Consider the following 111,470-nt stretch of genomic DNA (forward strand, 5'->3'; position numbering starts at 1 on the left):
GCATGCCATGCAAGCGCTCTACCAGCTGAGCTAAAGCCCCAATCGTCAGGCCTGTCGGCCTTTCGGTCGGATCGCTTGGGGGCCGGGAGGCCCTGCTGCGAGGCGGCGGAACCTATGTCAGGGCCTGATCGCGATCAAGCCCGTATCCGCCATTTATTTTCGCCCCCGCCGAACCGCTGAAAAGCCGCCCGGCGGAGGTTGGAAAATGCCCTATTCGTCTTCCTTGGGCGTGAGGATTTCGTCCTCGAAGCCATCGTCGTCCTCGTCCTCGATGAAGGGGACGGAATCGTCGTCATCATCAGCCAGGACGTCGTCGTCCTCGACCGCCTCGCCCATGCCGGGCTCTTCGGTCGGATCGACGGGGGCGTCGTCGTCGTCGTCCGGCGTCAGGATGGGCTCGTGGCCTTCCTGATCGATTTCGGGCGTTGCGACCGCTTCTTCTTCCTCGTCCTCGTCGCCGTCGACCTTCTTGTCCTTGACCTGATCTTCATCAGCGTCGTCGGCCGGGTAGCCGGCCGGACGGCCGCGGCGGTTGCGCAGCTTCAGCGCCTCCTCCGGATCGAAGTCGGTCGAGCATTTGGGGCAGTGGGCGGGGCGACGGCCCAGGTCGTAGAATTTGGCCTGGCAGTTCGGGCAGACCTGCTTCTGGCCCAGTTCGGGTTTGGCCACGGTGGAAAGACCTTTGGCGGGAGTGGGGAAATGGGGCGGCTCCCTTGCCACCCCCTGACGCCGCTGTCAAAAGCCATCTCCGCGCGTCCGCCCCTGCAGAGCCTTTCCGGAGACCGCCGGGTGTCGATTCCCGCCCATCTGACCGCCCGCCGCAGCCCCCCGCTGTCCGGCCGGGTGCGGGCGCCGGGCGACAAGTCGATCTCCCACCGCGCCCTGATCCTGGGGGCCATGGCGACCGGCGTCACCGAGATCGAGGGCCTGCTTGAAGGCGACGACATCCTGGCCACGGCGCGGGCAGTCGAGGCCTTCGGCGCGACGGTCGAGCGGCAGGGTGAAGGGCGCTGCCGGGTGACGGGACAGGGCGGTTTCCGGCAACCGGCGGGCGTCATCGACTGCGGTAATGCCGGGACCGGCGTGCGGCTGCTGATGGGGGCGGCGGCGGGCTACGCCGTCACCACGACGTTTGATGGCGACGCGAGCTTGCGCAAACGGCCGATGAAGCGGGTGACGGGGCCGCTGGCCGGGATGGGCGCGCGGTTCGACTGGCAGACCATGGAGGACCGTTTGCCGGTCGCGGTCATCGGCGGCGGCCTGACCGCCATCGACTATGTCCAGACGGTCGCCTCGGCCCAGATCAAGTCGGCGATCCTGCTGGCCGGGCTCAACGCCGGGGGCGTCACCACGGTGACCGAGGCCGAGCCCAGCCGGGATCATACCGAGCGGATGCTGACGGCCTTCGGCGTCGAAGTCGGCGTCCTGCCGGTCGGCGATGGCAGGCGCGTCAGCCTTCAGGGCGGTCAGTGCCTGACCGGAACCGCCGTGGCCGTTCCCGGCGACCCGTCCTCGGCGGCCTTTCCGCTGGCGGCGGGGCTGATCGTTCCCGGGTCTGAGGTCACGGTCGAGGGGGTGATGCTGAACCCGCTGCGCACGGGCCTGTTCGAGACATGGCGCGAGATGGGGGCCGACCTGACCGTCTCGAACCGCCGCATGGCCGGGGGCGAGGAGGTCGGCGACGTCACCGCGCGGCATTCGAAGCTGAAGGGCGTGATCGTGCCGCCGGAGCGGGCCGCCTCGATGATCGACGAGTATCCGGTGCTCGCCGCGACCGCCGCCTTCGCCGACGGGGCGACGGTGATGCGCGGCGTCGGCGAGATGCGGGTCAAGGAAAGCGACCGCATCGCCCTGATGGCGGCGGGCCTGACCGCCTGCGGCGTCCGGGTCGAGGAGGAGGCCGAGGGTTTCACCGTCTTCGGAGGGCCGGTGCGCGGCGGGGCGACGGTGACCACCCATGGCGACCACCGCATCGCCATGAGCCATCTGGTGCTTGGGTTGGCGGCGGATCAGGCGGTGACGGTGGACGAGCCGGCGATGATCGCGACGAGCTTTCCGGGCTTTGTGGAGTTGATGTCCGGTCTGGGTGCGGATATCGCGGCATCCGAATGACTGTAGCCCTCATCATCGCCGTCGACGGCCCCGCCGCCTCGGGCAAGGGCACCGTCGCCGCGCGACTGGCCGCGCTCTATGGGCTGCCGCACCTCGACACCGGACTGCTGTACCGCGCCGTTGGCGTCGGCGTGCTCGACGCGGGCGGTTCACTGGACGACGAGGCCGCGGCCGTGGCTGTCGCCCGCGCCCTGAAGGCCGAGAACCTGCACGACGCCGACCGGCTGACCAGTGGCGAGGCCGGCGAGGCCGCCAGCCGGGTGGCGGGCTATCCGGGCGTGCGGGCCGCTCTGCTGGAGTTCCAGCGCGCCTTTGCGGCCCAGCGGGGCGGGGCGGTGCTGGACGGGCGCGACATCGGCACGGTCATCGCGCCGGACGCCCCGGCCAAGCTGTTCATCACAGCGACGCCCGAGGTTCGCGCCCTGCGCCGCTGGAAACAGCTGACGGGCCGCGGCGACGCCATCGCCTATGAAGACATGCTGGCCGACATCATGCGCCGCGACGAACGGGACGCCGGCCGGGGCGCGGCCCCCATGGTGCAGGCGCAAGACGCCGTCTTGCTGGATACGACCGATATGGATATAGAGACCGCCTTCGATGCGGCCCGCCGTATCGTCGAGGCGGCGCGTGTCCGGCACGGTCTTCAGGGGCCCTAAGGCAAATCCAGCGCGTCATCCTCGGCTTCCGCGGGCGCCCTGGCTCATTCGCCTCGCATCCTGACGACCTGATTACCCTTTCACACTCACCTCGCGCGGGGCCGTCCGGCCGCGCGCCATAGCCGTTAGAAACCCAACCACTGCATGACTGACACCAGCTTCTCCCCCTCGCGCGACGATTTCGCCGCGCTGCTCGACGAAACCCTTCAGGGCCGTGACCTCGGCGAAGGCCAGGTCGTTCACGGCCGCGTCGTCGGCATCGAAAAGGACATCCTGATCATCGACGTCGGTCTGAAGACCGAAGGCCGCATCCCGGCCCGCGAGTTCGGCATCGGCGAAGGCGCCGTCATTCCGAAGCTCGGCGACAATGTCGAAGTCTACCTCGAGCGCGTCGAGAACGCCCTGGGTGAAGCCGTCATCAGCCGTGACAAGGCCCGCCGCGAAGAAGCCTGGACCCGTCTGGAAGTCGTGTTCGCCGAAGGCCACCCGGTCAACGGCGCCATCGTTGGCCGCGTCAAGGGCGGTTTCACCGTCGACCTCGGCGGCGCCTCGGCCTTCCTGCCGGGCTCGCAGGTTGACATCCGTCCCGTGCGCGACGTCGGCCCGCTGATGGGCAAGGAACAGCCCTTCGCCATCCTGAAAATGGACCGTCCGCGCGGCAATATCGTCGTCTCGCGTCGCGCCATCCTGGAAGAAGCCCGCGCCGAACAGCGCACCGAACTGGTCGGCCAACTGCTGGAAGGCGAAGTCCGCGAAGGCGTGGTCAAGAACATCACCGACTACGGCGCGTTCGTGGACTTGGGCGGCATCGACGGCCTGCTGCACGTCACCGACATGTCGTGGAAGCGCGTCTCGCACCCCTCGCAGGTCCTCGCCGTCGGCGACACCGTCAAGGTCCAGATCGTCAAGATCAACCCGGACACCCAGCGCATCAGCCTGGGCATGAAGCAGCTGCAGACCGATCCGTGGGACGGCGTCGAAGCCAAATACCCGGTCGGCGCCAAGATGACCGGCCGCATCACCAACATCACCGACTACGGCGCGTTTGTTGAGCTGGAAGCCGGCGTTGAAGGCCTGGTGCACGTCTCGGAAATGTCCTGGACCAAGAAGAACGTCCACCCGGGCAAGATCGTCTCGACCTCGCAGGAAGTCGATGTGGTCGTGCTGGATGTCGACGCCTCCAAGCGCCGCATCTCGCTGGGCCTCAAGCAGGCCCAGGACAATCCGTGGGACGCCTTCGTGGCCGCCAACCCGATCGGCTCGACCGTCGAGGGCGAGGTCAAGAACGCCACCGAGTTCGGCCTGTTCATCGGCCTGGACAACGACATCGACGGCATGGTGCACCTGTCCGACCTGGACTGGAACGTCTCCGGCGAGGAAGCCATCCAGCGCTATCGCAAGGGCGAGACCGTCAAGGCCAAGGTGCTGGACGTCGACGTCGAGAAGGAACGCGTCTCGCTCGGCATCAAGCAGCTGGGCGGCGATCCGATGGAAGGCGATGTCTTCAAGAAGGGCCAGCAGATCACCGTCACCGTGACGTCGATCGAGACCGGCGGCATCGAGGTCAAATTCGGTGAAGACGACGCCCCGGCGACCGCCTTTATCCGCAAGTCCGACCTGTCGCGCGATCGCGCCGAGCAGCGCACCGAGCGCTATTCGGTCGGCGACCGCGTCGACGCCATGGTCACCGGCATCGACAAGGCCTCGCGCCGCGTCTCGGTGTCGATCAAGGCCCTGGAAATGAAGGACGAGGCCTCGGCCATCGAACAGTTCGGTTCGTCCGACTCGGGCGCTTCGCTGGGCGACATCCTGGGCGCGGCCATGCGTGAGAAGGCGGCGTCGAAGGAATAGTCTCCTTCGTCATCGTGAGAACGATCAGGCGGCCGGAGCGATCCGGCCGCCTTTTTCGTTGTCCGGGGCCGTACCACATTGACGGTACGCACCGCGTTCGCGTCCGTTAACCGACATTTCCGTGGTGAATACGTCACGAGGCCTTTTTCCCCCGACAGGTGAAGGCTAGGGTGGGGTTGCATCCTGCGTTCGGATGCGCCCGTATGCGTCCGGAACGCACGAAACAGGGCGGGGGCCTGACCATATGATCAAGTCAGAGCTGATCGAGAAGCTCGCAGCCGAGAACACCCACCTGACCCATGCCGAGGTCGAGCGGGTGGTCAATATCGTCCTTGGGCGAATGGTGGATTCGCTGGGTGACGGCGGTCGCGTCGAGCTTCGCGGCTTCGGCGCCTTTTCCGTACGGGGCCGCCCGGCGCGGGCCGGGCGCAATCCGCGGACCGGCGAAACCGTCGACGTGCCCGCCAAGGCGGTGCCCTTCTTCAAGAGCGGCAAGGAGCTGCGCGAGCGGCTGAACGCCGGGGACGCCTGACGCCATGGGAATGATCGCCGAGTTCAAGGACTTCATTTCGCGCGGCAACGTTATCGATCTGGCGGTTGGCGTCATCATCGGCGCGTCGTTTGGAAAGATCGTCACCAGCCTGGTTGAACAGGTGGTCATGCCGCCGATCGGCCTGCTGCTCGGCCGCGTCGATTTCTCCAACCTGAAATGGGTGCTGTCGCCCGAGGATCCGGCGACCGTGGCCATCGAGGAAGTGGCCATCCAGTACGGCGCCTTCATCAACACCCTGATTCAGTTCGTCATTGTCGCCTTCGTCATCTTTCTGATGGTCAAGGCGATCAACAAGATGCGCCGCGAGAAGGCGGCCGAGCCGGAGGCTCCGGCGGCGCCGACCGCGACCGAGGCCCTGCTGGCCGAGATCCGCGACGAACTGAGGGCCCGGCCGAAGGGCTAGACCCCCCTCACGCTGCGGAAGTCGCCATCTGTTGCTCTGCGGGTGCGCGAACGGCCGCGTCGGCCCTGGCGGGCACGGGTCTCAGACACATGGCGTAGTCGCCGTCGTAGGGGGTCGGCGACCACAGGGCCGGATCAGGACCGCCGGGCGCGAACCGCACATGGCAATGCCCCCAGCCGCCCTCGCGCCGCGTGCCCCGGGCGTGGTCGCCCAGCCGTTCCAGCAGATGCGGGCTGACCATCTGGATACGCAGCTTGGCGGCGCCCATCCGGCGGGCGCTGTCCTTCAGGGCGTCCATCAGGGCGGGAATGGCCGTGACGTCGTCGGCGAGCGCCTCGAGATCGAGGATTTCCAGAACCGGTGGCTCGAGAATGTTGGACTTGGCCATCATGGCCATGGCGTAGCCGGTGATTCCGGCCCCCCGGTTGAAGGCGAGCACCAGCGGCGGATCGGTCAGGTCGGGGTCGGCCAACCGCCAGCGGAGAATCTCGGGGCTGCGGTCGGCCAGCAGCCGGCCTTCGGCGCGCAGGGCCGCCCAGAATGCGGCATACCTCGATTGATCCCGGAAATCGCTGAGCACCGTCACGCCCTGCGGCAAGTCCAGGCGGGGCTTCGCCGACAGGCGGCGGTTCAGCAGCCGTTCGCCCCAGCGGGACACGATGTCGGGCGCCAGCCGGTAGGCGGCCCGGTAAAACCGGCCGCCGGCCAGCGTCAGCGGATTTATGATCCAGCTCAGTTTCAGCGCATGGGTCGGCTCGGGCCAGGGGCTCATGCCGTGGCGGACGTACAGGGGTTGGGACCTTGGATTGGCGTTGAAGACGTAGGCGGCGAACATGCCCGGCTGGCGGGCGAAGTCGCCGAGCAATTGCGTGCTGGCCCCGCGAACCGGCGGGGTCACGATGATCGAGAAGCCCGTCGCGCCATGCAGCGACTGATCGTTCAGCCAGAATCGCTGGACCAGATTGCCGACATGTCCGGCCGGCTGGCCGTCCGGACCGTCGACGACCCAGCCCGCGGGCGCGCCCGCGCTGATGCGCGCCGGATTGGCGTGCATCCATCGCCACCCGTCCAACGACCTCTGGGGCCAACCCACATGGCGGTGCAACGCCTGGAGAGCGGGAAAGTCCGTTTCGGTAGTTGGACGGCTGGGCATGGCAGGCGGATGTCTCATTGTGAGGCGAACCCCGCCCCATGAAGCCTGACACAGCAGCAGTCGGGCCATTCAGACACGAAGACGTCACCCCCTGATTCCGGTTTGACTCACGGGCGATTTGGAACAAAGAGTGAACAATCTGATCTCCGGACCTCCATGACCCCTGCTCGCGCGCTCTCGTCAGACGTCTATCCCGAGCGGCCCGCGCCGCTGGAAGAGGCGTGCGCGGCAGAGCCCCGCGACATGGCGGCCCTGCTACTGTTCGCCCTGTCGCGGCGGATCGGGGACGACCGGCGGCCGGTTCTGGTGACCGCGCCGCGGGTTTGGTTCGCGGAGTATGGACGGCCGTACGGACCGGGTGCGGCGGGCGTTCCGCTGATCCTGGCCCCGACCACGACGGCGGCCGAGGCGCTGTGGACCCTGGAACAGGCCCTGCGGTCGGGGGCCGTGGCCCTGGCGCTGGGGGCGGTGGACGGGGCGAGCTTGGCCCAGACGCGGCGGCTGGATTTCGCGGCGAAACAGGGCGAGGCGGTGGGGCTGATCCTGCCCCGTCGACTGGACGGACTTAGCGCGGCGCGGCGGCGCTGGCGCATCTCGACCTTCGAAAGCGCGACGGACCCCGACGATCCCCGGGCCCCCGGTCCGGCGCGGCTGATCGCCGAACTGGTTCGCGGCCGGGGCGAGCGGCCCGGCGCCTGGATGCTGGAGCAGGATGATGAGACGCATCGTCTCCGTCTGGCTGATCGACTGGCCGGTGACGGTCTGGCGGCGATCGGCCACGCGGGCGCGCCGTCCGGCCTCGCCGCCTGACCCCGCCCTTGATCCGCAGAACCCGTTCGCCCTGATCCTGAAGAACAGCCGGGGCGCGGCGATCCTGCACGCCCTCAATCCGGCCGCGCGCCGGGCCGGCCTGCGCCGGGGTCAGACCCAGGCCGACGCCCGGGCCATGATCCCGCAACTGATCTGCAAGCCCGCCGACCCCGAGGCCGACGCCCGCGCCCTGACGGCGCTGGCCGTCTGGGCCGAGCGTTGGTCGCCGTCGGTCAGCCTCGATCCGGCAGGCGAGGGGCTGGAGGGTCTGTTCCTCGACGTCACGGGCGCCGCCCACCTGTTCGGTGGCGAAAAGGCCCTGCTGGCCCAGATCCGCGACCGGCTGGCGGAGGCCGGGATACCGGCCCGCACCGCCCTGGCCTCGACGCCCGGCGCAGCCTGGGCGCTGGCCCGCTGGGGCGAGGCGGGGGGCGAGGGGGCGATCGCGGACGAGGACACCGTCCGGGACCGACTGGCGCCCCTGCCGGTCGAGGCCCTGCGGATTGACGCGCACACGCTGGCGCAGGCGCGGCGGTTCGGGCTGAAGCGGATCGGCGACCTCTATCCCATGCCGCGGGCGGGGCTGGCGCGGCGGTTCCGCGACGGGGCGGGCGTGGGGCTGGTCCAGCGGCTGGATCAGGCCCTGGGGTTCGCGGGCGAGGCCCTGACGCCGGTGCGGCCGCCGCCGAAATACCGGGCGTGGCGGACCTGGATGGAGCCGGTCGAGGATATCGAGGGCGTGGCGGCGCGGCTGGCGGAACTGGCCGCCGACCTGTCCGCGCCGCTGGTGCGCGACGGGCAGGGGGCGAAGGCCCTGACCCTGACCGGCTTCCGGTCCGACGGCGGGACGACGCATTTGTCCGTGCGCATGGGCCGGCCGGGGCGGGACGCGGCCATCTGGCTGCGCCTGTTCCGCGAGGCGGGGCTGGGGCGGCTCGAACTGGGCTTCGGCCTCGACGCCCTGATGCTGACCGCCGACGCCGTCGAGCTCATGACACCGCGGCAGGGCGCGCTGGAGAGCGAGGCGGAAGCGAAACAGGCCGAGAGCCTGGCCGCCCTGATCGACCGGCTGACGGCGCGGCTGGGCGAGGACCGGGTGCTGACGCCCGAGCCGGTGGACAGCTGGATTCCGGAGCGGGCCGAGCGGTGGCGGCCGGCGTTGGGGCGGTCGCCGGCGGCGGCGAACGGCGATGCGGGACGCCGCCCCATCCTGCTGCTTGATCCGCCGGAGCCGGTGGAGGCCATCGCCGAACTGCCCGACGGCGCCCCGGCCCGCTTCACCTGGCGCAGGCTGTCGCGGCGGGTGACCCGCGCCGACGGGCCCGAACGGCTGTCGCCCGAATGGTGGCGGCCCCGGCCGGACGACCGGCAGGTGCGCACGCGCGACTACTATCGCGTCGAGGATGACGCGGGCGGGCGCTACTGGCTGTTCCGGGAAGGGCTTTATGGCCGCGAGTTTTCCGGCGCGGCGGAGGAGCGGGCGCCGTCGTGGTGGATGCACGGGGTGCTGCCGTGACCGGCTGGGACGGCCAGTATGCCGAGCTCGGGGCCATGACCAATTTCAGCTTTCTGGAGGGGGCGTCGCATCCCGGCGAGCTGATGATGCAGGCGAAATCGCTGGGGCTGGCCGCCGTCGGGGTGGCGGACCGCAATACGCTGGCGGGCATGGTGCGGGCGCTGATGGGGGCGGAGGACGTTGACCTCCCGCTGGTCGTCGGGTCGCGGCTGGGCTTCACCGACGGGACGGAGCTGATCGTCTTTCCGCGCAACCGGGCTGCCTATGGCCGGCTGTGCCGGTTGCTGTCGCTGGGCAAGAGCGAGGCGGTGCCGCAGGCGGGCGCCGATCCCGAGGCCGACCGTATTGAAAAGGCCGAGACGCGGCTGACCTTCGAACAGGCCGTAGCCATGGGCGAAGGCATGATCGCGCTCGCCCCGGCGCCAGAGCAGCCCGATGGGGCGTTCGAGGCGCGGCTGGCGGCCTGGCGAAGGCGCTGGCCCGACGACCTGTATCTGGCGGCGGCACCGCTGTGGCGGGGCGACGACCGCAAGCGGCTGAACCGGCTGGCGGCGATGGCGCATCGCACGGGGGCGCCGATGATCGCCACCAACGCCGTGCTGTACCACCACCCCGACCGACGGACGCTGCAGGACGTCCTGACCTGCATCCGCGAGGGCACGACGATCGACAGGGCCGGACGGCGGCTGCAGGCCAATGCCGAACGGCATCTGAAGCCGCCGGCGCAGATGGCGCGGCTGTTCCGGGGGCATGAGGCGGCGCTGGCGCGGACCATGGCGGTGGCGCGGGCCTGCACCTTCTCGCTCAGGGAGCTAAGCTATCAGTACCCGGACGAACCGGTCCCGCCGGGCTATTCCGCCCAGGGCTGGCTGGCCCGGCTGACGCTCAAGGGCGCGCGGTCGCGCTGGCCCGGCGGCGTCCCGAAGGCGATCCGGGCGATCATCCTGAAGGAGCTCCGGCTGGTTCGGGAGCTGAAATACGCCCCCTATTTCCTGACCGTGAACGACATCGTCGCCTGGGCCCGCGCCCGGCCCGATCCGATCCTGTGCCAGGGGCGCGGCTCGGCGGCCAATTCGGTGATCTGTTTCTGTCTGGGGATCACCAATGTCGATCCCACCCGGCAGGAGGTGCTGATCGAGCGGTTCATCTCCTCGAACCGGTCCGAGCCGCCCGACATCGACGTCGATTTCGAGCACGAGCGGCGCGAGCAGGTGATGCAGTACGTCTATCAGCGCTACGGCCGCGACCGGACGGGGATTGTGGCGACCATCATCCACTACCGGCCGCGCTCGGCGATCCGCGACGTGGGCAAGGCCCTGGGGCTGACCGAGGACGTCACCGCCCGGATGGCCGACACGGTCTGGGGGTCATGGGGCTCGGAGGTGAAGGACGAGCACGTCGACCGGGCCGGGCTGAGCCGTGACGACGTGCGGATGAAACTGGCCCTCGAACTGACCGCTGAGCTGATCAAATTCCCCCGCCATCTGAGCCAGCACGTCGGCGGCTTTGTGCTCAGCCAGACGCCGCTGATCGAGATCGTGCCCATCGGCAATGCGGCCATGGCCGACCGGACCTTCATCGAATGGGACAAGGACGACATCGACTTCCTCAAGTTGATGAAGGTCGATGTGCTGGCGCTGGGCATGCTGACGGCGATGAAGCGGGCGTTCCGGATGATCGAGACCACCTACGGCCGGCCCCTGCCCGACACCGCGGCCGTGCCGGTCGAACGGCGCGGGGTCTATCGCATGCTGTGCCAAGCGGATTCGGTCGGGGTCTTCCAGGTCGAGAGCCGGGCGCAGATGTCGATGCTGCCGCGGCTGCGGCCGGTGGAGTTCTACGATCTGGTGGTCCAGGTCGCCATCGTCCGGCCCGGTCCGATCCAGGGGAAGATGGTGCACCCCTATCTGCAGCGGCGGCTGGAGCGGCGGACCCATGAGGCGCGGCACGGCGCGGGCAGCTACCACTTCTCCATGCCGGGCTCGGCCGCCGATCCGGACGAACTGGCCAATGTGCTGCGCAAGACCCTGGGCGTGCCCCTGTTCCAGGAACAGGCGATGAAGATCGCCATGGTCGCGGCCGAGTTCACCGGCGAGGAGGCCAACGGCCTGCGCCGGGCCATGGCCACCTTCCGGCACAACGACACGATCGGCAATTTCGAGGAGAAGATGGTCGGGCGGATGATCGCGCGCGGCTATGACGCCGATTTCGCGCAGAACTGTTTCAACCAGATCAAGGGCTTCGGCGAATACGGCTTCCCCGAGAGCCACGCCTGTTCCTTCGCCCATCTGGTCTATGTCTCGGCCTGGGTGAAGTGGCTGTATCCCGATGTCTTCGCGGCCTGTCTGCTGAACAGCCAGCCGATGGGCTTCTATGCCCCGGCCCAGATCGTCCGCGACGCGCGCGAACATGGCGTCGAGGTGCGGCACCCCGATGTCAACGCCAGCGACTGGGACGCCACCCTGGAGCCGCGCCCGCGCCGGCGGCGGCGGGCGCTGCGGCTGGGGATGCGGTCGATCGACGGGTTCAAGTCGGTCTGGGCCGAGGCGATCATGGAAGCCCGCGCCGACGGGCCGTTCGCCGATCTCGACGACCTGCGCCGCCGCGCCGCCCTGACGCCCCCGGCGCTGGACCGGCTGGCCGAGGCGGACGCATACGGCTCGCTCGACCTGACCCGTCGGCAGGGGGTGTGGGCGGCCAGGGGGTCGGCCCCGGCGTCGTCCGCGCCCCTGTTCGAGGCCATGGGGCTGAACGAGGCCGACGGCCGTCCGCCCGAGGCCCTGCCACTTCTGGCCGCGTCGGAGGAGGTGGTCGGCGACTACCAGACCATCCGCCTGTCGCTGAAGGGCCATCCGGTCGCCTTCCTGCGTGACCGGCTGACGGGCGTGGGGGCTCTGACGGCGAAGGCCTATCCGGGGCTGGCGAACGGCCGGCGCGTCGTGGTCGGCGGGGTGGTGCTGGTCCGCCAGCGGCCCGGCACGGCCAAGGGCGTCTGTTTCATGACCCTCGAGGACGAGACCGGCGTGGCCAATCTGGTCCTCTGGCCCGATGTGTTCGAGCGGTTCCGGCCTGTGGCGATGGGTGCCCGCATGGTGCTGGCGCGGGGCAAGGTCCAGACCGCCGAGGGCGTGACCCATCTGGTCGTCGACCATCTGGAGGACTGGACCCCGATGCTGGGCCAGCTGACCCCGGACGCCGCGCCGGGCTCAGGCCACGCGCCGGCGCGGGGACGCCATCCGCGGGATGTGCAGGTGCTGCCGGGGTCGCGGGATTTTCACTGAGGGAACCCGGTTCTTGTCATCCCGGACGCCGCGATGACAAGGCGTTCCATCGCCTCCCGTGGGAAGTGGCAACCACACTCCGTTGATGGCATCGTGCCCGGCCCGAAGAGGAGCCGATGATGGCCTGCCGCAGCTTCGTCCGACTAGGCTTCCTCGCGGTGCTGGTGAGCGCGCCAGTCATTGCGGGCGCGCAGGATCGCCAGATATTTTCCGACCGGTTGGTGACCATATCGGTCGCCGAAGACCGACCGCACACAATCGCTTATTCGATCGTCATCGAAGCGGGACTACCCGTTTACGCGCGAACCGGGGCGGAGCTGGAAAGCCGCTCGTGGACGGCGACGCGAACTTCCGAAAGAGGCGCTGAAACCATCCACTCCGACGCCTGTCCCGCGTTGCGAACGATCGCGCTGTCTTTCGCGACCTTGCCGCCGATACGGGTCCGGCCGATGCCATCCGTCGCTCATGGCGGCGAGCCCGGCGCGGCCCTGCCGATGTCGCCGACAAGGAAGGACGGCTTCTCGACCCGTCTGGCGTTCGCGTCCGAGACCGATGACGGTTCCTATGCCTCGGTGGAGGTGGCCGGAGGCAACGACTACAGTCGTTGGGGGCATGACGCGGTATCGGCGCTACTGGCGTGCTGGGGGCCGTTGACGCCGACCCCCGCATCCTGAAGCCAGCCCTACCCCCGCCGCTGAAACCGCCACTTCCACACGCGGTACCCCACGATCGGCGCGAACCCGCCGACCAGCGCCGCGATCAGCACTGTCCAGAACCCCCCGCCGAGGCCGTACTCGCCGACCGCCGCCCCGACCCCGGCCGCGAGCAGCGGGCCGAGGTAAGGGAGCCATGACGGCGGCTTAGGCATCCACCTTGATGACGCCGCGCCGGATCTGGTCCAGCTCGATGGAGTCGAACAGGGCCTGGAAATTGCCCTCGCCGAACGCCTGGTTGCCCTTGCGCTGGATGATCTCGAAGAAGATCGGACCGAAGGTGTCCTGGGTGAAGATCTGCAGCAGCAGGCCGTCCTCGTCCGAGCCGTCGATCAGGATGCGGTTCAGCCGCATGCGGGCCACGTCCTCGCCGTGGCCCGGCAGACGTTTGTCGATCAGGTCGAAATAGGTCTCGATCGTATCCTGGAAGGGGATGCCGCGACGCTTCAGCTCCTCGACCGTCTCGAAGATGTTGTCGGTGGCCAGGGCGATGTGCTGGATGCCCTCGCCGTTGTAGCGGCGGAGGAATTCCTCGATCTGGGAGCTGTCGTCCTGGCTCTCGTTCAGGGGGATGCGGATGGCGCGGTCGGGCGCGATCATGGCCTGGGACAGCAGGCCGGTCGCCTTGCCCTTGATGTTGAAATATTTCTGCTCCTCGAAGGCGAAGACGTCGCCGTAGAAGCCGGACCAGGTCCGCATCTGGCCGCGCCGGACGTTGTGGGTCAGGTGGTCGAGACTGAACAGGCCGACCGAATTCTTGCGCTCGGACTCCTCCCAGCCCTCGATCTCGTCCCAGCCCTCATAGAGGGAGCCGGCCTCGCCATAGGCGTCGATGATGTAGAGCAGCGAGCCGCCGATGCCCTGCAGCACATAGGCATAGCCGCCGGCCAGGGCACCGCCGTCGTGCCCTTCGGCCGGCTTGGCGCCGCGCGACACCGCGCCCTCGAAGGCCGATTTCGCATCACGGACGCGGAAGGCCATGCCGTTGGCCGAGGGGCCGTGCTCGGCCGCGAAGTCGGCGGCCTGACCCTTGGGCGAGCGGTGGACCAGCAGGGTGATGTCGCCCTGCTTCAGGCGCACGACGTCATTGGCCGGGTTCACATGGGTGGCGGTGAAACCCATCAGCTCCAGCCGGGCGACCATGGCCGCGGGATCCGGACCGGTGAACTCCACGAACTCGAAGCCGTCGACGCCGAGCGGGTTTTCCTTGTCGAGGCGGGCGGCCGCGTCGGTTTGGGGCGCGTCGTGCATGGGGCGTCTCCTGAAAGCGCGTGTCGGCGTTGGCCGCCGTTTGTCGGGCGGAACCTAGTGGCCTGAAGGGCGGAAGCCAAGGCTGGGGGAAGTCACAGAGAGGGGAGCAGGTCGGAGAGGCGTGGGTTCATCACAAAGGGCACGAAGTGTCCTTCGTGATGAACCGACCGGCGGCAGCCTCAGGCGGCGGGCCGTCCCACCACGGCATCGACCGAATTGGTCGTCACCGGGTGATAGCCGGGGCGAGCGCGGGCGTAGAGGGGGGTGGCGATGGCCCGGCCCCAGTCGCTCTCGGCCCACAGGCTGGTGAACAGCGGCAGGACGAATTTGCGCCGGCCCATGGTGGTCAGGAATCGCTCCAGCGTCGGCACGGCCGGCTGGTAGCGGTGCTGGACCGCGATCTGCAGCCAGGCGAAGACGACCTCGGCATTGCCCTCCTCGCGCAGCTTCAGTGTCGCCTCCAGATCCGCCAGCTGGGCCGGGGTCAGCCAGTCGGAACCCGCGGCGCGGCCCTCGGGCCGCCAGGCCAGGAAGCGCTGGCGCTCCTGGGTCGACCAGCCGGACCATGCGATGGCCGAGGCCGGACCGCCAGCGTGGAACGACCGGGCCGCTTCGTCGACCGGCGCAAAGGCGCCCGACACCGGCGGGACCCAGTTCGACGGCATGCCCGGCTGATAAATCCAGGCGTCCATCATCAGCTGGTCTTCCAGGGCGCGGGTCGTGACCAGATGGGTGCGGATGTCCTCGAGGAACATCTCGGTGGTCATAGGCCGGAAGGCGTTGCGCTCGAAATAGCCCTTCAGCCAGGCGTCGAACCGCTCCCGGCCGACGATGCGTTCGATCGTGTTCAGGAAGGCCGCGCCCTTCTCATAGGCGACGTCGGTCAGGCCCTCGTCGGGGTCGCGCCCGGCCAGGTCGAGCTTCAGTCGGGTGTCGGCGGCGGGCAGGTCGGCCAAGGTGGACTGGAGATCGCCCCAGCCGAGCGAGCGCAGCATCAGGGCGCGCTCCGGCCCATAGACCGCCTCCATGATCCGGTTCTCGAAATAGACGGTGAAGCCCTCGTTGAGCCAGAAGTCGTCCCAGGTGGCGTTGGTGACGAGGTTGCCCGACCAGCTGTGCGCCAGCTCGTGCGCCACCAGTGAGACCAGCGACTGGTCGCCGGCGATGATGGTCGGGGTGGCGAAGGTCAGGCGCGGGTTTTCCATGCCGCCGAACGGGAAGCTGGGCGGCAGGATCAGCAGATCGTAGCGACCCCAGAGATAGGGGCCGTAGAGCGCCTCGGCCTCATCGACCATCTCGGCAGTCGGGACCATTTCGGCATGGGCGGCGGCCAGCATCGAGGGCTCGGTCCAGACCCCGGTGCGCTCGTCGATGGCCTGGAAGGCGACGTCGCCGACGCCGATGGCGATCAGATAGGGCGGCACCGGATTGGTCATGCGGAACCGCCAGGCCGTCATGCCGGGCCCGGCGGCCTCGCCGCTGGTGGTCAGGCCCTCGGCGCTCATCACCACCTTCAGGGTGGACGGCGCGGTGATGCGGGCGTCCCAGGTCTGGCGGATGCCGGGGCTGTCCTGGGTGGGTATCCAGGTCCGGGTCAGGATCGCCTGGCCCTGGCTGAACATATAGGGCTGTTGGCCGCCGGCGGTCTGGGCCGGGGTCAGCCATTGCAGGGCGGCGGCGTCTGGCCGGGTGGCGTAGCGGATGATGATCCGGCGCTGTTCGCCGGCGGCGAAGGCCGGGAAGCGGATGGTCAGCGGCTGGCCCATGTGCGGGGATTCAGCGCCGGTCCGGAACTGCAGCGGAGCGCCCGACGCGTCCCGCACCTCCTGGATGTCGAGGTTGCGGACGTCGAGAATGATCTCGGTCGCGCCCGACTCGGCCGTGATGTCCAGCGCCGCCGTGCCCGACAGGGTGCCGGTCGCGAAGTCGGTGGTCAGGTCGAGGGCGATGTGTTTGACCCGGGCGATCTCGGGTCGCGCATGGGAATGGACGTCGCGCACATACTGGATCGGCGCCGTCGCCGGGGCCGCGACCGGCGGCATGTCCGACCCCGGGCCGAAGCCCGAACCAAAGCCCGGCATCATGGCGCAACCGCCCAGGGCCGCGGCGAGCGCGATTGTGGAGACCATTCCAAGCTTGCGGATCATTGAGCGTCCTTGACCAAAGGCCCCGCCGACCTTGTGCGGTCGGTCCGGCCGGGTTTGTTTCCCGCCGGGACAACGCCCCGGCAGGGCAAAAAGATCAAGAGGGCGCCAAAACCGGGGGCCGGTTGCGCGCCTTGAACAGCCGTCCGCGCTCGGCGAACAGGACGCTTGCCAGCGCCGCCAGACCCAGGGCGACGAAGCCGATGGTCATGGGGGCGGCCGAGCCGTTGAACTGCTGACCGATCAGGAAACCCAGCGAGGCCCCGAAGGTCGTGGAGATGAACCCCTGGGCCGAAGACGCCGTGCCGGCGATATGGCCCATCGGCTCCATCGCCATCGCGCCGAAATTGCCGGCGATGAAACCGAAGCAGAACATGGTCAGGGCCTGAAGTACCGCGAAGGTCCAGATTGTCTCATGCCCGGTGATCGCCACCGCCGCATGGATGGCCGAGAAGGTGATGAAGCCCAGCAGGGCCGTGTGCGAGATCAGCCGTGATCCCAGCTTCTCCACCAGCCGCGCGTTCAGCAGCGACGCCACGGCGATGCCGCCGGCGACCGCGCCGAACACGACCGTGAACAGCTGCGGCTCGTGGAAGACGTCGAAGAAGATCTGCTGGCTGGAGTTGATGAAGCCGAACAGGGCCCCCGAGATGGCGGTAATGGCCAGGGTATAGCCCATCGACTGCCGGTTGCTCAGGGCCTCGCGGAAGGCCGAGGCGATGCGGCCGACCTGGATCGGCATTCTGTTTTCGGGATGGAGCGTCTCGGGCAGGCGGATGGCGGCCCAGATCGCGAAGGCGGCGCCGCCGACGGCGAGCACGCCGAACACCCAGGGCCAGGGCGCCACGGTCAGGATCAGCTGGCCCAGCGCCGGGGCCAGGATGGGCACGCCGAGGAAGACCAGGAAGCTCAGCGACATGACCCGGGCCATGGTCCGCCCGGAATAGCGGTCGCGGACGATCGACACGGCCAGCACGCGCAGGGCGGCGGCGCCGATCCCTGTGCCGACCCGCGCGGCGATCAGCAGTTCGAACGTCGGCGAGAAGGCCGCGAGCACGCTGAACAGGACATAGAGGGCCAGGCCGACCATCAGAACCGGCTTGCGGCCGAACCGGTCGGCCAGCGGACCGTAGATGATCTGGGTCACGCCGAAGCCGAGCAGATAGGCGGTGATGACCCACTGCCGGCTGTTCTCCGAGGTCACGCCCAGCGCGTCGCCGATGGCCGGCAGGGCGGGCAGCATGGAGTCGATGGCCAGGGCGTTCAGCGCCATCATCATGGCGATCAGGGCCACGAACTCGGGGAATCCCGGCCCCTTGAACGCAGGCTTGTCGACGGCGGCGGCGGGGGAGGTCATCGGGGGCAGATGGGGCGACCGGCCCGGGACGCAACCGCGCCGGGGCGGAATGGGCCTCAGTCCCGCTGGTTTTTTCCGGCCGCGCCGACCGGGGTCTCCTCCGCCGGAAACCAGTGGCTGGTGCGGTTGGCGAACCACACCAGCGACAGCATTACCGGCACCTCGACCAGCACCCCGACCACGGTGACCAGGGCCGCGATCGAGCTCAGGCCGAACAGGCCGATGGCCACGGCGACGGCCAGTTCGAAGAAGTTCGAGGTGCCGATCATGGCGCAGGGCGCGGCGATATTGTGCGGCACGCGCCACGCCTTCGCGGCCCAGTAGGCGGCGGCGAAGATGCCGTAGGACTGGATCAGCAGCGGGATGGCGATCATCCCGATGACGAGCGGGCGCGACAGGATCACCTCGCCCTGGAAGCCGAACAGCAGCACCACGGTCGCCAGCAGGCCGAAGATGGACAAGGGCTTGATCCGGGACGTGAACGCGCCCACCGCCGCCTCCGCCACCTCGGCGCTGGCGGCCCGTCGGGTCATCAGCATCCGCGTCATGGCGCCCGCCGCCAGCGGGATCACGACATAAAGGGCCACCGACAGGACCAGCGTCTCCCACGGCACGGTGATGTCGGTGACCCCCAGCAGCAGGGCCACGATCGGCGCATAGGCGAAGACCATGATGGCGTCGTTCAGCGACACCTGGGCCAGGGTGTAGTTCGGGTCGCCCCGGGTCATCTGCGACCAGACGAAGACCATGGCCGTGCAGGGCGCCGCGCCCAGCAGGATCAGGCCGGCGATATATTGACCGGCCGTGCCCGGCTCGATGAAGGGGGCGAAGACCCATTCGAAGAACAGCACGCCGAGGGCGGCCATGGTGAAGGGCTTGATCAGCCAGTTCACCGCCAGGGTGATGATCATCCCCTTGGGTCTCTGGTGCACCCGGGCGAGGCTGGAGAAGTCCACCGCCACCATCATCGGATAGACCATGAACCAGATCAGGACGGCGACGACGAAATTGACCGAGCCGTATTCCAGCCCTGCGAGATAGCCGACGATTCCCGGCGCAATCTGACCCAGGACGAGTCCGGCGAGGATCGCCAGGGCGACCCAGAGCGACAGATAGCGTTCGAAGGCCGGCATGGCGGGGCTTTCCTCGTGGTCCGCGCCGACGAAAAGCAGGCCCGCCCTTGAGACGCAAGTTAATTCCACTATACTGGAAATATGGAATCAGAAACCGCCATGCTCTCGCTTGCGGCGCTCGCGCAGACCACCCGGCTGGAGACCTTCCGCCTGCTGGTGCGCCATGAGCCCGAGGGGCTGGCCGCGGGCGATATCGCCGCCCGGCTGGCCGTGCCCGCCAACACCCTGTCCGCCCATCTCGGGGTGCTGTCGCGGGCGGGCCTGATCACCGCCGAGCGGCGCAGCCGCTCGATCATCTATCGCGCCGATTTCGACCGGCTGCGCGACCTCGTCCAGTTCCTGCTGAACGATTGCTGCCAGGGCCGCGCCGGCCTTTGCGAGCCCCTGATCGCCCAACTCTCACCCTGTCGCGCCTGAGGCCCCATGGACGTCGTCATCTACCACAATCCCGCCTGCGGGACGTCGCGCAACACCCTGGCCCTGATCCGGCACGTCGGGATCGAGCCGCGGGTGATCGAATATCTGAAGACCCCGCCCGGCCGCGCCGAGGTCCGGGACCTGGCGACCCGCGCCGACGTGCCGTTGCGGGCGTTGCTGCGCGAAAAGGGCACGCCCTTCGCCGAGCTGGGACTGGATGATCCGACACTGGACGACGACCGGCTGCTGGATGCGATCGAGGCCCACCCCGTCCTGCTCAACCGTCCGATCGTCGTCACGCCGAGGGGCGTGCGCCTCTGCCGTCCCTCGGAGGCCGTGCTCGACCTGCTGCCGGATGAGGGGCTGAAGCCCTTCGTCAAGGAAGACGGCGAGGTGGTCATCGACCCCGAAGGCCGGAGAGTTCGCTGATGGTCGAAGCCCCTGCCGGCGGGCGCCTGCGCGACCTGCCGGACCCCGACCGTTTACCGGCGCTCGACCCGGCCTACCTCCGTCGCTTCCCGGCAAGGGGCCTGGGCCCGACCGATCCCCCGCCTCGCATCCTGCTGCTCTACGGCTCGCTGAGGGAACGGTCGTACTCGCGCCTGTGTGTGGAGGAGGCGGCGCGGCTGCTGCGGCTGATGGGCTGCGAAACCCGTATCTTCGACCCGCGCGACCTGCCGCTGACCGATCTGCACGCCGCCGACGATCACCCCGCCGTCCACGAGCTGCGCGAACACGCCATGTGGAGCGAAGGCATGGTCTGGTGCAGTCCGGAGCGGCACGGCCAGGTCTCCGGCATCATGAAGCTGCAGATCGACCACCTCCCGCTCAGCTTCGGCGGGCGACGCCCCACCCAGGGGCGGACCCTGGCGGTGATGCAGGTCTCGGGCGGCTCGCAGAGCTTCAATGCGGTTAACACCCTGCGCCTGCTCGGCCGATGGATGCGGATGTTCACCATCCCCAACCAGTCCAGTGTGGCCAAGGCCTGGGGCGAGTTCGACGACGACGGCCGGATGAAACCGTCCAGCTATTACGACCGGATCGTCGATGTGATGGAGGAACTGGTACGGTTCACCGTCCTGCTGCGCCCGCACGCGGTCCAGCTGGTCGATCGCTATTCGGAACGCAAATCCGCCGGCGACAGGGTCGATGTGGGGACGGACCTTTCCGCCATCGCAATCCAGGGGGCCGCCGCGCGACCGGCCTGAAATAGATGGTGCGGGCGGCCGGGGTCGAACCGGCACTCCTTTCGGAACCGGATTTTGAGTCAGATCCAGGTTATACTAAGTATCAGTAACAGAAGGCTTTTATCGGACCATAAAGAATTATGTGCTAACCAATGCGCTAGGGAGATGGTCAACCTCCATATGGTCGGCAAACCGAACATCAAGCGGACATTTATCCGGACATCGAAGCGGCTCCTGCCTAGGCTTCATAATCCAGAAAATCGGTGATACGACTGGATTTCTAGCCTTAAGGAAACCGGACATGGAAACGGACATTCAGCCGGACAAAAAGGCGATTCGCGACGATGGCGAGACCGTGAGCGTCATGGAACCTACCCAACTTGGGGAAGGGTTCAAGGGGCGCGAGGAGGCGACGGAACTCGCTTTTGAACTGGCAAAACGGTCAGCGGGTTTCAAGCGCAGCCTTCCCGCCCCGATCTTCGTGTCCCTAGCGACCCTCGTCAGGGCGATGAACTGCTATTACAGCAACCTGATCGAGGGCCATAACACCCACCCGGTCGATATCGAACGTGCGCTCAACGACGACTACAGCGCCGACGCCGAAAAGCGTGACCTCCAGCTTGAAGCCAGGGCCCACATCGAGGTCCAGCGCTGGATCGACGAAGGCGGTCTGCGGGGCCGTGCCGCCGCCATCGAAGGCATCCGGGAGACCCACGACCGCTTCTATACCGCCATGCCGGAAGAGTTGCGCTGGGCGGAATATCCCGACGGACGTCGCGTGCCGGTGGTTCCGGGTGAATATCGGGAACTGGACGTTCAGGTCGGCCGGCACCGAGCCATAAGCCCGGGCGCGGTGCCGCGCTTCATGGATCGGTTCCAGGCCGTCTATGCCCGCCTCGGCGCGAACGAGACGACGGTGGCCACAGCCGCCGCTCACCATCGGCTCGCGTGGATTCACCCCTTCATGGACGGCAACGGGCGCGTCGGGCGGCTCATGTCGCATGCCCTGTTGCTTGAGTCCGTCGACTCCGGCGCCGTGTGGTCGGTCTCCCGGGGGCTCGCGCGAAACGTCGAGGCCTACAAGGCCCACCTAGCCAGCTGTGATCAGCCGCGCCGGGGCGACCTCGACGGGCGCGGCGCGCTCAGCCACGCAGCCCTCGCATCCTTCACCGTGTTCTTCCTGAAGACTTGCATCGACCAGGTCGACTTCATGGAAGGGCTCATCGAACCCGAGCGTCTTCGCAAACGGATCGAGATCTGGATCGAGGAGGAAGCCAAATTGGGCAACCTTAATCCCAAGGTGGGTGCCATCGTCAGCGCCATCCTCTATCGCGGTGAACTCCCGCGCGGCGAGGTGTCGGGCATCCTGGGCGGCATGACCGACCGGCACAGCCGGCGTCTGTTGGAGCCCCTGACCAAGTCCGGCGTCCTGCTGGCCGAAAGCAGCCGCGCCCCGCTTCGCCTCGGCTTTCCCGCCGCCCTGGCCGGGCGCTGGATGCCCGGCCTATTTCCGGAGCAGGCCTAGCCCTGCTTCGATCAGCGGGAGTCTGAGAAGGTCAAGCTAGAACAACGACAGTTGTCGGCTGTTTTGTTCGTAGGCCAGCCATTCGCGGGACTGCCCCATGGCGCGGAGCCAAGCCTCCACATAGGCAACAGGGCCGCCTGCCGCATCAACATCGATGGCGTGGAGGAACTGCGAGCGGTAGCCGGTTTCAGTGATCGGCAGAGGCGCGCGCTTCGGCTGGAGGGTGGTGACGGTAAGATGCGACGCCGCCAGATCGTGCACCCGCACGATGCTGAGCCAGTCGCGCTCAAAGGTGATCTCGAAGTCCACGCCCCGCCAATGCAGGGCGTGAACCTCGATGCTGCGCTCGGCGGTCATCCCGCCACCGACCCTTCGGTGATGGCGCGCATCACGATGCGACCCGAAAGCGGCATGGCTTCGCAGTTGATGCTAAAGCCTTGGCCATCCTTGTTCGGCCAAGCTGCACCGATGGGGGTCCAGATCGAGTTTTCGCTGTCGCCGACGACACGGAAGAGGCGGTGGGTCGGCTTGCGGCCGAGAGGAAGAGATTGGGCGGTCATGGCGGTCTCCTTCTGGATGCCGCGGACCATTCCGCGGCTTCATGGGGAGAGGCCGGCGCGGGCCGTGAAGCCCGCGATCAAACCCCGCGAAGCGCCCGTCAGGGAACGGAGCTGCACGGAGCCGCAGGCGAAGGAAGCGAGTTGGGTTGAATGCGGGCTGGCCTGTGCCAGACGTACATCCCCGAAGCCGTAACGGTCTTGCGAAAGCTTGAGGTGCTGTGACCTTACGCTTGGTCTTCGTGGCTGTTGTGCAGGGCAGATTTCCGCACTCAGTCGTCATCGGGAAACGATCGACGGGCCAGATTTCCGCAGGCGCGAGGAAGCCATGCTTTCAGCGGCTTCGTTCTCCATCATCGCCGAGGTCGCGCGCTCGCTCGCCCGTTTTGGGCGACCGTTTAGGACTGAGGCCATTGGGCTCACGGCTAAGGAAGCGGCCTTGCCTGTCGTCAAATGATCGATCGACAACGCCCCCGTGTCGTTCAGCAAAGTCCGTCAGGTAATCCAACGTGACGTCCTTTGCCCCGTCTCGTCCGAGGGATGCTGTGAGCAGCCCGCGAGTCGAGAAGGCGTCGCGGCCGTAGTGTAAGAACACACCGCTCCGGTGACGTGTCATCGCCACGTTGGCGGCTTGCCTGTCCATATGAGAGGTCGCCAGGACGTGAGCGCTATCGACTGTGACGCCCTGGGATTTGTGGATCGTGGCTGCGTATCCGTGGTCAACGTCCGGATAGAACTTCGGATCGAAGGAGACTTTCGCTCCACGGTCCAGTCGAACGGTCATACTGTTCGGGCCAGCCGCTTCGACCTCGCCCAAAGAACCGTTCTTCACTCCAATCGATCGATCGTTCCGCAGGAATATGATGCGGTCGCCCGTGGCGAACTGCTTTACGCCTCGGGTGGTCACGATCTGGCGGTCCTTACCGAGCGCCCCTGCCCTGCGCAGACTTTCCCTCGCAAGGGTGTTCAACTCCGCGACATCACGTCGAGTGTAAGCCAGCATGATCTGGCTGGCTTCTGGATGCCTGTCGCGGATCCGAGACCATTCCGACACGACAGCGACCCGAGCATCAGCGTGAGTTGCATGATCACGGACGAAGCCGGCAGAGCTGTAACGATCGATTGCTTGTTCGGTGCGGCCGGTCGCCAACTCTCGTGTCGCCTGGCGCTGCCACTCCGCGTGCTGACGGCGAACCTCCGTGATCTCGACCGCGCCGTGGCGCGCAGAGAGCGCCCGAAACGCAGAACCCGCTTCGATCGCCTGAAGCTGCTCCGGATCGCCAACCATGACGACTTTCGCTCCGGCGGACTCCGCTTGGCTTACGATCCTCTGCATCTGTCGCGAGCCGACGAGACCAGCTTCATCGATCACCAAGACATCATTGGAGGTAAGGTGTTCTCGGCCCTGAACCCAAGCATGCTCCAGGCTCGCCAACGTCCGGGACTTAATGCCTGAACCACCCTCTAGATTTTCGGCGGCGATGCCAGACAGGGCGGCACCCCTAACGTGGAGGCCTTCGGCTTCCCACGCTTGCTTGGCGGCACCGAGCATGGCGCTCTTACCGCTACCGGCGTAGCCCACGACCAAGGCAAGATCCCCGCCACGAGTAACACTCTCCAACGCGTCCCGCTGTTCGCCTGAAATGTTCAGACCGCGCGCCTTCGCTTGTTCGATCGCCTGCTCGACGCGCTGACCAGAGAGCTCGTGGCTAAAGGTCTCGCTCATTCGAGAGGCAGACCGCTCCAGCTTCTGCTCGACAGCCAACATGTCTCGGCTGGTGAACCGGTCACGACCGTGTCCGTCTTTGCCGAGGGCGACCAAATCCGCCGACAGCGAGATCGCGCTCATCACCTTGTCGAACTGCTCCTTTCCGTCTGAATGTCGGTGAGCAAACCGAGCCAGGTCATGGCGGGTAAAAGTCGATTGCTGATGGGTGATGGCATCCAACGCGATGTGGGGGTTGCCGGCGATCAGCTCGCCATTCCGGCGAGCGATCGCGCGGTGATCTGCCGCGCGTTCGGCCGCCTCGCCTCGGTCCTCTCTCCGCGCACCTGCTGGCCCGATCTTGTCTTGGGGCTCCAGTTCTATGCCTCGCTCCACGAACGAGCGGTGATCGATCCGGGCGTCGATATCCAGTCGAGCAAGGTGTTCGTTCGCGTGCTCCGCCCAAGCTTCGCGCCAATGCGTAAGAAGCTCCACGCCGTTCCAGTCTCGGACCTTTGCCCCGAACCCTCGGTCTCGCGCCTCGCGCATCGTGAGCATCACGTGAGCGTGGGGTTTGGGCGAACCGTCCTTGGCGGTATCCCAGTGAACGTTGAGGTCGGCCACCATACCCCGGTCGACGAACTCCTTCTGCACGAAGGATCTGGCCAGTTCGATCCCGTCTTTGCGGCTCATCTCACGTGGAATGGAAAACTCCACCTCCCTCGCGAGCTGCGCGTCCTTTCGCTTCTCGCCAGCCTCGACTTCATTCCAAAGCGTGGTTCGATCTTGCCAGCGCTCAGGAGTTTGCTTTGGGGCGAGAATCTCGGAATGAATGAGGCCCGCCTTGTTGCTGAAGTCATGCGATCGATCCAAGCGTTCGTCATGAAGGCGAGACGCGGATCGATAGGCGGCAGCCGCCACGGCGCTCGAACCGTTGGCCCGAGAGATCACTTTCGCAGAGAAGTGATAGATCGCCATCGGCGTTCCTCATCCCCAGCAGCACGTCGGCACGACGTATAAGCGCGCACTCCCAAAACTATTTGGTCGTGAGGTAGTTCCTTCGCCTAGGTTGAAGTCGGTAGCGAAAAGCGCCCTCATAGGGTATGTTCCTGCTCGACCGCGACGCTCTTTGATGGAGTAATAGCGTGCGCAAACCCCGGGATATCGACGCCGAACTCCGAGCGCTGGCCGACAAGGCAAAAGGCCTCAAGGCGCGCAAGATCAGCCAACTCGGGGAGCTGGTCGCGGCGACTGGAGCGGACAGTCTTGAAGTCGAAGTGTTGGCGGGTGCGCTTATAGCGGCCGTCGAAACGAGCGGTGACAACGACGCGACGGACAGTTGGCGTCAGCGTGGGGCTGCCTTCTTTTTTCGCCAGGGCCGCACTCAGAAAGCGCCTTCGAGTGGCCGCCTCCATGTTGCGTCGAGCGTCGGGAGCGATGCGCCGGGCTGAGGCTATTCGGGCTCGGCAGGATACGAGGACTTGGGTCGTGAAACGTCGCGAGCGTACTCGTCATCTCATCGAACTTGGCGGCTTGGTTCAGAAAGCCAATTTGGTCGAATTGATGAAGGATGACCGTGCCGTTCTGCTGGGGGCTTTCCTTAGCTTGGCCGATCAAATGACCGGCGAGAATCGCGAGGCTCACATCGCTCTCTGGCGGCGGCGCGGCACTCAGAGCTTTACGGCGAACAAGGTCTCAGACTGATGTGGAGGCTAGCCGCGATCAGGCCGATCATCGTCTGGGCGCTGATCGGCAACTTCGTGGTTGCGCTCTGCATGTGGGCTCTGGGCTTTCGCTCGGAAACAGTTCCCGCGCTTTGGGGTCACATAGCCTTGGTCGTCGCGACGGTGGGAGGAGGTGCGTTCGGGTACTTTGCCTGGTTGGGGGGTGGGGACTCCGGTCCGCCCCCAACCATTCACGGGAGCGCCGCGTTCGGGGAGAGTCGGCAGGCTCGCCGGGATTTGGATAATGCGGAGGGCCTGATTATTGGTCGCGCACCAGAGCGTTGGTTGATGAGATACGATGGACCCGCTCATCTCCTAACCTTGGCGCCGACCCGTTCTGGAAAGGGAGTGGGCGCGATCATCCCCAACCTGCTGACACTTTCTCGATCGGTCGTATGCATCGATCCGAAAGGCGAGAATGCACGGATCACAGCAAGCGTCAGAAGGCGCTTCGGCCCCGTGCATGTATTGGATCCGTTCGGTGTGTCCGGCGAACCAACCTCCGCGTTCAACCCCTTGGCTTGCCTCGATCCCGACAGCCTCGATATCGCCGAGGATGCCGCGTTGATTGCCGACGCGTTGGTCTATGACCCGCCTGGTCAAGCGGGTGAAGCGCACTGGAATGAAGAGGCCAAGGCGCTAATCGCAGGCGTCATCCTGCACGTGGTAACCGTGGCTCCACCGACTGGCCGAACCTTGGGCGCGGTGCGGGATCTCCTGACGGCTGCGCCCGACCGCTTTGAAGCTCTGTTGAGAAGCATGCAAGGCAATATGGCGGCCGGCGGACTCGTGGCCCGGGCTGCGAACCGGCACTTGGGGAAAAGCGATCGAGAAGGGACCGGGGTTCTGTCCTCGGCGCAACGCCACACCCACTTCCTAGACAGCCCGCGCATGGTCGCGGCGCTTGCGCAGTCTGATTTTGAATTCGCCGAATTGCAGAAAAACGTCTCTAGCGTTTTCCTCGTGCTGCCGCCGGAACGGCTGGCATCATACTCGCGCTGGCTACGACTACTGGTGACCCAGGCCTTAAGCGACTTGGCGCGTTCGGGAAGCGCTTACAACGAGGCGAGAGGACGCGTCCTGTTCCTGCTGGACGAGTTCGCCGCGCTGGGGAGACTTGACCAAGTCGAACGCGCCTATGGGCTCATGGCTGGCTATGGGGTGCAGTTTTGGGCCTTCCTCCAAGACCTCAATCAACTCAGGGCGAACTACGGCGCAGGCTCGGGAACGTTCATTTCCAACGCTGGAGTGATCCAAGTTTTCAACGTCGCAGATATCGAGACAGCTAGCTGGGTGTCGCGAACGTTGGGTGTCGGCACAGAGGCATTCTACACCTCCGGTGAGACAACTAGCTCAGGGAACTCCTGGAGCGTGCAGGGCGGGAGCACTCAGTCGAGTTCCTCAGTTTCCAGTACGCTGAACTACGCGAAGCGGGACCTCCTCACGCCGGACGAGGTTATGCGTTTTCCGGATCATTCGATGATCCTGCTTCGGCCAGGGCGCGCACCGTTGTGGGCCCACAAGATCCACTACTACGCCGATACCGAGTTCGCTGGATTGTACGTCTCGTAGCTGCTTCGGCACCGAGAGGCTGATCCACCATCGCACCCAACACTGGCGGGTATTCACAAGCGCATTGTAAAATTCAACATCCCAGCGCCCTATCAAATATACTCCAAATATATCTTGGATGCCGGCATCCATCGGGCCAAAGCTGAACACGTTGTTCCGCCCACGATGGAGCTCACATTGAAAGAGCCGGGTCCTCGACTGCCGCCACTTTCTCGCCGTGGCGTTCTCAGCGCTGCCGCTGTCACGCCAGCCTGGCCGCGTTGGCGTGTCTGCGGCGAAGGGGCACTTACCGCAAGGTGCTCGGAATGGTGGGCGCTCGATGCAGAGGTCAACCATCTGACAACTCAACGATCGATCGCCGAAGCCGCGGTGCTTCGGAAGTTTGGCAAACTCCAACGACTACCATCTGATGACCCCGTCACATCTCGGCTGGGTTGGATCGATGGGCAGTTCGAGGACCTCGATCAGCGCAAGACTCGCTGCATCGCGGCTATCGGAACCCTCCCGGCGCGAACGGTCGAGGATGTCGCACATAAGCTGGCGATCGTAGCTCGACTGCTGAATGATGAAGGGGGCCTCGAATCTGAAATCGTGGATGAGGCGGCTCGCTTCCTTTCGCGAGATGCCGTCAGAACGTGAGGCCCCGCGTACACAGCAGGCGCCGCGCTACCGACAGCCATCTAGCTGCCGCCCTTCGTAGAAGCGCGATCGAGTTTGAGGGCGACTCGCCCGCGCAGCTAGGGGGACCGGCAAGGGGAACGTCGGGTGATCCCCGTCGTCGTGAACTATGGTTTCTGGATCGAACCCAATGGTGGCGTTGGCGGCATCAACTGCTCTGGCGGTTTGGCAGCTTCGATCCTCACGACACAACGTCAGTCTGCGCCTATGCAGTCAAGGGATTGCCTGCGACGACGAGAGACGTGTTTCTGCTTCACCGGGTAGCCGGACTGAGCTACCCGGCGATTGCTAGCCATCTCGCACTCGACCCTCAAACCGTCGAAACTCACGTCAGCGCGGCGCTCTTGGAGCTCGGCCAAACGTTGAATCTTGTCTCGGCCTCTCGGCCTTCGAGGTCGAAGGCAGCGGAAGTGGCCGTGTGATGAACCCTGCAAGTTGAAGATCTTGAGGGTTGGTGCGGGTGGCCGGGGTCGAACCGGCACTCCTCTCGGAACTGGATTTTGAATCCAGCGCGTCTACCAATTCCACCACACCCGCACAGGCGTGTGGCGGGCGTCGTAGCGCGGGCACCTATCCATTTCAACGGCGGATCGCTGCGATGAATCTGCTTCTCGTGCCACTAACTATAAATTGCAGACCGTCGGTTAACGGACCGATGCTCACTTCGATGTATGAATCAGCGAGAAACCGACCACCGCCGTCCCGCAGCACAGTATCTGCGGATGTCGACGGACCGACAGGATGTGTCGCTCGAATACCAGGCGAAGACTATCGCAACTTGGGCTGCAGCCCACGGCTACCAGATCGTTGAGACCTACGCTGATGAGGGTATCAGCGGGGTGGGCATCGAAAAGCGCCAAGCCCTCAAAGACCTGCTTCGAACCGTAATCGGCGGTCAATCGGCCTTTCAGGCCGTCCTCGTCTACGATGTCAGCAGATGGGGCCGCTTCCAGAACCCGGACCAAGCAGCTCACTACGAGTTCATGTGCCAAGAGGCTGGCGTGCCTGTGGAATACTGCGCCGAGTCGTTCCGCAATGACGGGTCGGCCATGTCTGGGTTGATCAAGCACGTCAAACGCACGATGGCAGCCGAGTTCAGCAGGGAGTCTAGCGCCCGTCTGACGAGGGCGAAGATGGTTCTACGGAACCGGAGCTATTGGACCGGCGGCCTGCCCGGCTATGGCTATCGTCGGGCTATCGTAAATCCGGAAGGACTTGTGCTTCGGATCTGCGATCACCGGGAACGTGCCAGTGCTGAGCACTGCCACACTCGACTCGTATTCGGGCCTTCGACGGAGGTCGAAATCGTGCGCCGCATCTTCAACGACTTCCTCGCGCCCAGCGCAACATATACGTCGGTCATGGAAGCCCTGAACCGGGAGGGTATCCTGGCCGAACTTGGCGTCCGCTGGACACTTGCCCGCGTGCGGCAGGTTCTGACCAACGGTAAGTACTGCGGGAGGCTCACTCAAGGGAAGTCCAGGCATCGTCTCGGCGGTATTCGGGAGCCGGTGGATCAGCGCTTCTGGGTCGTCACACCCGACGCCTGCCCTGCGATAGTCGGTCCTGATGTTTTCGAGCAGGTGCAAGCCAAAATCCAGAGCGTCAGGTATCGGCCTTCGAAGGAGGAAATTATCGCCGACCTTCAGCGAGTAGCAGCGGAGAGGGGCAAGCTGAGCGACCGCGTTGTCCGGGACCACTGCAGATATGGTCACGTTGCGATAAAGCGGGCTTTCGGTGGTTTGAAAGGGGCCTACGAAGCTGCTGGTTATGTCCAAAGTCCAGTGCAGAAGGCGTACGCCGATCGCATCGAGCGAGCCCCTAAGGCGATCCCGGTGTCGCGCTATGAAACTGTCGAGCTGCTGGACATGCTTCGCAACGTTTTGAAGCAACATGGGCGCCTCAATACCGACCTCATCAACGCGACGCCCGGCGTACCAAGCCCTTCAACTTTCACCCGCCGGTTTGGTACAATTTCTGATGCCTACATAGCGATTGGCTATACTCCCAACGCCCAACAAACTTTGATGGCTGATCGGACCCGCAAGTGCCGCCGTCCGCCGTCCAGGGGCCTTCAAGTGGACCTGCGACCGTCATAAATGCGTAGATGCACGTGAGGCCGTACGATAGCTCCCCTGATCCTTACAGTTGGCGCACATTGCAGCCGCAGCAGGGTGCGAGCTCAATGCCCTGCTCTGACTCAAGGCGGCGGTTGGGAAGGTCTGCTCCTAGGCGACGGGGGTGACGCAACTCTTCGATCCGGCCTCTGACCCTGGGCATCCCGAAAACGGCCGGGGCTCGTTTCGATCCGCGCCTCCAACGGGCCGCGTTCGGCGCTTGTGGACGTAGGGCGGCGTGGCGTGGAGGACCGGCAGTGTCCGGCGCAGCGCCAGCCAAGCCTCGACCTCGGCGAGGTCCTAGACCACGGAACGCGGCGTGAGGAGGAAGCGCTTGGGGACCTGGCCGCTCCGCCCATCTCCCAGATGGTGCTGTCGGAGAGCGTCGTCGAGCAGATGCCGTCTTCCCCATTCTGCCGTCAGGACCAACTTGGCCCCGTCGGGCGCCGCGTGGCCGGCGCCGATCGCCGCATGGCCAAGCGGGAGGGTGGTACCTGACGCTAAATGGGGATCGATCGCGCAGATAGCAGGTTTCTAAAAATGTAGCCTATTAGGAAACAAAAAGATGGACAAGGATGCGGGTCGGCGCCATATCGATGACGTCGTTCTCGAGCGACGTTCCCTCCGGCCCAACAGGAGATTCCGATGGCCAAGACGACACTGAACGTGACGGTGACCTACCCGGCGGCCGGGAAGCCGTTCCAGGACAAGAGCGCCTCTCCGGCTGAAACCCTGGGCTCGCTCAAGGCGCGCGTCTTGGCCAAGTTCGGCCTCAAGGAGGGCGAAGAGGGCGGCAACCAGGTCACTTATGTGTTGATGCAGCACAAGGATCGCTTGGAGGACCTGTCCGTGACTCTGGACGTCCTCGCGGGCCACGCCAGCGCGCTCTCGCTGAAGCTCAGCCAGCAGATCGTCCAAGGCTGATGACCGTCGCCAAGCTCATGCTCGACGAAGATTTCGAGGCCATGGCGGCGGACGACGCGCAACGTTGGCGACTTGAGCGAAAGGGCGACCTCCAAGTGTGGGTCACCCTTTCGCCCGAGGGCCACGAACAGGAGGTGTTCACGGCCCGATTGGCCTGGACGAAATATTCCGACGATTGGCCGCCCAGCGTCCTGTTCGTCGATCCCGCGACAGGTGCGGTGAACGTTCCGTCAGCCTGGCCGACCGGCCAAGGTTTCCGCCCGCCGAACGACATCTGCGCGAACTGGACCTCGGAGGGCTTCGTCACTCACCCCGAGTGGAAAGCCGACCCGACCAAACGGCTCAATATGCACGGCAACCCGCTGCGATTCATCGTTGTGACCCTCCAGCACGAACTGGACTGCCACTTTACCGGAAGGTTCGCCCCCCGATGCTGAACACGCCACTTCTCTGGCGGCTGCCGGCCGCCGCTCTGCGGACCTCGCTGATCGAAATGGCGCCGGACGGAGCGCTGGGGCGAGAGGGTGTCGCCCTCTGGTTGGGACGACGGATGGCCGGCGTGGTCATCGTAACTCACGTCGTCGGACTTCGCGGTCCTGGCGTGGTCAAGACCCCTAACCATCTGTCGATCTCGGCTGAACTGCTCGACGACGTCACCGACGTGATGATCGAGAACGGCGTCTATCTGGTGGGCCAGATTCATTCGCATCCGAGCGACTGGGTCGAACTGTCGGACGCAGACCGGTTGTACGGTATCCAAGCGGCTGGATATCTGTCGGTTGTGGCGCCGAACTTCGCCCGGGACCCTGACACCCCGCCGGGCCGGTGTGGATTTCATGTTCACGATCACGGCAGCTGGCGTCGCCTCGGAACCTGGGAACGGGCGTGGAGGGTCGCCCTGACCGGCGGGACCGCGCCTCTCATCGTCGTGGGAGGAGGTTCCGATGACCGTTGATGATCGTTTCAGCCGTCTCACCGCTAGCGCGGCGGCGCTGGCGGACCCAGATTTCGAACCTCAGAGATTCGTTTCCGAACCTGTCCTGCTTACCGGATCGCTTGAGGTTCTTGGGACGCCAAATGGTCGCGACATGGCGCGAGATGCACTGCTTCTGCTCATGCGCACCACCAAATCGCTCGTCGTCGCCCTTCCGGCGGGGCTGAGCGATCTGGAAGCTGAGCTTCAAGCGTGGGCGCAGCAACATGCCTGGGACGAGGTTCCTGTCTTTCGGATTTTGCCGATCGATCTGACCCCATATGCGGCGATCCTGTCGATCGGCGGCCCGCCGCGGGCCAACCTGCCTTGGACGGTCATCACCTCGGACGGATGGAGCGTCCGCGCGAGCTCTACGGGCGCACCGGTCAGCCAGACATGCAAAATCCCCAACCCGGTCGGCGCTCTAGCAGCGGCCTCCTTGGGCGTCGGCGAAGTGTTCAAGCGTCTGCTCAAGCTGCGTGAAGACAAGGGTGCCCTTCTCGATGGGTGCGCCTTCTCGCTCTGGACCTATGATGCGGACCCGGCTTCGGGGCCCGAACTACCGGCGGTTCTGGAAGTGGATTTGCTTGTGGCTGGAGCGGGGGCCATCGGCAACGGCGTCGTTCACCTCCTCTCCCAGCTGCCGCTTCAAGGCCGCTGCGAGGTGCTGGACCGCCAAACCTATGGCGAGGAGAACTGGGGCACCTGTCTGCGGCTGACGCGGGCCGCTTCCACGGATTCAAAGGCGAAATTCCTAGCGGGCCTCCTCGGGCCGCAACTGACTGTCGAGCCTTTCGAGGGCGACATCGAGGCGATGCAAGACCGGACCGGGAGGTCGCCGGCGGTGGTCCTGAGCGGGTTCGACAATGTCGAGGCCCGACATGCGGTGCAGGATCTCTGGCCGACCCTGATCGTCGATGGCGCGATCGGCGCGCGGTTGGAGTGCAAGGTCGGCGCCCATCCCTGGCCCGGTCCCGTCGCCTGCCTGCGCTGCATGTATGTAAGGCCGGCGGGGGAGCGCGCGGAAGTCGTGCAGGCGCGGCTGACGGGGTTGGCGGTCGAGAGTCTTTCAAACTTGACGCGTGAGCTGTCCGAGGCGGACGTCGCCGCCGCCAATCCCGCCTCGCGCGCTTGGTTGTCCGCACGGATCGGCAAGCCAATCTGCTCGGTGCTTGAAGATGCTGCGGCGTTGTCGGCCGACGGCGTTGCGGAGGGGTTCCGTCCTTCCGTGCCGTTCGTGGCCACTTTCAGTGCCTGCATGATGATCACGGAGATGGTGCGCTATCAGACGACCGGCGCTGTAGGAGTGGTGCCGCAATACTTCCTCAGTCTCCTATGGGGCCCCGACTACGGGGACCACTACGAGGAGGACCGACACGCCGACTGCGTCTGCGTGACTCGCGCCGCCGTCATCGACCGGCATCGGGCCCTTCACAAGGCCGCCTGACGCTGTCCGCCGGGATTGCTCTGACCCGCGAACAGGTGTTTCCTCACGCGTAACGATTCAACGTGGCTTGGGCGGCGCATTGTGGAGATCAGTTTCTGCGACGCCCAGACCTGCGCGGTCTTCAACAGTCTTAGTGCGTTGCGCGCCAAGTACGGCGTCGAGGTCGCAGGGTCGATCGTCGTCCGCATGGGCGTGCTCGGCGCCGCGCCGGTCTTGGCGGCCGTCCCGCGCAAACCACCGGTCAGCCTGACTACCGAGGAAGGAACCTACACCGTGAGCCTCGCCCAATCCCGTCGACTCCGCTTCAGACCAGATCAGCACCCCGCCGGGATCAAGCTGTCAAAGATAACCGCCATCGAGATTCTCGGAGTAGAAGGGTGACCTGCGATCGCCCTAGGGGCGGCCGCCATGTCTGAGCGGCATATCTACCAACCCGACTATGCGGCAGCACCTGGCGTCTTTATCCAGGAGTTCTTGGATGAGCTGGACATTTCGGGCCGGGAACTCGCCCGGCGTTGTGGCCGATCGGCCAAGCTCATCGCCGAGATCATTTCAGGCAAGGCGCCGATCGAGCCTGAAACGGCGATCCAGTTGGAACGGGTCACAGAGACGTCTGCAGCGATCTGGATGGGTATGGAGTCCAGCTATCGCCTTCATTTGGCGCGCGAGAAGGAAGACGCTGCGCTTGAGCCACATATCGAGTGGGCACAGACCTTCCCGCTTAAAGAGTTGGCGAAGCGTGATCTGATCGACTTCCCGCAGGAAGGTTCAGCGATCGTCCGGGAAGTCCTGCAATTTTTCGGTTGCGGCAGTGTTGAGGCCTGCAGAGAGAGATTCGTCGAACTCCAGGCCGTGGCCTATCGTCATTCGCCGTCGTTCATGAGCGAGGAAGCGGCCGTACTCGCTTGGCTCAGGATCGGAGATTTACGCGCTGAGGACATATCGACGGAAGAGTTCGATAGAAGCGCGTTTCTTGCGGCGTTGAAGACCATCCGGAGCCTCACCCGGGAAACGATTGAAGTCTTTTTGCCTCAGATGCGCGAGCTTTGCGCCAAGGCTGGCGTAGTCTTCATTCTGGAGCAGGCTCTCCCCAAGGTCGCGCTCAGTGGCGTGTCTAGGTGGCTGACGCCGCGCAGGGCCCTGATTCAGCAGACCGCCCGGCATCTTTCAAACGACCACTTCTGGTTCACCTTCTTTCACGAATGCGCACATCTTCTGCTTCATAGTCGCAAGCAGATCTTCCTCGATGGGAACGGCATGTCCAATGTCGCTGCTGAGCTTGAGGCCGAAGCCAATGACTGGGCCTCCAATTTCCTCATACCCTCTGACGCGCTTACGCGTTTCATCACGCGGTTCAAGGGAACTTCGGATGAAGTCGTGGAGTTCGCGGAGAAGCAAGGCATCGCCCCAGGCATTGTCGTGGGCCAGCTACAGTACCGGAAGGTCCTGCCGCATGCGCGGATGAGCAAGCTCAAACAACGTTACACTTGGGCTGAATAGAGGGATCGATCCCCCGACCTAGAGCTTTGGCCGTGTCCGCGGATGTCGCCTCCGGGAGACCGCGGCGAGGTCTGCTATTGGCGCGCAGCGTTCCTAGCGGCCGCAATGGCTGGACGGCGAACTCGAGAACGAGGGGTCCAAGGGTCTCGCCTTGGTTTGAACCGGTTCAGGCGCGACCCGAGCCTTGTGACCCGTTAAGCGGCGATTGTTCGCGCGACCGTTTTTGACGCACCCGGTCTTTAAGCGTGCGAGGCTGCCATCCGGTACGGATTGCTCTAGGTTGTCGACAGGATTCGAAGGATGGCCGATCGCATGATCGCGAAGTTGAAGGTTGTCCCCCAGCAAGCGCTCGCGACGGACCCGGCGGTCGCTCGCTATGAGCTTGCTCGCATCAGGCCCTTAGCCCGCGCCTGGATCACCCAGACCCCTGAGCCCCAGCGCCGTGACACCGCGGCCCTATTCGTGCGCCGCGCCTTTGACCGGTTGAAGGATCTGACCGCGCCGGACGCGCCGATCCACCCGCCCTTCGCCGTGCCGTTCGGGACGTTGGACGCCGGCGGTCGCAGTCTCGCCGACGCCTTGGGCGGAGCCGCCGCCGAACTGCCGAGCGCCGAAGCCGTCGACAGCCTTTCATCCCTGTATTCGGTCCTGCTGCCGAGCCACGACCGATCGACGCTCGGCGCCTTCTATACGCCTGCGGCCCTCGTGAGTCGGCTCGTGGAGCTGGCCGAAGAGGCTCAGGTCGACTGGACGACGGCGTCTATCCTGGATCCGGCCTGCGGCGGCGGCGCCTTCCTGCTGCCGGTCGCGGCCCGGATCATCGAGGCTCTGCCGGATGCCACACCAAAGGCCGTCCTCAACCACCTCGGCCGTCGGCTGAAAGGGCTCGAGCTGGACCCCCACGCAGCAGGGTTCGCACAGACCGGCCTCGATCTCCTGCTGGCGCCTCTGACCCAACGGGCGGGGGTGGCCGGTCCCCGGTTGGTCGATGTTTGCGATACGCTCGAGCGACCGCCCAAGGCGGAGTTTGATCTGGTCATTGGCAATCCGCCCTACGGGCGTCTGCGGCTGACGGCCGAGCAGCGCCAGCGCTTCTCCCGCAGCCTCTACGGTCACGCCAATCTCTATGGGGTCTTCACCGACATCGCCGTGCAGTGGACCCGGCCCGGAGGCGTGATAGCCTATCTGACGCCAACCAGCGTCTTGGGCGGGCAGTATTTTGCGGCGCTGCGCCGCCTGCTCGCCGACGCGGCGCCCCCTGAGGCGATCGATTTCGTGCAGAGCCGACGCGGCGTCTTCGAAGACGCTCTGCAGGAGACGATGCTCGCGGTCTTCCGCAAGGGCGGCGCGCCCGAGCCCTTCCATGTACACTATGTCACCGTCGAAGCAGACGGCGAGGCCAAGCTTACCCGCAATGGCGCGGTTCAGCTGCCCGAGGATCGTGACGCGCCTTGGTTGGCGCCGCGGGTGCCGGAACAGTCTCGGCTGGCACAAGCGGCGGCGCGCATGCCGACGCGCCTCGCCGACTGGGGGTACAGAGTCTCCACCGGTCCGCTGGTCTGGAACCGGTTCAAGGACCAGCTCTGTGAACGCGGTGGGCGCGATCGGCACCCTCTGATCTGGGCCGAGGCCGTGAGCGCCAACGGCCAGTTCAGCTTCCGCGCCGAGAAGCGCAATCATTCGCCCTGGTTCCATGCTGGACCAAAGGACGGCTGGTTGATCGTCAAGGACCCCTGCGTCCTGGTGCAACGCACGACCGCCAAGGAGCAATCTCGCCGCCTGATCGCCGCTGAACTGCCGGCCGCCTTTGTGCGGACTCACGGCGGCGTCGTGGTTGAAAACCATCTCAACATGGTCCGCGCGATCGGTCGGCCTAGGGTGTCTGCGCAACTGATGGCCGCAGTTTTGAACAGCGCGACCCTGGATCAGGTCTACCGCTGCATCAGCGGAAGCGTGGCGGTCTCGGCCTTCGAACTGGAATCGATGCCCTTGCCGAGCGTGGATCAGGTAGCGCCGCTGGCCGACCTTCTGCACCAAGGCGGGGTCACGCCCGCGTTCGAGGGCGCCTTGGCCAGCCTCTATGCCGAGGCGGACGCATGAGAGCTTTGCTCGAGCGGGCCGAGATACAGGCGCGCCTCCAGGCCATATTTCCGGCCGGCGCGCCCCAACGCGCTTATCTGACCCGGATGCTGGCCGCGAGCACGGTTTTTACGGCCCTCTATGTTGGGGCGGTCGAGGGCGAGGATGGCTGGCTTGGCCCCAAACACGTCTACCGCATGACCGACCTTCAGGCCGCGAAGACCAGTGAAGAGGCGCGGCAGGCCTATGCGGCCGGCATCCTCAAGCCTAGAGGTTTCGTCGACGGGGCGCGCTGGTATCAGGACAATACGCGCGAACCCATTCGGGACGAGACTCTGCGCGAGGGCTTGGTCTTTGTGGGGGCGGTGATAGAGCGCACCGACCTGCCGACCACCTCGAGCAAGCCTCGCTATGCGCTGGGATCCAGCTTTGCGGATCTGTTCGCGCCCGACCTGTCGGGCGAGGCGCTGGACGCCGCCATCGCCGCTTGGCAGGCCGGACATATGAGCGCCGGCGCGTTGGCTCGCCTAGCCATCGTGAGGGGCGGCGCGGGGGCCGACAACGAGAGCGTGCTTCTGCAGTTTCCCAATGGCGAAACCCGGCGCATGTCGCCAGGTCCGAGCTCCCTGATCACCAAGGCCGTAGTCGAGGATTTCGCGCCGCGATTCCTGGCAGAGCCCGCCGTCGTCTTCATCTCGGAAAGCAGCGCCAAGGTGGTCGCCCGCTATGACGACCTAGCCCGGTCGATTGGCCTCAACATCGTCGCAGACAAGAATCTGCCGGACGTGATCCTCGCCGACATCGGCGGGGCTCATCCGCTTCTGGTGTTCGTCGAGGTCGTGGCGACCGACGGCCCAATCAATGAGCGTCGGCGCGTCGCCTTGGCGGAGCTGGCGCAGGAGACCGGCTTCCCGCTGGACCGGATCGCCTATGTCACCGCCTATCTCGACCGGGGCGGGGCACCTTTCAAGAAGACGGTTTCGACCCTAGCATGGGGCAGTTTTGCTTGGTTCGCTGCCGAGCCTGACCGCATCATGGAGTTCGCGAGCGAGCGGGCCCGCCTGTAGGCCCCCGGGTCACGTCTTCCACACGGGCGTAGACTTATGCGTTGACGGCTCGCGTGTGAACCGGGCAACGGGAGGTTGAGAGTCCAGGTGTTGCGCCGCACAGACGTCGGCGTTCAGTCTGGCCTCGACAGGGGGAGTAAGAGATGGCGCGAAGCCCACGTCCGCAGGACATCAGCTGGTTCTTGGACCTGCACGAAAAGTCCCAGCTCAACCTCGAGCCGCCCTACCAGCGCCGGAGCGTCTGGTCCCGCCGTGACCGCGAGTTCTTCATGGACACGGTCATGAACAATCTCCCGGCGCCGCCGGTGTTTCTGCACAAGACTCTCGACGAGAACGGCAAGTCGACCTTCCACGTCGTCGACGGCAAGCAACGCCTCCAGACCATCATTGATTTCCGGGCCAACAAGGTCCGCCTTCCGGAGGACTTCGCGGACAACAGCCTCCAGAAGAAGAAGTGGAACGATCTGGGCCGCGAACAGCGCGAACTGTTCTGGAACTATGAGATCGTTGTAGAACAAATCCCTGATGTGTCCGACGCTTCGATCAAGAACATCTTCGAGCGGATCAACCGGAACTCCCGCAAGCTGACGCCTCAGGAGCTGCGCCACGCCAAATACGACGGCTGGTTCGTCAACGCCGCCGAGGCGGAGGCCGAGACGGGGGAGTGGAAGCAGTTCGGCCTGATGACCCGCGCACGATCCAAGCGGATGGCGGACGTCCAGTTCGTCTCTGAACTGATGATCCTCACCCTTGAGAAGACCCTGCGCGGCTTCGACCAAGATGCGATCGACGATCTCTACGCCCAGTATGAGGACCTGGACGAGCAGCCGATGTTCGTCCTTGAAGATTTCGAGGCGGAGTTCGCAGCGATCAAGGCCTATGTGCTGGAGATGCTCGAGGCCGATCCGAGCCTGACCGAGGTCTTCAAGGTCCAGGGACATTTCTACACCCTGTGGTCGGTCCTGGTGATCGACCGCGCACGCCTGCCGGACGCCGCAGCGCTCGCGGGGCCGTATCGGCAGTTCCTGAACCGGGTCGGTGCGGCCATCAAGGCCGGCGCCAATCCGCCTGCGGTAGAGGACGGGGATGTGATCGCGCCGCTCGCCCAGACCTATGCGTCCAATCTGCGGGGCGCCAGCACGGATCTACCCCAGCGACGTGCGCGCCATGAGGCTCTGGTCGCCGCCCTGATCGACCTGACCTCCGGATGAAGATCAACAGTCGGGTCCGCGACCTGCACGAGGCGGCCGACGCCCGGTACCGGCGCCTCAGCGAAGAGGTGAAGGAGAAGCTCGCGCCGCGCTGTGACGAGCAGGGCTGGTTCTATCGTGCGCGGGTCAAGTCGCTCGAGAGCTTCGCGCTCAAACTCGAAACGGGTCGAATCGAAAACCCGTCTGCGCCCGAAGACTTCTTCGCCTGCACCGTCGTGGTCCAGACCCAGGCCCAGCTCCAGCAGGCCGAAGATCTGGTGCTTTCGCTGTTCGACCTGCACGAACGCAAGCCGCCGAATGATCAGGAAACCTACAAGGAGGCGTCGAACTTCGTCTTCGACGACCTTAGGCTCTATGTGCGTCGCCGGGAGTCCGCCAGCAGTCGCAACCAAGACCTCACCGGCCTTCAGTTCGAGGTCCAGCTCAAGACGATCCTCCAATACGCTTGGGGCGTCGCCACCCATGATTTGGTCTATAAGACGGATACGGTCAGCTGGCCCAAGAGCCGGATCGCCTTTCAGGTGAAGGCCATGCTTGAACACGCCAAGCAGGACGGCCGTACCGCCGATATCCTCAAGGTCATCGCCGCAGTCGAGCGGATCTGGCCGGATGACGCCTTGCCGGCCGACCGCAAGCGACTGGCCGAGAACATCCAGCTCGCCCTGCGGATCGGCGACAAAAAGGCTGACGATCTAGTCGAGCTGGTCGAAGCCGAGCGCCGTCGGGTCGGACTTTTGCCGCGCAATCTCTCGCCCTACGCCTTCGTGGTTCAAGCGCTCGCCAACAGCCAGGTCGTCAATCTAGAGCGCAAGCTTGAGCGCTCCGGACGCGCCAAACTCGTCGTCCATGACGAAATGGACCTGCCGGCTTGGATGGCCGTAAGCCATGACCGCATCATCCACCTCGGGCGCGACGGTCAGGCCTGAGCCTGCGTCATGACCAGCCACCGCTTCCCTGCGGGTCGATCGACTTGCTGGCCGAGGGCCGCGTCTGATCCGCGCAACAGGCCATGAGACTTCCTTACGCTGGAAGATACTCGCCTCATGCTTGACGACTTCGGCCCGCTAGGCTGAAGCGATGAAATCGACGCTCCAACCGCCAAACGAGCCCGGCCGCTGGACGTTGCTGGAGCATCTGGGCGCAACCGCGCTCTGGCGTCGCGACCGGACCGATCCGGTTCCGGTTACGATGTTCTACCCCCTCAACCCGCCGCTTCAGGGGCGTGTGGTCTATGATGAAGCCGAGGCCCGCCAGCTCTACTCGCAAATGACGCGCGCCGGCCGCGAACTGACCTAGTCTTCTGGCCTCTCGGGGTAGATCACCCCTAGGAGCTGATCGACCACGTCCGGTCCGTACAGAGGCCGGGGCGGACTCTGGGGGAAGTTGGGGGTCGGACGCAGACCGTTAATCGTGATCTGGCCGAGCCCGCCCTCGATCAGGGCGTTGACGACATCGAGCTCCTCGGGCCGCGGGTTGTGGGTCTTGTTGACGAGGCCGGCGAACAGATCACAGAGCTGGATGGCCGGGTGGAGCTCCGAGTTCGCCGCCAGGGTCTCTGTGACGCGCAAGGGGAACTCCATGGCCGGCCCGAACCCGCCGTGGTGAAACTGGGGCGGCACGTCCTGGGCCGTGATCAGCGCCCACATCTCCCGCTGGGCGAAGAAGTTGCGCGAGTCGTCGTGCAGGATGCGGAAGTCGTCAGGGACGGTTGCGCGCCAATGGGCGAGCGACGCCAAAACGCAGCTCAGCTGGATTTCAGCGGTGTCGGCGAAGTCGCCCATCACGTGGAACCGGTGGAACTGTTCTGCGCCAAGATGGGCGAGTCTGAAGAACCATTGCGTTCGGGGCGGTCCATTGTCCCTCATGTCCATCAGGGCGGCCTGCAGAACGGCCAGCTCGGCGTCGGACGGGTCGCGGGCGAAGCGGTAATAGGCGTTGGTCGCCCGGCCGTAGATGTCCTCCTCGCCGAGGGTGAGCTGATAATAGACCAGGTTGCTGAACCTGACGGCATGGGCGTCGGCGTAGAAATCGCGGCCGGCCGCGTGGATCAGGGGCTCGACCAGAAAGTCGATCATCTTCTGGAGAACACAGAACCGCTTGTCGACGACCCAGGCGAAGAGGCGGTCCGGTTGGGCGGCGAACTGCTCCACCAGCCGCTGGAAGCCCTGACGGTTGGCGGGTCTGCGCCACAGCGCTTGGAACTTGGCTTCGCGTCCCCGGAAGTTAGGAAAGGCGGCTCGCAGGAAGTCCGCCGACTCTTCATCGGTCAGAATGCTGGAGGCCACGCTGAAGAAGGGCTGGTCCGGATCCAGTAGCGCGCGGCCCGTAAAACCCGACTCGTCGAAAAACAGATCCATGGTCATCCGGAGGGAAGGGGCGGCGGTGGCTAGACGGACCACCAGCTCAAGTTCCGCGATCGGATGTCAAGCCAAGGTCCGCTTGTGGCGCGTTTCGGTCGGTCCGGTAAAACGCGTTGGGCAATAATCTGCTAGGACGACAGTGTTCACGAGGTTGGGCGTTCGCCCGGTGGTGTCGAGCGGGTTCCCGCTCTTCGGCTCGGCTTAGGACGCCGAACGTTGATGGCCGACGCGTCGATCATATTCTTGATGTGGGACGCGTAGTATTTCTCGATCATCTCGACGCTGGTGCGGCAGTTTTTGGCGATCTGGTAGATGTCAGCGCCTTCCATGAGGCGCATGGAAATGTAGGTGTGCCGCAGGCTGTAGGCGGTGCGCACCTGACCATCCCTGTCTCGCTTGAGGTCCAGTTCTTCCAGGACGGTGTTGAGCAGCTCGCGCGGGGTGCAGCCGAAGACCTTTTCGGTAGGCTTCGGCACCTTTGCCCCGACTGGCGTGTTCCGCTGTGAGAGGCGACGAAAGGGCTGCACAGCGCCGGGCATGCTCTTGCAGTAGCCCACGCCCCGCTTACCCCTCACCTCAATCTCCAGGATGCGCTCGCCGGAGTCTTCATCGAGAACGATCTCGACATCCCGGAACTCCAAGCGGCCGGCCTCGTCAGGGCGAAGCCCGGTGTTGACCATGAACAGCACGTAGTCGTGCAGGCGTTGGGATTCGAAGGCCCAACGCCCCCGATTGTGTCGGGGGTTGGCGGCTCGTTCGCGTGTGGCCTCGTAGAGGAGCTTGTACTCGGCCGGGGAGAACCATGCCCGATGGACGATCTTGCCAGACGTTTTGTACGGGGTCGAAAGGTCGGGGAGGATGGCTAGCCAGCCGTGTCGATTGGCTGTCTTCAGGACCTGACGAAGCGTCACGATCTCATGGTGCAGAGTGGTGCGCGCTGGTCGCTTCGGTTCGCCGGTTTTCGGGTCGAGCCGGGATGTCATCCGGTGAACCCGGTACTCCTGCACCAGCCCGGGGGTGATCTCGCTCAGCAGCTTGTCGCCGAAGAAGGGGTAGAGGTGAACCCTCAGTCGATCACTGTGACCCTTGACGTACTCTGGGTTCCGCTCCCCCAAGGTGAGGGCTTCGTACTCGCGCACGAACTGCTCTCCGCCCTCCCTGAATGTCTTGCCTGATCGCTTAGGGGCGATGCCGCCGCCGAAACGGTGTTTGCCTTGAAGGGTCAGAAACCAATCCTCGGCGAAGTCCTTCGCCAGAGCGAGGCTCTCTTGCTTCGTAGTGCTGCGGAATTGACGGCCGCCGACGGACGCCGAGCACTGCCAGTGCGGGCTGTTCGGCCGCTTGAAGACTTGGACTTTGCCGCCGAGAAGCGCGTTTCGAGTGGTCATCGACAGGGCCTCCAAAATGCGCTGTTTGCGCTAGCACTGCGCTAGGCGCCTGCCGCACCATAGGGCCAGAAAAGTGCTATAAAATCAACGTGCCTTCGGTAAAACTGACGTGATTGACGGGCTTTTGAGTCCGGCGCGTCTACCAGTTCCACCACGCCCGCACAGGCCGGTTGCTCGCTTTGGCAGGCGCGCTTGGTAGCTCGCGTGGTCCGATCAGGTCAATCGCGTTCGGCGGCGGCGGCGGCGGCGCGTCGGGCCGCGCGTTCCTCGCGCTCGAGTCGGGCGGCTTCGCGTTGCCGCGCAAGATCCTCGGGCGTCTGGTAGCCGGCGACAACGTAGTTGGCCTTGAAGAGCACCCGCTTCACCGGCACCGGCGAGCCCGGCTGAGCCACGTTTTGCACCCGCGCCCGGCGGGCCGCGTCCAGCGTCGCCTGACCGAAGCGGCCGTCGCGGGGATGTTCGGACTCGATCGTGCAATCGCGCAGCGTCCCGTCGGGATTGCTCACACAGGTCGCAACGGCGAAACCGCGCGCATAGTCCGTGCGGGGAAACCGCGGCGTCGGCCGGACGGCCCAGGTCAGGTCGGTCGGCACGCCGTCTTCCTGGAGAGCGTCCAGCTCGGCGTCGCGCGGATCGACCAGCGGCCGGTTGCAGGTGGTCAGCGTCTGGTCGATCGAGCCCGATGAGGCCGGCAGGGTGAGGTCGTACATCAGGTTTCGGCCGTCGGGCGCGCCGCGGGGCACGAGTATCCGCAGCCGACCGCCTTCCCTGAGCTCCCGCGCGAACGGAGCCGGCAATTGACTGACGGCGATGGTGTCGTCGATCCCGACGCTCCAGTTGTACGACGTCAGTTCATCCTCGCCGAACGCGATGCGCAGGGGCCGGTTGGAGACGCGGCCGGCGGGCGGCAGGCCGGTGATGACCGCCTCGAACCCGCCGTCGACGCAGCGGGTCGCGATCCCGACGCCGTTGTTGAACTGGGAATATGCGACCATCAACTTCCGTCGCTCGTCATTCACCAGGTCCCAGTCCTGCGAGGCGTCCTGGGCGAGGGCCGGAAGAGCGACCGCGCAGGCGAGCAGGGTGACGAGGGGACGCTTCATGGGAACAATCCGGGCTGGCTACTGCTGCAACCTTCTGTGGCGAAGGGCGGCAGGCGTCAACCTTGGCGGCTAATTCTCGGGCATCCGGAATCGCATCGTGAACTGGACGACCTTGCCGACATCGCTGAGGTCGCCGGGCGGCAGTGCGACACTCGAACTTCGAGCAGCGGCAAGCGCGTTGCGGCCAAATCCAAGGCCCTCCGGGGCTTCGTACAGGATCCGGCATTCCTCAAAGCGACCGCTGGCCGGAACGATGCAGGCCATTCTGACCGAAGCCAGCCCAATGTTTCGCATGGCCCCAGCCTCCGGGTACTCAGGCAGCACTTGATGCGCCCAGGTAACGGTTCCGCCTGCCCGGGGCCGCAAATCCCATTCATCGGTCAGTGACGCGCCACAGGCGGAAAGCACCCGGTCCAGCGCTGCGCCGGACGGCGGCAAGGTCAGACGGAATCGCAGCGGCCGCTCGCCGGTCGCGACAGGTTCGATCCGCACGTCCAGATCGCCACCCGCTCGTAGCTGGCGGGCCAGCCGGTCCGGTTCGGACGCCGACAGCACAGGCAGTCCCGGCTGGGTATGCCAGGCCTGACGTTCATCAGCGATCCCGCCAGCCGTAACCCGGACGGCCCTGATGGCTTCCGTCGACAGCGGCGTTCCGGTCAGCAGAAAATCCAGCACACCGGCCTTGCAGCGCAGGGCGAGTGCGTTGTCGCCGAAATCGAGACTGGCCAGCGTCAGCTCCTGGGCGGGATCGACGGCGAGGTCCCAGTCCTCGGCCACATCCTGTGCAAGGGCAGGTGAGGCCGTGGCGAACAGGATCGCCAGGGCCATGCCGAACACCGTGGAAAACTTCATGCTGTCGCCCCTCCCGCGCGCCCGCTTCGGGCCGCAGACGTGGCCAAACCTTAATCCGCCCCGCGCATCCGTAAAGCGGCGCAGGCGCCTCTGGTCCCTGAAACGAAAGGCGACGCGGGATGAGACGATGGCTGACAATCGCCCTGGGCGGTCTGGTGTTGTCCTGTCAGGGACCGGCGGCGGTGCTGGCGGGGGAGACCTATACCGCCGCGACCGTCTGCTCGATGGCGCCGAAGATGGAGTGGTGGTGGTCGTCCAGCATTTCGATACGGACCGTATCACCGGCCTTGAGGAAGGGGGTCTCGGCCTTGCGGCGCTGGATGGTTTCGACCGTGCGGACCTCGGCGATGCAGGAATAGCCGAGGCCGCCCTCGCTGACCGGCTTGCCCGGCCCGCCGTCGGCGTCGCGGTTCGAGACCGTGCCAGAACCGATGATGGTGCCGGCGCACAGGGCGCGGGTCTTGGCGAGGTGGGCGATCAGGGTGCCGAAGTCGAAGGTCATGTCGACGCCGGCGTCGGCCTTGCCGAAATCGGCGCCGTTCAGCTGGACCGCCAGTTCGCCCTTCAGCTTGCCGTCGGCCCACCGGTCGCCGAGCGAATCGGGCGTCACGAAGACCGGCGACAGGGCCGAGGCGGGCTTGGACTGGACGAAGCCGAAGCCCTTGGCCAGTTCGGCCGGGATCAGGTTGCGCAGGGACACGTCATTGACCAGGCCGACCAGCCGGATGTAGCCGAGGGCCTCTTCACGGGTCACGCCCTGGGGCACATCCCCGGTGACGACGACGACCTCGGCCTCGAGGTCGCAGCCCCAGCTTTCGTCGGCCAGCGGGATGGGATCGCGCGGGGCGAGAAAGCCGTCGGAGCCGCCCTGGTACATCAGGGGATCGGTCCAGAAGCTGTCTGGCATTTCCGCGCCGCGGGCCTGCCGCACGAGGGCGACGTGGTTCACATAGGCCGAGCCGTCGGCCCACTGATAGGCGCGGGGCAGGGGCGCCGCGGCCTCGCGTTCGTGGAACCGGCCGCGCGGCACGCCGCCGTGTTCAAGGCTTTCGGCCAGGGCACGCAGGTCCGGCTCCAGCCGGTCCCAGTCGTCGAGCGCCGCCTGCAGCGTCGGGGCGATCAGGAAGGCGTCGGTAAACCAGGCGAGGTCGTTCGAGACGATGACGAGGCGGCCGTCACGGCCGTGCTTGAGCGAGGCGAGTTTCATGGCCCAAGGCTTAGGCGGTTTCTCCGGAGGACGAAACCGGGTTTTCAGTGTCCGCCGTGCGAGACCTTGCCGTGGCCGGACGACTTGTGCGCCGACCCGGGGTTGGACAGTTCGGCATGGGCGTCGCGCAGCTCGCCCACCCGGGCGGCTTCATCGCGCCAGTGCTGGTTGAAGGCGGCGACGGCGAGACGCAGGGCGTCTGTCTGCTCGCGATGGCTCAGATCGCCGATGGTCGGAGGGCTCGGCGGGGGGGTAGGCGTCGTGGTCGCCGGCCCGCCGATGGTGACCACGGTGACGCTCGCCGCTGCGGCCGCCGCCGCACCGCCGCCGCCGCCTCCACCGCCGCTTCCGCCGTGGCCGGACTCGCCTTGGCCAGCGTCGCCGCCCTGGCCGCCGGCGGCCCGCTGCGGAGGTTGGCCGCTGCCGCTGCTGCCGCCGCCGCCGGGCTGGACCGGTCCCTTGCCGGCGATGGCGTCGTCCAGCTTCTTGATCCGGGCGGAAAGCCCGCCGGCGAGCTTCAGCGTCTTGCCCAGCCGTTCGTCGATCACCTTGCGCAGGGCCTCGGCCTTCCCTTTCAAGGCGTTGTCATCCGCGCCCATGGCGGAACGCGCCGCGTCATGGATGGCCTTCCAGATGGCTTGGGCGGCGTCGGCGCGGTGGCTACGGGAGCGCGCCCCGAAAAAATAGCCGGCGAACAGCGCCGCGGCGATCAACAGAAGGATGGCGCCCCAGAAGAACGGGTCGGCGCCGATCATGATCGTCGGATCCAGCGGAGCATTGGCCGGGTCGGCGTTGGCGAAGTCTGCGCCGTAGGACATGCTGCTCCCCTTCGAAGGCCGTGAACCGTTCGGGGCGCATCTTGCGCCCACCGCTCCGCTTGGCAACGACAAAGGTTAACGGCGCGATCGATTCCCGTAAGAGGCGATTCTCGGGAGCGATCAGCGCGGCGGGGTGATCAGGGCCCGCGCTTCTGCTCCTGTGCGGGAGCCCGGGTCGCGAACCTCGATCTCGACGGCCACCGCGCCTTCCGGTTCATGAGCCCAGAGATAGCGGCGCTCGACCTCGACCTCGCGGCCCGACGGCGCGATGCCGATGAAGCTGTCGCCCCAGGGCGTGATCTTGACCAGTTCCGGCCAGATCAGGCTGCAGGCCTGATCCAGCTCCTCGATGGCCATGGCCGACAGCTCGTCATCGCTCACAGCCATCGCCGTACCCGACCGCGATAGGCGTCATAGTCCGCGCCGAATTTGGCGGCGAGGTAGCGTTCCTCGCGCTGGATCACGAACTGGTCGACCACCGCCAGACACGGCAGCAGCAGGAACAGGGCCAGGGCGCTGTCCATGGCGATGGCCAGACCGACATAGCTGATGGCGAAGCCGAGATAGATGGGATTGCGGCTGAAACGGTAGGGGCCCTCGTGGATCAGAACCGTCGATGGCTTCCAGGGCTCGACCGCCGTCCCCCGCCGCCGGAACAGGCCCGCCGCCCAGCCGTCCAGCATCAGACCGCCAACGATCAGGACCAGAGCCACGCCGCGGCGGATCGGAATCTCCAGACCGAGTCCCGCCGCCAGCCAGCCGAATCCGCCCTCGATCGCTTCCGGCCGGGCCCCGACCGTCGCCAGACCCCAGCCGGCCAGCAGGAAGCCGAGGTAGATCAGCGGCGGCGGGGCGATGACGCCGGGGGTGTCGGGCTTGCTCATCAGATCGTCTGTCCCTGCGGCGCGGTGAATTCGGAAGCGGCCGCGTCGCCGGTGTTGATCACCTCCGACGGTTCGAAGATCAGCACCTCGGCCTCTTCGTCGGCGGCGGTGCGGTGTTCGACGCCGCGCGGCACGACGATGAACTGGCCGGGATCCAGTATCTCGACGCGGTCCCGGAACTCGACCCGGAACCGGCCTTTCCAGACCAGGAACATCTCGTCGGCCTCGGCATGGCGGTGCCAGGGAAAGACGCCCTGCACCTTGACCAGCCGCACGTCCTGTCCGTTCAGCTGCGCCGCGACACGGGGCCGCCAGTGGTCGGAGAAGGCCGCGAACCTGTCGGCGAGGTCGATGGTCGCGCCGGTGGTCACGGGCGGAGGTCCTCGTCGCCATAGATGGCCACGGCGGCGGGCGAGGCGCTGGAGGCGGCCCCGCGATACATGCCCGAACTGGTCATGGCGAAACCGGGCTGTCCCTGCAGATCCATGACGATGACGCCGCCGGAACCGCCCAGCGCCAGGGCGTCGTCGACCTCGGCCTGGGCCGCGGTTTGGGTCGCTGACCCGGTGGCGATGCGGGCGCAGATGTCCCGGGCCACACTGGCGCGGATGTAGTATTCGCCGTCGCCGGTCGCCGAGACCGCGCAGCCCTCACGGTTGGACGCATAGGTGCCCGCCCCGATCACCGGCACGTCGCCGACCCGGCCCCAGCGTTTGGCGGTCATGCCGCCGGTTGAGGTGCCCGCCGCGAGCCGACCCTCGCTGTCCAGCGCCACCGCGCCGACCGTGCCGAACTTCCGCTCGTTCAGGGGCGGCGCCGGCAAAGTGCTCTCCGCCATCGGACCCGGCGCGCCTGCCGGCCGTTCGGGGATCGGCAGGTTCTGCGCCCGCAACGCCGTCTCCAGCCCCCGCCAGCGGCGCTCGGTGAAGAAATACGTCGGATCGACCTGCTCCAGACCGACCGAGGCGGCGAACGTATCCGCCCCCTCGCCGATCAGCATGACGTGCGGCGACCGCTCCATCACCGCCCGCGCGGCGGCGATCGGATGGCGGGTGGTGGTCAGGCCGGCCACGGCCCCGGCCGTCAGGTCCGAGCCGTTCATCACGGCGGCATCCAGCTCGTTGCGCCCGGCGGCGGTGAAGACCGCCCCGCGCCCTGCGTTGAACAGCGGGTCGTCCTCCATCAGCTCGATCGCCGCCTGCACCGCATCCAGCGAGGACCCGCCGGCCGCCAGCACCGCCGACCCGGCCTCCAGCGCGCGATGCAGGGCGGCGCGATAGGCGGCGTCCTGTTCGGGCGTCAGGCTGGCGCGCTCGATGACGCCGGCGCCGCCATGGATGGCGAAGGACCAGCGCGGCGCGTCCTGCGCGACGACGGGGGCGGCGGAGAGGGCCAGGGCGAGAGCGGTGACCGCCATGGAAAGGCTGATCGGTCTCATTGCCGGTATCCTCGGTTTGAGCGATATTTGAAGCATGTCAGACGTGAAGGACATCGTGGTCCCGAGGCTTGAGGGCATTTACGCGCTGCTTGTCCGCATCCAAACCGACCTGAGCAACATCAGGGAAGACACTCGGCACATCAAGGTGAGGCTGACCTCGCTTGAAGCCAATACGAACAGCCTGAACCGGCACATCGATCATTGCGGCGATCGCCTTGAGAGGATCGAACGTCGGATCGATGTGATCAAAGTCTGAGTTCTTGCGCGGTCGCAAGGGCGTCGCGTTTGTCATCCCGGACGTCGCGAAGCGGCGATCCGGGACGGTATCCGGTCTCCAATATTGGCCTCCCGGAAATCGCAGCGCGATTGTCCGGGAGACGGGTGGGTTCCGCGCTGTGTCCTGACCCGTCTCCCGGCTCGCTGCTCGCGCAGCGTCCGGGAGGATGAAGTTCTGCGCTCTGGCGTCCCGGCTCTCCCCCCGGCCTTCGCCGGGGTTCGGCCGGGATGACAAGGCACCGGGATCCGGCCCCTCAACTCAAGGCCTGACCGCAGCAAGGGCAGCCGGAGACCTCGATCCCGAACAGGGCGCGGATGCGGTCGGGGGTGAGGGCCTCCGCGGGCGCGCCGACCTTGATCCCGTCCGGTCCGACCGCCAGCACCCGATCCGCGCGGGCGGCGAAGGGCAAGTGGTGGGTGGAGGCGATCACGACGCGGCCCTCGGCGGCCAGGGCCCGGATCGCGGCCTCGACGGCCTGCGCATGCGCCGGGTCCAGCAGGGCCAGCGGCTCGTCCAGCAAACAGACCGGCGCATCCTGCACGAACAGCCGGGCGATGAGGACCAGCTGTTGCTGGCCGCTGGACAGGCGGTCGAACGGGCGGTCGGCGAGGTCGCCTACCTCCAGCCGGTCGAGCGCGCCGCGGGCGGCGTCGAGGTCGTCCGGCGTCAGGCCCGGCGACCAGCGACGCAGATGGGCGCGGCCCAGTGCGGTCAGGTGCAGAACGGAGAAGCCTGCGGACACCGCGCCGGGCGGCGGCAGCCAGGCCGGTGCGCCGGCATCGACGATCGCGCCCGCAATTGGCGGCAGCAGGGCTGCGAGCGTCTTGAGCAGGGTGGTCTTGCCCACACCGTTCGGACCGATGAGGGCGAGAATTTCGCCGGGCTCGACGGTCAGGTCGAGCGGCGGCAGGCGGAAGGTCTTGCCCCGCCCGGCGACCAGGCCCTTGAGCCGCAGACCGCTCATGACCGCCTCGATGTGGCGACGAACAGGATCAGGAAGGCCGGCGCGCCTACGGCCGCGGACAGCAGGCCCACGGGGATCTCCGCCGGACCGAAGGCGGTGGCTAGCCGGTCGATGACGAGGGCGAACAGGGCGCCGAGCGCCATGGAGGCGGGGATCAGCCGCCCGGCCCGCTCGCCGACGATCAGCCGGGCGGCATGGGGCGCCAGCAGGCCGATCCACCCGACCACGCCCGCCACGGCCACCGCCGAGGACGTCATCAGGGCGGCGGCGGCGAGGGCCAGCAGGCGCAGGGGCCGGGCGGGCAGGCCGAGCGACCGCGCCTGCTCATCGCCGAGCGACAGGATGTCGAGCCGGAAACCCAGCCAGATCAGCACGGCCGCGCCGAGGCCGACCGGGATCAGCGCCCCGACCGCCTCGGTCAGGGTCGCCCGCGTGAACGAGCCCAGCAGCCAGTAGGTGATCGACGGCAGTTGCGACCATGGGTCGGCGGCGATGACCACGAGGCCCAGTCCGGCCGAGGCCAGGGCTCCGGCCACGACGCCGCACAGGATCAGGGCGAGGCGACCGTCGCCGCTGCGGGTCAGGGTGGCGCAGGCGACTGCCAGCCCTCCTGCGGCGAGGCCGCCGACAAAGGCCGCGCCTTGCACCAGGGCCGCGCCCGCGCCCAGCAGCAGCGCGAGGGCCGCGCCGAGCCCTGCGCCGGACGAAACGCCCAGCAGGTCGGGCGCCGCCAGCGGATTGCGGAACAGGATCTGGAACCCCGCCCCCGCGCCGGCCAGCGCCGCGCCGCAGGTCAGGGCCGCCAGCAGACGCGGTCCGCGCAGGGCCAGCGCCAGTTCGGCCTCGGGCGAGCCCTGTCCAATCACGGCGGCCAGAAGAGCGTCCGGCGCCACGCCGAGCGGGCCGGTCGCCAGCACTGTGAGCGCGCCCGCGAAAACCAGCAGGACAAGGCCGGCCGGGAGCAGGGCGGCCCTGACCCGGGTCACCGGATCCACTGCGGCAGGGCCACCTCGACCGGCGCCATGCCGTACAGGCGCCGGGTCAGGCCTGCGACGGCCATCTGGGCGGCGCCGGGATCGGCCAGCCAGGCGCAGGCCAGCAGGCGGTTCACCGAGGGCGGCCGGTCGATCCAGCCGAACGGGTGATCCGGCAGCAGCAACAGCCGCCGGCGCTGACCGTTGCGGCGCGTGCGCCAGACCGGATCCTGCCGGACGGCGGCAACGAATTCCGGGCTCATCGTAACGAGCGCTTCCGGGTCCCAGGCGGCGACCTGTTCGCGGGTGACGCGGCCGATGTCGCGCGAGTCCCCGGCGACGTTGGTCCAGCCGGCGCCTTCCAGGACCTCGGTGGCCAGGGACCCGAGGAAGCCGGTCTCCAGCCCGTCGGCGCCGCGCGCGTAGTAGAAGGCCGGTCCGGCCGGGGCCCGGCGCCAGCGGTCGAGCACCGCCTCGGCCTCATCGGCCAGGCCGACGGCGGCGCTGCGAACGTCCAGCAGGTCGGCGGCTTCGCGAATCGCTTCGGGAATTCTCGTCAGGGCCCCGTCGATCAGCCGCCAGTCAACGCCGAGACGAACCTTCATCCGGTCTCCCAGGGTCTGATTCTCGGGATCGGTGTCGCCATAGTCGATCACCAGTGCCGGCTTCAGGGCGGCCAGCGCCTCGAGATTCGCGGGCCGGCCGCCTCCGCCCAGCGCGCCCAGCTCCGGCAAGTCTGCGGCCATGGACGGCAAGGCAGCCAGCGCCTGCGACGAAGGCTTCCTCGGCCACCCGGCCAGCCGATCCCGCGCCACCGCCCAGATCAGCAGGGCCGCCGGCTGACCGGCCGCAACGACGTTCCCGGCGCCGCGCGGCGACGCCGGGCCGCAGGCCGCGAGCGTCATTGCCGAGGCCGCCCCGATCAGCGCTGACCGCCGCGTCTCCGTCATCACACCCGTCCGATCTGATTCGGCGTCATCCTGCCGTCTGGTCCGGCGGCGCGCCACCTCACAGCCAATTTACCCTTAACACTTGTCCGGTCTTGCTCCGCGTGCTGCTTATGCGGCCTCGCGCGTCAGGTGGGGCGCAGCAATATGGGAGTGAGCCGTTGAGTACGACGGACAACGGGGGGGCGGTGACTGCCGGGACCCGCAAGACGTTTTTGGGACACCCGCGAGGGCTGGTCGTCCTGTTCTTCACCGAGATGTGGGAGCGTTTCTCATTCTACGGCATGCGGGCGATGCTGACGCTGTATCTGATCCAGCATTTCCTGTTCGGTCCGGTCGAGGCGCAGGGCATCTATGCCGCCTACGGAGCCCTGGTCTATCTGCTGCCGGTCGTCGGCGGCCTGATCGCTGACAAATATCTGGGATCGAGAAAGGCCGTGATCATCGGCGCGGTCCTGCTGGTCGCCGGTCACTTCACCATGGCCTTCGAGGGCTCCGGCGCACGTGAGTTCCTCACCATCGGCGGCACCGAATATGCGGTCGAGGTCGAGGGCCGGAACACGGATCGTCAGCTCTACGCCGTGACGGAGTCGGGTCGCGTGCCGATCGCCATTACGCCCGAAGGGGTCAATGTGGTCGATGTGGCCGGGCAACCGGCAGGCTCGGGGGCCCAGGCTGCAACAGCCGCGACCTTCCCGTCCACGGTCACTGCGGACGGCTACACGACCCGGACGGTGCGGGATCCTTCCGGCGAAATGACGCTGTTCCTCGCCCTGTCCCTCATCATCGTCGGCGTCGGCTTCCTGAAGGCCAACATCTCGACCGTCGTCGGCCATCTGTACGAGGAAAACGACCCTCGCCGCGACGGCGGGTTCACCCTGTTCTACGTCGGCATCAACCTGGGTTCGGTGCTGGCCACGGGCCTGTGTTCCTATCTCGGCTTCACCTATGGCTGGGCCTATGGCTTCGGTCTGGCGGGCTTCGGCATGTTGCTGGGGCTGATGACCTTCCTGCTGGGCCAGTCGTGGCTTGAGGGGCGCGGCGGTCCGCCGAACCCCGAGAAACTGGCCGGGACGAAGTTTCTCGGTATTCCGCTGGAGGCCACCTTCTGGATCCTCGGCCTGATCGCCGTCTTCCCGGTGTGGCTGCTGATGCAACGCCACGAGCTCATCTCGACGGCCCTGCCCTGGCTGGCCGGGGTCATCTTCGCCGTGGTCGTCGGCTACACGGTGATCAAGCTGAAGGGGGCCGAGCGCGCCCGGATGCTGGTCGCCCAGGTGCTGATCTTCTTCTCGGTGCTGTTCTGGGCCCTGTTCGAACAGGCGGGCTCGTCCCTCACCCTGTTCGCTGACCAGTCCACGGACATGCCCGGCTGGTTCAACGCCGGCTACACCCAGATGTTCAACCCCGGCATCATCGTGATCTTCGGGCCCATCTTCGCGGCCCTGTGGGTCTGGCTGGCCAAACGCAACAAGGAGCCTTCGACCCCGGTCAAATTCTCCTTCGGGCTGATGTTTGTCGGGATCGGCTTCCTGGTTCTGGCCTGGGCGGCGGCGACGCAGGGCGGGGTCGATTTCCGCGTCCCGCTGTTCTTCCTGTTCCTGACCTATTTCTTCCACACCATGGGCGAGCTCTGCCTCTCGCCGGTGGGCCTGTCGATGATCACCAAACTGTCGGTCGATCGTCTGGTTGGCATGATGATGGGCGTCTGGTTCCTGTCCAGTTCGGTGGCGCACATCGCCGCCGGTGTGATCGCCCAGGCGACCGCGACCGATACCGTCGCGGGCGTGGTGACCAATCCGGCCCTGGCGCTCCAGACCTATGGTTCGATCTTCGGCACCATCGGCTGGACCGGCGTCGGCGTCGGCGTGGTGCTGCTGGTGCTGTCGCCCCTTCTCAAGAAGGGCATGGCGGGCATCCGCTAGCCCGGCCAGAGGCTGAATACAGGAAGGGCGGAACCATCAGGTTCCGCCCTTTTTGGCGCGTGAGGGTCGGCGCGCCGTCAGTTTTGGGGGTGTGGGGACGCCTTCTTCAGAAGGTCTTTCTTATCTGGATGAACAGCCACGGGCTCATCTGCGTGCGGCGCACCTCGCGGAAGGCCAGGGGGGCGGTGTCGCGGGGACCGGTGTATATTTCGCGGTCATAGCCCCTCGTCCTGTCACTGGCGTTGCCCAGGTCGACCCGGACCGTCAGGTCGCGCTCCGGCTTCCACTGGACGAAGGCGCCGACGCCCGGCTCGGCGTAGAAGGCGCGGACCTCACGGACGCGGAACGCCCGACCCTTGTCGACATTGCAGCCGTGGTCGAAGCCCCACGACCAGCGGCCCCCCGCCAGGTCCTGGGTGAAGTTCACTCCGCAGCCGAAGGCCTGATTGCCCTGGAACCGGCGCTCCTCGCCTGTCACCGGATCGAGCACTGAGGTCGAGGACCAGCTGGCCCGCGTCTGGAAACGGCCGTTCGGAATACCCAGCCGGTCGGTCGGCAGGGTCAGGCGCAGCTGGAAGAAGCGGGCGGTTCCGTCGCCGATATTGCCCACCCCGTCGAAGCCGCCGGTCAGGGGGATGACGTCCACGACATCCTCAACCTCGGCATACTGGTAGGTGGCGTCGAACACGCCCTCGCCCCAGAAGCGGCGCTCATAGATCGCTTCGATGACCGTCTGCTTCTGAGGCTCCAGATCGGGGTTGCCGCCCTCGACCTGGCCGATGTCGATATCGGCCGAGGCGATGAAGTCGCCGAAGTCCAGCTGGCCCACCTCGCGCTCGGCGCGGAAGCGGAACTGGTGGCCGGTCCACGGCGTCCAGGTCGCCTGGATGCGGGGCTTGGGATAGACGAAGGACTTGGTCAGGTCGCTGTCGCCCGACTGGCTGATCTCCGACACCTCGACGCGCAGGCCGCCCTCGATGGTCAGGGTCGGGTCGGGCCGCCAGGTCGCCTGTCCGAAGACCTCGCCACGCAGTTCCTCGACCTTGACCGAGGAGGACGGGAGCGGGATCGGGATGCCGTTCTCTGAATAGGCGGTCGCGCTGTCGATAAAGTTGTAGGCGACCTCGCCCCCGGTCTCGAACGACCAGCGGTCATTGGGGCGGAAACGCAGGATGGCGCGGCCGATGGATTCGCCCGAGGTCGTGTTGGCGGTGAAGGTGGAGCTGTCGCCGCTGCTTTGCGAGACGCCGGTGTAGTCCTCGGTGGAGTACCGCTGCAGGCCGGTCAGCTCCAGGCCGGTGCGCGCGCTGAGGTCCAGGGTCCAGTTGACGCCGAGCTCGCTGTTGACGTCGTTCGCTTCCTCGTCGTTGAAACTGTCGACGCCGGCGCCCGTGCGGATCAGCAGATCCTGCGCATTCTCGTTGCCGAACCAGCCCAGCAGGCCGTTGACGCGCAGCAGGCCGCCGCCGATCCGGCGCTGGACGGCGCCGGTGGCGCGCAGGTTCCGGATCCGGTCCCACAGCACCAGATCGGCGTCCTGGATCAGATTGCCGGCCGGGTCATAACGGCGTCGGAAGCCGTCCCCGGTACCGTCGGTGCGATCGGAGAAGCCGCTGATCGAGCCCTCGATCTGGTCGTCGCCCTCGCGCCGGGAATACCGCGCCGAGAGCACCGGGCCGAGGTGGCCGTCGGGATAGACATAGGTGTTGGTCTCGACCACCCGCTCGGTCGTCACCGTCCGGATCAGGACGACGTTGGCGACCACGGACCGGCCCTGCATGTCGATCCCTGGCGCGCCTCCCCGGACCAGTTCGACGCGGGCGACGCCGGCGGCCGAGATGCGGCGCAGGATCTGGTCGAGGTTGTCACTCTTGGTCGAGGGCCGGCGGCCGTCGATCAGGACGTTGCCGGCCGTGCCCGCAAGCCCGCGTGTGCCGCTGTCGCCGGATTCGAAGGCGAACCCCGGCAGGCGGGCGATCATGTCCAGGGCCGTGTCGGGTCGGGCGTCAGCGAAGAAGACCGGCTCGAAGACCAGCACGCCCTGCTGGGCGGCGCCGGCGAGCGCGCCCGGGACCGGCGCGGTCTGGGCCATGGCGGGGCCGCCCAGCACGGCGCACGCGGCCGCACCGGCCAGCCAGATCGCTTTGGTCATACATCCCTCTCACTGCTGGGCGAACGGTGCCCGGCGACCGGCCGCGCATACAGTTACAAGCTGGACAGGTGCATTAAATCGCTGACAGGCTTGGGGCGGCGGGATGACCGGCTATCAGAACGTCTTGCGCACCCGGATTTGCCAGAAGGTCCGCGGATCCGTGGGGCGCTGTTCGGTGAAGGCGATGGGCCGGGCGAGCGACCGGTCGGCGAAGACCGTGCGTTCGACCTGGAAGTCGTTCCAGACATTGACCTGGGCACGGATGGCGAGGGTCGGCGTCGGCTTGTATTCGATGTTGGCCTCGAAATAATCGCTGCCGGTGAAGCCCGAGATCTGGTCCGGGGCGTAGTTGAACTGGCGCATGCTCTCGAGATAGGTGACAGCCCAGTTGATCTTCCAGGTGGTTATGTCCTGGGAGATGGTGAAGGCCGGTTGCGAAGGTCTGACCCCCGAAATCGGCCGCTCCTGACCCGAGGTCGGGTCCGTCACCGCGGTGTCGTTCCAGGTGTTGCGGAACTGGAACTGACCGCCGGAGAAGCCGGTCCAGTCGAGCGGCAGGACGAAGTTGACGGCCAGCTGATCGAGGGTTCCGTCGCCGATGTTGCCGACCGCCGAGAGACCCTGCGGCAGGGGTAGTCGGTCGATGACGCCGATGATCTCGTCGTGGCGGTAGCCGATGGAGAAGATGCCGTCGCCCAGGAACCGGCGCTCATAGGTGAGTTCCGATATCCAGCGCTCCTCGGGTTCGAGGTTCACATTACCGCCGAACAGCTGTTCGTCTTCGAGGTCCGCGCCGGCCGCGAAGTCACCGAAGTCCAGCTGGCCGACGTCGCGCTCAAAGCGGAAGCGGACCTGGTTCTGCGGCCGGGGCGTCCAGGTCAGCTGCAGGCGGGGCTTGGCGTAATAGAAGCTCTTTTCCTGGTCGGCGTCTCCGGACTGGGTGATGGTCGAGGCCTCGAGACGCAGTCCGCCTTCGAGATTGAGGTCGGGCCGCACGCGCCAGGTCGCCTTGCCGAACAACTCGCCCCGGGTTTCCTCGACCATGATCTGATCGGACGGCAGGGGAATGTTGACGCCGCCGTCGGTGAGCGCCTGGTCGACCTCCAGCATATTGTAGGCGATTTCGCCGCCGGCCTCGAGCGTGAGGGCCGGCGAGCGTTCCCAGCGCACCAGTGAGCGCAGGATCGTTTCTGACGCATTGCCCTCGGAGGCGAAGCGTTGAAGCGGTCCGGCGACGCCGTTTGTCGTGGTGACAAAGGTGGAGGCGTTCTCGAAGTCGTTCCACTCGCGGATGAAGCGGGTTTCGGACGTCAGGCCCGTGCCCATCGGCCGGGTGAAGACCGCGCCGACCTCCCCGCTTGAGCCTTCTTCCGCGAAGCGGCTGTCGCGCAGAATGGTCGGCCCCTGCTGGAGGCTGTACTGGCTGTAGTCATTGACGCCGAGGCGGGCGGTCAGGTCGATCTTTCCCCCCATGAAGGCGTCGGCGAAATTGACCCGCACGGCCTGGCCACCCCCGGTCTGGTCGTCGAAGTAGCCCTCGTCGCGGGTCACGACGCCATTGGCGTCGCGACGGACGACCCTCCCCACGCCGTTGGAATCGTTGATCGCCACGCCGTCGGCAAGGGTGAAGCCCCAGACCCGGTCGCCGTTGCGGCGGGTGAATTGGTACTGGCCGAAGCCGCGATCGGTGCCGCCCTCGAAGAAGGCCATATTGGCCGTCAGGATCTGTTCGGTGCTGGCCTGGCTCCGGGTGATGACGTTCACGACGACCGAATAGCCCTGCATGTCGATGCCCGGAGCGCCGCCCCGGATCAGTTCGATGCGCTCGACCTGGGGAACCAGGGTGCGGGACAGGACCGACGAGCCGGTGTCGTTCTTCGATGCTGGTCGCGAGCCGTTGATCAGGATGTTGCCGACCGCGCCCTCGAACCCGCGCGAGCCGTCGCCGTCCTGCACCGAAAAGCCGGGCACGCGGCTGACCATGTCCAGGGCCGTGTTCGGGCGCTGGCCGGCGAAGAAGTCGGGGGTGAAGACAAGGACGCCCTGCTGTGAGGCTTCAGCCTGGGGCTCGGGGGCCGGCGGCGGGGGAGTCTGGGCGGACGCGGCGCCGGCGCTCAACAGGACGGCCGTCGTCGCCAGCAGTATGGTCTTGGTCATTGCAGGATTCCCCTCGTCGTGTGACGAAGGTGTGGCGTCCTGTCGCGCCGCTCTCCAGTTACAAGACAGACAGGTGGATTAAATATCTGACAGATTACGCACTCGTAACGAATGTGTTCTGAAAGAGGCCGCTTGTTACTGAATGTTGATCAGGTAGGGATTGTATAGTCTTGAAATCGACTGTCGCCATTATTGCTGTCTTCGTCATTCTTGTGGGCAGCGCGACCTTCCCGTCGCCCGCGTCGGCCCAGACGCCCGAACCCGCGGCCCAACTGGACGACATCGTGGTTCAGGCCCGCCGCTCGGGCGCTCCGATGTGGACCGTGACCCGGGGCGACAGCACCCTGATCCTGGTCGGCGCCATCACCGGTATTCCGCGAGACCTCTCCTGGCGTCCTGAAGAGCTTGAGGCGGCGGCGGCGCGGTCCGACCAGATCCTGTCGCCGCAGGAGGGCCGGGCCTCGGTCACCGACCTGCTGCGGGTCATCTGGCGCGCCCGCACCATCGGCCTGATGCCGCAGGGACAGACGACGGCGGACTATCTGACGCCGGAATACCAGGCGCGGCTGGAGGCGATCATGGCCGCCGACCGCAATCAGGACTGGCGGACCAGAAGCCTGTTGTTCGTCGGCTTCGACCTGATGCAGGACAAGGCCGGCTATACCGGCCGCCGGGGCGGCGAGGACGCCATGGATGTGATCCGGCGGGCGGCCCGACGCGCGCGGGTGCCGGTCCGGCCGGTCGGCACGGTCCGCGGCGATGAACTGGTCGACAGTCTGATCACCGCCCCCCAGACGGCCCACGTCCCCTGCGTTGAGGCCGCCATCGCCGCGGCCGAACGGGGGCCTGACGCCGCGCGCGAACGGGCCGAGGACTGGCGCGCCCTGCGCGTCGCCGACGTCGTTGCCTCGCCGATCGACCGGGCGCTGAACCAGTGCTGGCCGTGGGGCGACCCGGAGATCGCGCCGCAGCTCAGGCAACAATGGGCGGCGGCGATCGAGACGGCGATGATCTCGCCGGGGGTGACCATGGGAGTCGCGCCGATCCGCCTGCTGGCGGATGAAGGCGGGGTGCTGGACGCGCTGGTGGCGCGCGGGTTCGAGGTGGTGGGGCCGGAGTGGAAGTGAGTGGCTAGTGGCTAGTGGCTAGTGGTTGGCCACCACCTGAGCGACGTTGCGTTCCGCGCCGCCTTTTTCCACCGCCAGTGAAGTCGCGAACACTAGCCACTAGCCACTAGCCACTAGCCACTAGCCACTAATCCCTCAGACCGCCGTACCCCCCACCGTCAGCCCCGCGATCTTCAACGAGGGCTGACCGATGCCGACCGGGACGCCCTGACCGCCCTTGCCGCAGACGCCGACGCCGGGGTCGAAGGCGAAGTCGTCGCCGATCATCTGGACGTGCTGAAGGGCCGTGGCCCCGTCGCCGATCAGGGTCGCGCCGCGTACCGGAGCCGTGATCTTGCCGTCCTCGATGAGGTAGGCCTCGGTGCACTGGAAGACGAATTTGCCGTTGGTGATGTCGACCTGGCCGCCGCCGAAATTGGCGGCGTAGAGACCGCGCTTTGTCGAGGCGATCATGTCGGCCTGCGAATCCTTGCCGCCCTCCATGAAGGTGTTGGTCATGCGCGGCATCGGCATGTGGGCGAAGGATTGGCGGCGGCCGTTGCCGGTGGCGCGCGCGCCCAGCTGACGCGCCGAAAGCCGGTCGTGCATCAGCCCGACCATGATCCCGTCCTCGATCAGCACGGTGCGCGAGGTCGGCGTGCCCTCGTCATCGACCGACAGCGAGCCGCGACGGCCGGCGATGGAGCCGTCGTCGACCACGGTCACGCCGGGCGCGGCCACCCGCTTGCCCATCATGCCGGTGAAGACCGAACTGCCCTTGCGGTGGAAATCGCCCTCGAAACCATGGCCGATGGCCTCGTGCAGCAGCACGCCGGGCCAGCCCGCGCCCAGCACCACATCCATTTCGCCCGCCGGGCAGTCGACGGCCTCGAGATTGACCAGCGCCTGGCGCAGGGCCTCGTCGACCTGCCATTGCCAGCGGTCGGGCGCGATCCAGGTCTCGAACCCGGCCCGGCCCCCGGCCCCGGACGAGGCGCTCTCGCGCCGGCCGTCCTTCTCGACGGTGACCGAGACGTTCAGCCGGACCAGCGGGCGGATGTCGGTGACGCGCCGGCCGTCGCCGCGCAGGATCTCGATATGCCGCCGCTCGCCGACCATGCTGGCGGAGACCTGCACCACGCGCGGATCGCGGGCGCGGGCCCAGGCGTCGATCTCGGCCAGCAGGGCGATCTTGTCCGAAAAAGCGGGGGAGGCGAGGGGATCGATCGGGGCGTAGAGTTGCTGGTTGGTGGCGCGGGGCGCCTCGGCGATCATGCCCGCATGGCCGGACCGGGCCAGTCCCGCGCTGTCGGCCGCGCGGCGGATCGCCGGGCCGCTGATCTCATTGGCGTGGGCGTAGCCGGCCGTCTCGCCGGCCACGACCCGCAGGCCGAAGCCCTCGGAGGCGTCATAGGCGGCGGATTTCAGCCGGCCGTCGTCGAAGACCAGTGATTCGAGCTCCGACCGTTCGAGGAACAGTTCGCCGTCGTCAGCCCCGGTCAGGGCCTCCTGCAGGATGGACAGGGCCTCGTCGGAGCCGACGTCGGCGGAATCGAGAATCGCGGGCAGGGAAACGGGGACGGTCATGGAGCCTAAGTAGGGGCTGACCGTCCCCGCGTCACCGGGTGTCCGTTCGCATTCAGTCCTGGTTGACCTCGCCCCAGCCCGTGACGGACTGTTCCAGCTGGGTCGGGGTCCGGGTCAGGGTGACGTCGCCGCGGCCCGAGACCTCGATATTGGCCCGGCCCGTCGGGCCGACGCGGGCATCGCCGCGACCGGTGACCGAGACCCGGGCATCCGTGACGACCAGATCGTCGAGATCGGCGTCGCCCGAACCGTTGAGGGTCAGCCCCAGGGCATCCGTGCGTCCCCGGGCCCGCACATCGCCGGAACCGTTGATGGTCACGTCCAGCCGGGGCTGGTCATAGTCCCGGATCGAGAGGTCGCCGTTGGCGCCGGTGTCGAAGCGGGTGATCGACGGGGCGGTGACCACGACCTTGAGGGCCTCGGTGGCGCTCCAGGCATGGATGCCGTTGCGGTTCCAGCGGATGTAGCCCCGCTCTTCCTCGTCCTCGTCAAAGCCCTCGAGGCTGAGGCGGCCGTCGCGGAGACGGACGCGATCGACCATGTTCCTGGGGCCGGTAATGGTAACGCCGGCCTCGTCGCCCTGACGATAGACGACCTGGCCGGGCATCATCAGCGACAACTGGTCGCCGCCGGTCCAGGCGAGGGTGCGGGTGACCTCGGGGTCGACCTCGCCACGCTCGAAACGAATGCTGCCGTCGCCCATCGGGCCTTCGGAGGCCACCCAGACCCAGTCGTGGGCTCGAACGTCGTTGCCGACCAGGGCGACCGCCCCGCCGATCCCGACCAGGGCCAGGACGAAGCCGACGCCCGTGATAACCAGAAGATTGCGGATCATGTCAGTTCCTCCCCCAGGCCTGAGGCTGGTTGTCGAGCGCGGGCTTGAGCACGCGGTAGTGAAGACGGGCGTACCAGACGGTGGCGTCGATCAGCCATTTGGTCAGGACCGCCATCAGGCCGCCCATGAACAGGCCCAGCCCCATCAGGCCGACGCCCAACAGGATGGCCGCCAGAACGCCGCCGGGCGCGCCGAGGAAGGGTCCGACGACGAGGATGGCTCCGCCGGCGAGGAAGACGCCCACGCCGCTGACCAGTACGGCCAGCACGGCCCCGAACACGGGGAAGACGATCGGCAGCAGGATCAGGATGTCGATCGCGCCCAGGCCGATCAGGCCGAAGATGGCTCCCGCCGCGGCGGAGGGATTCTGTTCCTGACGCCAGCGCTGGGCCCCGGCTTCGGCGCGCAGCTCGCGGGACAGGCGGTCCGGGTCGCCGAGCGCCGCGGCCACTTCGGCCTCGGAACGACCGGCGGCGGCCCCATCCTCGAAATGGATCTCGTAGTCGGCGGCGATGTCGTCGGCGGCGGCGGCCGGCATGCCGACCAGTCCCCGCCTCAACCGGCCCATGAATTCGGCGCGGGTCATTGTTCAGCTCCCCTTTCGGCAGTCTCGTCTTCGGTGGTCCGGGCGGGCGCGGCGGATTCGGCCGGCGCGGCCAGGATGGATTCGACCGCGCGGGCGAAGGCGCCCCACTCGGTCGTCTGGGCGGCGAGCGCCCGGCGCCCGGCGTCGGTCAGGCGATAATATTTGCGCGAGGGCCCCGACGGTGATTCGACCAGATAGGTCTCGACCTGTCCGTCGGACTGCATCCGCCGCATCAGCGGGTAGATGGTGCCCTCGCCCATGTCGATCGCGTCCGACAGGGTCGAGGCGATCTCATAGGCATAGCTGTCATGCCGGTTCAGCAGGGCCAGGACGCAGAGCGTCAGCACCCCCTTCTTCAGCTGTATCTCGATTGTTTCAGGCACTCCGGGCCCTCCTTCTGATGGCCAAGACGTATCGCAAGGTATCTGGTCACGCAAGGTAGCTGTCATAACATGACGTGGAATTAATCCAGCGACGGAATGTCCTGCGACGCTCAATCCGACGGCAATCGCTTGGCAAGCGCCGGAGGGGGCGATATGGACCGCGCGAAGTACCGCTGCGGACCGCCGGGTCCCGGCGATAGTTTGCGATTCACTCGCAAGCGTTTGCGGCGAAACGGTTTAATGAGGATATCTCGCATGGGGATGGGCACGCGGGCCCGGGTAATCATCGGCGGTGGCATCACCGCCCTGAGCCTGGCCGTTTTCTCCGCTACGCCGACGTGGGCCCGCCCGCTGGTCGGTCAACCGACGGACGGCGCCCTCGGGCTGCAGCCGTCGGCCTCGCCGCTGAAGGTTGAGGCGACCTTCTTCCACGACATCATCCTGATGCCGATCATCACCGGCATCTCGCTGCTGGTGCTGGGGCTGCTGATCTGGATCTGCATCCGCTACAACAAGAAGGCCAATCCGGTTCCGGCCAAATGGAGCCACAACACCGCGATCGAGATCGTCTGGACGGTGCTGCCGGTGCTGATCCTGGTTGGTATCTCGCTGTTCTCGTTCCGCCTCCTGTTCGCCTATCACAACATGCCGACGCCGGACCTGACGGTGAAAGCCACGGGCAACCAGTGGAACTGGTCCTATGAGTATCCGGACCAGGGCGTCGCCGAATACGTCTCCAACATGCTGACGGAAGAAGACGTCGCAGAGCGCGGCATGCCGCACAGCCTGTATCGCCTCGCCGCGGACGAGCCGATCGTCGTGCCGGTCGGCAAGACGGTGCGGGTGCTTGTGACCGCCACGGACGTGATTCACGCCTTCGCCCTGCCGGCCTTCGGTCTGAAGATCGATGCCATCCCCGGCCGGATTAACGAGACCTGGTTCCGCGCGGACCGCACGGGCGTCTTCTACGGCCAGTGCTCCGAACTGTGCGGCGTCGACCACGCCTTCATGCCGATCCAGATCAATGTCGTCACCGAGGCCGAGTTCGCCGCCTGGGTCGCCTCCAAGGGCGGCTCCATGACGCCGCGTACGCCGGATCAGGCTCCGGGCGGCACCGCCGCCCAGGTCGCCGCCGGCACGACGGGCGCACCGACCGCTTCCGACGCGGCCGTCCCCGTCGCCGCCCCCGCTCAACCCGCAGCGCCCGCCACGGCTCCCGCCGTCGCTCCGGCCGCTCAGTAAAGAACCGCGAGAGCCCCACAGATATGGCCACCGCAGCCGAAAACCTCGCCCACGACCACGACGGGCATCATGACCACAAGCCGGGTTTCTTCACCCGCTGGTTCCTGTCGACCAATCACAAGGACATCGGCACCCTCTACCTGCTGTTCGCCATCATGGCGGGCCTGGTCGGCGGCGCGCTGTCGGGCCTGATCCGCTGGGAACTGGCCGAGCCGGGCATCCAGATCTTCACCGAAGGCTCGATGGTCAATCTGTTCGGCCTCGTCGAACAGACCAAGCACGGCTACAATGTGGTGGTCACCGGCCACGCCCTGATCATGATCTTCTTCATGGTCATGCCCGCCATGATCGGCGGCTTCGGCAACTGGTTTGTGCCGATCATGATCGGCGCGCCCGACATGGCCTTCCCGCGCATGAACAACATCTCCTTCTGGCTGCTGGTGGCGGCCTGGGTGCTGTTGATCATCTCCCTGTTCGTTCCGGGCGAGCCCGGCGGCGGGCTCGGTTTCGGCGGCGGCTGGACGATCTATCCGCCCCTGTCGACCATGGGCCACCCGGGTCCGGCCATGGACCTGGCCATCTTCTCGCTGCACGTCGCGGGCGCCAGCTCGATCCTCGGCGCGATCAACTTCATCACCACGATCTTCAACATGCGCGCCCCGGGGATGACCCTCCACCGGATGCCGCTGTTCGCCTGGTCGGTGCTGATCACCGCCTTCCTGCTGCTGCTGTCGCTGCCCGTCCTGGCCGGCGCCATCACCATGCTGCTGGCCGACCGCAACTTCGGCACCTCCTTCTTCGACCCGGCCGGCGGCGGCGACCCGGTGATGTTCCAGCACCTGTTCTGGTTCTTCGGACACCCCGAGGTCTACATCCTGATCCTGCCGGGCTTCGGCATCATCAGCCATATCGTCTCGACCTTCTCGAAGAAGCCGATCTTCGGCTATCTCGCCATGGCCTACGCCATGGTGGCGATCGGCTTCGTCGGCTTCATCGTCTGGGCGCACCACATGTACACGGTGGGCATGGGCGTGAACCTGCGCGCCTATTTCATCGCTGCGACCATGATCATCGCCGTGCCCACGGGCGTGAAGATCTTCAGCTGGATCGCCACCATGTGGGGCGGCTCCATCAGCTTCAAGACGCCCATGCTGTGGGCGATCGGCTTCATCTTCCTGTTCACCATCGGCGGCGTGACCGGCGTGGTCCTGTCCAACGCGGGCATCGATTACAGCCTGCACGACACCTATTACGTCGTGGCCCACTTCCACTATGTGCTGTCGCTGGGCGCCGTCTTCGCCATCTTCGCGGGCTTCTACTACTGGTTCGAGAAGATGTTCGGCGTGAAGTACAACGAGTTCCTCGGCTGCCTGCATTTCTGGGTCATGTTTGTCGGCGTGAACCTGGTGTTCTTCCCGCAGCATTTCCTTGGCCTGCAGGGGATGCCCCGGCGCTACGTCGACTACTCGGACGGCTACGCCTACTGGAACCTGGTTTCGTCGTGGGGCTATGTCATCACCATCGTCGGCGTGCTGGTCTTCCTGATCATGCTGGCCGAGGCCGCCATCCGCCGTCGTCCCGGCGTCGCCAATCCGTGGGGCGAAGGCGCCACGACCCTGGAGTGGACCCTGTCCTCGCCTCCGCCCCACCACCAGTTCAACGAACTGCCGGTGGTCAAGGGCGACGAGCACTAGACCGGTCCGTACGGACCAGACCAATCGGGGGCCGCTCTTTCAGACTGAAGGGGCGGCCTCTGGCTTTTTGAAAATGCGATGACCGAATCCGCCTCCCAGTCCGCGCTCTCGACGGCCCAGCCGGAAGACTTCTTCCAGCTGCTGAAGCCGCGCGTGATGTCGGTGGTGATCTTCACCGCCGTCGTCGGCCTGGTCGTGGCAGGTGGCGACCTGGACTGGCTGTCGGCCGCCATCGCCATCCTGTGCATCGCCGTCGGGGCAGGGGCGGCGGGGGCGCTGAACATGGCGCTGGAGGGCGAGACCGACGCCCTGATGCGGCGCACCCGCGGGCGACCTGTCGCGGCCGGGCGGGTCAACAAGAACGACGCCATGACCTTTGGCGTCATCCTGTCGGTCTTTTCCGTCATGCTGCTCGGCATGGCGACCAACTGGCTGGCCGGCGGCCTGCTGTTGATGACCATCCTCTACTACGCCGTTTTCTACACCCTGCTGCTGAAGCGCCGGACGCCCCAGAACATCGTCATCGGCGGCGCCGCGGGCGCCTTTCCCCCCGTGATCGGCTGGGCCGCCGCGACGGGCGAGGCGCCGTGGCCGGCCTGGTTGCTGTTCGCCATCATCTTCCTGTGGACCCCGCCGCACAGCTGGGCCCTGGCCCTGTATTCGGCTGGCGACTACGCCCGCGCGGGCATTCCCATGATGCCGGTGGCGCGCGGGGCGAAGAGCACGCGGCTGCAGATCCTGATCTACAGCCTCGTGTTCGTACCGGTGGCCGTGGCTCCGGGCCTGCTGGGTCTCGGCGGCGTCCTTTATCTGGCTGTGTCGATCCTTGGCGGCCTGGGCTTCCTGTTCCTCGCCTTCCGCCTGTGGCGCAGCCGCGCCGGGGATCAGCCCGACAAGGCCGAGGCCGTGGGACGAGAGGCCGCATTGTATGATGTCCGCGCCGAGGCCAAACCGGCGCGCAACCTGTTCGCTTTCTCCATCCTGTACCTGATGGCGCTGTTCGCGGCCCTGCTGGTCGAGAGCATCACCGCCCTTCCCGGACTGTCATGACCCTACGCCGCCTGACCCCCGAAGAGCTGTCCGCCCGCAGCAAGCGCAATCTCGCCATCGCCGGCGCCCTGGTGGGCTTCATCGTGCTGGTGTTCGCCGTCACCGTGCTGAACCTCAAGCGCAACATCGACGCCCGCAAGGACGCCATCGCGGCCGGCGCACCGGTCGAATACGCCCGATGAAGAAGCCCACCGCCAATGCTGTGGTGGCGATCGCCTGCGCTGGCGGCGTCATGTTCATGACCGGCGCCGCCTTCGCCGCCGTGCCCCTGTATCAGCTGTTCTGCCAGGTCACCGGCTTCGACGGCACGGTCCGCAAGGCGGACCAGGCGCCGGATGTGCAGCTGGACCAGACGGTGCTGATCCGGTTCGACACCAATGTGCGCGGCCTGCCCATGACCTTCCGCGCCGAACAGGTCGCCCAGCGGGTGCGAATCGGCGAGACGGGCATCGCCTATTTCGATGTGACCAATACCTCCGATCGTCCAATCCAGGCCACGGCCGCCTATAACGTCGTGCCGGAGCGGGCCGGCCCCTATTTCCAGAAGCTGCAATGCTTCTGCTTCGAGGGACAGACCATCCAGCCGGGCCAGACGATGAAATTCCCGGTCCAGTATTTCGTGGCGCCGGAGATGGCGACCGACCGCGAGAGCCGCGGGGTCGAGGAAATAACCCTCAGCTACACCTTCTATCCCACGCAAGGCTTCGATCAGGCCGCAATCGCGGGCGCCCCTCCAAGTTCTCAAGGGTCTGGCGCGGCGGGATAGCCGACGCTATAGCCTGCCTCATACGACTCTCGACTGCTGCAAGAGACCCAGATGGCCGACGCACACGCCACTCCGCATCACGACTATCACCTGGTGAATCCCAGCCCCTGGCCGCTGATCGCCTCGATCGCGGTCACGATCATGATGGTCGGGGCCGTGGTGTGGATGAAGGGCATCGTCGGACCCGATGCGGGACCGATCGCGACGGCCCTGCTGTCCGACGGCAAGGCGGCCCTGTTCTTCGCGGGTCTGGCCGGCGTGCTGGTGGCCGCGTTCGCCTGGTGGGCGGATGTGATCAAGGAAAGCCAGGGCGGCGACCACACCCCGGTCGTCCAGATCGGTCTGCGCTACGGCATGATCATGTTCATCGCCTCCGAGGTGATGTTCTTCGCCGCCTTCTTCTGGATGTTCTTCGAAATGGCGGTCTTCAACGAAGCCCGCGCCCACATTCCCGAGGTCGGCAACTGGGCCGAGACCGCCGCCGCCTGGTCGACCTGGCCGCCCCAGGGCGTCGAAACGCTGGACGCCTGGCATCTGCCGCTGCTGAACACCGTAATCCTGCTGCTCAGCGGCACGACGGTGACCTGGGCACACCACGCCCTGCAGGTCGGCGACCGCAAGGCGACCCGCACCGGACTGATCATCACCGTCCTGCTCGGCGTGCTGTTCACCGCGGTGCAGATCTATGAGTATGACCACATTCTCCACGAGAACCTGTTCTTCAACGAGAACGCTGTTAACTCCGGCCTGTACGGCTCGATCTTCTTCATGGCGACCGGCTTCCACGGTTTCCACGTCCTGCTCGGCACCATCTTCCTGCTGGTCTGCCTGCTGCGCCTGATGGCCGGCCAGATGACCCCCCAGAAGCATTTCGGCTTCGAGGCGGCCGCCTGGTACTGGCATTTCGTGGACGTGGTCTGGCTGTTCCTCTTCGCCTTCGTCTACGTCACCTTCGGGTGACGGACGGCCCCACAGGGCTTGATCTTCAACCGGCGCGGATCAACCCGATCCGCGCCGGTCTGCTTTGCCGCTGTCCCCATTGCGGCAAGGGTCCGTTGTTCGCGGGCTTTCTCAAGGTGGTCGACCGCTGCGCCGCCTGCGGCTTCGACTTCACCCGCCTGAACACCGGCGACGGCGCCGCCATCTTCATCATGCAGATCGCCGGCGGGATCGTGGTCTTCGGCGCCCTGTTCGTGCAGGTCGCCTGGAATCCGCCGATCTGGGCCATGCTGCTGGTCGCCCTGCCGCTGGTCGCCGGCCTCTCGCTGGGCCTGATGCGCCCCGGCAAGGGGGTGATGATCGCCCTGCAGATGCGGAACAGGGCGGGACAGGCCTGATGCGCGCCCGCTTCCCATGGGGCCTGACGATCGTCTGCACCCTCGCCCTCGCCCTCCTGTGCGGGCTCGGGGTCTGGCAGGTGCAGCGGATGCAGTGGAAGAACGGCCTGATCGATCAGGCCGAGGCCGCTGCCGGCCTCCCGCCCGCGCCGCTCGCCGCGGTCATGGCCCTGCCTGACCCCGCCTTCCACAAGGTCGCCATCGACTGTCCGGGGCTGGCCACGGCCCCCTGGGTCGAACTCCAGACCATCCATGAGGGGCAGGCTGGCGTCCGGCTGATCTCTGCCTGCCGTCCGACCGACTTTCCGGCCGTGTTCCTGATCGACCGCGGCTTTGTCGCCGAGAGCATTTCCGCCCGCCCGCCGGTCGCGGCCTCGACGGCGTCCTTCCCGCTGGTTGCCGAGGTGCGCGAGACGCCGCCGCCGGGCCCGATGGCCCTGCCCGTCGACAAGGGCCGGTTCTTCGCGCGCGACATGGCCGGCATGGCCGAGGCGCTGGGCGTCGCCGACACTGATCCGAACACCCTGTTCGCCCTGACCTCCTCCAATCCCGAGTGGCAGGCCCTCCAGCCCTCGGCCCCGCCGGCGGCCTTCTCGAACAACCACCTCGGCTATGCCTTGACCTGGTTCGGGCTGGCGCTGGCGCTGGTCGGTTTCTACATCGTGCTGCTCCGCAAGACCCTCAAGCAGCCTCGCTCTGCGAGCGAGGCGATAGGGAAAGAAGAAGCCCCCTGACCGCCACGCTCCACACCCTGTCGAATGGCGTCCGCGTCGTCTGTGATCCCATGCCCGGCCTGCGCACCCTGGCCCTGACCGTCGCCGTGCGCGGCGGGGCGAAATGGGAGACCGAGGCGACGTCCGGCTGGTCCCACTGCCTCGAACATCTGGTCTTCAAAGGCGCCGGAGACATGGGCGCGCGCGAGATCGTCGAGCGGATCGAGGCCGAGGGCGGCTCACTGAACGCCTCCACCGGCTATGAGCGCACCAGTTTCGAGGTCCGCGCCCTGCACGGCTCCCTGCCGCTGGCCATGCAGGTCGTCTCCGACCTCGTCTTCCGCCCCACGCTCGACCCCGCCGAGATCGAGCGCGAGAAGGACGTCGTGGCGCAAGAGATCGCCGAGGCCTTCGACACCCCGGACGACCACGTCTTCGAAATGGCCCAGACCCGCGCCTTCGAGGGCCAGCCGCTGGGGCGGCCGATCCTTGGGTCAGTGAAGAGTCTGAAGCCGATCACCCGCGCCGCCATCGGCGACTGGCGCGCCCGGCTGTATTCGCCGGACCGCATGGTGGTGGCCGTATCCGGCGCCGTGGACGAGACCGAGCTTCTGGCCCTGGCGGAGCGCTGGTTCGGCGCCGAGACCGCGACTCCGGCCGAGGCGCCCGACGCGCCCCGCTTCACAGGGGGCGCGGCGGCCCTGACCCGCCGGATCGAACAGGCCAATATTGTCTTCCAGCTGCCCGCGCCCTCGGCCACGGACCCCGCCTATGCCGCGACCCGGCTGATGACCGAGATCCTCGGCGGCGGCATGGCATCGCGCCTGTTCCAGAGCGCCCGCGAGGAGCGCGGCCTGGCCTATGCCATCGACGCCTATCACGAGCCCTATGAGGATGCCGGCCTGCTGGGCATCTACGCCGGCGCCGCCGCCGACCGGGCCGTCGAACTGGCCCGGGTGTGCGCCGCCGAGCTGAAGGCGCTGGCCGAAACGGGTCCGACCGCCGCAGAACTGTCGCGCGCCAAGGCCGTGCTCAACGCCGGCCTGTGGATGTCTGACGAGAGCCCCGCCGCCCGCGCCGGCCGGGCCGCGGCCCAGGTGCTGATCTTCGGGGCCCTGATCCCGTCGCAGACCATGTCTGAACGCACGCTCGCCCAGACGGTCGACACGGTCCGGACCGCCGCCGCCGCCTCGCTGGCCGCCGGCCGCTGCGCGACAGCGGTGTTGGGCCCGAAGGCCGCGGCCCCCGCGGGCGCGGCCTTCCACGAGGCTCTGTTCGGCTGATCTCCAACGCCGTCATCCTCGGGTCAAGCCCGAGGATGACGGTGTGGGGGTGGTTCACCCCGAGCAAACGCTGGGGTAGGCTTGATCCATGGCCCTGCTGGACTGGATCAACGAAGCGACGGGCCCGGTGGTGAAAGGGCAGGGCGTGACCCTGCGTCCCCCCCGCGCCTCCGACCACGAGGCCTGGGCCGGCCTGCGCCATGCGTCTCACGCCTATCTGCAGCCATGGGAGCCGATCTGGCCCGAGGACGACCTGACCCGTCCGGCCTTCAAACGCCGCCTCTCGATCTATGGGCGTGAGATGGAGGCCGGCAACGCCTGGCCCTTCTTCATTTTCGCTGATTCCGACCAGTCGCTGGTCGGCGCCATCACCCTGTCCAACATCCGGCGCGGCGTCGCCGAGACGGGGACGCTGGGCTACTGGGTCGGTCTGCCGTTCGCCGGTCGCGGCCTGGGCACAGCCGCGGTCCGGGCCATGGTCGCCTGGGCCTTCGACGACCTGAAGCTGCACCGCGTCGAGGCCGCCTGTGTGCCGGACAACACGGCCTCGCGCCGGGTGCTCGAGAAGACCGGTTTTCAGCTCGAAGGACGGGCCCGGGCTTATCTTAAAATTAACGGCGCTTGGGCAGATCATCTCCTGTTCGGCTTCGTCAATGACGGAGTCGGGCGCGGCGGCTGATTCCGGCCGTCCTGTCGGGACCAGCAGGCGTTTGAATACTCGCTCCAGAAGTCTGGCCTGGGACGCGACGACCGCCATTGAGGCGCTGGCCGCCGCGGACACCGCCCTGTGGATATGGACCCCGTCCGACGACCAGATGCGCTTCACCGGCGCGACCCGGGCGCTGGGGCTCGGCCCGCTGGCGCCGGAGTGTTCGGGCGCCGCCTTCACCGCTGTGGCCATTCCGCAGGACCGGGCGCTGGCCGAGAAGATTCTCAAGCCGCAGGCCGAGGGGACCGAGGTCGCCGTCCGTCTGCGCATGCGCGATTCCGAGACCTGCATCTGGCGCGGCGTCTGGCTGGAGGACGGCCTGCGCGCCGCCGGGGTCGTGGCCCTGGAGACGAAATTCGCCGCCTCGCATGTCGACCGGCTGACCGGTCTTCTGGACCGGCGCACCTTCCTCGCCCGCGCCGGCGAACAACTGACCCAGCCGGGCGACTATGAGCTGGTCGTGGCGGACGTGGACCGCCTGCGCCGCCTGAACGAGGCCCTCGGCCATGAGCGCACCGATCTGGTGCTGGCGGCGCTGGGATCGCGCCTGAACGCCGCCTTCGCCCATGACGCCAACGCCGCCCGCATCGGCGAGGACGAGTTCGCCGTCCTGGCCCCGCGCGGCACCGGCGCCGTGGCCGAACGGGTGCGCGAGGCGCTGGAACAGCCGCTGCGCGTTGCAGGCTTCGACATCTATCCCACCGTCTCGATCGGCTCCGCCCAGGCCGAGGGCGGCCCGGACGCGCCTGATCCGGCTGAAATGCTGCGTCGGGTCGAACTGGCGGTCGAACAGGCCAAGACCGCGGGCCGCAGCGGCGTCGCCGCCTATGGCCGGGCGCTGGAGAGCGACAGCCTGTCCCGGCTGGCGCTGGAAGCCGACCTGCGCAACGCCTTCGTGCGCGGCGAGATCGAGCCCTTCTACCAGCCGATCGTGAACCTGCTGACCGGCGCCGTGGCCGGGTTCGAGGCCCTGGCCCGCTGGCGTCACCCCAAACGTGGTCTGGTCCCGCCCGACGAATTCCTGGGTCTGGCTGACGAAATGGGCCTGATGAACGACCTGGGTCTGCTGATGATGACCCAGGCCTCGCGTCAGCTGGCCGAATGGCTCAAGCGGCATCCGTCGGCGGGCAAGCTGTTCTGCAGCGTCAACCTGTCGGTCGGCGAGATCGAGCGGGCCAATCTGGTCGAGGACGTCACCCGCATCATCGCCGACTCCGGCCTGCCGAAGGGCGCGCTGAAGCTTGAGGTCACCGAGGGCGACATCATGCGCGACACGACCCGCGCCGCCGAGACCCTGACCCGGTTGCGCGCGGCCGGCGCCTCGCTGGCGCTCGATGATTTCGGCACCGGTTTCAGCTCCCTGACCTGGCTCGCCAAGCTGCCGTTCGATACGCTGAAGATCGACCGCTATTTCGTTCTGACCATGGACAAGGACGAGGGCTCGGCCAAGATCGTCAAATCGGTGGTCAACCTCGGCCGCGACCTGTCGCTGGAAGTCGTCGCCGAGGGCGTCGAGAACGCCGGCCTCGCCAAACTTCTGCTCGACGCCCAGTGCCACTACGGCCAGGGCTTCGGCTACGCCCCTGCCCTCCCGGCGCAGGAGGCCGAGGTCTATCTGAACGAGTCGCTGGCTGATGGGACGGCACCGATCAAGGCGCGGTCGGCCTAAGTCGCGATTCCGCCCGCCTGGCGCCGTTAGGCTGGATATACAGGTTGTGCTAGCGTGTGCTGGATGCATCTCTGGGAGGAATCGATATGCACCGGATAATCACCGCGCTCGCGGGCGCAATGGCGTTGGGCGCGTGCGCCACCGCTGAAACGCACCGGATCGACTTTCTCAACCAGCCCGTTGAGGTCGCGGTCGCCCGCTACGGGCAGCCTGATACCGTTCTGGATATGCCGGACGGCCGCCGCCAGTACCAGTGGCGCAAGCCGCGCACTGACATGGTCGGCCAGCAGATTATCCGGGAGACCTGCCGGCACACGATCTATGCGCGATGGAATGAGTCGGCCAATGACTGGATCCTCCAGAGCCGGAAGCCCACCCGCACCTGTCCCTGAAGCGAGCCGTGACGGGCCGAAATGCGATCATCGTCTGAGAGCTGAAGCTCTGCTGGCGTTTGATCGCAGGTCCGCCCCCTTAAGCCCGCCCGCTCTGCCCTGACAGCTGCGCCGGATCGACCCCCAGTCCCGCCAGCGCCTTGGCCCACTTCCCGTCATAGTCGACGTCGAAGATCAGCTCCGGATCGGCGTCGGCGGTCAGCCAGACGTTCTCGCCCAGCTCATCCTCCAACTGGCCCTCGCCCCAGCCGGCATAGCCCAGCAGCAGCACCGAACGGTTCGGCCCCGACGCCGGGTCCACCATGGCCAGCAACGCCTCGCGCGTGCCGGTCATGGCCAGACCCTCGGCGAAGGCCACCGAGGCGTCGTCGATCAGCCAGTCGTCGGTGTGCAGGACAAAGCCGCGCTCACGCTCCACAGGCCCGCCGATCAGCACCTGCCGGCCGGCGGCGGTCTCCGGCGCCTCGGTCTTCAGCTTGTCGAGCACCTTCTTCAGGTTCACGCCCGGCGCCGGCCGGTCCAGCCGCAGGCCCATGGCGTGGTCCGGCCGGTGGGCGCAGATCAGGATCACCGCATGCTCGAACCGGCTGTCGCTGATGCCCGGCATGGCCACCAGAAGCCGCCCGACCAAGGATTGGAAATCGTCCATGGCCCTATCATCGGGACGCCGGCCCGCGGACGCAAGGCGGCGGATCGACACGATGTGGTTGGCGTCCCGCGCGGCAACGCCTATCTGGTCGGCAGCGTTACCTTCTCACCCCCACCCGGAGCCTGCCCCATGACCGTCCAGATCGGCGACCGCATCCCCTCGGCCAACCTGACCCGCGCCACCGACGACGGCCCCAAGCCCGTCACCACCGACGACATCTTCGCCGGCAAGACCGTGGCCCTGTTCGCCGTGCCCGGCGCCTTCACCCCGACCTGCTCGGCCCGTCACCTGCCGGGCTTCAAGGATCTGCGCGAGGAAATGACCGCCAAGGGCGTCGACACGATCGCCTGCCTCTCGGTCAATGACGCCTTCGTCATGGGCGCCTGGGCCGACAGCCAGGGCATCGGCAAGGACGAGATCCTGATGCTGGGCGACGGCAACGGCGACCTGACCCGTCAGCTGGGCCTGTCCATGGACGCCAAGGGCTTCGGCATGGGTGAGCGCTCGCAGCGCTACTCGATGATCGTCAAGGACGGCGTTGTCAGCCAGCTGAACATCGAACAGCCGGGCGAATTCCGCGTCTCCTCGGCTGAGCATCTGCTCGCGCAGCTCTAGGGTTCTCCCCTACCGCTCATCCCCGCGAACGCGGGGACCCAGTCCTTTCGCGAGGCAGGTTGCGTGGGATCAGCGTTCCAGAACAATCGGCCGCAACTGTCATCCACAGAACTGGGTCCCCGCGTTCGCGGGGATGAGCGGTAGTGGGAACGGACCCCTTCACCCCCGAACAGCGCAGCGCCGTCATGCGCGCCGTGAAGGGCCGCGACACCACGCCTGAACTCGCCGTGCGCCGCATCCTGCGCGCGGCGGGGATCGGTTACCGGCTGGGCGGCCGCGGCCTGCCGGGCCGGCCGGATCTGGTGATGCCGGGGCGGCGGGTGGCGGTCTTCGTGCACGGCTGCTTCTGGCACGGCCATGACTGCGCCCGCGGCGCGCGCCAGCCCAAGACCAACGCGACCTACTGGACCGCCAAGATCGGTCGCAACCGCGCGCGCGACGTCGCCACCCAAACGGTGCTGGAAGCCGCTGGATGGCGAGTGGTCACAGTCTGGGAGTGTCGTATGAAGGCTGACGATTTCAGCGAGGTCCTGGTCGCCGAGATCCGCGGTCAGGCCGCCACGGTTTCCGCCCCGGGGACCTCGTCCGCCTGAGCCATGGTCATCACATGGGTGATGGCGCCCAGCAGCATCGGCGGCGTGATCGGCTTGGGCACGAAATAGGTCATGCCGGCCTCGGTGCAGGCGGCGATGTCCTCGGCCGCCGTGTCGGCGGTGACGGCGATGATCGGCACGCCGACGTTCGGTCCATCCCCCGCCCGGATGCGGCGCGTGGTTTCGCGACCGTCCAGCTCGGGCATCCGCACGTCCATGAAGATCAGGTCGAAGGCGGTGTTCTCGCAGATCTTCAGCGCCGCCATGCCGTCTGCGGCGGTCGAGATATCGCAGCCCAGGGGCTGCAGGATCAGCTGGATGGCGCGGCGGTTGATGTCGTGGTCATCGACCACCAGCACCCGCATCGGCCGATCCTCGCCGTCTTCGCTGTCCTGGGCGACGGGCTCGGGCTGGAGCGTGACGGCGGTCTCCACCGACGCAACCGACGGGCCCAGGATCCGGGCCGCGATGGCTTCCGCGGACAGGTCTTCAGGGACCGGGGCTTCCGCGATCGTGGGCGCGGTCGGCGCGGAGACGACGGGTCGTGATGTCGGCGTCAGCGACTGCGCGGCCGGGGTCGGGGTGGAGGAGCTGGTCATGCGGCCGGACAGGGCGCGGGCGACGGCGTCGCGGCTATCCTGGTCCAGCGCCCGGGGTGGGGCCTCGACGGCCTCGCCCTTCAACAGGGACAAGGCCAGGGTGAAGCTGGCGCCGGCGCCGGGGCTTGTCCGCACGGTCACCCGTCCGCCCATCAATTCCGCCAGCTGACGGCTGATGGCGAGGCCCAGGCCGGTGCCGCCGTGCTGGGCGCTGACGCCTGCCGTGGTCTGGTCGAAGGGGGTGAACAGGCGCGCGACCTGATCCGCCGTCATGCCGGGCCCGGTGTCTTCCACGGTAATAAGCACCGCATGGCCGGCGGGTTCCTCGCTCCAGGCGTTGAGACGCAGGGTGATCGACCCCGTCTCGGTGAATTTCATGGCATTGGAGATCAGGTTGTTGAGCACCTGACGAACCCGCATCGGATCGCCCCGCACACCGGCCGGGATCGACGCCGCGCCCTCGACCCGAAGCTTCAGCCCCTTGGCCCGGGCCGGTCCGCGCCACAGGCGCGTGGTCTGGTTCAGGAGCTCGCGCAGATTGAAGTCGACCTCGTCGACGGTCATGTGGCCGGCGTCCAGCTTGGCGTGATCCAGCAGGTCGTCGAGCATGGCCTTCATCATGAAGCCGGCGTCGGTGATCAGATGGGCCTGCGAGCGGGCCGCAGCGTCGGTCGCGCCCCGCTCCAGTTCCGCCGCGCCCGTCAGGATGGCGCTGATCGGGGTGCGCAGGTCGTGTCCGATCGCCGCGAGGAAGGCGCTGCGGCCGGCCATGATCCGCTCGGCCTGGGCCCGCTTTTCCTCGGCCTCGACCCGGGCAGCGCTTTCCGCCAGCCGGGCCTCGTTCATCCGCTGCCAGGTCGACAGGCAGTAGGTAATGAAGACGCCGACCGCGATGGCGGCGGCCGTGACGAATCCCGGGGTGGCGCCATGCATCGCCATGAACACAGGCGTGGCCGCCAGATAGAGGAATTGGATCGAGGCGGTCATCAGCATGACCGAGGTCGAGCGCGGCGCGTTGATCACGGCATAGATGGCGCCGGCGGAGAGCAACATCACCGAGCAGATCCCGCCCATGGCGCCGCCCATCAGCCAGAGCGGCACTGACAGACTGCCGAAATAGGCGGCGTTGAGGCTCAGCATGGCCCAGCCGGCGACGCGGCGGACGCCCCGCAGCTTTTCGGCCTTGCCGCTGACGATCGGTGCGAACACCCACACGTCCAGCAGCTGGACGATGAAATAACCGATCACCCAGGCGAAGCTCAGCGACCAGCCCAGCAGGGGGCTGAAGATCAGGGCGCTGGCCGAAGCCATGCCGAGCCGCTGCAGCAGCGCCTTGCGCCGCTGACGGATCGCGCCGGCCCAGTCGCCGGGATCGGAGACGGACGCGGCGGCAGGCATGTCGGCTGTGGCTATCGCCATGCGGATCCCCGGAATGGACGTTTTCGCCCCGTCCGTGATCATGACCTGCTTGCCCTAACGCTCCGTCAACGGGCGGTCGAAACAGCCTCTGAGACTGTTGAAAACCCGTCGGATCGCAGGCGCGCGGCGAGGTCGCGCTTGATCCGCCCGATCAGTCCCGGCCCCTCAAAGATGAGGGCTGAATAGAGCTGGACGGCGGACGCTCCGGCCCGAATGCGGGCATAGGCTTCGGCTCCGCTGTCGATTCCGCCCGCCGCGATCAGGGGCAGGCGGCCGCCTCCGGCCTCGGCGGCGGCCCGCAGCGCGGCCCCGGCCCGCGCCTTCAGCGGCGCGCCGGACAGACCGCCGGCCTCATCCCGGTCGCGCGCACGCAGGCTGTCGGGCCGGTCCAGGGTGGTATTCGACACGATCAGGGCGTTGATGCCGTGATCCAGACTCGCTTCGACAATCAGGGTGATTTCGGCCGACGTCAGGTCCGGTGCGATCTTCAGGAAGACCGGCGTCGGGTCCGTCCCGCGCGCCTCGGCCAGCCGGCCCAGCAGGTCGTCCAGCGCGGCCCGGCCCTGCAGGGCGCGCAGGCCCGGCGTATTGGGCGAAGAGACATTGACGGTCACATAGTCGGCCAGACCCTTCAGCCGGATCAGGCCCGCGACATAGTCCGCCGCCTTGTCTTCCGTGTCCTTGTTGGCCCCCAGATTGGCGCCCACGACGGCGCTGCGGGGGCGATCCGCCAGCCGGGCGGCGAAGGCCTCCAGACCGGCGTTGTTGAACCCCATCCGGTTGATGATGGCGCGGTCCTCGCTCAGCCGGAACAGGCGCGGTTTCGGATTGCCGGGTTGGGCCAGCGGGGTGACAGAGCCGCATTCCAGAAAGCCGAAGCCCAGTCGCGACAGGCCGTGCAGGGCCTCGCCGTTCTTGTCCAGACCGGCGGCCAGCCCGACCGGATTGGGCAGGGACAGCCCGGCCACGGTGGTCGCGAGAATGGGGTCGTCGGCGCGCGCCGCCGGCAAGGGCGCCAGCTGCAGGGCCCGGATCGCGAGGCCGTGGGCGGTCTCCGGATCCAGCGTCCGAAGCAGGGCCGCGCCGATATCGGTCACGGCCATCCGACAGCCCCATCATCGAAGCGCATGACGCCCTCCGCATCGACCGACAGGCCACGCTGCGGCGCATCGGCGCTGGCAGGCAGGGGAGCGAACAGGTGCGGGAACAGGTCCCCGCCGCGTGACGCCTCCCATTTCAGCGCCTCCCCCAGCGGCGCCAGCGTCACCTCGACCAGCACCAGACCGGTCTTCCCCGCATAGTGCCGCCGCGCCGTCTCGGCCAACTGGGCCGCCGTCGACATATGGATGTAGCCGTCGGCCAGATCGACCGCCGACCCTGCATAGGCGCCCGCGGCGACCGCCGCTTCCCACTCGGCCCGGTCGACCAGCTTGTAGGCGAGCTCGCTCATTCGCCGCCCAGATCGCGCGGCTGGATGAAGCCCTCCAGGGTGCAGCGTCCGGCCACGTCCACGGTGAAGATCGCCGCGGCTCCCGGCGGAAAGCCGCCACTCATCCGGTCGAGAATGGCGGGCGAGGCCGCACTCTCGACCAGATACTCCACCGCCAGCACATGGATGCCCGGATTGTGGGCCACGACCATCAGGCAGCCGGCCTCGTCCTCTCCCGCTTCCACGAAGCGGCGCAGGGTTTCGGAGCCGCCGTTGTAGAGGGGCTCGTCCTCGCGCACCTGCACATCGCCGAAGGCGTCATGCAGCAGGTCCCAGGTCTGGCGCGTGCGGGCGGCGGGCGAGACCAGCGCCAGATCGGGACGCATGCCGCGCCCGGCCAGCGCCCGACCCATGGCGGCGGCATCCTTGCGGCCCCGCGGCGACAGCAGGCGGTCGCGGTCCCGACCGGAACCGGCCGCCCGTTCCGCCTCGGCATGACGCATCAGGATCAGTCGTTGCATGGGCAGGGCTTTAAGGGCGTTCGCCGCTTCCCGCCAGATCATCCCCGGCCAGATCGCGCGAGGATCGTGACGCCGGCTGCGGCTGCAGGGCAGGCGTCATCACCGGCGCCGTGGCCACCGCCCCCCCCGGCCGGATACGGGCATAGGCCTGCCGCGTCGCCTCCAGCAGGATGACGCCCGCCGCGCCGGGCATGACCCGCTTGCCGATCTGTTCGAAACCGTCGGCCAGCGGCAGCAGGGGCGCCCACGGTGGCACATACAGGGTCTGGGACCAGGCCGTGGGCTCCAGTCCCGCGCCGCGCACCAGCCGCTCAAGCTGGCGGCGGGTGAAGGGCCGTCCGTGACCGAAGGGCGTGCTCTCGGCCCGCGCCCACAGTCCGCCGCGCGCCGCCGCCACCAGGATGATCCGCCCGGCCGGCGACAGGGCGCGCACCGCCTCGTTCATCAGTCCCTGGGCGTCGTCCGCCTCTTCCAGGGCGTGGATCAGCAGGATGCGGTCGAACGAACCGGCGGCGAACGGCAGGCGGCGATCGTCGACCAGCAGGCTGCGGTTCTTGCCGACCGAGGGCCAGGGCTCGACGCCCTGGCCGCCCGGCATGGCCGCGATCACGCGCCGGGCCCCGACGAAGGCCTCCAGCCAGGGCGTAGCGTAGCCGATGCCGAGAACGTCGCTGTTGGTTGCTTCCCCCCAGGCGTCCTCGAGCCGTCGCGCCAGCAGCCGCCGCGCCAGGGCGCCGGTGGGCTCGCCGTAGAAGGTCCGGAGTTCCTCGATACTGCGCCGCATCCTGCCACCATAGGCCGCGTCGGGGGCGGCTGCTAGAAGACCCGCATGACCCTCGACGTGCGCCTCTTCCCCTGTCTCAACGACAACTACGGCTTTCTGGTTCGGGATCCGGAGACCGGGACCGTCGCCACGATCGACACGCCCGATGCGGACGCCATTCTGGCCGATCTGGAGCGCAGCAGCTGGGGCCGGCTGGACCTGATCCTCAACACCCACTGGCACCCCGACCATACCCAGGGCAACGCCCGGCTGAAGGCCGACACGGGCTGCGAGATCGTCGGACCGGAGGAGGTGCGCAAGGCCGCGCCGATCGACCGGATCGTGGCGGGCGGCGACACGGTCATGCTGGGCGCGACAGTGCTGGAAGTGACCGACGCGCCCGGCCACACGCTGGGCCACATCGTCTATCGCTCGTCCGCCGACGCCCAGGCCTTCGTCGGCGACGTGCTCTTCACCCTGGGCTGCGGACGGCTGTTCGAGGGGACGCCGTTGCAGATGTGGAACAGTCTCCAGGCGCTGGCGAGCTGGCCGGAAGAGACCGTCATCTGGTGCGCCCACGAATACACCGCCGCCAACGCCCGCTTCGCGCTCAGCGTCGACGACCGGCCCGAAATGGCGGCGCGGGCGGCGGAAATTTTCGCGATGCGTGAGCGCGGCGAGGCGACCGTTCCGACGACCGTTGGCGCGGAAAAGGCTTTCAATCCGTTCCTGCGGGCCAGCGACGCGGCGGCCTTCGCGGCCGTGCGGGCCGCCAAGGACGTCTTCTAGCGCCGGGTCGGCGCCGGCGGGGCGAGGAAGGCCTGAATCACCCGGGCCGACGACGGCCGGCCGGCCACGCCCTGCACCGGGGCCACCACGATCCGAAGCTCGCCGCGCGCATAGGTGACCGAGGCCCGTTGGCCCTCGATGATGGTGATGCTCCGCAGCCGGTCAAGCGAGGAGCGGGCCGTCGGCGAGCGGGCGATCCTCAGGACCGCGTCGGTGGACAGGATCAGGGCCTCGACGGCCAGACCCTCGGCCTGCCCGTCGGTATCGACGTTGATCTCGATCAGCCGGCCCATCGTCTGGCTCAGCATGGCGCTGCGGCGGGCCATCAGCTGGAACAGCTGGGTCGGCCCCAGGGTCGGTGGAATCAGGCTCTGACCGGGACCGGAGAAGGAGGCGGGGGAGCCACCGGGCGCCCGGGGCGTATAGACGGTCATGCCGCCGCCGGGGGTTACCCGCAGCAACTGGTCGCCGGCGTCATTGCGATAGATGACGTCGCCGCGCGGGGCGGCCGTCGGCCGCAGCACCCAGGTCTCGTCCCGCCGGTCGAAGCGCAACAGGGGCCGCGGGCCGGACCGGTCGAGGATGAAGCCCTCGCCCGATTCGGCGACATAGCGGCCGGTCGGGGGCGCGGCGCGCGCGGCTGCGGCATTGCGCTCGCGCAGCGATTGGCTCTGTTCGGCCTGGGCGTTGCCCTGGTTCTGCGCCTGGGCCTGGGAGGCCGTGGCCAGCGAAGACAGGGCCGCCGCCGCGAGGGCGATCGCCATCGCGGCCGGAAGCGGCGTGCGCGCCGTTCTGACCCTTGCCGTCAACTCCATGACCGCAGTCGTGGAATCGCCCCGCGGCGGATTTTGGGCAGGACCGGGTCAGCCGACCAGATACTGACCCCCGTTCAGCGACAGGGTGCAGCCTGTGACATATCCGGCACGTTCACCGGCCAGCCAGGACACCATGTCGGCGATTTCCTCGCCTTTTCCGAGTCTTCCGACTGGAATCTGGGCGATGATCCCGGCCAGCACCTTCTCGTCCATGGCGCCGACCATTTCAGTGTCGATATAGCCCGGTGCGATACAGTTCACGGTCACACCCTTGCGTGCATTCTCCAGCGCCAGCGCCTTGGTGAAGCCGATCATCCCGGCCTTGGCGGCCGAATAGTTGGACTGGCCGATCTGGCCCTTCTGGCCGTTGATCGAGGAGATGTTGACGATCCGGCCGAAGCCGCGGTCCCGCATGCCGTTGATGATCTGTCGCGTCATGTTGAACACGCTGTCCATGTTCACGCGGATCACGTCGGACCACTGCTCCGGGTTCATCTTGTGGAAGAAGCCGTCCCGGGTGATGCCGGCGTTGTTGACCAGAATGTCGATCGGGCCGAGCTGGTCCTCGATCTCCTTCACGGCCCGCGCGCAGTCGTCGAACGAGCCGACGTTGCCCTTGACGATCGCGACACCCAGTTCCTTCGCCGTCGCCTCGGCCGCCTCGACATTGCCGGAATAGCCGGCGGCTACGAGCATGCCGTCTTCCTTCAGCCGCTGAACGATCGCCTTGCCGATGCCGCGGGTTCCACCCGTGACCAGAGCCACTCGAGCCATGTGCGTTTCCTTGTCCCTGTTGGCGGCCCGCTCTGACGGAGGGCCTTCAACAGCAGGTTTAGCGGCGGGAGGGGCGAGGGTCGAGGGGCGGCGGACCAGGGATCAGGGATTACGGACTAGGGATGGGAAGGAGCGGGGCGCGCCGGCTATCCGATGGCGACAGCGATCAATCCCTAATCCCTCATCCCTAATCCCTCAGATCCGCGCCATATCCAGCACGAACCGGTACCGCACGTCCGACTTCTCCAGCCGCGCATAGGCCTCGTTGATCTGGTCGGGGGCGATGACCTCGATGTCGCAGGCCAGGCCGTGCTCGGCGCAGAAGTCCAGCATCTCCTGGGTCTCGCGAATGCCGCCGATCAGCGACCCGGCCACGGCCCGGCGCCGCCACAGCAGGCCCATGGCATAGACCGGCAGGCCCTCGGTGGTCAGGCCCAGCATGACCATGGTGCCGTCCTTGGCCAGCAGGTTCACATGGCTGGCGATCTCGTGCGTCGCCGAGACGGTGTTGATGATCAGGTCGAAGCTCTCGCACGCCGCCTGCATCGCCGCCTTGTCCGAGTTGATCAGGAAATGCTTCGCCCCCATCCGCTCGGCGTCCGCCTTCTTGCGGTCCGAGGTCGACAGGACGGTAACCTCCGCCCCCATGGCCGCCGCCTGTTTGACCGCCATATGGCCCAGGCCGCCCAGGCCGATCACCGCGACCTTCGATCCCGGCCCGACCTTCCAGTGCTTCAGCGGCGAATAGGTGGTGATCCCGGCGCACAGCAGGGGCGCGGCGGCGTCCAGCGGAATGCTGTCGGGGATGGTCACGACATAGTTCTGATCGACCACGATGGCGGTGGAATAGCCGCCCTGGGTGATCTTCTGGCCGATGTCGCCCCCCTTGGGATCGGGCGAGCCATAGGTCTGCACCATGCCGGGCACGCAATACTGCTCCTCGCCCTCGCGGCAGGGTTTGCACTGGCGACAGCTGTCGACCATGCAGCCGACGCCGACCCGGTCGCCGACCTTGAAGCGCGCGACATTGCCGCCCACCGCCGTGACCACGCCCGCGATCTCGTGACCCGGCACGATCGGATAGGTCGTATTGCCCAGGTCGTTCTTCACGATGTGCAGGTCGGAGTGGCAGACGCCCGCATATTTGATCTCGATGGCCACGTCGTCCGGACCCGGATCGCGCCGGTTGAAGTCATAGGGCGACAGCGGGGCTGTGCTGGACGTGGCGGCGAAGGCGCGGGTGGCGATGGGCATGAGGGAGCTCCTGAAAGGCTGATCTCAAGTGAGCGCGCCGACGGCCCGGCGCAACGGGCTCAGGTCAATTTGGCGATCAGCGCCTGCGCCGCCGCCGGATTGCGCACCTTCGCCCCGGCGATGAAATAGGCGAAGACGTCGCCGCCCTTCGCCCAGTCGCGGGTCTGTTTGACGATCCCGTCCAGCTCGGCGGACGTCATCCCCGTCGGCTCGTCCTCGCGGCTCGACATCAGCCGGGCGTATCTGAAATCAGCCGTGGGCTGGTCGATCCGCGGCCACTCCGGCGCCTCCTCGTCGACCGCATAGACGATGGCCGCCCCGTATTTCGCCGCCAGATCGTAAAACTGCGGCGTGTCGAACGTCCCGCTGCGCACCTCCAGCGCATGCCGCAGCCGCACCCCGTCCTTCTCCTTCGGCAGCAGCTTCAGAAAGCCCTCGAAATCGACCGGATCGAACTTCTTGGTGGCCATGAACTGCCAGTTGATCGGCCCCAGCTTGTCGCCCAGCGCCGTCAGCCCCTGATCGAGAAACCGCCCGATGCTCTCGCCGCCTTCGGCCAGGATTTTCCGATTGGTGCAGAACCGGCTGGCCTTGACCGCGAAGACGAACCCCTCGGGCGTCTCGTCGTGCCATTTCATCCAGGTCTCGGGCTTGAAGCCGGAATAGTAGGTGCCGTTGATCTCGATCGAGGTCAGCTTCGAGCTGGCGTACTCCAGCTCCTTCTTCTGGCTCAGCTTGTCCGGATAGAAGACCCCGCGCCATGGCTCATAGGTCCAGCCGCCGATGCCGACGCGAATGGTTCCGGTCATGTCGTGCTCCGCTCGGATCAGAAGGCCAGGGCCGCAGCATAGCCGGGATCGGCCAGCCGGGAATTGACGAACTCGCCCTGCCGGTCGCGCGGTACGGCATAGGCCACGAGCGGCGCGAGGGCGGGCAGCACCTCCGGCGGGGCGTCCATGCCCTCGGGCATCTCGCATTCGGCCATGGCGAAATAGCAGGCGCCGTCGGCGTCCAGCAGCAGGTCGATGTCCCATTGCAGGCCGTGCCGGTCGGTCACGGTCCGCCGCCGCTTGTGGATGCGCCGGTCGGTCAGCGGCCACAGGTCGTCGAAATCGCGCGGCTCGGTCATCGCCGTCTCGATCTCGATCAGCCGCCCGCCCGCCGGAATCTTGCAGGTGAAGGTGTCGGTCGCGACGCCGACCCGCGTCTGCCGCCGGATGCGGGCGTCGCCGGGCAGGTAGCCCTGCCGGATCTCGCTCCAGTCGTCCGGCGCCCACAGGGCCCGCACCGCCGCTAGATCGGACAGGACGTATTTGCGCTCGTTCTCGGTCGGCATGGCGGGGTTCTAGCGCGGCGGCGGCGCCGTTGGAACGCAGGTCTGGCGGGCTTCGGCCGTCGCCTCGAACGGCAGGGGCGGCGCGTCAGCCCGCCGTGAAACGGATCGTGCGGACAGCCGCCTCGGCGGCCTCCAGTCCGTTGCCGAAACCGCTCGACGAGATCACCACGGACTGCGCCCCGTCGCTGACGACGGCCCACAGGCATTCGCCGGCGGCGGCGTGGAAGCCGGTTTCCGGCTCGCTGATCCCGCAGGTGACCACGGCGCGCAGGCCGGACTGACCATTCACCTCGAACGCCTCGACCGCGACCGGCTCGAACCGGCCGTAGGTGGTCATCAGCCGCCCGTCGGCGTCTCGCTCAAAGCCGGCCTCTTCCGCGGCGACGGTCTCAAGCGAACCGGTGTGAACCTGGACCGTGAGCAGGTCGCGCATGAATTCCTCGGCGGCCGGGTCAGACAGGATCATGCAGCGCGGGCCCATCTCTTCATCGCAGGGACGCATCTGCAGACCGGCGGCCTTGTCGAAGGCGATGCCGAGCGCCGCGGGCGGCTGGGGCGCCGCCTGACGGGCTTCAGGCTCCGATACCGCTGCGGGCTCCCCGCACCCGGCAAGCCCCAGTGCGGCCACGACCGCGACAACGCCCAAATTGTTCATGACCGGGTCTCCGCCTGTTGCGGCCAAGCCTGTGCCCGTTGGAGCCGGTGATCAAGGCCTGAGGTTCAGTCCCCCAGCACGGCCTGGATTCCCGCGATCAGGCTGACGGCCGTGATGGGCTTGGCGACGTGACTGTCCGCGCCCGCCGCAGCCGACTCCGCCCGGTGCTCGGCCATGGCGTTGGCGCTCAGCATGACGACGGGCGTACGGGTGCGGTGGGGCTGGGACGCCTCGAAGGCCCGGATCGCCCGGGTGGCTGTGAGCCCGTCCATCACCGGCATCTGCATGTCCATCAGCACGACGTCGAAGACCCCGGCCTCAAAGGCCGCGACCGCCTGGGCGCCGTCGTCGGCGATGACCACCTCCGCGCCCTGACCCCCCAGAATCAACTGGACCACCCGCTGGTTGGTGGGGTGATCCTCGGCCAGAAGAATCCGGATCGGACGGCCGGTGAGCGCGGGCTCCGCCGCTCCGCCGGCGGCCTCGCGGGCGTCATAGTCGGCCAGGCTGCCGGCGCGATCCAGCGGCAGGACGAAGCGGAAGCGGCTGCCGGCGCCGGGCGTCGAGCGCGCCTCGATCGAACCGCCCATCATCACCACCAGCGACCGGCAGATGGACAGGCCCAGACCCGTGCCGCCGAACCGGCGGGTGATGGTGCTGTCGGCCTGGTGAAAGCGCGCGAACAGATTGGCCGCGTGCCCGGCATTGAAGCCGACGCCTGTGTCCTCGACCGTGAACGCCAGCTGATGCGGGGCCGCCGGCATGTCTGGATCGTCCGGCCAGGCCTCGATGCGCACGGTGACGGAGCCGGTGGCGGTGAATTTGATCGCATTGGACAGCAGATTGCCCAGCACCTGACGGATGCGGGTGCTGTCGCCCACGAACAGGCCGCGGGCCTCGGGCGTGCGCTCGACACGGAAGGCCAGGCCCTTGTCCTCGGCCCGCGCCGCCATGACCGCCAGCGGCTCCAGCGCCTCTTCGAGGTCGAAGGGGCGGGATTCCAGGTCCAGCTGCCCGGCTTCGATCTTGGAGACGTCGAGGATGTCGGACACCAGCCGTTCCAGCGTCACCCCCGACCCGCGGATCAGGGCGACCATCTCGGCCTGCTCGGGCGACAACGGCGTCCGCGACAGCGCATCCACGATGCCGATGACCCCGTTCAGCGGCGTCCGGATCTCATGGCTCATATTGGCGAGGAATTCGGATTTGGCGGTGTTGGCCGCCTCGGCCGCCGCCTTGGCGTCGATCAGCGCCTGTTCCGCGACGACCCGGTCGGTGACGTCGCGGGCGACAGCGTAGATATGCTCGCCGAACCGGCGCGCGCGCCATTCCAGGGTGCGATAGCTGCCGTCCTTGTGACGATAGCGGTTGATGTGGCCGATCACCGGGTCGCCCGGCCGGCGATTCTCCACCTCCTGGATGCTGTCTCGTGTTCCGGGCAGATCGTCGGGATGAACCAGGGTCAACAGGGCGACACCCTGCATTTCCTCGGGCGAGTAGCCGAGCGCGTGGCGCCAGGAGGGACTGACCCGAACCACCCGGCCCTCGATGTCGCGGATGACCAGCAGATCCAGGGATACGTCGAAGAAGGTGGACAGGTCGGCGCCGCCGCCCGGGTCCGGGTCCGCCAGGAGCGCAGTCTCGCGGCCGTCCTCGTCCGCCCCGGTCCGCGCGATGCAACTCATGATACTGTGGTCCCCGACCGTCACCGGTCCTGACCTTGGCGCTGCCGGGTTAAGGGCGCATTGCCGTCTAGTAGGCGAAGTCCCGGTACATCCGGGTCAGGTCGCCCTGCCACTCGCCGTTGTACAGCGCCAGCAGCCGGTCGGCCGGAGTGATGCCGCTGTCGGCGATGTCCTCCAGCTCCGACAGATAGCCGCGCTCGTCGACCATGCCGCCGCTGAAGCGGGCGCGGCTCTTCAGCCCCTCGCGGGCGATGCTGACCATGTCGACGGCCACGTCGCGCACCGTCCGCCCGGCCACCTCGGCCTTGAGACCCAGCCGCGTCACGTCGCGGCGCAGGCGTTCGTGGTCGGCGATGTCCCAGTCCTTGACCAGGTCCCAGGCGGCGGCCAGCGCCGCCCCGTCGTACAGCACGCCCGCCCACAGGGCCTGCAGCGCACAGATCCGGCTCCACGGCCCGCCGTCGGCCCCGCGCATCTCCAGATACGACTTCAGCCGAACCTCGGGGAAGAGCGTGGTCAGGTGGTCGTTCCAGTCCTTCTTCGTCGCCCGCTCGCCGGGCAGGGCGGGCAGGCCGTCGGTCATGAAGCTGCGGAAAGACTGGCCGGACAGGTCGACATAGGTGTCGCCGCGCTTGGCGAAATACATCGGCACGTCCAGCGCATAGTCGGCGTAGCGCTCGTAGCCGAAACCGTCTGCGAAGACGAAGTCGAGCATCCCCGTCCGGTCCGGATCGGTGTCGGTCCAGACATTGGCGCGCGAGGACAGGAAGCCGCTGGGCTTGCCCTCGATGAAGGGCGAACAGGCGAACAGGGCGGTGGCGATCGGCTGCAGCGCCAGCGAGGTGCGGAATTTGGCCACCATGTCGGCCTCGTCCGCGAAGTCCAGGTTCGACTGGATGGTGCAGGTGCGCAGCATCATGTCGAGGCCCAGCGACCCCTTCTTCGGCATATAGGCGCGCATGATCTTGTAGCGGCCCTTGGGCATGACCGGCACGTCCTCGCGCCGCCACATCGGGTCGAAGCCCGCGCCGATGAAGCCGAGGTTCAGCTGGTCGGCGACCTGTTTGACCTCCATCAGGTGCTGGCCGGTCTCGTTGCAGATGTCGTGGACATCCTTCAGCGGCGCGCCCGACAGCTCGAACTGCCCGCCCGGCTCCAGCGAGATCGAGCCGGTCATGCCTTCGTCGTTCTTGCGCTCGAGGGCGATGACGTAGCCGGCCTCCTCGACGGGGCTCCAGCCGAAGCGTTGCAGGCCGGTCAGCATGGCCAGGATGCCGCCTTCACCCTCATAGGCCGGGCGGCGCAGGGTGGTGCGGTCGAAGCCGAATTTCTCGTGCTCGGCGCCGATGCGCCATTGGTCCTTCGGCTTGGCGCCCTTCGACATGGCGCCGATCAGGTCGTCCCGGGAAAGCGGCGCGGCGTCGGTCATGCATTCAGCCCTCTTGTCGCGGCTAGATGGGAGGGAAATCCCTCCCGCTCAAGGGGCTATCGCTCCCAATCGCCCACGGCCGCCTGCCACAGCGTCAGGGCGGCGACCGCCGCGGTGTCCGCCCGCAGGATCCGGGGCCCCAGCGACACGGCGGTGGCGAAGGGCAGGGCCCGCAGCCGCGCCCGCTCTTCCGGCGAGAATCCGCCTTCGGGGCCGATCAGGATCGACCATGGACCGCCACCCGCCTCCGCCAGCGCCCCCATCACCGGCGCCCCGCCCGTCTCGTCGCAGAACATCAGCCGCCGCCCGGAGTCCGTGCCCGCCTCCCAGCCGTCCAGCAGGTCCGCCAGCTTCAACGGCTCATCGATCATCGGCACATCCAGCCGCCCGGTCTGTTCGGCGGCCTCGATGGCGATGGCGTCCAGCCGGTCCATACGCACATGCTGGACCTGCGTCCGCTGGGTGACCACCAGCCCGACTCGCCGTGCGCCCAGTTCGGTGGCCTTCTCGACGGCGAATTCCAGAGCCGACTTCTTCACCACCGCGATCAGCAGCTGCACATCCGGCCCCATGACCTGCGGACGCAGCTGTTCCTCGGCCCGCAGCACCACGCCCTTTTTGAGAATCTCGGCGATGACGCAGCGCCACTCCCCCTCGCGCCCGTTGAACGCCAGCAGACTGTCCCCGAGCTTCAACCGCATCACCTGGGTCAGGTAACGCGACTGGTCGAGCGTCGGCAGGACCGCGGCGTCGGGTGCGAGCGGGGTGGGGACGTGGAGGCGGATCATGGGGCAGGTTTAGCTTGTCATCCCCGACGAGCGAAGCGAGATCGGGGACGGCAAGGCCAACACAATCTCCGGCCCGGTCGGCTTGCCGAACCGGGCCTAGGCCTGATTGGCCAGCAGGTCGCCGTACAGGTCCGCCCAACGCGGATTCAGGTCCTCGACCAAGGCGAATTTCCACGCGCGTAGCCATCGTTTGATGCGCTTCTCACGCAAAATGGCCTGATCTACGTATTGATGGGTTTCGTACCAGACGAGCCGATCAATCGCACGCTCACAGGTATAGCCCGGGATCAGACTCTGCTTGTGCTCGCCAACGCGACGGATCAGGTCGTTGGTCATGCCAACGTACAGCCAGCCGCACGGACCGCTCGCGAGCATATACACATAGAAGTGCTTGGCCATTTCCGTCTCCCGGATCAACTCTTGCGAGTTGTCCGGGAGGAATCAAGGTTGTGAGGCCAGCGTCCCCGATCTCGCTTCGCTCGTCGGGGATGACAAGGGGCCGGGCTCGAAACCCTACAGCGTGCGCGCGATCAAGAGCTTCATGATCTCGTTCGTCCCGCCGTAGATACGCTGCACGCGCGCGTCCTTGTACAGCTGGGCGATCGGATACTCGTTCATGTATCCGTAGCCGCCGTGCAACTGCAGCATCTCGTCGATCACCTCGCCCTGGATGTCGGTGACCCAGTATTTGGCCATCGAGGCGGTGACGGCGTCTAGCTGGCCCTTCAGGTGCAGGCCCATACAGTGGTCGACGAAGACCTTGGCCACCGTCAGCTTGGTCTTCACCTCGGCCAGTTTGAACTGGGTGTTCTGGAAGTCGATGACGCGCTTGCCGAAGGCCTTGCGCTCCTTGACGTAGGCCAGGGTCTCCCGCAGCCCGCGCTCGGCCGCCGCGACCCCCTGGACCGCGATGTTCAGCCGCTCCTGCGGCAGCTGCTGCATCAGCTGGATGAAGCCCTGGCCCTCGCCGCCGCCGATGATGTTCTCGCCCGGCACCTTCACATCGTTGAAGAACAGTTCGGAGGTGTCATTCCCCTCCATGCCGATCTTGTGCAGGTTCCGGCCGCGCTCGAAGCCCTCGGCTCCGTCGGTCTCGACGACGATCAGCGAAGTGCCCTTGGCGCCTTCCGACGGATCGGTCTTCGCCACGACGATGATGAAATTGGCCAGCTGGCCGTTGGTGATGAAGGTCTTGGAGCCATTCACCACATACTGGTTGCCGGTCTTGATGGCGGTGGTCTTCACCCCCTGCAGATCGGACCCCGCGCCCGGCTCGGTCATGGCGATGGCGCCGACCAGTTCGCCCGACTGCAGCCGCGGCAGCCAGCGCGCCTTCTGCTCGGCCGTCCCGTAGTGCCAGATGTAGGGCATGACGATCGCATTGTGCAGCGAGATGCCGAAATGGTCCGCGCCCTTCCAGCCCAGCTGGCGCATCAGCACCACCTCGTGCCGGTAGTCCCCGCCCATGCCGCCGTCTTCCTCGGGCATCGACAGCCCCAGCAGACCGGCGTCGCCCGAGGCGTTCCACAACTCACGAGGCACGCTGGAATTGGCCAGCCACGATTGCACCGCCTCGGGCGAGGCGTGCTCGTCGATCCATTTGCCGACGCTGTCTGAGAAGAGGACGATCTCCTCTTCCTGCATGAAATCGGGTTCGGGGACGTTGAGGACGTTCATGGGCGGGCTCTACGGCTCTCCCTCCCCCTTGTGGGGAGGGTGGTCGCGAAGCGACCGGGTGGGGGACGCTTGGTGAGGAACGCCGGCGCATCATGGCCAGCCTTGCCCCACCCGGTCGTCGCTGCGCGCCCCCCCCCCCCCCCCCCCACCGACGACGACGACNNGGGGGGGTGGGGGGTGGTCGCGAAGCGACCGGGTGGGGGACGCTTGGTGAGGAACGCCGGCGCATCATGGCCAGCCTTGCCCCACCCGGTCGTCGCTGCGCGCCGACCACCCTCCCCACAAGGGGGAGGGATAAAGTCAGATCAGAACGCCTCCGCCGGCATCTGCATCAGCACCTCGGCGCCGGTCTTCAGCTTGGCCAGATGCGCGCCCGTATCCGGCAGGATGCGCTCCACGAAATACCGGCCGGTCATCAGTTTGTTGGCATAGAAGGGATCGCTGGTGCCGGCATCGACCTGGGCCTGCGCCGCCTTCGCCATCTGCGCCCACATGTATGCCAGCGCCGTCAGGCCGAAGATGTGCAGGTAATCCGTCGAGGCCGCGCCCGCGTTGTCCGGGTTCTGCATGCCGTTCTGCATCAGCCACATCGTGCCTTCCTGCAGCTTCTTCTTGGCGTCGGCCAGGCCGTCGACATAGGGCTTGATCGGGCCCTCGCCGCCGTTCTCGGCCACGAAGGCATCGATGTCGGCGAACCAGCTCATGATCGCCCGCCCGCCGTTGGCCGGCAGTTTGCGACCGACCAGATCCAGCGCCTGGATGCCGTTGGCGCCCTCGTAGATCATGGTGATGCGCGCATCGCGCAGATACTGCGACGCCGCGAAATGCTCGGTGTAGCCGCTGCCGCCATGCACCTGCATGGCCAGAGAGGCGACGTGGAAGCCCTTGTCGGTCAGATAGGCTTTCAGCACCGGGGTGATCAGACCCATGTAGTCATGGGCCTTCTGCGCCTCGGCGGCGTCGTCCGAGTGCTGCAGATCGGCCTGAAGCGCGGTCCACAGGGTGAAGGCCTGGCCGCCTTCGACGAAGGCCTTGGCCTCCAGCAGCATGCGGCGCACGTCCGGGTGGACCATGATGGAGTCGGCCGGCAGTTCCGGGCTCTTCGGTCCGGTCAGGCTGCGGCCCTGCAGACGGTCATGGGCGAATTCGACGGCGGCCTGATAGGCGGCCGTGCCGATCGACAGCCCCTGCAGGCCGGTGCCGAGGCGGGCCTCGTTCATCATGACGAACATCGCCGCCATGCCCTTGTTCTCGGTCCCGACCAGCCAGCCCTTGGCGTTCTCATAGGCCATGACGCAGGTCGCGTTGCCGTGAATGCCCATCTTGTGCTCGAGGCCGGCGCAGGCCGCGCCGACGTTGCGCTCGCCCAGCGATCCGTCCTCGTTGACGAAGATCTTGGGCACGACGAACAGGCTGATGCCCTTGATCCCCGCCGGCGCGCCCTCGATCCGGGCCAGCACCAGATGGATGATGTTGTCGGTGAAGTCGTGCTCGCCTGACGAAATCCAGATCTTCTGGCCGGTGATGTTGTAGCTGCCGTCGCCGTTCGGCACCGCCTTGGTGCGGATCAGGCCCAGGTCCGTGCCGCACTGCGGCTCGGTCAGGTTCATGGTCCCGCCCCACTCGCCCGAGGCCATCTTGGGCAGGTACATCGCCTTCTGCTCATCCGAGCCGTTGGCGTTCAAACCCCAGTAGGCGCCCGCGGTCAGGCCCGGATACATCGAGAAGGCGGCGCTGGCGGCGGCGGTCATCTGGCCGAAGGCCATGGCCACCACGGCCGGCATCCCCTGGCCGCCGTGTTCCGGCAGGGCCGACAGGGCGGGCCAGCCGGCCTCGACCATCGCCTTGTAGGCTTCCTTCCAGCCGGTCGGGCCGGTGACCTTGCCGTTGTCCCATTTGCAGCCTTCCTGATCGCCGATGCGGTTCAGGGGGGCGATGACCTCCTCAGCGAATTTGGCGCCTTCCTCGAGGATCTGTCCGACCAGGTCCGACGACACGTCGGCAAAACCGGGCTGGTTGGAATAGCGGTCGATCTCCAGCACCTCGTTCAGGACGAACGTCAGGTCGCGGACAGGCGCCTTGTAGGCCATGGGATTACGCTCTCGCTTTGAAGGGCTGGTGGAGGGGGTCGGCGTTCAGGCGCGACTTGAGCAGGTCGGCGTATTCATCGGCGCCGGGCAGCAGGTCGGGGCGGAATTCGCCCAGTTTCCGCTCCATCACGGCGCAGGCTTCCTCGGCCGTCTCGATGGCGGCGTCGAGGTCTTCGCGCTGCTGTTTCAGCGCCGCGATCTGGGCCCGGTGCCGGCGCAGGGCGACCGACATCTGGTGGGCGTTGTGATTGTCGTGGTCGTACAGATCCAGCATCTCCTGGATCTCCAGCAGGCTGAACCCGATGCGCCGTCCGCGCAGGATCAGCTTCAGCCGGGCCCGGTCGCGCGCGTCATAGACCCGCGTCTGGCCCTTGCGGGCAGGCGTCAGCAGGCCCTTGTCCTCATAGAATCTCAGGGCGCGCGCCGTCGCCCCGAACTCCCGACAGAGCTGGCGGATGGAATAGGTGCGATGATCGTCGGCGGTCGCCATGGCCAAGTCATAACTTGACGTGCACGTAAAGGGAAGCCTTTAGCTCGGCATGGCCCGCAAACACGTCAACCTCGGCTCCGCCCCCGACAAGCGCGACCTGCCGCAAAAGACCTGCGTCGTCTGCGGCCGCCCCTTCTCATGGCGCCGCAAATGGGCCCGCGACTGGGATCAGGTGAAGGTCTGTTCCGACCGGTGCCGGGCGGCAGGGGCGAAGGCCTAGCGAACTTCGCGGGCCCGCTTCCAAAGGACCGTGGCGGTCATGGCGATCAGGACCAGATTGGTCAGCGCCGGGCCGACGTCCAGGCCCGCGGCGTGAATGCCCAGCATCACGACTTCCAGCGCCAGCAGGCCGCTCGCGGCCATGACCAGCAGCGGCCGGCCGTGCTTCCACGACACCAGCGGCGCGAGCACCAGAACGGCGAGGAGAATCTCGGCGACGCCGAGGCCGCGCACCATGTTCGGGGTCACCAGCGCGGGCCAGCGCATCAGGTCGATCAGGTTGGCCATCGGCTCGCTGAGCTTGGCGTAGCCGGCCGCGATGAAGAACATCGCGATCCAGCCCTGGAGCGTCCAGAGGGTCAGGTTGCGGTAGCTCTGGTTCAGCCGCGCGCGGGCGGGGGTGAGGGTCCGGGTCGACATTTTCGGCACGCCGGGGAGGGCGCTCTCTTGATTAGCAACAGACGCGATGTCGGATCGCATGACCCGTTCCGCAAGAGCGCGAAGCGTGAGCGTAACCATCCGTGACCGCCTTCTGCGAGAGCTACGGGGCCGAAGCGTGGCCGTATGCATAAATCTCTGTAATGCGTGCGGCGTTGCAGTCGGGTTAAGGCCAGGGTTGGCGGGACCCCTTGTCATCCCGGCCGAACCCCGGCGAAGGCCAGGATGACAAGGTCCGTCCCGATTCCCGCCAGCTCAGCCCCGCGCTTCGCCGGCCTCGCGCAGACGCCGCACCTTGGCCTCAAGCGGTCCCCAGTCGTCGTGACCGTCGATCGCGGCCCAGATCGCCTCGACCTCGTCGATCAGCATCTCTTCCGGCTCTGCGGCGGCGAAGATCGGCGCCTCCAGCCGCTCGGGCCGGTCCGGCGCATGTTCGAACAGGGCGAAGCGGAAGGCGTCGAAGGCCTCGCCCTGATAGAGCTTGCCGCGCCGCCCGCCGAGCGCCCGGGCCGAGGAGGCGAAGCCGCCGAACCAGTCGAAGAACAGCGGCTCCCAGCGCAGCGCCTCGCCGCCCTCGCGCAGCAGCGCCAAGGTCGTGTCCAGCAGCCTCTGGTCTGCCGCCTCGCCCAAACTCTCCACGCCCAGCCGCGCCAGGAAGGCGGCGCGCAGCTCGCGGATATAGGCCGGGCCGAACCCGTTCAGCGCCTCGGTCAGGGGTTCGGCATCCGCCACCGTCTTCAGCGCGCCGCCCAGCTGGGTCAGGGCCCAGAACACCGCCTCCGGCTGGCGCGCGAAGGCGTACAGGCCGGTCTGGTCGAAATAGGCGGCGGTGAACCCCGGCTCATAATGCGGCAGGAACCGCCACGGGCCGTAGTCGAAGCTCTCGCCCGTGACGTTCAGATTGTCGGTGTTCAACACCCCGTGGACAAAGCCCGCCGCGATCCACCGTGCCGTCAGCCGGGCCGAGGCCTCGACCACGGCGCGCAGCAAGCCGGGGGTATCTCCGGGCGCGACGGTCGGGTGGTAGAGCGACCGCGCGTGCTCGACCAGAGTCTCGACCATGTCGGCCCGGCCCAGATACGCCGCCCGCTGGAAGGTGCCGAAGCGGATATGGCTGTGCGACAGCCGCACCAGCACGGCCGACCGCGTCGGCGACGGCTCATCGCCGCGCTCCAGATCCTCGCCGGTCTCGATCAGGGAGAAGGCCCGGCTGGTCGGCACGCCCTGGGCCTCCAGCATCTCCGCCGCCAGCACCTCGCGCACTCCGCCCTTCAGCGTCAGCCGACCGTCCCCGGACCGCGACCACGGCGTCTGGCCGGAGCCTTTTGTCCCGAGGTCGAGCAGCCGGCCGCGGTCGTCCCGCATCTGGGCCGCCAGAAACCCCCGCCCGTCGCCGAGATCGGGGTTGTAGGTGCGGAACTGGTGCCCGTGATAGCGCATGGCGACTGGCCCGGGCTGGCCGGGCAGGGGCTCGAAACGACCGAACCGGGCGATCCATTCCGCGTCGGTCAGCGTCTCCAGGCCCACGCTCGCGGCCGCCCGGTCGTTGCGGACCCGCAGGATGGTCCGCGGGAAGTCGGCGGCGCGCACGGCGTCGCCATAGTCTTCCCCAAGGTCGAAGAAGCGCGGTTCCGGGCGGTAGGCGGGGGAGGCGGGCATGCAGGGCAAATGCCCCCTGTCGCCGAAGGCTGCAATGGCGGCGCCGACCGGTTCAGCGCCGCCGGCGCCCCGGCGGATCCTGTTGAGGCGCCGGGTGCGGGTCCGCGGCCGCACCCTGGAAGGTGGCCCAGTCGCCCCCGGACGGCGGGGCCGGCAGGCTGTCGGGGATCCCGTCCGCCGGGTTCGGGTCGATGTGATGGCCCTGACGGTGCAGATGCGCCTTGGCGATCATATTGGCCGAGATCGGGGCCGTCAGCAGCAGGAAGATGGTGATCAGCAACTCATGCGCCGACCACGCCTGGCCCGACGCCGGGAAATAGATCATCGAGGCGATCAGGCAGCCGCCGACGCCCAGGGTGGTGGCCTTGGTCGGCCCGTGCAGCCGGGTCATCAGCGACGGCAGCCGCGCCAGTCCCCAGGACCCTATGAGGATGAAGCCCCCGCCGAGGACCAGCAGGGCGGCGACGAGAATTTCCGCGGCCAGGCTCATTCGACGATGTCTCCCCGCAGCAGGAATTTGCAGTAGGCCACCGTGGCCACGAAGGCGACCATGGCCAGCAGCAGGGCCGCCTCGAAATAGGTCTGGGTCGCCTCGGCCACGCCGAACACCACGATCAGGGCGATGACGTTGATGGTCAGGGTGTCGACGGCCAGGATGCGGTCCCCCGATGTCGGTCCCCGCACCAGCCGGAACAGGCTCAGGAGGATCGCCAGGCTGACACAGGCGAGGGCGAACGCCAGGGCCCAGGACAGGATCGCGCCGGTCATCGGAACACCTTCAGCAGTCGGGCCTCGTATCGTTGCTTGATGCGGGCCACTTCGGCCACGGGATCGGCGACATCCAGCGCGTGGACCAGCAGGGCCCGGCCGTCGCCGGAGACGTCGCTGCTCACCGTCCCCGGCGTCAGGCTGATGGTCCCGGCCAGGACGGTGATGGCCTCGGCCGATCGCAGCTCGACCGGTATGACCAGCCAGTGCGAACGAAGGTCGCGGTTGCGGCGGCTCAGAATGATCCAGGCGATCTGGAAATTCGCCACCACGATGTCGAACAGCACGATCGCCACATAGGCTGCCGCGTCCCGGCCGAAGCGGATGCGTGGACGGTCGGGCCAGAAGCGGCTGGTGACCAGCGGAACCAGCACGCTGAACACCACGGCCAGGAACAGGGCCCCCATGGTGAACTCATTGACCAGCAGCATCCAGACCACGAGCAGCAGCACGCTCAGGGCCGGGTGGGGCAGCAGGCGGCGGATCATCGGCGGCCTCCCGAGGTCTCGCCCATGACGGCGGCGATATACTGCTGCGGGTCGAACAACTGCGCCGCGGTCGCCCCGGTATAGTCCGTTACCGGTCCGCCCATCACGGTCAGCGCCGCCAGCGCCGCCAGCAGGCCGGCAGCGACCACGACGCCACCCGTTCGCCCGCGCAGGGCCCGCACGGGGACCTCTCCGTCGACCGAAGCGCTCTTCCAGAAGATGCGGCTGCCGGCGCGCGCGAAGGCCAGCACCCCGATCAGGGTGGTGATCAGGATCGTCGCCCAGATCCAGACCGCCCCCGGCGCCGCCCGCACCCCGACGAGGATCAGCAGCTTGCCGATGAAGCCCGAGAGCGGCGGCAGGCCGGTGACGCCGATCGCCGCCAGGAAGAACAGGCCCGACAGCAACTCCGACTGGCAGAACCGCGGGCTCACGGTGAGGGCGTCGCCATGCTCGCCCCGGCGTTTGGCGATCATGTCGACGATCAGGAACAGGGCCGCCCCCGCGAGGGTCGAATGCAGCACATAGTAGAGGGCCGGCCCCATGGCCTCGACGCGGAACACCGCGACCGCGCTGAGCAGCACGCCCATGGACCCGACCACTGACCAGGCCGCCATCTCCCTCAGGGTGCGGGCCGCGAACAGGCCGAGGAAGCCGATGGCCGTGGTGATCAGGGCCGCCGGCAGCATCCAGTCTCCTGCCAGGAAGGCCAGCGGCCCCGCGTCCTCGCCGAAGATCAGCGTACTGGTCCGGATGATGGAATAGGCGCCGACCTTGGTCATGATGGCGAACAGGGCCGCGACCGCCGCCGTCGTCGCCCCATAGGCGCCCGGCAGCCAGAAATGCAGCGGGACCAGCGCCGCCTTTAGCGCGAACACCACCGTCAGCACCAGGGCCGCGGCCGCGATCAGGCCCTGGTCGCCCGCGGAGGCGGCGGCGACCCGCACCGCCATGTCGGCCATGTTGAGCGTGCCCGTCACGCCGTACAGCAGGCCGACGCCGACCAGGAAAAGGGTCGAACCGACCAGGTTGATGACCACATACTGCACCCCCGCCTTCAGCCGCGCCGGCCCCTGGCCGTGCAGCAGCAGGCCGTAGGAGGCGATCAGCAGCACCTCGAAGAAGACGAACAGGTTGAACAGGTCGCCGGTCAGGAAGGCCCCGTTCAGGCCCAGCAACTGGAACTGGAACAGGGGATGGAAATGCCAGCCTTTGCGGTCCACGCCCGTGAGCACGGAATAGGCCATCACCGCCAGCGCCAGCACCGCCGTCAGCAGCAGCATCATGGCCGACAACCGGTCCAGCACCAGCACGATGCCGAACGGCGCGCGCCAGTTTCCGAGCGCATAGCTTTCGGTCGTCCCGCCCGAGGCGTGGACCGTCAGGGCCGCGGCGATGGCGACCAGCGCCGCGCACGAGGCGATCGACACCACCCGCGAGACGCCCAGCCGGTGCCGGAGCGCAAGCAGGGTGATGGAGCCCATCACCGTCGGCAGGATGACGGCGGCGACGACGAGATAGGAGACATAGGGGGTCACGGCCGGGACTCCCCGTCATCGCGGCCGTCGACCTGGTCGGTGCCGGTCTCCAGGAAGGTGCGCAGCGCCAGCACCACCACGAAGGCGGTCATGCCGAAGGCGATGACGATGGCCGTCAGCACCAGGGCCTGGGGCAGGGGATCGGTATAGGCCTCGGCCGCCTTGTCGTAGATCGGCGGCCGGTTGATCACCAGACGCCCCATGGCGAACAGGAACAGGTTGATGGCGTAGGACAGGAAGGCCAGTCCCAGCACCACCGGGAAGGTCCGGCCCCGCAGCACCAGATAGACGCCGGCGGCGGTCAGCACCGCGATGGCCGAGGCCACGAGAAGCTCCATGGTCATCGGCCGGCCTCCGTCGGCGACGGGGCCGTTGTCTCGCGCGAGGGATCGACGTCCATCGCCTCCAGGGTTTCGGCCGGCGCTTGTTTTTCGGCCTGCTGCGCCACCTGCGACAGCTGCGCCAGGGCCAGCATCACCGCCCCGATGACGGTCAGGGCCACGCCGATGTCAAACAGCAAGGCCGTGGCCAGTTCGAACTCCCCGATCACCGGCAGGCTGAAATAGTCGAAGGCGCTGGTCAGGAAGGGGGCGCCGAAGACCATGGCCCCGAGGCCGGTGAGCCCCGCGATCAGAACCCCGGTCCCGATCATCGAATGGTGGTCGGCGCGCATCCTCTGGTCGGCGAAGGTGAAGCCCGAGGCCATGTACTGCATCAATATGGCCACCGCGACGATCAGGCCGGCGATGAAGCCGCCGCCCGGCTGATTGTGTCCGCGCAGGAAGATATACAGCCCGACCATGACGGCCAGCGGCAGCAGCAGACGCGTGACCACGACCAGCATCATGGGATGGTGTTCGGGCGACCGTACCGTGTCAGGCTTCCACAACGCCAGTCGCCGGCCGCTCGCCCCGGTCCCGACCGTCTCCAGCAGGGCGAAGATGCCGAGCGCGGCGATCCCCAGCACGATGATCTCGCCAAAGGTGTCGAAGGCGCGGAAGTCGACGAGGATGACATTGACCACATTGGTCCCGCCGCCGCCCGAATAGGAATTCTCCCAGAAATAGCCCGAGATGCTGTCCAGCGGCCGGGTCATCACCGCCCAGGCGGCGCCGCCGACGCCCAGCCCCGCCGCCACGGCCACCCCGCCGTCGCGGAACCGCCGCCAGGGGCGGCTTTCGACCGGCGTCTGCTTGGGCAGCAGGTTCAGCGCCAGCAGCATCAGCAATATGGTCACCACCTCGACCGAGATCTGGGTCAGGGCCAGGTCCGGCGCCGACAGATGGACGAAGGCCATCGAAATGATCAGGCCGACGATGCCGATGTAGATCAGCGAGATGTAACGCGCCCGGTGTGTCAGAACGACCATGGCCGTGGCCGTGACCAGGGCGATCCACGCCACGATCGCGGCGGGCGAAACCGGCAGGCCCGGCCGGTCGCCGGGGACGAAACCGGCCGACAGGAAGCCGGCGTATCCCACGACCACCGCGGTCCCGATCAGGGCGGCCATGGCCCGTTGCAAGGAGCCGTTCTGCAGCGCATCGACGCCGCGCCGCGCGGCCGTGACCGACGCCGCCACCGACCGGTCGAACATCCGTTTGGCGTCCGGCAGCCCAGCCCCTTGCCAGATCCGGTCCAGCCGCCGGTGGTTCATCAGCAGCAGGGCGCCCAGCCCGATCGCGGCCACGCTCATGAACAGCGCCGGCGTCACCCCGTGCCACAGCGCCAGATGCACCGGCTCCGCGGAGCCGTTGGTCACCGCCCCCGCGACCGCATTGACCAACGGCCCGGCGAGCAGCGCCGGGGCCAGACCGATCGCCACGACCAGCACGGTCAGGACCGCCGGCGGCCCCCACAGGCCGACGCCCGGATCGTGCGGCTTCTTCGGATAGTCATCGCGGCGCGGCCCGAAATAGACGTGCACGATATAGCGCAGCGAATAGGCCACCGAGAGCGTCGCCCCCAGGGTCGCCAGCACCGGGAACACCCACGGCTGGTTCAGCCACACGGTGTCCGCTGCCTCGTACAGCATCATCTCCTTGGAGATGAAGCCGTTCAGCGGCGGGATCCCCGCCATCGACAGCCCGGCGATCAGGGCCAGCGTCCCGGCGATCGGCATCAGGCCGAACAGGCCGCCGAGGCGCTTGAGGTCGCGCGTCCCCGCCTCATGGTCGACGATGCCCGCGTTCAGGAACAGCGCTGCCTTGAAGGTCGCGTGATTGATGATGTGGAACACCCCGACCAGCGCCGCCATCGGCGTGCCGATGCCGAACAGCATGGTCAGAAAGCCCAGATGGCTGATGGTCGAATAGGCCAGCAGCCCCTTCAGGTCGTCCTTGAACAGGGCCACGCAGGCGGCGAACACCATGGTCACCAGCCCGGTGGTGGCCACGATCAGGAACCAGGCCTCGGTCCCCGCCAGCACCGGCCACAGCCGCGCCAGCATGAAGATCCCCGCCTTCACCATGGTCGCCGAGTGCAGATAGGCGCTGACCGGCGTCGGCGCGGCCATGGCGTGCGGCAGCCAGAAATGGAAGGGGAACTGGGCCGACTTGGTGAAACAGCCGCCAAGGATCAGCAGCAGGGCCGGCACATAGAGCGGCGAGGCCTTGATCGCCTCGCCCTGTTGCAGGATCACCGTCAGCTCGTACGAGCCGGCGACATTCCCGAGGATCAGCAGGCCCGCGATCAGGGCCAGCCCGCCGCCGCCGGTGACGAACAGCGCCATCCGCGCGCCCTGCCGCGCCTCCGGCGAATGCCGCCAGAAGCCGATCAGCAGGAAGGACGACAGACTGGTCAGCTCCCAGAAGATCAGCAGCAACAGAACATTGTCCGACAGGACAATGCCCAGCATCGCGCCCTGGAACAGCAGCAGATAGGTGAAGAACCGGCCCATCGGATCGGCCGCCGACAGATAAAATCGGGCGTAGATGATGATCAGCAGGCCGATCCCCAGGATCATGCCCGCGAACATCAGGCCCAGCGGGTCGAGGAACAGGCTGGCGTTCAGACCCAGCGCGGGAATCCAGGGGACGCTCGCCTGATACGTCTCGCCCGCCATCACCGCCGGCGTCAGCCCGGCCAGCACGACCAGGGCCGACAGGGTCACGGCGCCGGCGGCGAGGGCGGCGGCGTTCCGGCCCAGGCGGATGGCCAGGGCGGGAGCCAGGGCCCCGAGCAGGGGAAGAAGGGCGAGTAGAAACAGCAAGAATCGGCCTTGGAAGCGTGGGTCAGGCGGGGCGCGGGTCGTCCTTGTAGAGCGTGACGGCCCCGATTTCTCCCCCGTTGGAAAGTTTGTCGCAACTCGCGGCGACGACCGGGCCGGGCGGCCGGTTCGGCGCTGCAGCGCTGCAACTGTCCGATCGCGCAGGATTATGCCCGAGGCTCGCCGCGATACTGGCACCCGAAGGGCGAATATTGACGTAGCGTCATCGGTTTCTGTCGCTTTTGCGTCACAGTCAGGCTTCCGCCGTGGCGGAAATGCGGCGCTGAGCCCCCCCGCTCCTTGTCGCTGAGTCCGGCTTGGATTACCCCGGAAGCTGGACTTACCGTGCTCCACAGAAGGGTGCGGTCCAGGGATCAGGAAACGCTGCGGTCGCCGTCCAGGACGGAGGCCCGGCCCATGTCGGGGAGCCACCATGCGCCTTACCAACCTTCTTCGCACCACCGTGTCGGCCGCCGTGGTCGGGGCCTGCGCCTTCGGCCTCGCCGGCGCCGCCTCCGCCCAGGATGCGGCCCAGGACGGCCCGCAGACCATCGACGACATCATCGTCACCGCCCAGAAGCGTGAGCAGAACCTTCAGGACGTGCCGATCGTGGTCACCAGCCTGTCGGCCGAGACCCTGCAGGACGCCGGCGTTCGCGACATCAAGGATCTGCAGATCCTGACCCCCGGCATGACCGTCACCTCGACCTCGTCGGAAGCCTCGACCACCGCCCGTATCCGCGGCGTCGGCACGGTCGGCGACAACCCCGGTCTGGAAAGCTCGGTCGGCGTGGTCATCGACGGCGTCTATCGTTCGCGCAACTCGGTCGGCTTCGGCGACCTGGGCGAAATGGCCCGCATCGAGGTCCTGAAGGGCCCGCAGGGCACGCTGTTTGGCAAGAACACCTCGGCCGGCGTCATCAACATCATCACCGAGGCCCCGTCGTTCACGCCGGAGTTCAATGCCGAACTCAACGTCGGCAACTACGGCGCCATGGGCGCTTCGGGTTCGGTGTCCGGCCCGATCAGCGACACCCTGGCCTTCCGCCTCTACGCCGGTCGCCGCGTGCGCGACGGCTTCATGAACATCGACACCGGTGACGGCCCGCGGCCCGAGACCACCGACAACAACCAGGACTTCGGCACCGTCCGCGGCCAGCTGCTCTGGCTGCCCAGCGACAACGTCTCCTTCCGCCTCATCGGCGACTATTCGCGCCGGGACGAGTTCTGCTGCGTCGGCACCCAGATCCGCACGGGCCCGACCTATCCGTTCGTCGACGGCCTCTCGGTCGGCACCGGCCAGCGTCCGCCGGCCACCGGCTTTGGCCCGCTGCCGTTCTCGCGCACCGGCTTCGCCAACCGTTCGTCCTACCAGGAAGTCACCGACCGCGGCGTCTCGCTCGAAGCCACGATCGACATGCCGGGCATCAACGGCGCCCTGACCTCGGTCACCTCGTGGCGTGAGTGGGAATCCTCGCTCGGCCAGGACATCGACTACACCGGCGCGGACATCGCCTATCGTGAGAACGACGGCGACTACGGCTTCACGGTCGACAACCTGACCCAGGAATTCCGCCTGGCCGGCTCCAATGACCGCTTCGACTGGCTGCTCGGCTTCTTCGCCACCTCGGAAGAGGTCGGCCGCACCGACAGCTGGTATTTCGGCGCCGACTACACGCCCTTCCTGTCCTTCCTGCTCAGCGCCCGTCTGAACGGCGTGAACCCGGCCCTGCCGGTCAGCCCGAACACCATCGGCTGCTACACCCGCGCGGCCCAGACGGCGGCCGGCTTCGGCGCCTGCCTGGGCACCGGCGGCGCTGTCAACGGCGGAGGCCCCGGCTTCACCGTCGGTCAGGGCTTCGAGGACGTCTACGACCAGGATTCGACGTCCTACGCGATCTTCACCAACAACACCTGGCACGTCACCGAGCAGTTCGACATCACCCTAGGCCTTCGCTACACCATGGATGACAAGAGCCTGCAGGGCCTGCAGCGCAACGTGAACGGCAACGGCGGAGCCTGCGGCGCCGCCCTGGCCAACGCCGGCGCGATCGGCGCGGTGCTCGGCGCGGCCAACACTCCGGCCATTCTCGGCAACTTCTGCCTTCCCTGGTCGAACGCCGCCTATGCCAACCGCGGCGTTTCCGAGCAGTTCGACGACGGTGAGCTGAGCGGCACGATCAAGGCCGCCTTCCGCCTGAACCCGTCGATCCTGACCTACGGTTCGTACGCCCGCGGCTACAAGAGCTTCGGCTACAACCTGGACCGCGTGCAGACCGGCATCACGCCCAATGCCTCGCTGTTCTTCCCGTCGGAAGTGGTCGACAGCTACGAACTCGGCGTGAAGATGACGCTGCTGGACCGCACCCTGCTGCTGAACGCCACCTACTTCGACCAGACGTTCGAGAACTTCCAGCTCAACACCTTCCTCGGCACCGCCTTCGTGGTGGAATCGATCCCCGAGCTGACCTCGCGCGGCATCGACGCCGACATGGTCTGGTTCACCCCGATCGAGGGCCTGAGCTTCCAGGGCGGCGTCACCTACACCGACGCCCAGTACGGCGTCTTCACGGCCGCCGACCTGTCCAGCCCGGGCAACTTCCCGCAGCTCTCGCTGCTGCCGGGCGCCCGCGCCTCGTTCGCTCCGGAATGGTCGGCCACCGGCTCGATCAACTACGACCGCAACATCGGCAACGGCCTCCGCGCCGGCTTCAGCCTCGCGGCCAAATACATGGACGACTACAACACGGGCTCCGACCTGCTCCCCTACAAGATGCAGGAAGCCTTCACGACCATGAACGGCCGCATCATGCTGGGCGCCGAGGATGAGCGCTGGACCGCCGAGTTCTGGGTCCAGAACCTGACCGACGAAGAGTATGTCCAGGTCGTCTACAACGCCCCGCTGCAAGGCGGCGCCTTCCAGACGACGCTCCAGCCGAACGGCACCTTCTACAACCCGGCGCTGGACACCCAGACCTACGACGCCTTCCTGGGCCAGCCCCGGACCTGGGGCGCGACCCTGCGCTTCAAATACTAGACCCTTCTCGCCGCAAGGCGGGTTGAACCAGCCGGCCGGGGGCAACCCCGGCCGGTTTTGTTTTGTCCATGCTTGCGGTGCGCCTTGTCCTCCCGGACGCCCCCCGACCGGCGATCAGGAGCCGCGACCGACCACACCATTCGTCGCCTGAGTGGCCCCACCGGCGGATCCCCCCCCGGCGACGGATGGTTCATCACAACGGGCACAACGAAGGCCACAACGAACAAAACGGGTTCTGTGAGGAGGTCCAGCCTGCCCCACCTTCGGTTCCGATCAATGCGGCGTACGCCGCGATCTCAAAAGAGCCCGGCGCGATATCGACGCCGACACGGCTCAGGTCCCGTGGTGTCCGTTGTGGCCTTCGTTGTGCCCGTTGTGATGAGCCTTCCGGCCGCCGCGTCCTGCACGAAAGCGCACCGCGATTGGCAGTTCAACTCTGCGGGCGCCGCCTTCAGGCCATGCGGCTCTGCCGGCCACGGAAAAGGGGCGGCAACCTCACGGCCACCGCCCCCCGGGATGATCATCCGGTCCGGTGAACGAACCGCTATTCCGCCGGCTGCTTCCCGGCCTCGACCGTGTCGCGCTGACCGTGGAACATCCGGCCGAGGCGCCGCTCCAGTCGGGTCTTCACGCCGTCAACCAGGCTGAAGACGACCGGCACGAAGAGCAGGCTGAGTCCCGTTGAGGTGATCAGCCCGCCGATCACCGCCACCGCCATGGGCGAACGGAACGCGGTGCCTTCACCGATCGCCGCCGCGATCGGCAACATGCCCAGCCCCATCGCCATGGTCGTCATGATGATCGGACGCGCCCGCTTGTGGGCAGCGTCCATCAGGGCGTCCCGCCGGGACATGCCCTGCTTCATGGCGATGATGGCGTAGTCGACCAGCAGGATGGAGTTCTTCGCCGCGATCCCGGTCAGCATGATGATGCCGATCAGGGCCGGCATCGACAGTGACTTGCCGGTGATCAGCAGGGCCAGGAAGGCGCCGCCGAAGGACACGGGAAGTGCAGCGAGGATGACGACCGGGTGGAAGAAGCTGCCGAACAGCAGCACCAGCACCACATACATCAGCAGGATGCCGGTGATGATGGCGAAGCCGAAGCCGGTCGCCAGTTCCTGATTGCTTTCCGCGTCGCCGGTCAGCTGCTGGAACACCCCGTCCGGCAGGTTGTTCATCGTCGGCAGGGCGTCGACCGCCTCCGTCGCGACGCTGAGCGGCACGCCGGCCAGTTCGGCCGAAATCGTGGCCACGCGGCGGCGGTCCAGCCGTTCGATCTGGTTGGGTCCGGCGCCGAAGCTGATATCGGCCACGGCCGATAGCGGCACGGTCCCGCCGGACGCCGTCGGTACCTGCAGGTTCTCGATCACGCCCAGCTGACTGCGGGCCTCCTCCGCCAGCATCACCCGGATCGGGATCTGGCGGTCGCCCAGGTTGAATTTGGGCAACAGCTGATCGGCGTCGCCAAGGGTGGCGACGCGGGCTGCCTGGCTGATCGCACCGGCCGAAACGCCCTGGAGTGCGGCGACATCCGGCTTCGGGGTGATCAGGATTTCCGGTCGGACCAGGGCCGAGGAGGATGCGACATTGGCGAGTTCGGGCAGGGCGCGCATCTCGCGCTCCACCCGGGCCGCCGCGATCTCCAGTTGCCGGGGATTGTCGCTGACCAGCGCAATACTCATCAGACCGCTTCCGTCGCCGCCCGCTCCGAACTGGATCCGGGCGCCCGGGATAGCCTTCAGCTCACGGCCGATTTCGCGCTCGAACTCCTGCTGGCTGAGCCTCCGGTCCCAGCGGCTGACCAGATTGATGGTCATGTTCGCCCGGCGCACCTCTGCCGCGCCGCCGCCGCCGCCGGGGCCGAAACTGACCGTGGCTGAGCCGATGGACGAGAAGACCGAGTCGACCTCGGGCCGGGCCCGGAGAATTTCCGTCACCTGACGTACGGCCTCATCGGTCTGTTCCAGCGTGGTTCCGGGCGCCAGTTCGACCGTCGCACTGGAGCGTGAGATGTCCTCTGCCGGAATGAACTCGCCGGGCAGGGTGGACGCGAGGCCCAGGGATCCGACGAAAAACGCCAGACCCATGCCCATGACCCACAGCCGGTGGTCCTTGAGCCGGTAGAAGACCCGCCGCCGCATCCAGCTACCGCGGCCCGCCGCCCGGTCGGCGGCCAGCCCGGGATCGGTCGAGGACGACAGGCACCAGTTCAGGGCCGCGAGGAACGGCTTCATCCATTTTGGATCGGCGTGCTCCTTGCCCTGATCGCGCTTGAGCAAATAGGCCCCCATCAGGGGGGTGATCGTTCGGGCGACCACGAGGGAGAAGCCGACACTGACGCAGGTGGCGATGGCGAAGGATTTGAAGAACTGACCGACCACGCCCGGCATGAAGCCGGTCGGCGCGAACACCGCGACCAGGGTCGCCGTCGTGGCGATAACGGCCAGACCGATCTCGTCCGCCGCCTCCATGGCGGCCGGGTAGGGCGCCTTGCCGTCGCGGATGTGGCGGACGATGTTCTCGATCTCGACGATGGCGTCATCCACCAGAATGCCGATGGTCAACGACAGGGCCAGCAGCGTCACGACATTCAGCGACTGGTTGGTCAGGTCCATGATCCAGAAGGTCGGGATCAGGGACAGCGGCATGGCCACGGCGGTGATGAAGGTCGCCCGCCAGTCCCGCAGGAAGATGAACACCACGGCAATGGCCAGCAGGGCGCCGAGCAGCAGGGCCTCGACCGAGGCGTGGAAATTGTTGATCACATCCGACGTGATATCCGACACCTTCTCGAAGGAGACGTCGGCGCGTTCGGCGTCCAGCGCCTCGATCGCCTCAATGGACTGGTGATAGACGTCGACCTCGGACGAGCCGATGGAGCGGACGATGCCAAACCCGACCACTTCCTGCCCGTTGAACCGGGCCCGGCCGCGCTGTTCGGACCATTCGTCCACGACCTCACCCAGATCGCCGAGGCGGACCGCCCGCCCGTTGACCGGGATCAGGGTGTCGCTCAAGGCTTCGACCGTCAGGGCTGAACCGACCGTGCGGATGGCCTGTTCCTCGCCGCCGATCTCGCCCCGGCCACCGGGAAGGTTGGCATTTGAGGCGCGAAGTTGCTGCGACACCGCGGCGGCCGTCACGCCCTGGGCAGCCAGTTTACCCGGGTCCAGCTTGATGCGTATCTCACGGCTGACGCCGCCGTCGCGGTTGATCTGGCTGACGCCCTTGACCTGCAACAGGCGTTTGGAAACCGTGTTGTCGACGAACCAGCTCAGCTCCTCCGGACTCATGCCGGGCGCGCGCACCACATAGTTCAGGATGGGCAGGCCGGTGAATTCGATCCGCTGGACCACGGGTTCCTGGACATCGGCGGGCAGGTCCTGACGCACGGCGGCGACGGCATTGCGCACATCGTTGGTGGCCTTCTCCAGGTCCACGCCCAGCTCGAACTCGACCAGTGTGGTCGAGGCGCTGTCCGTGACGGTGGAGCTGATCTTTCTCACCCGTCCGAGGCCGGCCAGGGAGTCCTCCACCAGCCGCGTGACCTGGGTTTCCAGCTCGGTCGGAGCGGCCCCGGGCTGAACCACCGTGACCGCCACGATCGGCAGGTCGACGTCGGGGAAATTATTGGTGCGCAGGTTGAAATAGCTGCTGACGCCCGCGATCGTCAGGACGACGAACAGCAGGACGATCGGAATCGGATTCCGTATCGACCATGAGGAGATGTTGTTGAAATTCATCGGCCGGCGGCTCCGGCCGGTGCGGCCGCGGGAGCGGGAGCGGCCCTCGGCTCAACCACCGTCACCACATCGCCTTCACCGAGGAAACCGGCGCCCTGGACGACAACCCGCTGGTTGGCTTCCAGACCGCTGACGACCTGGATTTGCGTCCCGTTCCGGGCTCCCGTGGTGATGGGATTGAAATGCACGGCGTTGCGGGCACCGATCGTATAGACTCCGGCCCTGCCCTCGCGAAAGACGACGGCGTCGGACGGCACCACCACGGCGGGCTGGGCCCCCACGTCGATCGATGCGCGGGCGAACATGCCGGGGCGCAGGCCGCTGCCGGAAGACAGCGCAATGCGGGCGATGCCGAGGCGGGTCTGGGGATTGACCTCGGGGGTCACGATCCGGACACGCCCGGTCGCACCGGGGGCCTGTTCGGAGGCGATGGTGGCGGCCATGCCGGACCGGACAAGCCGCAGCTCGGCCTCGGGGATTTCCGCATCCAGTTCCAGCCGCCCGTCACGCACCATGCGGAACAGTTCGGTGCCAGGCTGGACGATCTGGCCGCGGGTGACGCTGCGGCTGCTGATCAGGCCGGCGACCGGTGCGCGAATACTGGTCTGGTTCAGCCGGGTCCGGGTCTCGCTGAGCGAGGCCTGGGCGGCAGACAATTGTGCCCGCGCCGAGCGTTGGTTGGCAATGGCCGTGTCCAGCGAGGCCTGGCTCAGAAAGCCGCGTCCGCGAAGCTCCTCGGCCCGGGCCAGGGCCGAGTCCTCACGCGCCGCATTGGCCTCGGCGCTGGCCACGCCGGCCTGCTGCTGGCGCAGCTGGGCCTGAAGCACGTCGTCGTTCAGCTTGACCAGAAGTTGTCCCTGCCGGACGTAGGCGCCCTCGTCGACATAGACGCCGATAGCCGTCAGGCCGCCGGTCTCGGCGCCGACCGGCACCTCTTCCCAGGCCGAGACGGTGCCCGACGCCGTGACCGAGCGCGGCTGGTTGATCAGGACCGCGGTTGCCGCTGTGACCGTCTGGCTCGCGCTGCGCGCCGCCGCGGCCGCCTTTGCCTTGGAGTCGCTGTCGCCGCTGCCGCAGGCCGCCAGGGCCAGGCCGAGGGCCATCATGACCGCACCGGCCAGACTGTTCCGCACAATGTTCGCCACGTCTTGTCCCCTTGGACGCCACGGATGGGGAGCCGCGCGCCATTCGTTCAGGCCGCCCGTCCCGGGCGCTCCTGTCATCAGCCGTTGAATAGCGGTTTCACCGCGGCTTCTCAAACGCCAAAGCGGCCCTTACCTCGAAGTAATCCGGACCGGTACATCGACGCAGTCCGGACCGGTCCGGCGGCGAAATGCGCCGGGAACCGCGTGCGCGTTGGCGATCCGGCCCCGCCGTGCTACCGGCGCGGCCATGACGACCCCTCCCATCGACCGCATCCGAAACTTCAGTGTGGTGGCCCACATTGACCACGGCAAGTCCACGCTTTCCGACCGGCTGATCCAATTCACCGGCGGCCTGACCGCGCGCGAGATGAGCGCGCAGGTGCTCGACTCGATGGATATCGAGAAGGAGCGGGGCATCACCATCAAGGCGCAGACCGCGGCGCT

107 protein-coding genes and 1 tRNA gene are annotated in these 111,470 nt (G+C 67.2%); 50 read left to right on the plus strand and 58 right to left on the minus strand.

Going from position 1 to position 111,470, the window contains the following annotated elements; translation table 11 throughout:
• Positions 1-210 precede the first annotated feature (210 nt).
• On the minus strand, positions 211-669 hold the full coding sequence (locus tag B3E43_RS02325; protein ID WP_292026281.1) for a TIGR02300 family protein: 459 nt from the start codon (positions 667-669) through the stop codon (positions 211-213).
• 126 nt (positions 670-795) lie between these two features.
• On the opposite strand from B3E43_RS02325, the gene aroA reads away from it, so the two are divergent.
• The 5 genes from aroA (at position 796) to mscL (ending at position 5,575) form a co-directional block, all read left to right on the plus strand.
• Positions 796-2,112, plus strand: a complete 1,317-nt coding sequence (gene aroA / locus B3E43_RS02330; protein ID WP_292026386.1) for a 3-phosphoshikimate 1-carboxyvinyltransferase — start codon at positions 796-798, stop codon at positions 2,110-2,112.
• Entirely contained in the window at positions 2,109-2,768 is a 660-nt protein-coding gene (gene cmk / locus B3E43_RS02335; protein WP_292026282.1) for a (d)CMP kinase, read from the plus strand. The genes aroA and cmk overlap by 4 nt, the downstream gene beginning before the upstream one ends.
• A gap of 144 nt (positions 2,769-2,912) precedes the next feature.
• On the plus strand, positions 2,913-4,619 hold the full coding sequence (gene rpsA / locus B3E43_RS02340; protein ID WP_292026283.1) for a 30S ribosomal protein S1: 1,707 nt from the start codon (positions 2,913-2,915) through the stop codon (positions 4,617-4,619).
• A 244-nt stretch (positions 4,620-4,863) separates the two neighbouring features.
• Entirely contained in the window at positions 4,864-5,151 is a 288-nt protein-coding gene (locus B3E43_RS02345; RefSeq protein ID WP_292026284.1) for an integration host factor subunit beta, read from the plus strand.
• A gap of 4 nt (positions 5,152-5,155) precedes the next feature.
• On the plus strand, positions 5,156-5,575 hold the full coding sequence (gene mscL, locus B3E43_RS02350) for a large-conductance mechanosensitive channel protein MscL (protein ID WP_292026285.1): 420 nt from the start codon (positions 5,156-5,158) through the stop codon (positions 5,573-5,575).
• A gap of 7 nt (positions 5,576-5,582) precedes the next feature.
• On the opposite strand, the gene B3E43_RS02355 is transcribed toward mscL, so the two are convergent.
• Positions 5,583-6,629: an N-acetyltransferase gene (locus B3E43_RS02355; RefSeq protein WP_292026286.1), complete on the minus strand. Its 1,047-nt coding sequence runs from the start codon at positions 6,627-6,629 to the stop codon at positions 5,583-5,585.
• Between the two features lie 255 nt (positions 6,630-6,884).
• On the opposite strand from B3E43_RS02355, the gene B3E43_RS02360 reads away from it, so the two are divergent.
• From B3E43_RS02360 to B3E43_RS02375, 4 genes are all read left to right on the plus strand, one after another.
• Positions 6,885-7,538, plus strand: coding sequence for a hypothetical protein (locus B3E43_RS02360; protein WP_292026287.1), 654 nt, complete (start codon positions 6,885-6,887; stop codon positions 7,536-7,538).
• A complete protein-coding gene (locus B3E43_RS02365; protein ID WP_292026288.1) occupies positions 7,444-9,054 on the plus strand; it encodes a Y-family DNA polymerase in 1,611 nt (536 codons plus the stop codon). Before B3E43_RS02360 ends, B3E43_RS02365 begins: the two co-directional genes overlap by 95 nt.
• On the plus strand, positions 9,051-12,335 hold the full coding sequence (locus B3E43_RS02370; RefSeq protein ID WP_292026289.1) for an error-prone DNA polymerase: 3,285 nt from the start codon (positions 9,051-9,053) through the stop codon (positions 12,333-12,335). The genes B3E43_RS02365 and B3E43_RS02370 overlap by 4 nt, the downstream gene beginning before the upstream one ends.
• Before the next feature lie 116 nt (positions 12,336-12,451).
• Positions 12,452-13,009 (plus strand): hypothetical protein, encoded by a 558-nt coding sequence (locus B3E43_RS02375; RefSeq protein ID WP_292026290.1) that lies wholly within the window; start codon positions 12,452-12,454, stop codon positions 13,007-13,009.
• Positions 13,010-13,195: 186 nt separating this feature from the next.
• On the opposite strand, the gene hppD is transcribed toward B3E43_RS02375, so the two are convergent.
• The 4 genes from hppD to arsB all read right to left on the minus strand — a co-directional run bounded on the left by hppD (position 13,196) and on the right by arsB (position 18,933).
• Complete coding sequence (hppD, locus tag B3E43_RS02380) at positions 13,196-14,299, minus strand: 4-hydroxyphenylpyruvate dioxygenase (protein ID WP_292026291.1); 1,104 nt, start codon at positions 14,297-14,299, stop codon at positions 13,196-13,198.
• A gap of 179 nt (positions 14,300-14,478) precedes the next feature.
• Positions 14,479-16,446 (minus strand): M1 family metallopeptidase, encoded by a 1,968-nt coding sequence (locus tag B3E43_RS02385; protein ID WP_292026292.1) that lies wholly within the window; start codon positions 16,444-16,446, stop codon positions 14,479-14,481.
• Positions 16,447-16,540: 94 nt separating this feature from the next.
• On the minus strand, positions 16,541-17,800 hold the full coding sequence (locus tag B3E43_RS02390) for a multidrug effflux MFS transporter (RefSeq protein WP_292026293.1): 1,260 nt from the start codon (positions 17,798-17,800) through the stop codon (positions 16,541-16,543).
• Between the two features lie 56 nt (positions 17,801-17,856).
• Positions 17,857-18,933, minus strand: coding sequence for an ACR3 family arsenite efflux transporter (arsB, locus tag B3E43_RS02395; RefSeq protein ID WP_292026294.1), 1,077 nt, complete (start codon positions 18,931-18,933; stop codon positions 17,857-17,859).
• Positions 18,934-19,014: 81 nt separating this feature from the next.
• On the opposite strand from arsB, the gene B3E43_RS02400 reads away from it, so the two are divergent.
• The 4 genes from B3E43_RS02400 to B3E43_RS02415 all read left to right on the plus strand — a co-directional run bounded on the left by B3E43_RS02400 (position 19,015) and on the right by B3E43_RS02415 (position 22,062).
• Positions 19,015-19,350: an ArsR/SmtB family transcription factor gene (locus B3E43_RS02400; protein ID WP_292026295.1), complete on the plus strand. Its 336-nt coding sequence runs from the start codon at positions 19,015-19,017 to the stop codon at positions 19,348-19,350.
• Positions 19,351-19,356: 6 nt separating this feature from the next.
• A complete protein-coding gene (gene arsC / locus B3E43_RS02405) occupies positions 19,357-19,779 on the plus strand; it encodes an arsenate reductase (glutaredoxin) (RefSeq protein ID WP_292026296.1) in 423 nt (140 codons plus the stop codon).
• Positions 19,779-20,558 carry an arsenical resistance protein ArsH gene (arsH, locus tag B3E43_RS02410; RefSeq protein ID WP_292026297.1) on the plus strand — a complete coding sequence of 260 codons (780 nt, stop codon included), beginning with the start codon at positions 19,779-19,781 and terminating at the stop codon, positions 20,556-20,558. The genes arsC and arsH overlap by 1 nt, the downstream gene beginning before the upstream one ends.
• Positions 20,559-20,838: 280 nt before the next feature.
• Positions 20,839-22,062: a Fic family protein gene (locus tag B3E43_RS02415; RefSeq protein WP_292026298.1), complete on the plus strand. Its 1,224-nt coding sequence runs from the start codon at positions 20,839-20,841 to the stop codon at positions 22,060-22,062.
• Positions 22,063-22,098: 36 nt separating this feature from the next.
• Here the strand turns inward: B3E43_RS02415 and B3E43_RS02420 are convergent, their stop codons facing one another.
• The 3 genes from B3E43_RS02420 to traA form a co-directional block, all read right to left on the minus strand.
• The gene (locus B3E43_RS02420) at positions 22,099-22,419 is read right to left on the minus strand and encodes a hypothetical protein (RefSeq protein WP_292026299.1); all 321 of its coding nucleotides are present in this window, start codon (positions 22,417-22,419) and stop codon (positions 22,099-22,101) included.
• On the minus strand, positions 22,416-22,622 hold the full coding sequence (locus tag B3E43_RS02425) for a hypothetical protein (protein WP_292026300.1): 207 nt from the start codon (positions 22,620-22,622) through the stop codon (positions 22,416-22,418). Before B3E43_RS02425 ends, B3E43_RS02420 begins: the two co-directional genes overlap by 4 nt.
• 331 nt (positions 22,623-22,953) lie before the next feature.
• Positions 22,954-25,302 (minus strand): Ti-type conjugative transfer relaxase TraA, encoded by a 2,349-nt coding sequence (gene traA, locus B3E43_RS02430; protein ID WP_292026301.1) that lies wholly within the window; start codon positions 25,300-25,302, stop codon positions 22,954-22,956.
• 167 nt (positions 25,303-25,469) lie between these two features.
• Here traA and B3E43_RS02435 point away from each other — a divergent pair, with 167 nt between their 5' ends.
• The 4 genes from B3E43_RS02435 to B3E43_RS16170 all read left to right on the plus strand — a co-directional run bounded on the left by B3E43_RS02435 (position 25,470) and on the right by B3E43_RS16170 (position 28,720).
• Positions 25,470-25,775, plus strand: coding sequence for a conjugal transfer protein TraD (locus tag B3E43_RS02435; RefSeq protein ID WP_292026302.1), 306 nt, complete (start codon positions 25,470-25,472; stop codon positions 25,773-25,775).
• 37 nt (positions 25,776-25,812) lie between these two features.
• A complete protein-coding gene (locus B3E43_RS02440; protein WP_292026303.1) occupies positions 25,813-26,028 on the plus strand; it encodes a conjugal transfer protein TraD in 216 nt (71 codons plus the stop codon).
• Between the two features lie 308 nt (positions 26,029-26,336).
• Complete coding sequence (locus B3E43_RS02445; RefSeq protein ID WP_292026304.1) at positions 26,337-27,620, plus strand: type IV secretory system conjugative DNA transfer family protein; 1,284 nt, start codon at positions 26,337-26,339, stop codon at positions 27,618-27,620.
• A gap of 635 nt (positions 27,621-28,255) precedes the next feature.
• On the plus strand, positions 28,256-28,720 hold the full coding sequence (locus B3E43_RS16170; RefSeq protein ID WP_366517881.1) for a sigma factor-like helix-turn-helix DNA-binding protein: 465 nt from the start codon (positions 28,256-28,258) through the stop codon (positions 28,718-28,720).
• 30 nt (positions 28,721-28,750) lie between these two features.
• On the opposite strand, the gene B3E43_RS02450 is transcribed toward B3E43_RS16170, so the two are convergent.
• A tRNA-Leu gene (locus B3E43_RS02450) sits at positions 28,751-28,835 on the minus strand.
• Between the two features lie 134 nt (positions 28,836-28,969).
• Between B3E43_RS02450 and B3E43_RS02455 the strand changes: the two genes are divergently transcribed.
• The 12 genes from B3E43_RS02455 to B3E43_RS02510 all read left to right on the plus strand — a co-directional run bounded on the left by B3E43_RS02455 (position 28,970) and on the right by B3E43_RS02510 (position 40,912).
• A complete protein-coding gene (locus tag B3E43_RS02455) occupies positions 28,970-30,397 on the plus strand; it encodes a recombinase family protein (RefSeq protein ID WP_292026305.1) in 1,428 nt (475 codons plus the stop codon).
• Positions 30,398-31,060: 663 nt separating this feature from the next.
• A complete protein-coding gene (locus B3E43_RS02460; RefSeq protein ID WP_292026306.1) occupies positions 31,061-31,339 on the plus strand; it encodes a hypothetical protein in 279 nt (92 codons plus the stop codon).
• Positions 31,339-31,776, plus strand: a complete 438-nt coding sequence (locus tag B3E43_RS02465; RefSeq protein WP_292026307.1) for a hypothetical protein — start codon at positions 31,339-31,341, stop codon at positions 31,774-31,776. The genes B3E43_RS02460 and B3E43_RS02465 overlap by 1 nt, the downstream gene beginning before the upstream one ends.
• Before the next feature lie 113 nt (positions 31,777-31,889).
• Complete coding sequence (locus B3E43_RS02470) at positions 31,890-32,294, plus strand: hypothetical protein (protein WP_292026308.1); 405 nt, start codon at positions 31,890-31,892, stop codon at positions 32,292-32,294.
• A complete protein-coding gene (locus B3E43_RS02475) occupies positions 32,284-33,759 on the plus strand; it encodes a hypothetical protein (protein WP_292026309.1) in 1,476 nt (491 codons plus the stop codon). Before B3E43_RS02470 ends, B3E43_RS02475 begins: the two co-directional genes overlap by 11 nt.
• 81 nt (positions 33,760-33,840) lie before the next feature.
• The gene (locus tag B3E43_RS02480) at positions 33,841-34,140 is read left to right on the plus strand and encodes a hypothetical protein (RefSeq protein ID WP_292026310.1); all 300 of its coding nucleotides are present in this window, start codon (positions 33,841-33,843) and stop codon (positions 34,138-34,140) included.
• A gap of 27 nt (positions 34,141-34,167) precedes the next feature.
• Positions 34,168-35,259, plus strand: coding sequence for a HigA family addiction module antitoxin (locus B3E43_RS02485; protein ID WP_292026311.1), 1,092 nt, complete (start codon positions 34,168-34,170; stop codon positions 35,257-35,259).
• A 462-nt stretch (positions 35,260-35,721) separates the two neighbouring features.
• Positions 35,722-37,359, plus strand: coding sequence for an HsdM family class I SAM-dependent methyltransferase (locus tag B3E43_RS02490; protein ID WP_292026312.1), 1,638 nt, complete (start codon positions 35,722-35,724; stop codon positions 37,357-37,359).
• Positions 37,356-38,405, plus strand: a complete 1,050-nt coding sequence (locus B3E43_RS02495) for a BsuBI/PstI family type II restriction endonuclease (protein WP_292026313.1) — start codon at positions 37,356-37,358, stop codon at positions 38,403-38,405. Before B3E43_RS02490 ends, B3E43_RS02495 begins: the two co-directional genes overlap by 4 nt.
• Before the next feature lie 143 nt (positions 38,406-38,548).
• Complete coding sequence (locus B3E43_RS02500; RefSeq protein ID WP_292026314.1) at positions 38,549-39,616, plus strand: DUF262 domain-containing protein; 1,068 nt, start codon at positions 38,549-38,551, stop codon at positions 39,614-39,616.
• Positions 39,613-40,542, plus strand: coding sequence for a hypothetical protein (locus tag B3E43_RS02505; protein ID WP_292026315.1), 930 nt, complete (start codon positions 39,613-39,615; stop codon positions 40,540-40,542). Before B3E43_RS02500 ends, B3E43_RS02505 begins: the two co-directional genes overlap by 4 nt.
• Positions 40,543-40,693: 151 nt before the next feature.
• Positions 40,694-40,912: a hypothetical protein gene (locus B3E43_RS02510; RefSeq protein WP_292026316.1), complete on the plus strand. Its 219-nt coding sequence runs from the start codon at positions 40,694-40,696 to the stop codon at positions 40,910-40,912.
• Here the strand turns inward: B3E43_RS02510 and B3E43_RS02515 are convergent.
• From B3E43_RS02515 to B3E43_RS02560, 10 genes are all read right to left on the minus strand, one after another.
• Positions 40,909-41,973 carry a DUF3800 domain-containing protein gene (locus tag B3E43_RS02515; RefSeq protein ID WP_292026317.1) on the minus strand — a complete coding sequence of 355 codons (1,065 nt, stop codon included), beginning with the start codon at positions 41,971-41,973 and terminating at the stop codon, positions 40,909-40,911. The genes B3E43_RS02510 and B3E43_RS02515 overlap by 4 nt on opposite strands.
• A gap of 146 nt (positions 41,974-42,119) precedes the next feature.
• A complete protein-coding gene (locus tag B3E43_RS02520; protein WP_292026318.1) occupies positions 42,120-43,364 on the minus strand; it encodes a tyrosine-type recombinase/integrase in 1,245 nt (414 codons plus the stop codon).
• Between the two features lie 218 nt (positions 43,365-43,582).
• Positions 43,583-44,467 (minus strand): hypothetical protein, encoded by an 885-nt coding sequence (locus B3E43_RS02525; protein WP_292026319.1) that lies wholly within the window; start codon positions 44,465-44,467, stop codon positions 43,583-43,585.
• Positions 44,468-44,536: 69 nt separating this feature from the next.
• Positions 44,537-45,319 (minus strand): hypothetical protein, encoded by a 783-nt coding sequence (locus B3E43_RS02530; RefSeq protein WP_292026320.1) that lies wholly within the window; start codon positions 45,317-45,319, stop codon positions 44,537-44,539.
• 199 nt (positions 45,320-45,518) lie between these two features.
• The gene (locus B3E43_RS02535) at positions 45,519-46,526 is read right to left on the minus strand and encodes a fumarylacetoacetate hydrolase family protein (protein WP_292026321.1); all 1,008 of its coding nucleotides are present in this window, start codon (positions 46,524-46,526) and stop codon (positions 45,519-45,521) included.
• A 44-nt stretch (positions 46,527-46,570) separates the two neighbouring features.
• Positions 46,571-47,344: a hypothetical protein gene (locus B3E43_RS02540; RefSeq protein WP_292026322.1), complete on the minus strand. Its 774-nt coding sequence runs from the start codon at positions 47,342-47,344 to the stop codon at positions 46,571-46,573.
• A 120-nt stretch (positions 47,345-47,464) separates the two neighbouring features.
• On the minus strand, positions 47,465-47,731 hold the full coding sequence (locus B3E43_RS02545) for a hypothetical protein (protein WP_292026323.1): 267 nt from the start codon (positions 47,729-47,731) through the stop codon (positions 47,465-47,467).
• Positions 47,722-48,228, minus strand: a complete 507-nt coding sequence (locus tag B3E43_RS02550) for a methyltransferase family protein (RefSeq protein WP_292026324.1) — start codon at positions 48,226-48,228, stop codon at positions 47,722-47,724. Before B3E43_RS02550 ends, B3E43_RS02545 begins: the two co-directional genes overlap by 10 nt.
• On the minus strand, positions 48,228-48,599 hold the full coding sequence (locus B3E43_RS02555) for a cupin domain-containing protein (protein ID WP_292026325.1): 372 nt from the start codon (positions 48,597-48,599) through the stop codon (positions 48,228-48,230). The genes B3E43_RS02550 and B3E43_RS02555 overlap by 1 nt, the downstream gene beginning before the upstream one ends.
• Positions 48,596-49,666, minus strand: a complete 1,071-nt coding sequence (locus B3E43_RS02560; RefSeq protein ID WP_292026326.1) for an isoaspartyl peptidase/L-asparaginase family protein — start codon at positions 49,664-49,666, stop codon at positions 48,596-48,598. Before B3E43_RS02560 ends, B3E43_RS02555 begins: the two co-directional genes overlap by 4 nt.
• Positions 49,667-49,709: 43 nt before the next feature.
• Between B3E43_RS02560 and B3E43_RS02565 the strand changes: the two genes are divergently transcribed.
• The gene (locus B3E43_RS02565; protein ID WP_292026327.1) at positions 49,710-49,922 is read left to right on the plus strand and encodes a hypothetical protein; all 213 of its coding nucleotides are present in this window, start codon (positions 49,710-49,712) and stop codon (positions 49,920-49,922) included.
• 274 nt (positions 49,923-50,196) lie between these two features.
• Here B3E43_RS02565 and B3E43_RS02570 read toward each other — a convergent pair whose 3' ends face one another.
• The 3 genes from B3E43_RS02570 to B3E43_RS02580 are packed head-to-tail and all read right to left on the minus strand — an operon-like array spanning position 50,197 to position 52,831.
• Positions 50,197-50,907, minus strand: coding sequence for an ABC transporter ATP-binding protein (locus tag B3E43_RS02570; protein WP_292026328.1), 711 nt, complete (start codon positions 50,905-50,907; stop codon positions 50,197-50,199).
• Positions 50,904-51,893, minus strand: a complete 990-nt coding sequence (locus B3E43_RS02575; RefSeq protein ID WP_292026329.1) for a FecCD family ABC transporter permease — start codon at positions 51,891-51,893, stop codon at positions 50,904-50,906. The genes B3E43_RS02570 and B3E43_RS02575 overlap by 4 nt, the downstream gene beginning before the upstream one ends.
• A complete protein-coding gene (locus B3E43_RS02580; protein ID WP_292026330.1) occupies positions 51,890-52,831 on the minus strand; it encodes a hypothetical protein in 942 nt (313 codons plus the stop codon). Before B3E43_RS02580 ends, B3E43_RS02575 begins: the two co-directional genes overlap by 4 nt.
• Before the next feature lie 158 nt (positions 52,832-52,989).
• Here B3E43_RS02580 and B3E43_RS02585 point away from each other — a divergent pair, with 158 nt between their 5' ends.
• Positions 52,990-54,753, plus strand: coding sequence for a peptide MFS transporter (locus B3E43_RS02585; protein WP_292026331.1), 1,764 nt, complete (start codon positions 52,990-52,992; stop codon positions 54,751-54,753).
• Between the two features lie 106 nt (positions 54,754-54,859).
• Here the strand turns inward: B3E43_RS02585 and B3E43_RS02590 are convergent, their stop codons facing one another.
• On the minus strand, positions 54,860-56,905 hold the full coding sequence (locus B3E43_RS02590) for a TonB-dependent receptor plug domain-containing protein (RefSeq protein WP_292026332.1): 2,046 nt from the start codon (positions 56,903-56,905) through the stop codon (positions 54,860-54,862).
• A gap of 114 nt (positions 56,906-57,019) precedes the next feature.
• Complete coding sequence (locus B3E43_RS02595) at positions 57,020-59,062, minus strand: TonB-dependent receptor plug domain-containing protein (protein ID WP_292026333.1); 2,043 nt, start codon at positions 59,060-59,062, stop codon at positions 57,020-57,022.
• Positions 59,063-59,232: 170 nt separating this feature from the next.
• Between B3E43_RS02595 and B3E43_RS02600 the strand changes: the two genes are divergently transcribed.
• Positions 59,233-60,189, plus strand: a complete 957-nt coding sequence (locus B3E43_RS02600; protein WP_292026334.1) for a TraB/GumN family protein — start codon at positions 59,233-59,235, stop codon at positions 60,187-60,189.
• A 135-nt stretch (positions 60,190-60,324) separates the two neighbouring features.
• On the opposite strand, the gene tldD is transcribed toward B3E43_RS02600, so the two are convergent.
• From tldD to B3E43_RS02620, 4 genes are read right to left on the minus strand one after another with little or no spacing between them, the layout of a single operon-like run.
• A complete protein-coding gene (gene tldD, locus B3E43_RS02605; RefSeq protein ID WP_292026335.1) occupies positions 60,325-61,755 on the minus strand; it encodes a metalloprotease TldD in 1,431 nt (476 codons plus the stop codon).
• A gap of 52 nt (positions 61,756-61,807) precedes the next feature.
• On the minus strand, positions 61,808-62,590 hold the full coding sequence (locus B3E43_RS02610; RefSeq protein WP_292026336.1) for a GIN domain-containing protein: 783 nt from the start codon (positions 62,588-62,590) through the stop codon (positions 61,808-61,810).
• A gap of 1 nt (position 62,591) precedes the next feature.
• Positions 62,592-63,176, minus strand: a complete 585-nt coding sequence (locus tag B3E43_RS02615; protein WP_292026337.1) for a DUF1700 domain-containing protein — start codon at positions 63,174-63,176, stop codon at positions 62,592-62,594.
• Positions 63,173-63,559 (minus strand): PadR family transcriptional regulator, encoded by a 387-nt coding sequence (locus B3E43_RS02620; protein ID WP_292026338.1) that lies wholly within the window; start codon positions 63,557-63,559, stop codon positions 63,173-63,175. The genes B3E43_RS02615 and B3E43_RS02620 overlap by 4 nt, the downstream gene beginning before the upstream one ends.
• A 255-nt stretch (positions 63,560-63,814) precedes the next feature.
• On the opposite strand from B3E43_RS02620, the gene coxB reads away from it, so the two are divergent.
• The 12 genes from coxB (at position 63,815) to B3E43_RS02680 (ending at position 74,414) form a co-directional block, all read left to right on the plus strand.
• Positions 63,815-64,801: a cytochrome c oxidase subunit II gene (gene coxB / locus B3E43_RS02625; protein ID WP_292026339.1), complete on the plus strand. Its 987-nt coding sequence runs from the start codon at positions 63,815-63,817 to the stop codon at positions 64,799-64,801.
• Between the two features lie 23 nt (positions 64,802-64,824).
• Entirely contained in the window at positions 64,825-66,495 is a 1,671-nt protein-coding gene (gene ctaD, locus B3E43_RS02630) for a cytochrome c oxidase subunit I (RefSeq protein ID WP_292026340.1), read from the plus strand.
• Between the two features lie 78 nt (positions 66,496-66,573).
• Entirely contained in the window at positions 66,574-67,545 is a 972-nt protein-coding gene (gene cyoE, locus B3E43_RS02635; RefSeq protein ID WP_292026341.1) for a heme o synthase, read from the plus strand.
• Positions 67,542-67,727 (plus strand): hypothetical protein, encoded by a 186-nt coding sequence (locus tag B3E43_RS02640; protein ID WP_292026342.1) that lies wholly within the window; start codon positions 67,542-67,544, stop codon positions 67,725-67,727. Before cyoE ends, B3E43_RS02640 begins: the two co-directional genes overlap by 4 nt.
• Positions 67,724-68,311: a cytochrome c oxidase assembly protein gene (locus B3E43_RS02645; protein WP_292026343.1), complete on the plus strand. Its 588-nt coding sequence runs from the start codon at positions 67,724-67,726 to the stop codon at positions 68,309-68,311. Before B3E43_RS02640 ends, B3E43_RS02645 begins: the two co-directional genes overlap by 4 nt.
• A gap of 51 nt (positions 68,312-68,362) precedes the next feature.
• Complete coding sequence (locus tag B3E43_RS02650) at positions 68,363-69,271, plus strand: cytochrome c oxidase subunit 3 (RefSeq protein WP_292026344.1); 909 nt, start codon at positions 68,363-68,365, stop codon at positions 69,269-69,271.
• Positions 69,268-69,648 carry a DUF983 domain-containing protein gene (locus tag B3E43_RS02655; protein WP_292026345.1) on the plus strand — a complete coding sequence of 127 codons (381 nt, stop codon included), beginning with the start codon at positions 69,268-69,270 and terminating at the stop codon, positions 69,646-69,648. Before B3E43_RS02650 ends, B3E43_RS02655 begins: the two co-directional genes overlap by 4 nt.
• The gene (locus B3E43_RS02660; RefSeq protein WP_292026346.1) at positions 69,648-70,382 is read left to right on the plus strand and encodes an SURF1 family protein; all 735 of its coding nucleotides are present in this window, start codon (positions 69,648-69,650) and stop codon (positions 70,380-70,382) included. The genes B3E43_RS02655 and B3E43_RS02660 overlap by 1 nt, the downstream gene beginning before the upstream one ends.
• Positions 70,383-70,432: 50 nt before the next feature.
• Positions 70,433-71,644 carry a M16 family metallopeptidase gene (locus tag B3E43_RS02665; RefSeq protein WP_292026347.1) on the plus strand — a complete coding sequence of 404 codons (1,212 nt, stop codon included), beginning with the start codon at positions 70,433-70,435 and terminating at the stop codon, positions 71,642-71,644.
• An 88-nt stretch (positions 71,645-71,732) separates the two neighbouring features.
• Positions 71,733-72,323, plus strand: a complete 591-nt coding sequence (locus B3E43_RS02670) for a GNAT family N-acetyltransferase (protein WP_292026348.1) — start codon at positions 71,733-71,735, stop codon at positions 72,321-72,323.
• A 31-nt stretch (positions 72,324-72,354) separates the two neighbouring features.
• Complete coding sequence (locus B3E43_RS02675) at positions 72,355-74,022, plus strand: putative bifunctional diguanylate cyclase/phosphodiesterase (RefSeq protein ID WP_292026349.1); 1,668 nt, start codon at positions 72,355-72,357, stop codon at positions 74,020-74,022.
• Between the two features lie 86 nt (positions 74,023-74,108).
• Positions 74,109-74,414 carry a hypothetical protein gene (locus B3E43_RS02680; RefSeq protein WP_292026350.1) on the plus strand — a complete coding sequence of 102 codons (306 nt, stop codon included), beginning with the start codon at positions 74,109-74,111 and terminating at the stop codon, positions 74,412-74,414.
• 79 nt (positions 74,415-74,493) lie between these two features.
• Here the strand turns inward: B3E43_RS02680 and B3E43_RS02685 are convergent, their stop codons facing one another.
• Entirely contained in the window at positions 74,494-75,063 is a 570-nt protein-coding gene (locus tag B3E43_RS02685; protein WP_292026351.1) for a YqgE/AlgH family protein, read from the minus strand.
• Positions 75,064-75,192: 129 nt separating this feature from the next.
• Here B3E43_RS02685 and B3E43_RS02690 point away from each other — a divergent pair, with 129 nt between their 5' ends.
• Together B3E43_RS02690 and B3E43_RS02695 are read left to right on the plus strand one after the other, a co-directional pair.
• On the plus strand, positions 75,193-75,678 hold the full coding sequence (locus B3E43_RS02690; RefSeq protein WP_292026352.1) for a peroxiredoxin: 486 nt from the start codon (positions 75,193-75,195) through the stop codon (positions 75,676-75,678).
• A gap of 143 nt (positions 75,679-75,821) precedes the next feature.
• Positions 75,822-76,271 (plus strand): very short patch repair endonuclease, encoded by a 450-nt coding sequence (locus B3E43_RS02695; protein WP_292026353.1) that lies wholly within the window; start codon positions 75,822-75,824, stop codon positions 76,269-76,271.
• On the opposite strand, the gene B3E43_RS02700 is transcribed toward B3E43_RS02695, so the two are convergent.
• The 5 genes from B3E43_RS02700 to B3E43_RS02720 all read right to left on the minus strand — a co-directional run bounded on the left by B3E43_RS02700 (position 76,229) and on the right by B3E43_RS02720 (position 81,023).
• Positions 76,229-78,289: an ATP-binding protein gene (locus B3E43_RS02700; protein WP_292026354.1), complete on the minus strand. Its 2,061-nt coding sequence runs from the start codon at positions 78,287-78,289 to the stop codon at positions 76,229-76,231. The two genes, B3E43_RS02695 and B3E43_RS02700, sit on opposite strands and share 43 nt — an antisense overlap.
• 65 nt (positions 78,290-78,354) lie before the next feature.
• Complete coding sequence (locus B3E43_RS02705) at positions 78,355-79,392, minus strand: quinone-dependent dihydroorotate dehydrogenase (RefSeq protein WP_292026355.1); 1,038 nt, start codon at positions 79,390-79,392, stop codon at positions 78,355-78,357.
• A complete protein-coding gene (locus B3E43_RS02710) occupies positions 79,383-79,739 on the minus strand; it encodes a DUF952 domain-containing protein (protein WP_292026356.1) in 357 nt (118 codons plus the stop codon). Before B3E43_RS02710 ends, B3E43_RS02705 begins: the two co-directional genes overlap by 10 nt.
• Positions 79,736-80,239, minus strand: a complete 504-nt coding sequence (locus B3E43_RS02715; RefSeq protein ID WP_292026357.1) for a SixA phosphatase family protein — start codon at positions 80,237-80,239, stop codon at positions 79,736-79,738. The genes B3E43_RS02710 and B3E43_RS02715 overlap by 4 nt, the downstream gene beginning before the upstream one ends.
• 10 nt (positions 80,240-80,249) lie before the next feature.
• Entirely contained in the window at positions 80,250-81,023 is a 774-nt protein-coding gene (locus tag B3E43_RS02720) for a class I SAM-dependent methyltransferase (protein WP_292026358.1), read from the minus strand.
• Between the two features lie 45 nt (positions 81,024-81,068).
• Between B3E43_RS02720 and gloB the strand changes: the two genes are divergently transcribed.
• The gene (gene gloB, locus B3E43_RS02725; protein ID WP_292026359.1) at positions 81,069-81,791 is read left to right on the plus strand and encodes a hydroxyacylglutathione hydrolase; all 723 of its coding nucleotides are present in this window, start codon (positions 81,069-81,071) and stop codon (positions 81,789-81,791) included.
• Here gloB and B3E43_RS02730 read toward each other — a convergent pair.
• The 13 genes from B3E43_RS02730 to B3E43_RS02790 all read right to left on the minus strand — a co-directional run bounded on the left by B3E43_RS02730 (position 81,788) and on the right by B3E43_RS02790 (position 94,784).
• Positions 81,788-82,555, minus strand: a complete 768-nt coding sequence (locus B3E43_RS02730; protein WP_292026360.1) for a DUF4908 domain-containing protein — start codon at positions 82,553-82,555, stop codon at positions 81,788-81,790. The genes gloB and B3E43_RS02730 overlap by 4 nt on opposite strands.
• 99 nt (positions 82,556-82,654) lie before the next feature.
• Positions 82,655-83,380, minus strand: a complete 726-nt coding sequence (phbB, locus tag B3E43_RS02735; RefSeq protein WP_292026361.1) for an acetoacetyl-CoA reductase — start codon at positions 83,378-83,380, stop codon at positions 82,655-82,657.
• Between the two features lie 195 nt (positions 83,381-83,575).
• Entirely contained in the window at positions 83,576-84,634 is a 1,059-nt protein-coding gene (locus B3E43_RS02740) for an NAD(P)-dependent alcohol dehydrogenase (protein ID WP_292026362.1), read from the minus strand.
• 59 nt (positions 84,635-84,693) lie between these two features.
• Complete coding sequence (locus B3E43_RS02745) at positions 84,694-85,443, minus strand: DUF72 domain-containing protein (RefSeq protein ID WP_292026363.1); 750 nt, start codon at positions 85,441-85,443, stop codon at positions 84,694-84,696.
• Between the two features lie 17 nt (positions 85,444-85,460).
• A complete protein-coding gene (locus B3E43_RS02750) occupies positions 85,461-85,970 on the minus strand; it encodes a hypothetical protein (protein ID WP_292026364.1) in 510 nt (169 codons plus the stop codon).
• An 85-nt stretch (positions 85,971-86,055) separates the two neighbouring features.
• Entirely contained in the window at positions 86,056-86,625 is a 570-nt protein-coding gene (locus tag B3E43_RS02755; protein WP_292026365.1) for a hypothetical protein, read from the minus strand.
• 65 nt (positions 86,626-86,690) lie between these two features.
• Positions 86,691-88,310: an ATP-binding protein gene (locus tag B3E43_RS02760; RefSeq protein WP_292026366.1), complete on the minus strand. Its 1,620-nt coding sequence runs from the start codon at positions 88,308-88,310 to the stop codon at positions 86,691-86,693.
• A 67-nt stretch (positions 88,311-88,377) separates the two neighbouring features.
• Positions 88,378-89,739 (minus strand): glutamate--cysteine ligase, encoded by a 1,362-nt coding sequence (locus B3E43_RS02765; RefSeq protein WP_292026367.1) that lies wholly within the window; start codon positions 89,737-89,739, stop codon positions 88,378-88,380.
• A 56-nt stretch (positions 89,740-89,795) separates the two neighbouring features.
• Positions 89,796-90,527: a 16S rRNA (uracil(1498)-N(3))-methyltransferase gene (locus B3E43_RS02770; RefSeq protein ID WP_292026368.1), complete on the minus strand. Its 732-nt coding sequence runs from the start codon at positions 90,525-90,527 to the stop codon at positions 89,796-89,798.
• Positions 90,528-90,623: 96 nt separating this feature from the next.
• Entirely contained in the window at positions 90,624-90,926 is a 303-nt protein-coding gene (locus tag B3E43_RS02775; RefSeq protein WP_292026369.1) for a GIY-YIG nuclease family protein, read from the minus strand.
• Between the two features lie 114 nt (positions 90,927-91,040).
• Positions 91,041-92,204: an acyl-CoA dehydrogenase family protein gene (locus B3E43_RS02780; RefSeq protein WP_292026370.1), complete on the minus strand. Its 1,164-nt coding sequence runs from the start codon at positions 92,202-92,204 to the stop codon at positions 91,041-91,043.
• Positions 92,205-92,509: 305 nt separating this feature from the next.
• A complete protein-coding gene (locus B3E43_RS02785; protein ID WP_292026371.1) occupies positions 92,510-94,294 on the minus strand; it encodes an acyl-CoA dehydrogenase C-terminal domain-containing protein in 1,785 nt (594 codons plus the stop codon).
• Between the two features lie 4 nt (positions 94,295-94,298).
• Positions 94,299-94,784, minus strand: a complete 486-nt coding sequence (locus tag B3E43_RS02790; protein WP_292026372.1) for a MerR family transcriptional regulator — start codon at positions 94,782-94,784, stop codon at positions 94,299-94,301.
• A 49-nt stretch (positions 94,785-94,833) separates the two neighbouring features.
• Here B3E43_RS02790 and B3E43_RS02795 point away from each other — a divergent pair, with 49 nt between their 5' ends.
• A complete protein-coding gene (locus B3E43_RS02795) occupies positions 94,834-95,004 on the plus strand; it encodes a DUF2256 domain-containing protein (protein WP_292026373.1) in 171 nt (56 codons plus the stop codon).
• On the opposite strand, the gene B3E43_RS02800 is transcribed toward B3E43_RS02795, so the two are convergent.
• The 8 genes from B3E43_RS02800 to B3E43_RS02835 form a co-directional block, all read right to left on the minus strand.
• A complete protein-coding gene (locus B3E43_RS02800; RefSeq protein ID WP_292026374.1) occupies positions 95,001-95,423 on the minus strand; it encodes a DoxX family protein in 423 nt (140 codons plus the stop codon). The two genes, B3E43_RS02795 and B3E43_RS02800, sit on opposite strands and share 4 nt — an antisense overlap.
• 273 nt (positions 95,424-95,696) lie before the next feature.
• Positions 95,697-97,100 (minus strand): protein adenylyltransferase SelO, encoded by a 1,404-nt coding sequence (locus B3E43_RS02805; protein ID WP_292026375.1) that lies wholly within the window; start codon positions 97,098-97,100, stop codon positions 95,697-95,699.
• A 52-nt stretch (positions 97,101-97,152) separates the two neighbouring features.
• Positions 97,153-97,590 (minus strand): Na+/H+ antiporter subunit G, encoded by a 438-nt coding sequence (locus B3E43_RS02810; protein ID WP_292026376.1) that lies wholly within the window; start codon positions 97,588-97,590, stop codon positions 97,153-97,155.
• Complete coding sequence (locus B3E43_RS02815) at positions 97,587-97,868, minus strand: K+/H+ antiporter subunit F (RefSeq protein WP_292026377.1); 282 nt, start codon at positions 97,866-97,868, stop codon at positions 97,587-97,589. The genes B3E43_RS02810 and B3E43_RS02815 overlap by 4 nt, the downstream gene beginning before the upstream one ends.
• Positions 97,865-98,356 carry a Na+/H+ antiporter subunit E gene (locus B3E43_RS02820; protein WP_292026378.1) on the minus strand — a complete coding sequence of 164 codons (492 nt, stop codon included), beginning with the start codon at positions 98,354-98,356 and terminating at the stop codon, positions 97,865-97,867. The genes B3E43_RS02815 and B3E43_RS02820 overlap by 4 nt, the downstream gene beginning before the upstream one ends.
• On the minus strand, positions 98,353-99,894 hold the full coding sequence (locus tag B3E43_RS02825) for a monovalent cation/H+ antiporter subunit D (protein ID WP_292026379.1): 1,542 nt from the start codon (positions 99,892-99,894) through the stop codon (positions 98,353-98,355). Before B3E43_RS02825 ends, B3E43_RS02820 begins: the two co-directional genes overlap by 4 nt.
• Entirely contained in the window at positions 99,891-100,232 is a 342-nt protein-coding gene (locus B3E43_RS02830; protein ID WP_349677549.1) for a Na+/H+ antiporter subunit C, read from the minus strand. The genes B3E43_RS02825 and B3E43_RS02830 overlap by 4 nt, the downstream gene beginning before the upstream one ends.
• Before the next feature lie 2 nt (positions 100,233-100,234).
• Positions 100,235-103,102, minus strand: a complete 2,868-nt coding sequence (locus B3E43_RS02835) for a monovalent cation/H+ antiporter subunit A (protein ID WP_292026381.1) — start codon at positions 103,100-103,102, stop codon at positions 100,235-100,237.
• Between the two features lie 430 nt (positions 103,103-103,532).
• Between B3E43_RS02835 and B3E43_RS02840 the strand changes: the two genes are divergently transcribed.
• The gene (locus tag B3E43_RS02840) at positions 103,533-106,136 is read left to right on the plus strand and encodes a TonB-dependent receptor (RefSeq protein ID WP_292026382.1); all 2,604 of its coding nucleotides are present in this window, start codon (positions 103,533-103,535) and stop codon (positions 106,134-106,136) included.
• 544 nt (positions 106,137-106,680) lie between these two features.
• Here B3E43_RS02840 and B3E43_RS02845 read toward each other — a convergent pair.
• Entirely contained in the window at positions 106,681-109,881 is a 3,201-nt protein-coding gene (locus B3E43_RS02845) for an efflux RND transporter permease subunit (protein ID WP_292026383.1), read from the minus strand.
• Positions 109,878-111,026, minus strand: coding sequence for an efflux RND transporter periplasmic adaptor subunit (locus B3E43_RS02850; protein ID WP_292026384.1), 1,149 nt, complete (start codon positions 111,024-111,026; stop codon positions 109,878-109,880). Before B3E43_RS02850 ends, B3E43_RS02845 begins: the two co-directional genes overlap by 4 nt.
• 247 nt (positions 111,027-111,273) lie before the next feature.
• Here B3E43_RS02850 and B3E43_RS02855 point away from each other — a divergent pair.
• The coding region (locus tag B3E43_RS02855; protein WP_292026387.1) for a GTP-binding protein at positions 111,274-111,470 on the plus strand (197 nt) is incomplete at its 3' end.

Source organism: Brevundimonas sp. UBA2416 (genome assembly GCF_002343105.1).
Classification (GTDB): Bacteria; Pseudomonadota; Alphaproteobacteria; order Caulobacterales; family Caulobacteraceae; genus Brevundimonas.

Bases quoted from the DNA above. Each gene is read 5' to 3' on its own strand.
- B3E43_RS02610 (WP_292026336.1), bottom strand. From the start codon at position 62,590: ATGATCCGCAATCTTCTGGTTATCACGGGCGTCGGCTTCGTCCTGGCC.
- B3E43_RS02460 (WP_292026306.1), top strand. From the start codon at position 31,061: ATGGCCAAGACGACACTGAACGTGACGGTGACCTACCCGGCGGCCGGG.
- B3E43_RS02795 (WP_292026373.1), top strand. From the start codon at position 94,834: ATGGCCCGCAAACACGTCAACCTCGGCTCCGCCCCCGACAAGCGCGAC.
- B3E43_RS02720 (WP_292026358.1), bottom strand. From the start codon at position 81,023: ATGCGGCGCAGTATCGAGGAACTCCGGACCTTCTACGGCGAGCCCACC.
- B3E43_RS02660 (WP_292026346.1), top strand. From the start codon at position 69,648: ATGCGCGCCCGCTTCCCATGGGGCCTGACGATCGTCTGCACCCTCGCC.
- B3E43_RS02390 (WP_292026293.1), bottom strand. From the start codon at position 17,800: ATGACCTCCCCCGCCGCCGCCGTCGACAAGCCTGCGTTCAAGGGGCCG.
- B3E43_RS02705 (WP_292026355.1), bottom strand. From the start codon at position 79,392: ATGGCCGTGACCGATATCGGCGCGGCCCTGCTTCGGACGCTGGATCCG.
- B3E43_RS02420 (WP_292026299.1), bottom strand. From the start codon at position 22,419: ATGACCGCCGAGCGCAGCATCGAGGTTCACGCCCTGCATTGGCGGGGC.
- gloB (WP_292026359.1), top strand. From the start codon at position 81,069: ATGACCCTCGACGTGCGCCTCTTCCCCTGTCTCAACGACAACTACGGC.
- B3E43_RS02495 (WP_292026313.1), top strand. From the start codon at position 37,356: ATGAGAGCTTTGCTCGAGCGGGCCGAGATACAGGCGCGCCTCCAGGCC.
- B3E43_RS02580 (WP_292026330.1), bottom strand. From the start codon at position 52,831: ATGACGGAGACGCGGCGGTCAGCGCTGATCGGGGCGGCCTCGGCAATG.
- B3E43_RS02750 (WP_292026364.1), bottom strand. From the start codon at position 85,970: ATGCCGACCGAGAACGAGCGCAAATACGTCCTGTCCGATCTAGCGGCG.
- B3E43_RS02790 (WP_292026372.1), bottom strand. From the start codon at position 94,784: ATGGCGACCGCCGACGATCATCGCACCTATTCCATCCGCCAGCTCTGT.
- B3E43_RS02590 (WP_292026332.1), bottom strand. From the start codon at position 56,905: ATGACCAAAGCGATCTGGCTGGCCGGTGCGGCCGCGTGCGCCGTGCTG.
- phbB (WP_292026361.1), bottom strand. From the start codon at position 83,380: ATGGCTCGAGTGGCTCTGGTCACGGGTGGAACCCGCGGCATCGGCAAG.
- B3E43_RS02400 (WP_292026295.1), top strand. From the start codon at position 19,015: ATGGAATCAGAAACCGCCATGCTCTCGCTTGCGGCGCTCGCGCAGACC.
- B3E43_RS02530 (WP_292026320.1), bottom strand. From the start codon at position 45,319: ATGAAGTTTTCCACGGTGTTCGGCATGGCCCTGGCGATCCTGTTCGCC.
- cyoE (WP_292026341.1), top strand. From the start codon at position 66,574: ATGACCGAATCCGCCTCCCAGTCCGCGCTCTCGACGGCCCAGCCGGAA.
- B3E43_RS02715 (WP_292026357.1), bottom strand. From the start codon at position 80,239: ATGCAACGACTGATCCTGATGCGTCATGCCGAGGCGGAACGGGCGGCC.
- B3E43_RS02640 (WP_292026342.1), top strand. From the start codon at position 67,542: ATGACCCTACGCCGCCTGACCCCCGAAGAGCTGTCCGCCCGCAGCAAG.
- B3E43_RS02445 (WP_292026304.1), top strand. From the start codon at position 26,337: ATGAGATACGATGGACCCGCTCATCTCCTAACCTTGGCGCCGACCCGT.
- B3E43_RS02360 (WP_292026287.1), top strand. From the start codon at position 6,885: ATGACCCCTGCTCGCGCGCTCTCGTCAGACGTCTATCCCGAGCGGCCC.
- rpsA (WP_292026283.1), top strand. From the start codon at position 2,913: ATGACTGACACCAGCTTCTCCCCCTCGCGCGACGATTTCGCCGCGCTG.
- coxB (WP_292026339.1), top strand. From the start codon at position 63,815: ATGGGGATGGGCACGCGGGCCCGGGTAATCATCGGCGGTGGCATCACC.
- B3E43_RS02570 (WP_292026328.1), bottom strand. From the start codon at position 50,907: ATGAGCGGTCTGCGGCTCAAGGGCCTGGTCGCCGGGCGGGGCAAGACC.
- B3E43_RS02500 (WP_292026314.1), top strand. From the start codon at position 38,549: ATGGCGCGAAGCCCACGTCCGCAGGACATCAGCTGGTTCTTGGACCTG.
- B3E43_RS02770 (WP_292026368.1), bottom strand. From the start codon at position 90,527: ATGATCCGCCTCCACGTCCCCACCCCGCTCGCACCCGACGCCGCGGTC.
- traA (WP_292026301.1), bottom strand. From the start codon at position 25,302: ATGGCGATCTATCACTTCTCTGCGAAAGTGATCTCTCGGGCCAACGGT.
- B3E43_RS02760 (WP_292026366.1), bottom strand. From the start codon at position 88,310: ATGAGTTGCATCGCGCGGACCGGGGCGGACGAGGACGGCCGCGAGACT.
- B3E43_RS02690 (WP_292026352.1), top strand. From the start codon at position 75,193: ATGACCGTCCAGATCGGCGACCGCATCCCCTCGGCCAACCTGACCCGC.
- B3E43_RS02755 (WP_292026365.1), bottom strand. From the start codon at position 86,625: ATGAACAATTTGGGCGTTGTCGCGGTCGTGGCCGCACTGGGGCTTGCC.
- B3E43_RS02645 (WP_292026343.1), top strand. From the start codon at position 67,724: ATGAAGAAGCCCACCGCCAATGCTGTGGTGGCGATCGCCTGCGCTGGC.
- B3E43_RS02550 (WP_292026324.1), bottom strand. From the start codon at position 48,228: ATGAGCAAGCCCGACACCCCCGGCGTCATCGCCCCGCCGCCGCTGATC.
- B3E43_RS02765 (WP_292026367.1), bottom strand. From the start codon at position 89,739: ATGACCGACGCCGCGCCGCTTTCCCGGGACGACCTGATCGGCGCCATG.
- B3E43_RS02665 (WP_292026347.1), top strand. From the start codon at position 70,433: ATGCCCGGCCTGCGCACCCTGGCCCTGACCGTCGCCGTGCGCGGCGGG.
- B3E43_RS02505 (WP_292026315.1), top strand. From the start codon at position 39,613: ATGAAGATCAACAGTCGGGTCCGCGACCTGCACGAGGCGGCCGACGCC.
- B3E43_RS02700 (WP_292026354.1), bottom strand. From the start codon at position 78,289: ATGGCGATAGCCACAGCCGACATGCCTGCCGCCGCGTCCGTCTCCGAT.
- B3E43_RS02775 (WP_292026369.1), bottom strand. From the start codon at position 90,926: ATGGCCAAGCACTTCTATGTGTATATGCTCGCGAGCGGTCCGTGCGGC.
- B3E43_RS02535 (WP_292026321.1), bottom strand. From the start codon at position 46,526: ATGAAACTCGCCTCGCTCAAGCACGGCCGTGACGGCCGCCTCGTCATC.
- cmk (WP_292026282.1), top strand. From the start codon at position 2,109: ATGACTGTAGCCCTCATCATCGCCGTCGACGGCCCCGCCGCCTCGGGC.
- B3E43_RS02845 (WP_292026383.1), bottom strand. From the start codon at position 109,881: ATGAATTTCAACAACATCTCCTCATGGTCGATACGGAATCCGATTCCG.
- B3E43_RS02820 (WP_292026378.1), bottom strand. From the start codon at position 98,356: ATGATCCGCCGCCTGCTGCCCCACCCGGCCCTGAGCGTGCTGCTGCTC.
- B3E43_RS02470 (WP_292026308.1), top strand. From the start codon at position 31,890: ATGGCCGGCGTGGTCATCGTAACTCACGTCGTCGGACTTCGCGGTCCT.
- B3E43_RS02810 (WP_292026376.1), bottom strand. From the start codon at position 97,590: ATGAGCCTGGCCGCGGAAATTCTCGTCGCCGCCCTGCTGGTCCTCGGC.
- B3E43_RS02525 (WP_292026319.1), bottom strand. From the start codon at position 44,467: ATGAAGCGTCCCCTCGTCACCCTGCTCGCCTGCGCGGTCGCTCTTCCG.
- B3E43_RS02545 (WP_292026323.1), bottom strand. From the start codon at position 47,731: ATGGCTGTGAGCGATGACGAGCTGTCGGCCATGGCCATCGAGGAGCTG.
- B3E43_RS02595 (WP_292026333.1), bottom strand. From the start codon at position 59,062: ATGACCAAGACCATACTGCTGGCGACGACGGCCGTCCTGTTGAGCGCC.
- B3E43_RS02785 (WP_292026371.1), bottom strand. From the start codon at position 94,294: ATGGCCTACAAGGCGCCTGTCCGCGACCTGACGTTCGTCCTGAACGAG.
- B3E43_RS02520 (WP_292026318.1), bottom strand. From the start codon at position 43,364: ATGACCACTCGAAACGCGCTTCTCGGCGGCAAAGTCCAAGTCTTCAAG.
- B3E43_RS02840 (WP_292026382.1), top strand. From the start codon at position 103,533: ATGCGCCTTACCAACCTTCTTCGCACCACCGTGTCGGCCGCCGTGGTC.
- arsB (WP_292026294.1), bottom strand. From the start codon at position 18,933: ATGCCGGCCTTCGAACGCTATCTGTCGCTCTGGGTCGCCCTGGCGATC.
- B3E43_RS02425 (WP_292026300.1), bottom strand. From the start codon at position 22,622: ATGACCGCCCAATCTCTTCCTCTCGGCCGCAAGCCGACCCACCGCCTC.
- B3E43_RS02680 (WP_292026350.1), top strand. From the start codon at position 74,109: ATGCACCGGATAATCACCGCGCTCGCGGGCGCAATGGCGTTGGGCGCG.
- B3E43_RS02745 (WP_292026363.1), bottom strand. From the start codon at position 85,443: ATGACCGGAACCATTCGCGTCGGCATCGGCGGCTGGACCTATGAGCCA.
- arsC (WP_292026296.1), top strand. From the start codon at position 19,357: ATGGACGTCGTCATCTACCACAATCCCGCCTGCGGGACGTCGCGCAAC.
- hppD (WP_292026291.1), bottom strand. From the start codon at position 14,299: ATGCACGACGCGCCCCAAACCGACGCGGCCGCCCGCCTCGACAAGGAA.
- B3E43_RS02560 (WP_292026326.1), bottom strand. From the start codon at position 49,666: ATGAGACCGATCAGCCTTTCCATGGCGGTCACCGCTCTCGCCCTGGCC.
- tldD (WP_292026335.1), bottom strand. From the start codon at position 61,755: ATGACCGTCCCCGTTTCCCTGCCCGCGATTCTCGATTCCGCCGACGTC.
- B3E43_RS02375 (WP_292026290.1), top strand. From the start codon at position 12,452: ATGATGGCCTGCCGCAGCTTCGTCCGACTAGGCTTCCTCGCGGTGCTG.
- B3E43_RS02365 (WP_292026288.1), top strand. From the start codon at position 7,444: ATGAGACGCATCGTCTCCGTCTGGCTGATCGACTGGCCGGTGACGGTC.
- B3E43_RS02455 (WP_292026305.1), top strand. From the start codon at position 28,970: ATGAATCAGCGAGAAACCGACCACCGCCGTCCCGCAGCACAGTATCTG.
- B3E43_RS02465 (WP_292026307.1), top strand. From the start codon at position 31,339: ATGACCGTCGCCAAGCTCATGCTCGACGAAGATTTCGAGGCCATGGCG.
- B3E43_RS02345 (WP_292026284.1), top strand. From the start codon at position 4,864: ATGATCAAGTCAGAGCTGATCGAGAAGCTCGCAGCCGAGAACACCCAC.
- ctaD (WP_292026340.1), top strand. From the start codon at position 64,825: ATGGCCACCGCAGCCGAAAACCTCGCCCACGACCACGACGGGCATCAT.
- B3E43_RS02515 (WP_292026317.1), bottom strand. From the start codon at position 41,973: ATGGATCTGTTTTTCGACGAGTCGGGTTTTACGGGCCGCGCGCTACTG.
- B3E43_RS02805 (WP_292026375.1), bottom strand. From the start codon at position 97,100: ATGCCCGCCTCCCCCGCCTACCGCCCGGAACCGCGCTTCTTCGACCTT.
- B3E43_RS02685 (WP_292026351.1), bottom strand. From the start codon at position 75,063: ATGGACGATTTCCAATCCTTGGTCGGGCGGCTTCTGGTGGCCATGCCG.
- B3E43_RS02385 (WP_292026292.1), bottom strand. From the start codon at position 16,446: ATGATCCGCAAGCTTGGAATGGTCTCCACAATCGCGCTCGCCGCGGCC.
- B3E43_RS02510 (WP_292026316.1), top strand. From the start codon at position 40,694: ATGAAATCGACGCTCCAACCGCCAAACGAGCCCGGCCGCTGGACGTTG.
- arsH (WP_292026297.1), top strand. From the start codon at position 19,779: ATGGTCGAAGCCCCTGCCGGCGGGCGCCTGCGCGACCTGCCGGACCCC.
- B3E43_RS02355 (WP_292026286.1), bottom strand. From the start codon at position 6,629: ATGCACGCCAATCCGGCGCGCATCAGCGCGGGCGCGCCCGCGGGCTGG.
- B3E43_RS02800 (WP_292026374.1), bottom strand. From the start codon at position 95,423: ATGTCGACCCGGACCCTCACCCCCGCCCGCGCGCGGCTGAACCAGAGC.
- B3E43_RS02540 (WP_292026322.1), bottom strand. From the start codon at position 47,344: ATGTCCTACGGCGCAGACTTCGCCAACGCCGACCCGGCCAATGCTCCG.
- B3E43_RS02830 (WP_349677549.1), bottom strand. From the start codon at position 100,232: ATGGAGCTTCTCGTGGCCTCGGCCATCGCGGTGCTGACCGCCGCCGGC.
- B3E43_RS02815 (WP_292026377.1), bottom strand. From the start codon at position 97,868: ATGACCGGCGCGATCCTGTCCTGGGCCCTGGCGTTCGCCCTCGCCTGT.
- B3E43_RS02710 (WP_292026356.1), bottom strand. From the start codon at position 79,739: ATGAGCGAGCTCGCCTACAAGCTGGTCGACCGGGCCGAGTGGGAAGCG.
- B3E43_RS02780 (WP_292026370.1), bottom strand. From the start codon at position 92,204: ATGAACGTCCTCAACGTCCCCGAACCCGATTTCATGCAGGAAGAGGAG.
- B3E43_RS02615 (WP_292026337.1), bottom strand. From the start codon at position 63,176: ATGACCCGCGCCGAATTCATGGGCCGGTTGAGGCGGGGACTGGTCGGC.
- B3E43_RS02650 (WP_292026344.1), top strand. From the start codon at position 68,363: ATGGCCGACGCACACGCCACTCCGCATCACGACTATCACCTGGTGAAT.
- B3E43_RS02475 (WP_292026309.1), top strand. From the start codon at position 32,284: ATGACCGTTGATGATCGTTTCAGCCGTCTCACCGCTAGCGCGGCGGCG.
- B3E43_RS02415 (WP_292026298.1), top strand. From the start codon at position 20,839: ATGGAAACGGACATTCAGCCGGACAAAAAGGCGATTCGCGACGATGGC.
- B3E43_RS02485 (WP_292026311.1), top strand. From the start codon at position 34,168: ATGTCTGAGCGGCATATCTACCAACCCGACTATGCGGCAGCACCTGGC.
- B3E43_RS02670 (WP_292026348.1), top strand. From the start codon at position 71,733: ATGGCCCTGCTGGACTGGATCAACGAAGCGACGGGCCCGGTGGTGAAA.
- B3E43_RS02740 (WP_292026362.1), bottom strand. From the start codon at position 84,634: ATGCCCATCGCCACCCGCGCCTTCGCCGCCACGTCCAGCACAGCCCCG.
- B3E43_RS02730 (WP_292026360.1), bottom strand. From the start codon at position 82,555: ATGGCGATCGCCCTCGCGGCGGCGGCCCTGTCTTCGCTGGCCACGGCC.
- mscL (WP_292026285.1), top strand. From the start codon at position 5,156: ATGGGAATGATCGCCGAGTTCAAGGACTTCATTTCGCGCGGCAACGTT.